Origin of the sequence: Erwinia sp. JH02 (assembly GCF_013074405.1) — a bacterium.
Lineage (GTDB): Bacteria > Pseudomonadota > Gammaproteobacteria > Enterobacterales > Enterobacteriaceae > Erwinia > Erwinia rhapontici.
Genome location: NZ_JABANZ010000010.1, coordinates 1 through 111,742 on the forward strand (window position 1 = coordinate 1; position 111,742 = coordinate 111,742).

Here is a 111,742-nt window from a genome sequence, read left to right on the forward strand (position 1 = left end):
CGGTGCAATCAGTGCCGAAGCTTCCTGTTGCGAGGTGGCGTATATTACGCTTTCCTCCTTCGGAGTCAACTTCTTTTTGAGAAGTTTTTCCGGCGCTATCAGTTACCTGACGCTCCTGACCCGGTGGCTTGTAAGCCGTTGTTCCGTGTCAGTGGAGGCGCAGTATAGGGATTTTCTGGAGAGTGACAAGGGCTAATTGCAAAAAACTTTCTGAGTGATGATTTTTTGCCCTAAAGTTCCCTAAAGCGCCAGTTTTTCGAGCTTTGCAAAGCCATATCGTTGTAAAACGGGCATTAATTGAACTGCCTGTTCAGTGATATCCATGCAGAACGCCATGTTCTCATCCTGAGAAAAAGCCTCAGGAGACTCATTTTCCAGCAGCCACACCGTACGGCGGGCAATGGCAGCGCCAGAATCGATTAAACGAGTGCCTTCAGGCAGTACTTGCTGTAGCTCTTCACTGATAAGAGGGAAATGCGTGCAGCCAAGCACCACGGTATCGGGTGGCTCCTGCATCCGCAGCCAGGGTTGCAGAATACGTTTTACTTCTTCTATAGGAACAGGCTGACCATGCAGCTTAGCTTCTGCTAACTCCACCAGTTCCGCAGAGCCCAGCATCTCGGTTTTGCACTCACCACCAAAACGCGCCACCAGCTCTTTAGTATAAGGACGCTTTACTGTGCCACGCGTCGCCAGCAGACCAACCACGCCGTTACGGGTCAGACGTGCCGCTGGCTTAATCGCTGGCACAACACCGACAACAGGAAATTCAAAGCGTTCTCGCAGAGCAGGGAGCGTCACGGTGCTCGCCGAGTTACAGGCGATAACCACCAGCGCAAGAGGATAGAGCCGAGTGACCGCTTCCACGATGGTCACCACACGCTCGACGATAAACTCTTCCGACTTTTCGCCATAGGGGAAAGCAACGTTGTCGAAAGCATAGAGATAATGGAGATCCGGCAATAATTTGCGGATCTCATCATAGACAGAAAGCCCACCGACGCCGGAGTCAAAGACCAGCACGGTGGGGCGCGGTTTAGAAGGTGTAGCTGCCGCTGAGGTAGTATTCCCGTCCAGGGGTTTCATAGCCATACACTGTCTCGTAATCTTTATCGAACAGGTTGGCAATTCTACCACGAACAGTGAGATGGGATGTGACTGGATACGAAACCGCGAGATCCCACAGGCTGACACCGCCCAATTTGGCCAGATCACCGTTTGGATTTGTTGCGTATTGACGGTCGTAGCGTTCACCCAGGTATTGATAACTCACTGACCAGTCGAAATTATACACCGTCCAGTCGAGCTGATACTTCACCTGCTGTTTAGCCCGACGCAGCAAAATCTCATTGGTTTCAGCATTACGCGGATCAACGTAATCATAGGAAATCTGGTGAGATACCGGACCGGTATCAAATGAAGCCGTTGCTTCAACACCTTTGATGGTCGCTTTATTGATATTGTAATAACCGCCGTTGGCACTACTGTAATCAATAAGGCTGTCGATATCGTTGCGATATGCGGATACATGCCAGGTTACAGGGCCCGTTAAGCCTTCGAAGCCCCCTTCCCACTGCTTGCTCTCTTCAGGATCAAGATTGCTATTGCCGCCAAAAGAACCGTACAGCTGACCGAGGTTAGGTGCCTTAAATGCAGTCCCGTAACTGGCGATAAAACGATAACCCTCAATGAACTCCCAGGCTGCGCTGGTTTGCCAGGTATTATGCCAGCCGTACACGGAGTGATCATCGCCACGAACGGCACCTTCCAGCGTAACTGGACCAAACATCTGCTGCCCGGTGGCATACAAACCCGTATTAGTCACTTCACGACGGTCATTCACATAAGCAGTCCCTGGCTCAATGGACTGCTTCTGCCAGTCAACGCCGCCACCCACACTGCCCTGTCCCACGACCACATTATTAGCCCACTGCAAATTATACTGCTGGGAGTCATCAAGAGTGGCGGAGGACGCATAGCGTCCCATATCAGGACTGTAGTTATAATCTTTCGTGTGGCTGTAGCTGGCGGTCAGATTGGAAGAATAGAGACCATTATTGAAACGGAGTCCACCATCCCATGTCTGGCTATACAGCTGGCGAGTATCAACATAGGTATCGGGTTGAACGTAGGTCGGGCTACCGTCATAGGCAGTACGGTTATCAAAGCCATAACCACGAACAAAGACACTAAAATCATCATTGATCTGATGTTCAATCGCGCCATAGATGTTCTTGCTCATAAACCCATCACGATCGGATTGTGCAGTGTTGCCAAGCGCATCAGGATAATTAGCAACAACGTCATAGCCTTTGGTGTAGGTATAGTTACCTGCAAGCGTCACACGAGTATTCTGGCCCAGCATCTGCTGAGTGGAACCGTCGTAAGACTGATAGCCGTTGGAACCGACCCCTGCCGCAAGCGTCGTACCATCCTTAGTGCGCGTGGTAATGATGTTGAGTACCCCACCAATGGCATCAGAACCATAGACCGCTGAACGTGCTCCACGTACATATTCAATCCGCTGAACCAGTGAAATTGGGATCTGGCTGAGATCGGAAGCACCGCTGATCCCCGCCTGATTAAGGCGCACACCATCAATCAAGACCAGAACATGGCTGGAGTTAGTGCCACGAATAAACAGTGAGCTTTGCTGGCCCATTCCACCATTTTGAGCAATATCGACGCCAGGCAGGCGGCGCATCACATCCGTCAGCGTTTTTGACTGCCAGCGGTCGATCTGCTCTTTCGTGACCACCGTGGTAGGGGCCAATACAGCAGAGACTGGCTGTTCAAAACGATTCGCAGTCACAACCTGCGTTTCTTCTTTATTACTGTCCTGTGCAAAGCCGTTTTGCGCCCAGAGGGAAATTGCCGTAGCGCTAAACGCCAACAGCGTATTTTTTGTTGTAATCATGACCAAGCATCCAAAAAATGTGCAGGATGCCGCAGGCATACGATCGATAGCACGCGATGACCGTAAGAAATGCGACGTTAATCCGGCAGGTCTTCGGGCTCAGAATCGTTGGGTGGCAATGACTTCCCGTCAAAAGACAGTGTCTGCGTTACGCTATTGTCACGACATTCTATACCGCTGCGCGTCAGCTCCAGATTTACACTGGATTCCCTATTAACTCGTGGGAGGCCGGGGAACGCATTTTATGAACAAATGTGTTAGAAGTCCAGATATCCAGACATCCATAAAGGTTGAATCGTGGACAATACTGGACATGAGGTAAAGAATCCCTACAATCGCCCGGCTATCACTGCCACATACTCAGGAACGCCCATGACACCCGAACAACTGCCTGTTGAACACTATGACGACCAACTCACAGAGAAAGTGACACGACTGACATCCATGATGTCTGCGTTTAATGCTCCCAACGTCGAGGTCTTCCGTTCACCGGTCAGCCATTACCGGATGCGTGCAGAGTTCCGTATCTGGCATGACGGTGATGATCTGTACCATATTATTTTCGATCAGAAGACACATGACCGCATCCGGGTGGACAGCTTCCCGGCAGCCAGTGAGCTGATTAACCGCCTGATGCCAAGGCTGATCGATGCCGTGCGCGACCAGCGTGCACTGCGTTTTAAACTGTTCCAGATCGACTACCTGTCGACGGTCAGCGGGCAGGTCGTTGTCTCTATGCTCTATCATCGTAAGCTGGATGATGAATGGCAGCAGGCTGCCACGCTACTGCGTGATGCGCTGCGCGCTGAAGGTTTCGATCTGCACCTCATCGGCCGCGCGACTAAAACCAAAATCTGTCTGGATCAGGATTTCGTGGATGAGCGTCTGATGGTGGACGGGCGTGAGATGATCTATCGCCAGGTAGAAAACAGCTTTACGCAGCCAAATGCGGCAATGAATGTGAAGATGCTGGAATGGGCGCTGGATGCGACGCGCGATTGTCGCGGCGACCTGCTGGAACTGTACTGCGGCAATGGCAATTTCTCGCTGGCGCTGGCACGTAACTTCCGCCGCGTGCTGGCAACGGAAATCGCCAAACCGTCAGTCGCCTCTGCTCAGTACAATATCGCGGTAAACCAGATCGATAACGTCCAGATTATCCGTATGGCGGCAGAAGAGTTTACTCAGGCAATGAACGGAGAAAGAAGCTTCAGACGCCTGGAAGGCATCGATCTGACCAGCTACGAGTGTGAAACCATTTTCGTCGACCCTCCGCGCAGCGGCCTGGATGACGAAACGGTGAAGATGGTGCAGGCGTATCCACGTATCCTTTATATCTCCTGCAACCCGACAACGCTGTGCGAGAACCTCGCCACATTATCGGCTACTCATGAGATTACGCGTCTGGCCCTGTTCGACCAGTTCCCGTACACACACCATATGGAGTGCGGCGTTCTGCTGACTCGCCGCTAATCTGGCTCGGGCGATATCCATCGCCCGGCTTTCGCATTACACGCTGGAATGACGCGCGCGCCACTTAACAGCAATCCAGAACACCACCGCCACCATCAGAATGGTCGGCACAAAGTTTGAGCCAATCTCAGGATACTCCGCTCTGACAATCGCACTGTACAAGAGAATGCCCAACAGGAAGAATCCCGCAGCCAGCGAGGGCATACCGTCCGGCATGGCACGGTTAAGATAACGTTGATGCAGGCACCAGGCCGACAGACCCAATGCAATCAGAGGGAAAACAGAAAATGGCACCACTGCGCTGAACAGCACCGAAAACGAGCCGTTAATCGACAGCCCGGTAAGAAATGTTAACAGCAGAGTGCCTTTATCGCGGCCAGTCGCTAAATTCATGTCATCCCCTTGAATTTGTTCCAGTCGGCTAGGTTATTTGCCATGTAGGCCCTGACCAGGCCGCTTAGTCTTTTGCTTCCAGCGTCACCGCCAGCTTCTCCTGCTCACGTCGATACCAGTAATATGCCCCTTTCGAGATCATACGCAGTTGCAGTACCAGCCTTTCTTCCAACTGGCGTCGCTGATCGACATCAATATCCAGTGCTTCAGCACCGGCGTTAAACACGATAATGACCATCGCTTCTGCCTGCGCTTCGGTGAAGCTGCGCGGCATACGGTTCTCAACTTCCAGATAATCGGCCAGTTCGGCAATAAAGTGCTGAATTTCACGGGCAACAGCGGCACGAAATGCGGATGACGTGCCGGAGCGTTCACGCAGCAGTAACCGAAAGGCATTTGGGTTATTACCAATAAACTCCATAAAGGTAGAAACAGAAGTGCGGATGACACTGCCACCTTTGGCAATACGCTGACGCGCCTGGCGCATCAACTGTCGCAACATCAGACCACTTTCGTCCACCATGGTTAATCCCAATTCATCTACATCACGAAAGTGACGATAAAATGACGTTGGGGCAATCCCCGCCTCCCTGGCAACTTCCCGCAAACTGAGGCTGGCAAAACTACGTTCGGCACTGAGTTGACTGAATGCCGCTTCGATAAGTGAACGTCGTGTACGTTCTTTTTGCTGCGCTCTAACGCCCATTTTTGTGCCTGTTTAGCCTGCAAGTGGGCACTATAGCAAAAATTTCAGCGTACAGTGGGCCAAACTTTGTGAGCGGCTGTTAACCCTGTCATTTGGCATTTGATGGCAAAAAGCACGGTTAGAATTGGGAACTGAGGCGCGAGATGTTAGAATCTCGTTGTAAAATTGTATAAGAAAATAGGACGTATTGGTATGCAACAGTCTTATGATTACGACGCCATTGTCATTGGTTCCGGTCCTGGCGGTGAAGGTGCTGCGATGGGACTGGTGAAGCAAGGTGCACGTATTGCCGTCATCGAGCGCTACCACAATATTGGTGGCGGATGTACACACTGGGGAACAATCCCGTCGAAAGCGCTGCGTCACGCCGTCAGCCGCATTATCGAGTTCAACCAGAACCCACTGTATAGCGACCACACGCGTCTTCTCCGTTCTTCTTTCGCCGACATTCTGAATCACACCGAAAACGTTATCAGCCAGCAAACCCATATGCGCCAGGGTTTCTATGAGCGCAACCACTGTGAACTGTTCCAGGGGGATGCACGCTTTATCGATGCCAACACCATTGAAATCGAGAGCCACGATGGCAGCATTGAGCGCCTGACCGCAGGCAAGTTTGTCATCGCCTGCGGATCACGTCCTTACCATCCGCCGGATGTCGACTTTACCCACCCACGTGTTTATGACAGCGACTCCATCCTGAATCTGCACCATGAACCTGGTCATGTGATTATCTATGGCGCAGGGGTGATTGGCTGTGAGTATGCATCGATTTTCCGGGGTCTGTCCGTCAAAGTTGACCTGATCAATACCCGTGACCGTCTGCTGGCTTTCCTCGATCAGGAAATGTCTGACTCGCTGTCCTATCACTTCTGGAATAACGGCGTGGTCATACGCCACAACGAAGAGTTCGAGAAGATTGAAGGTGTGGCAGATGGTGTGATCATGCACCTGAAATCCGGAAAAAAACTCAAAGCAGACTGCCTGCTGTACGCCAACGGCCGCACCGGTAATACCGATGGGCTGGGGCTGGAAAATGTCGGACTGGAAGCGGATGGCCGCGGCCTGCTGAAGGTGAACAGTATGTATCAGACGGCGCAGCCGCATATCTATGCGGTAGGCGATGTCATCGGGTATCCGAGCCTCGCATCAGCCGCCTACGATCAAGGCCGCATTGCCGCTCAGGCGATGATCAAAGGCGAGGCCACCGCTCATCTGATCGAAGATATTCCTACAGGTATCTATACCATTCCGGAAATTAGCTCTGTCGGGAAAACCGAGCAGCAACTGACAGCAATGAAAGTGCCATATGAAGTGGGCCGTGCGCAGTTTAAACACCTGGCACGTGCGCAGATTGTTGGTATGAACGTTGGTAGTCTGAAAATTCTGTTCCACCGCGAAACCAAAGAGATCCTCGGTATTCACTGCTTCGGTGAACGTGCTGCGGAGATTATCCATATCGGCCAGGCGATTATGGAGCAGAAAAACGGTGGCAACACGATTGAGTACTTCGTGAATACCACCTTTAACTACCCCACCATGGCGGAAGCCTATCGGGTGGCGGCGCTTAACGGTTTAAACCGGCTGTTCTAAGCGGCCCATCACACCTCGCATATGCTCACGGATCGCCTCTGCCAGCTGTTCATAACGGCCACGCAGAGGTGAACCTGGGCGATACACCAGGGCGATAGTGCGCTGTGGTACCGGCTTATAGCAGGACAGATAACAGACGCCATCACGCACTCTTTCGTTCGGTACGGCCAGCGAAGGTAACAGTGTGATACCGCTGCCCGCCGCCACCATATTGCGCAGCGTTTCCAGACTGGTCGCACGGAAATGCGTATCTTCATCCGCCCCCGCCTGGAAGCAAAAGCCCATCGCCTGATCGCGCAGACAGTGACCATCTTCCAGCATCAGCAGTTTCTCCCCGGCCAGATCCGACATCGGAACACGATCGCGGTCGTGCCACGGGTGATCCGCATAGATCGCCAGTTTCATCGGCTCATCAAAGAGTGGGACTTCAATAAACGCTTCTGACTCTTTCACCAATGCCAGGATCGCACAGTCCAGCTTACCGCTGTCGAGTTGCGCCAGCAGTTGCTGCGTTTGTGCTTCGTGCAGATACATCTCCAGCTTAGGGAAGGTCTGATGAAGCGTAGGAATAATCTGCGGCAACAGATACGGGCCAACGGTCGGGATCAGCCCAATGTGCAGCGGGCCGGACATCGCCTCGCCTTGCTGGCTGGCCATCTCTTTCAGGACCTTGACCTCCCGCAGCACAGTCCGGGCCTGATCCACCAGCAGCAGACCTGCCTGAGTGAATAATACCTTGCGGCTGGTACGTTCCAGCAGCATCACCCCCAGCTCATCTTCCAGCTTGCGAATCTGGCCGCTTAACGTTGGCTGACTCACATGGCAGGCATCGGCTGCACGACGAAAATGGCGATGTTCTGCCAGCGAAACCAGATACTCCAGATCACGAATATTCATCTTATCCTCTTTTTCACGATAGCCCGTGACGATAGATAGCATAGCAACCAACGATTATCCCTATCAAGCCTGAATGATAATAATGTGCCGGTGCCAAAAAGGGGCACACCAAATTCAATCACCTTGAGGTCTTTTATGTTTGCAAGTCAGGAAGGTAAGTCCATCCCGCAGGTCACTTTTCACACACGTCAGGGCGACAGTTGGGTCGATGTCACTACTGATGAGCTGTTTAAAGACAAAACCGTCATCGTCTTTTCACTGCCGGGGGCTTTTACTCCTACCTGCTCCTCCAGCCACCTGCCGCGCTATAACGAACTCTCGGATGTGTTCAAAAAACATGGAGTGGACAGTATCCTGTGCGTCTCGGTTAACGATACTTTTGTGATGAATGCCTGGAAGGCCGATCAGAACGCCGGACACATTACCTTTATTCCTGACGGTAACGGTGAGTTCACCCGTGGCATGGAGATGCTGGTTGAGAAAGCCGATCTCGGCTTCGGTCCGCGTTCATGGCGTTACTCGATGCTGGTACGCAACGGTGTGGTAGAGAAGATGTTTGTAGAACCTAACAAGCCGGGCGACCCGTTTGAAGTGTCTGATGCAGACACCATGCTGCGCTACGTCGCACCAGAATTTAAAGTGCAGGAATCCGTTTCCCTGTTCACCAAACCAGGCTGTTCATTCTGCGCGAAAGCCAAACAGATGCTGTTAGATCGTGGAATTCAGTTCGAAGAGATCGTGCTGGGCCAGGATGCCACGACCGTCAGTTTGCGCGCCGTTACTGGCCGTGCCACTGTGCCGCAGGTGTTTATCGGTGGTCGCCATATTGGCGGAAGCGATGATTTAGAGCAGTTCTTTACGGCATAAACCGAACAGGGATGGGCATACCCATCCCCTATGTCATCCCAGGGGTCAGGCATACCTGACCCTATGCATGCCTGACACAAAAGGCATTACGCCAGACGCTGTTTCGCTTCAGTAATCGCTTTTGATACCTGATGCGGAGAGACACCGCCTTTCGCGTTACGCTTATCCAGGCAAGATTGCAGAGACAAGAACGGGTACACATCCTCTCCGATCACACTGCTGAACTTCTGTAAATCACCCAGCGTCAGCGCTTCCAGCGCCACACCCTGTTTAATCGCTTCGACCACGGTTTCACCTACAATATGGTGCGCTTCACGGAATGGCACGCCTTTCGCGACCAGATAATCCGCCAGCTCCGTCGAATTCGCGTAACCCTGCTCAGCGGCTTCCTGGCAACGTGGGCGTTTCACCTGAATACCATCCAGCACCAGTGCGGCCATATGCAGGCAGTCAGACCAGGTATCGAGCGCATCAAACAGCCCTTCTTTGTCTTCCTGCATATCTTTGTTATACGCCAGAGGCAGACCTTTCAGGGTCATGCTCATCGCGGTCAATGCGCCCTGTACGCGGCCGACTTTGCCACGGATCAGCTCCAGCGCATCCGGGTTTTTCTTCTGCGGCATCAGGGATGACCCCGAAGTGACCTTATCGGACAGCTCAACGAAACCGGATTCGCCGGTGTTGAAGAAGATCAGATCTTCCGCGAAACGCGACAGGTGAACCATGCCGATGGACGCATCAGACAGCAGTTCCAGCACATGGTCACGGTCAGACACGGTGTCCAGGCTGTTACGGGTCGCGGAGGCAAAACCTAACCAGCCTGCCAGTTGCTCACGGTCGATTTCGTACGCGGTTCCGGCCAGTGCGCCACAGCCCAACGGGCTGACGTCAAGACGCTTCAGCGTATCCTGCAGGCGGCTTTCATCGCGTACCAGCATCTCAACGTAGGCCAGGCACCAATGTGCAAACGTCACCGGCTGGGCACGTTGCAGGTGGGTATAGCCCGGCATGACGGCGTCCTGATTGGCTTCCGCCGTCGCCACCAGCGCCTGCTGGAACTGGCGTGTGGCGATCAGCAGTTCGCTGACCTGCGCTTTACACCACAGTTTCAGATCGGTAGCGACCTGGTCATTACGGCTACGGCCAGTGTGGAGTTTTTTACCCAGCGCACCGACCTTGTCAATCAGTTTGCCTTCCACCCAGCTGTGAATATCTTCGGCATCGCTTTCCAGAATTTGCTGTGGGTTCGCGCGCACGTCTTCCAGCAGAACATTCAGCGCCACTTCCAGCTGCTGCTGTTCTTCTGTGGTTAATACATTGACCGTCACCAGCGCTTTGGACCAGGCAATGGAACCAGTGATGTCCTGCTCTGCCAGACGATAGTCGAAGCGCAGTGAGTCATTGAAGAGCTTGAAACGTTGATCTGCTGCCTGCGTAAACCGTCCACCCCAAAGTGCCATGATGCGTACTCCATTCAAATAATGTAATAAGGGCGGCACATGTGCCGCCCCTACGAATACCTGTAGGGACGAGTTGCCTCGCCCAAAAAATTACTTCTTCTCGTTCAGCGCACGGATGCGTGAAGAGAGTGAGAACAGACGGATAAAGCCGCCTGCATGACGGTGATCGTATACTTCATCTTCACCGAAGGTCGCAAACTCTTCAGAGTACAGGCTGTTAGCAGATTTCTTCTGAATCGCGGTGACCTGGCCTTTATACAGTTGCAGAACCACTTCACCGTTCACTTCTTCTGCCAGGGCAGCGGCAGATGCCTGAATGGATTTGCGCAGTGGCGCGAACCAACGGCCATCGTAAACCACGTAGGACATTTCCAGGCCCAGCTGCTCACGCCATTTGAAGCTGTCACGGTCCAGAACCAGCTGCTCAACCGCACGCAGCGCATTCACCATGATGGTGCCGCCTGGGGTTTCGTAACAGCCACGGGACTTGATGCCCACCAGGCGGTTTTCCACGATATCGATACGACCAACACCGTGACGGGCACCGATAGCATTCAGTTTGTCCAGGCAGCCGAACGGGCTTAACGCTTCACCGTTGACGGCAACTACGCGGCCTTTCTCAACAGCAACGGTCACCTGCTCCGGCTGGTCTGGTGCTTCCAGCGGATCCACGGTCCATACCCAGCAATCTTTGTTCGGTGCGTTCCACGGGCTTTCCAGCACGCCGCCTTCGGTCGAGATATGCCATGCGTTTTCGTCACGGCTGTAGATTTTTTCCAGCGACGCGGTGGTCGGGATATTACGCTCTTTCAGGTAGTCCAGCAGGGCTTCACGGGAACGCAGGTTCCACTCGCGCCACGGTGCCACCACTTTCAGCTGCGGAGCCAGTGCGGTATAGGTGGTTTCGAAACGCACCTGGTCGTTACCTTTACCGGTTGCGCCGTGGCACAGTGCATCTGCCCCCACTTTCAGTGCCAGCTCAACCTGAGCTTTAGCGATAATTGGGCGCGCCATTGACGTCCCCAGCAGGTAGGTGCCTTCATACAGGGCACCGGTCTGAAGCACCGGATACACGTACTCGCTGATGAACTCTTCACGCAGGTCCACAACGTGGCATTCAGATGCACCGGATTGCAGCGCTTTCTGCTCTACACCTTCCAGATCGCCACGTTCCTGACCGATATCGGCCACGAATGCCACCACTTCACAGCCGCCGTAGTTCTCTTTCAGCCACGGAATAATGGCCGAAGTATCCAGACCGCCGGAGTAAGCCAGTACGATTTTCTTGATGCTTTTATCTTGCATTGTCTCTTCCTTCAATTTCCCATCATCTTTCACGCTGCAACTACGTTGGCTTCCTACACTCACCCCAGTCACTTAGTGAACTAAGCTCCCGGGGATTCATTCCGTCGCCGCCTTGCTGCAACCCGAAATTTTTCGGGAAAGGTTTATAATTAAGCGAGGATACGGGTGCCAATAGACACACCGTTAAACAGGGCTGGCAGCTGTTCAGCATGGCGCCAGCTGGCAATATCTACCGGACGGCCCAGGGTACGGGCAGCGTCCAGTGCGGCATTCACCTTGACGATCATGCCGTCAGTGATCACACCATCAGCAATCAGCTGTTCTGCTTTCTCTGCCGTCATCTCGGCGATGCGCTGTTTATTGGCATCGAGAATACCACTAACGTCAGAGAGCAGAATCAGGTCTGCACCCAGAGTGGCGGCCAGCGCCGTCGCGGCCTGATCGGCGTTAACGTTCATCAGCAGGCCATCCTGAGTAATACCAATCGAACTCACTACTGGCAGATAACCCGCCTCCAGCAGTGTGGCGATCAGCCGTGGCGATCCCGGCGTTGCCAGGCCCACGTGCCCAAGTTCATCATCAAACTGCGCTACATTGACGCTTCCGCCGTCACCGAGGCACAGACCAACGGCATCAATGCCATGTTTTTTCGACCAGGCCAGCAGGGTTTTGTTCGCCGTCCCGGCCAGTGCACCGGTAATAATGTCAATCTGATCGGCAGGTGTCACGCGCAGGCCGTTTTTCTTCTTCACCGGCAGCGCAAGCTTAGTCATCAGCTCATCCACCAGGCAGCCACCACCGTGAACAATCAGCAGTGGGCGTTGGTGGGCAGCACGGTAGGTCACCAGGGCGTCAAACAGCCGCTCCAGCGCTTCTTCGCTGTCCAGCAACACACCACCCAACTTGATAATTAACGGATTTGTCATGAAAGTCACTCGCTCACTGTGAGTCATTGCGCTTCAGGGCTGCCAAAACGCCTGTTGAACTGCTACCGTGGAAGACAAATTTATCGGTTTCCATCCGGTCGTCGTTAATGTATTTTTATTCACTATTAATGCATGAATATTGATACTATCCTAACTCAAGGACTGTCAACAGTGAAGACAAAATTACCCCCTTTTATCGAGATTTACCGCCAGTTGATTGCTACACCATCAATCAGCGCAACCGACAGCGCGCTCGATCAGAGTAATCAGACTTTAATCAATTTACTGGCCGGCTGGTTCCGCGATATTGGCTTCAGCGTGGAAGTCCAACCCGTTCCCGGTACGCGCAACAAATTCAATATGCTGGCGAAGAGCGGCCACGGCGCCGGCGGGCTGCTGCTGGCGGGTCATACCGATACCGTTCCCTTCGACGATGGCCGCTGGACGCGCGATCCCTTTACCCTGACCGAGCACGACAACAAACTGTACGGTCTGGGCACCGCCGATATGAAAGGCTTCTTCGCCTTCATTTTAGATACCCTGCGTGATATTGACGTTTCAACGCTGAAAAAACCGCTGTATATCCTCGCCACCGCTGACGAAGAAACCACGATGGCAGGCGCGAAGTTTTTCTCAGAAACCACCAGCCTGCGCCCGGACTGCGCCATTATCGGTGAACCCACCTCACTGAAACCCGTTCGCGCCCACAAAGGCCATCTCTCCAATGTGATTCGCATTCAGGGCCAGTCCGGCCACTCAAGCGATCCAGGACGCGGCGTCAACGCCATTGAGCTGATGCACGAGTCGATTACCCAACTGATGGAACTGCGTAATACGCTAAAAACGCGCTACCACCATGACGGATTCGCCATTCCCTATCCGACCATGAACTTTGGCCACATCAACGGTGGCGACGCTGCCAACCGTATCTGCGCCTGTTGTGAATTGCATATGGATATCCGCCCACTGCCAGGCCTGACGTTAAGCGACCTTGACGGTTTGCTGAATGAAGCGCTGGCACCCGTCAGTGCGCGCTGGCCAGGCCGCCTGACCGTGGGTGAACTGCATCCCCCGATCCCGGGTTATGAGTGCCCGCGCGAGCATCAGCTGGTACAGGTCGTGGAGAAATTGCTGGGGACAGAAACGGAAGTAGTGAACTACTGTACCGAGGCGCCATTTATTCAGGAAATCTGCCCGACGCTGGTTTTAGGCCCAGGATCGATCGATCAGGCACACCAGCCGGATGAATTTATTGACACGGCATTTATCAAACCTACCCGGGAGTTAATCGCCCAGGTGGTGCATCATTTTTGCCATCACTGAGTAAAAAAGGGGGTAAATGACTGCCAAAACAGCCGTTTGCCACCGATTTCAATTATTCTGGTTGATAAGAATAACTTATCTCACTCCGTTGTAATTAAATTTCATAAATTCCCGCTATTTAGCGTCACGATGCGGCAAATTTAAGTCAATTGACGAATGGTTGCTAACGTGGCTAGATAAAAGGCTAAGTTATGCCCACAAGGGTTATTTATAGCCAAAATAGTTGAAGTTGCAGCAAGGCGGCAAAAGAGCGAGTCCCGATGAGCTTACATTAGTCAGTGATTCGGGTGAGTGAGAGCAGCCAACGTAGTTGCAGCTTCAAGTATGACGGATATTAAAGTTACAAATACAAGAAGGGTGTCAGGGGTCATATGAACGAACAATATTCCGCAATGCGAAGTAATGTCAGTATGCTCGGCAAACTGCTCGGGGATACGATTAAGGATGCACTGGGAGAGAACATCCTGGACCAGGTAGAAACCATCCGTAAGCTCTCTAAGTCATCACGTGCGGGAAATGATGCCCACCGTCAAGAGTTGCTCTCCACGCTGCAAAATCTGTCCAATGACGAACTGTTGCCGGTTGCCCGCGCTTTCAGCCAGTTCCTCAACCTGACCAACGTGGCCGAGCAGTACCACACCATTTCGCCAAAAGGCGAAGGTGCGAATCACCCGGAGCTCTTGGCAAAGACGTTTGAACGCCTGAAGCAGCAGCCGGACCTGACCGAAGCCGCCGTTCGTGAAGCTATTGAGTCCCTGTCGCTTGAACTTGTTCTGACCGCGCACCCGACTGAAATCACCCGCCGCACCTTGATCCATAAGCTGGTAGAAGTGAATACCTGCCTGCAACAGCTGGATCACAATGACCTGTCTGATTATGACCACGGCAAGATCATGCGCCGCCTGCGTCAGCTGGTTGCACAGGCCTGGCATACCGATGAAATTCGTAAATACCGCCCGACACCGGTCGATGAAGCTAAATGGGGCTTTGCGGTCGTCGAAAACAGCCTGTGGGAAGGTGTTCCTCACTTCCTGCGCGAGCTAAACGAACAGGTTGAAGCCGCTTTTGGTTACACCCTGCCGGTTGATTTTGTCCCCGTGAAATTTACCTCCTGGATGGGCGGCGACCGCGACGGCAACCCGAACGTCACGGCCGACATCACTCGCCATGTTTTACAACTGAGCCGCTGGAAAGCGACCGACCTGTTCCTGCGTGATATCGCCGTGTTGGTTTCTGAGCTGTCGATGTCTGAATGTACGCCAGAAGTCCGTGAGCTGTGTGGTAACCCGGAAGCCCTGGAACCTTACCGCGAGATCATGAAAAACCTCCGTGGCCAGCTGATGAGCACTCAGGCTTATCTCGAACGCCGCCTGAAGGGCGAGCGCTTACCACGCCCGGCCAATTTACTGATCTCCAACGACCAGCTGTGGGAACCACTGTACACCTGCTACCAGTCACTGCAGGCGTGTGGCATGGGCATCATCGCGAACGGTCAGCTTCTTGATACCCTGCGCCGCGTGAAGTGCTTTGGCGTTCCACTGGTGCGTATTGACCTGCGCCAGGAGAGTACCCGCCACACTGAAGCCATTGCAGAGATCACCCGTTACCTCGGTCTTGGCGACTATGAAAGCTGGTCAGAGGCCGACAAACAGGCCTTCCTGATCCGTGAACTGAATTCCAAGCGTCCGTTGATGCCGCGCCAGTGGGAACCCAGCGCCGACACCAAAGAAGTGCTGGATACCTGCCGCGTGGCCGCAGAAGTGCCTCAGGGTTCGATTGCTGCCTATGTGATCTCGATGGCGAAAACGCCGTCAGACGTGCTGGCGGTTCACCTGCTGCTGAAAGAAGCGGGCATTACTTACGCCATGCCGGTCGCACCGCTGTTTGAGACCCTCGATGACCTGAATAACGCCAACGACGTGATGAGCCAGCTGCTCAACATTGACTGGTATCGCGGCCTGATTCAGGGCAAACAGATGGTGATGATTGGCTATTCTGACTCCGCGAAAGATGCGGGCGTGATGGCAGCAAGCTGGGCACAATACCAGGCCCAGGATGCACTGATCAAAACCTGCGAGAAAGCGGGTATCACCCTGACGCTGTTCCATGGACGCGGTGGCTCAATCGGCCGTGGTGGTGCGCCAGCGCATGCGGCATTGCTGTCTCAGCCTCCGGGCAGCCTGAAAGGTGGCCTGCGTGTCACCGAACAGGGTGAGATGATCCGCTTCAAATACGGCCTGCCAGAAGTCACCATCAGCAGCCTGTCGCTGTACACCGGCGCGATCCTCGAAGCTAACCTGCTGCCACCACCGGAGCCGAAAGCAGAGTGGAACAGCATCATGGATCAGCTCTCTGATGTTTCCTGCAAAATGTATCGTGGCTATGTGCGTGAACACGCCGATTTCGTGCCGTACTTCCGCTCCGCCACACCGGAGCTGGAGCTGGCCAAATTACCCCTGGGTTCGCGTCCGGCTAAACGTCGTCCGACGGGGGGTGTCGAATCACTGCGCGCCATTCCGTGGATCTTCGCCTGGACGCAAAACCGCCTGATGCTGCCTGCCTGGTTAGGTGCCGGTGCCGCATTGCAGAAAGCGATGGAAGATGGTCATCAGGAAACGCTGGAGACCATGTGTCGTGACTGGCCCTTCTTCTCTACCCGCCTGGGGATGCTGGAAATGGTGTTCTCGAAAGCCGACCTGTGGCTGGCGGAGTACTACGATCAGCGCCTGGTCGATAAGTCGCTGTGGGCACTGGGCAAACAGCTACGTGACCAGCTGGACTCCGATATTAAAGCGGTGCTGACCATCGCCAACGATTCCCATCTGATGGCCGACCAGCCGTGGATTGCCGAATCGATTGCGCTACGTAACGTCTACACTGACCCACTGAACGTATTGCAGGCCGAACTGTTACATCGTTCACGCCAGCAGGAAGCAGAAGGCGCAGAGCCGGATGCCCGCGTTGAGCAGGCACTGATGGTGACGATTGCCGGGGTGGCGGCAGGGATGCGTAATACCGGTTAATCTGGCCTCACGGGCCGATCGGAAAAAATGATCGGCCCCTACAGATGTTCGCCCGCCACGATCAAAAAAGGACGCTTTCGCGTCCTTTTTCTGTTTGTGCCGCCCCTCTCAGGCGATGATCTGCGCCCCCGGGCGTACGCCCAGCGTATGGCAAATGGCATAGCTCATTTCGGCACGGTTCAGCGTGTAGAAATGGAAATCTTTCACCCCTTCGCGGCTGAGGATCTTCACCATATCCATCGCGACATTGGCACCCACCATTTTGCGGGTTTCCGGGTCGTTATCCAGTCCTTCAAACATGCTGGTCATCCAGCCCGGTACGCGCACGTTAGTCATGGTGGCAAAGCGCTGCAACTGCTTAAAGTTCGACACCGGCAGAATACCCGGGACAATCTCAACATCAATACCGGTAGACACGCAACGGTCACGAAAACGCAGGTAACTTTCTACATCAAAGAAGAACTGAGTGATCGCGCGGTTCGCGCCGGCATCAATTTTACGTTTCAGGTTGATCAGGTCGGCCTGTGCGCTTTTCGCTTCCGGATGCACTTCCGGGTAGGCCGCGACAGAAATATCGAAATCACCCACTTCTTTCAGCAAGGCGACCAGGTCAGCCCCGTACATTTCCGGCTTGCCACCGCCCGGCGGCAGGTCACCGCGCAGCGCCACAATATGACGGATGCCGTTGTCCCAGTAATCCTGGGCAATGGCGCGCAGTTCATCGCGGGTAGCATCAACACAGGTCAGATGTGGGGCGGCTTCCAGACCGGTGCGGTCTTTAATGCCTTTGATAATGCTGTGGGTACGGTCACGTTCACCTGAGTTGGCACCGTAGGTGACCGAAACGAATTTTGGCTTCAGGCTGCTAAGGCGATCGATTGAGCTCCACAGGGTGTCTTCCATTTCACTGGTACGCGGCGGAAAGAACTCAAAGGAAACGTTAATTTGCCCGCTGATTTCGGCAAGACTTTGGTTCAATGCTTCGCGCTGGTTTGCGTGGAAAAAACTCATACCCTTTACCTCATCGATCGCTGCTGAAGATGGCTCGCTACCTTGAACGTCTATCCGTTTAGACGTCCAGACATTCAAAATGACGGAAATTGGTTATTCAGTCAACAGATAAATGATGGCCTGGCGTGACAAATCCTCAACAAAGATGAGGGAATTTCATGATGGTGTGGTGTGGCGAAGGGGCCAGGCATGCCTGGCCCAAATGAGGAGGAGATTACAGCAACTGTGCCAGGCGGTTGAGATCCGACTGAATGGCTCCGGCAGTGACATCGCGCCCTGCACCTGGCCCACGGATCACCAGGGGATTATCGCGATACCAGCGGCTTTCGATAGCGAACACGTTATCACACGGCAACAGCGCCGCCAGCGGATGATCGTCACGCACGGCTTCCACGCCAACACGCGCTTTGCCGTTGGCATCGAAACGTGCGACGTAGCGCAGTACCAGTCCCAGTTCCTGAGCGGCTTCAAAGCGCTGGACCATCTGGTCATTCAACTCATCGGCATTCTCAAAGAAGTCATCCACCGATCCCGACTGGTAGCTGGCGGGAACCAGCGACTCAACGCGTACCTGGTCAGGTTCAATATCGTAGCCCGCCTCACGCGCCAGAATCACCAGCTTACGCATCACATCCTGGCCGGAGAGGTCGACACGCGGATCGGGTTCAGTCAGACCCTGCTGCCACGCCTGATCCACCAGTTCGGTAAAGGGCACCGTGCCATCAAATTGCAGGAACAGCCACGAGAGCGTGCCGGAGAAGATACCGCTGATCGACAAAATGCTGTCACCGCTTTCACGCAGATCGCGCACCGTGTGGTTTACCGGCAACCCGGCACCGACCGTGGCGTTATACAACCAGTGGCGCCCGGTTTTCGCAAACGCATCGCGGATCTGGCGATAGCTATTGCTACTGGCCGCGCCTGCCACTTTGTTCGCACCAATCACGTGGAAACCGTAGCTGGCGAAATCTAAGTACTGCGCAGCCAGCGTTTCACTGGCGGTCACATCCAGCACCACCAGATCGTCAAACGGATGAGCGCGCATCCACAGGAACAACGACTCCTGGTCCTGCTCTACCGCTTCCTCTTCAAAGAAGGCCAGCGCGCGGCTGGCATCCAGCCCGTCGTAACTCAACAGACTGCGGCGGCTGTCCACCACTCCGGCAAGAATAAATTCAAACCCGGTGCGCGCAGAAAGGGTTTCCTGCTCACGGGCAAACAGCTCCAGCCAGCGGGAACCGATGTTGCCTTTGCCAAACAGCACCAGGCCTACCTGCTTCTCCGCACGGAACAGCGTCTGATGCAGGCCCCGGATAAGATGTTCCGTCGGCCCGACGCGCAGCACCGCCACCAGGCTGATGCCTTCCTGTGACTGGCAGATAAATTCCACCGGCTGATCTTTCATCTGCTGCCAGAAACGGTGACTGTGTAGCGGGTTACGGCAAACGCCTGCCCCCACCATCGCCACCATTGCCATGCCTTCACGCAGCTGCAAACGCCCCGGTAATCCAGCATCCTCCAGCAGAGTCAGGGCACTGTTTACCACTTCCGAGGTGTAGCACAGCTGTAACAGATTACGGTCAGGATGGACGCCGGTTGCCAGCGGACGAACCTGTGCACGCTTCAGTAGCTGATCGATCTCTTTATGCCGCGCGGCAAAATCATGCTGTGCAGGTACATGGAATTCGATCAGACAAACATCATCATGGCTGGTCACGATACGCGCCCCGGTGCCTGAAGCCAGCACGCGTTCAATACGTGTTGATCCCTGTTCTGGCTGATAGCTGCAACGCAGTTGCAGATCGATATCGCTGCCTGAAACCGGCTGAAGCGTACGCGTATGCAGGACCGGAGCCGCCAGACGTGCCAGCTCACTGGCTTCATCCAGACGCAGCAGCGGCAGCAAACACGCATCTTTCACTTTACGCGGGTCAGCACTGTACACGCCAGCCACGTCACTCCAGATGGTCACGCGTGTCACACCGGCCAGCGCACCGATCTGCGTTGCAGAATAGTCACTGCCGTTACGCCCCAACAGCACCGTTTCACCCGCATCATTTGCGCAGATAAAACCAGTGACCACCAAACGCTGTTCAGGACGCTGCGCCATCAACTGCTGTAACAGCGGCTGTGACTTCGCTTCATCCACCTGCGGCTGTGCGGCACGTTCGGCGCGTAAAAAATCGCGAGCATCCAGCCAGCCTGCGTGAATATCCCGCTGGTTCAGTACCGCTGACATCAGACGTGCCGACCAGATTTCACCGTGCCCCACGACTTGTGCATAAACTGCATCAGTGATTTTGTTATCCAGCAGGACGGCCAGTTTTTCGAGGTCATGAATAAACTCAGCAATCAGCGGTTCAGCGACATCCGACGGTAACAGACTGCTAATCAGCTCACTCTGATAACGGCGTAATGCCTGTTGCACCTGGTGCGCAGACAACCGATCATTCTGACTCAGCTTAAGCCAACTAATCAGCTGGTTAGTGGTACTGCCGGCTGCCGAGACCACCATCAGGTCACCCGGCTGGCTGTACTCTGCCATGATCCCGGCAACACGCAGGTAGCATTTGGCATCGGCCAGGCTACTGCCACCAAATTTATGTAACTGCCGCGAACTGTCTGCCCCTGCCACTGCTGAATAACTCATGCTTACCTCTTGGCCGCGATCCGGAATGCATTATCCAGATCGGCGATTAAATCTTCGTGATCTTCAATTCCCACCGAAATACGCAGCAGCGTCTCCGAAATCCCCGCTGCCGCACGCGCTTCAGCAGACATGCCCGCATGGGTCATGGTTGCGGTGTGGGAAATCAGGCTTTCGACGCCGCCCAGCGATTCCGCCAGTGTGAATAATTCCAACGCTTTCAGGAAACGACGCAGCGTTGCCTCATCACCGTTCAGCTCAAAACTTAGCATGGCGCCAAAGCCTTTTTGCTGACGTACCGCAAACTGATGTCCGGCATTTTCCGGCAGGGAAGGATGATACAGCTTTTTCACCAGCGGTTGTTGTTTCAGATAATCGACAATCGCCAGCGCATTACGCTGTGCCGCCGCCATACGCGGGGCCAGTGTACGCATGCCGCGCAACAGCAGATAGCTGTCAAATGCGCCACCGGTCACACCAATATTGTTCGCCCACCAGGCCAGTTCAGTCACATGCTGCGGGTCTTTGGCAACAACAGCACCGGCCACCACATCGGAGTGACCGTTAAGGTATTTGGTACAGGAGTGAATCACCAGGTCAGCACCCAGCGCCAGCGGATTCTGTAAAGCCGGGCTGAGGAAGGTATTGTCCACCACGCTAATCGCGCCAGCTTCTGCCGCAGCCTGGGTGATCGACGCAATATCCACCACACGCAGCAGCGGGTTGCTCGGGCTTTCAATCAGTACCAGCTTAGGTTTCTCAGCCAGCGCCGCCTGTAAAGCAGCCTCATCGCCCTGGTCAACAAACTTCACGCGATACGCACCGCGTTTGCTCAGGCTATCGAACAGACGGTAACTGCCGCCGTAACAGTCATGCGGCGCCACCAGCAGGTCGCCGGGTTTCAGGAATACGGTACACACCAGATGGATGGCAGACATGCCCGTATTGGTCATCACTGCACCAGCGCCCCCTTCCAGCTCTGCCAGCGCACGTTGCACGACATCACGCGTCGGGTTGCCGCGACGTGAGTAGTCATGAGCGCGCGGCTCATTGAAGTCGGTAAAGTTATAGGTGCTGGAGAGATGAATCGGTGGGACAACGCAGCCATATTGCTCGTCATCATTCAAACCGCTACGTACTGCGATGGTTGCCTGTTTACGCGTCATGGTGCATAACTTCCTGCTGGTTAATAAGATAAGACTGATAGAGTAAACAGCAGCGAGATAGACGTCAATACATCTGGACATCTAAATGTCTTTGCGTATAGATTGAGCAATGCGTCAATAACCGTTAGAATTATGTCGATATACCCCAGAGAAAGTTGTGCCATCCCGGTGTGATAGCCATCGACTTCGGGCATAATTAGCCAAATTTCGGCAATTCTACATTTAATATGATTAAGGTAACTCATGGCTGAATGGAACGGCGAATATATCAGCCCTTACGCTGAGCACGGTAAAAAAAGCGAGCAGGTTAAAAAAATCACGGTATCCATTCCGTTGAAAGTATTAAAGATTTTGACCGATGAGCGCACCCGCCGCCAGGTTAATAACTTGCGTCATGCCACCAACAGCGAACTGCTGTGCGAAGCATTTCTGCATGCATTTACCGGCCAGCCTCTGCCGGATGATGTTGACCTGCGCAAAGAACGCAGTGACGAAATTCCCGAGGAAGCAAAAGCGATCATGCGTGCAATGGGCGTCGATCCTGAGACCTGGGAATACTAAACCGTTCGGTTATCCGGTCAGGCACCTGATGTCACATCAGGGCCTGCCGGGTTACCCGATAGCCCCGCATATTACACACCGCCGCTTCCCGATAAGCAGGCATAAAAAAACCCAGCCAGAGGCTGGGTTTTTTTTACATCCGAAACGGTAACCGTTTCTTTCAGGGTGCTTATTTAGCGCCTGGGATGCTGAAACGCTTGTTGAAGCGATCCACACGGCCGCCGCTAGCAACATCACGCTGCTTACCGGTGTAGAACGGGTGGCAGTTGCCACACACGTCCAGGTTCAGGTCGTGACCCACGGTAGAGCGGGTTTTGATTTCATTACCGCAAGAACATTTAGCAGTAACTTCAGCGTAATTAGGGTGAATACCTTTTTTCATGGGAAAACCTCAGTTAAGGCCGTGTCGCTCTCCCGCGCCAGGATCACTCCTGCACCGGCACCACACGAAGATTAATATTTCAAGTGAAGTTGATACCAAAATGCCATACCAACGGCGGCGAACTATACAGAAATTAAACAGCCGCCGCAATCGGATCCGCACATTCCGGACGACACAGTGTACACTAACTGGCCCTGTTTTTCACCCGGATGAATCCATGCCCGTTGTTCAGGTCGCGCTACCCGTTCCGCTTGCCCGCAACTTTGATTATCTGTTGCCACCTCACCTCAGCCATGCCGTGGTCGGTGGGCGCGTCAGCGTGCCTTTTGGTAAGCGCAAGGCGATCGGCGTGGTTGTCGGCATTGTTGAACACAGCGATTTCCCCCTCGACCAGCTAAAAAGCGTGCATGAGGTGTTAGATAGCGACTCACTGTACCCCGCCTCCTTGTGGCGCATCCTGCTATGGGCTGCTGATTATTATCATTATCCACTGGGTGAAGTGCTGTTCCACGCCATGCCCGTGCTACTGCGTCAGGGCAAACCCGCCGAAGAAGCCCCTCTCTGGCAATGGCTGATGACAGAAGAAGGCAAAGCGACCGCACCGGAAAGCCTCAAACGTGCCCCAAAACAGCAGCAGGCACTGGCTGCGCTGCGACACAGCGGGCTGTATCGCCATGAAGTCAGCCAGCACGACATCACTGAGGCCACACTGCAAGCGCTGCGGGCGAAAGGCCTGTGTGAGCTGCGCGCCCAGCCACGTGCCCACCAGGACTGGCGGGAAAATTATACGGTGAAGGGCGAACGTCTGCGGCTCAATACTGAACAAGCGACCGCCGTGGGAGCCATACGCAGTGCCGACGATCAGTTTTCTGCCTGGTTACTCGCGGGGATCACCGGATCGGGTAAAACTGAGGTTTATCTCAGCGTTCTGGAAAACATTCTGGCCAACGGCCGCCAGGTGCTGGTGCTGGTGCCAGAAATCGGTCTGACACCGCAAACCATCGCCCGCTTTCGTGAGCGCTTTAGCGCCCCGGTGGATGTGCTGCATTCCGGGCTGAACGACAGCGAACGCCTCGCCGTATGGCTGCGCGCGCGCAGTGGCGAAACAGCCATTGTGATTGGCACCCGCTCTTCCCTCTTCACGCCGTTTGCCCGTCTGGGCGCCATCATTATTGATGAAGAGCATGACAGCTCTTACAAACAGCAGGAAGGCTGGCGCTATCACGCACGCGATCTGGCGGTGTTTCGTGCCCGTCAGGAAAATATTCCAATCGTGATGGGCTCAGCGACCCCAGCGCTGGAAACCCTGCAAAACGTTCAGTCCGGTAAATATCGCCAGCTTAACCTCAGCAAACGCGCCGGAAATGCCACCAAAGCCACACAGCTGCTGGTCGACCTGAAAGGCGTCAAGCTTCAGGGTGGCCTGTCTCCGATGCTGATTAAGAAAATTGGCCAGCATCTTAAAGCCGATAACCAGGTGCTGTTGTTCCTCAACCGTCGTGGTTTCTCGCCAACGCTGCTGTGCCATGAATGCGGCTGGATTGCCGAATGCCAGCGCTGTGACCGTTACTACACCCTGCACCAGCATCAGCGCCAACTGCGCTGCCATCACTGTGACAGCCAGCGTCCGGTTCCCCATCAGTGCCCGCAGTGCGGTTCCACGCATCTGGTGCCGGTTGGGTTGGGAACCGAACAGCTCGAACACAATATTAGTGAGCTGTTCCCGGGCGTCCCCCTGACGCGTATCGACCGCGATACCACCAGCCGTAAAGGGGCGCTTGAGCAGCAACTGGCTGAGGTTCATCGCGGCGGGGCGCGCATTCTGGTCGGAACGCAAATGCTGGCGAAAGGCCACCATTTCCCGGATGTCACGCTGGTGTCACTACTGGACGTCGATGGCGCGCTGTTCTCGGCAGACTTTCGTTCGGCCGAGCGCTTTGCTCAGCTGTATACCCAGGTCGCGGGGCGAGCAGGCCGTGCCGGTAAACAGGGGGAAGTATTGTTGCAGACCCATCATCCGGAACATCCCCTGCTGCAAACCCTGATGCATCAGGGTTACGATGCCTTCGCCCACCAGGCACTCAGCGAGCGCAACAGCGTGTTCCTGCCACCGTTCACCAGCCACGCTCTGTTTCGTGCAGAGGATCACGACAACCAGCAGGCCAACCTCTTCCTGCAGCAGCTGCGCAATTTGCTCGAAGCCAGCCCACTTAACAGTGAATCATTCTGGGTCATGGGCCCGGTTCCGGCATTGCAGGCAAAACGCAGTGGCCGGTATCGCTGGCAGCTCCTGCTTCAACATCCTTCGCGCGCCGTCTTGCAGCGCCTGATTAAATCCAGCTTGCCCCTGATCTCAACACTGCCTCAGGCCCGTAAGGTGAAATGGACGTTAGATATCGACCCGACAGAAAGCTGACAACGTAATCGATTGCCTGCAAAGTTGCGCACTGGATCGAAAAAAGTCGCACAAGTCACAATTTTTATGCAAATTAAGTAACAGCCACCTCGCATATCTGTTAAGAATGCGGGGGCGTTCACCGCAAGCGACATGTTGAGTCGCCGGACAATACATCGTTATTAGTTGGTCAGGTCGGCTCAGGGGCTGGCGTGAGGAGAAAAGCGTTGGAGCAGAATCAAGACACATCCGTGGTGACCATGAAAAACGTGGCTGAAAAAGCCGGCGTATCAACGGCGACGGTTTCCCGCGCCCTGATGAATCCGGAAAAGGTCTCTGCTGCAACACGCTATAAGGTTGAACAGGCGGTGATCGCCGTCGGCTACTCCCCGCATTCAATGACGCGCAGCGCGCGACGCAGTGAATCACGGACCGTACTGGTGATTGTGCCAGATATCTGCGACCCATTTTTCAGTGAAATTATTCGTGGCATTGAAGTCGTGGCGGCGGCTGAAGGGTATCTGGTACTGATTGGCGACTGTGCTCACCAGAACCAACAGGAAAAATCCTTTCTTAATCTGATGCTGACCCGCCAGATCGACGGCATGGTGCTGCTTGGCTCCAATGTCCCTTTTGACACCGGAGTGGAAGAGCAACGTAATCTGCCGCCAATGGTTATGGCCAATGAGTTTGCACCGGAGCTGGAACTGCCAACGGTCCATATCGATAATCTGACGGCAGCCTTTGAAGCCGTTAACCACCTGCAAAAGCTCGGACATCGCCGCATTGCCTGCATCTCCGGCCCGGAAGAGATGCCGCTGTGCCAGTATCGCCTGCAGGGCTATATTCAGGCTCTGCGCCGTCACGGCATGGCGGTCGACCCGACCTATATCGTGCGGGGTGACTTCACCTTCGATGCCGGTTCGCAGGCGATGAAACATCTGATGACCCTGCCGAAACCGCCCGATGCCTTGTTCTGTCATAGCGATATCATCGCACTGGGTGCGATGTCACAGGCGAAGAATATGGGCCTGCGCGTACCAAAAGATCTGTCAATCATCGGCTTCGATGATATCGAACTGTCACGCTACAGCGATCCGCAATTAACCACCGTTGCCCAGCCGCGTTTCAACATAGGTCGCGAAGCGATGCTACTCTTGCTGGAGCAGTTGCAGGGCAGGATGGTCAGCAATGGTTCACGCCTGCTGGACTTCGAGCTGAAAATTCGCGGGAGCACCGCGCCCTCCCTGCGCGACGAAGATTGATTTTTCCCAGATAGCGGGTAGCACGCCATGCCTGCTTTTGGGCAAAAATCAGCGGATTCTTAGTAAGATCGCTGCTGGTCAAACTTCCGGCCCTTCAGTAACATGGCGGGCTATCATCGGGTACACATTTTCACTCTTTTAGCCCGGCCTTACCTTCATCGATTATTAGCGGAACGATAGTGGCACAAAAAGATTATGTAGGCCGCGGGCGTTCGACAGGGACGCGTCGCAAAAATACCAACAGTCGCAGCAAGAAGCGCAGCAGTGGGTCCGGTGTATCAAAAATCATGATAGTGCTGGCGGTTGCCGTTCTGGTCACCTTTATTGGTGGCTTGTGGTTTATCGCGCATCATAAAAAAGAAGATACACCAGTGATCCCTGACCACAAGGCGACCGGCAATGGCCTGCCACCCAAACCGGAAGAACGCTGGCGCTATATCAAAGAGCTGGAGAACCGTCAGCTTGGCGTTCCTACGCCTACAGAACCGACGTCAGGGGGCGAAGCACATTCCCAGACCCAGTTAACCGATGAACAGCGTCAGCTACTGGACCAGATGCAGGCCGATATGCGCCAGCAACCTACTCAGCTCAACGAAGTGCCGTGGAATGAACAAACGCCGGCGCAGCGCCAGCAGACCATTCAACGTCAGCAGCAGCAGGGCCAGCTTCAGCAGCAGTCGCGTATGCCGCAGCAGCAAACGCAGCCGCGCACGCAGCCACAGACTCAAACTCAGACACCGCGCCCGGCGCCGATAACTCCGGTCACCCGCGAACCTGTTCGCCAGCCGAAACCGGAAATTGCCGCGCAGCCGAAAGTGGAAACCAAGCCAAAAGAAGCGGAAAAAGAGAGCGCGCAGCGCTGGATGGTGCAGTGTGGCTCCTTCAAAGGTACCGACCAGGCCGAGTCCATTCGTGCTCAGTTAGCTTTTGAAGGATTTGAAAGCAGGATCACGACCGGCGGTGGCTGGAATCGTGTCGTTATCGGACCGTATAACAACCGCAGTGCGGCCGACAGCACGCTAAAACGCCTGCGTGGTTCCGGCCACTCAAATTGTATTCCTCTGTCCATCGGGGGTTGAAACCCCTCAAACCCGCCCCATATCTGATTGCATCAGTACCCCGTACAAAACGTGCGGGGTCATCTTCCGACTGCAATAAGGGGTCTGCCCGTGACAACAATAGTAAGTGTACGACGCAACGGCCAGGTAGTAATTGGCGGTGATGGCCAGGCTACCCTCGGCAATACCGTGATGAAAGGCAACGTCAAAAAAGTGCGTCGTCTCTACAATGACAAAGTCATTGCGGGCTTTGCGGGCGGTACCGCCGATGCCTTCACTCTGTTTGAACTTTTTGAACGCAAACTGGAAATGCACCAGGGTCATCTGGTGAAAGCCGCCGTCGAACTGGCAAAAGACTGGCGCACCGACCGTATGCTGCGCAAACTTGAAGCACTGCTGGCCGTGGCCGATGAAAATGCCTCGCTGATCATTACCGGTAACGGGGATGTCATCCAGCCAGAAAACGACTTAATTGCTATCGGTTCAGGCGGTCCATACGCTCAGGCAGCAGCCCGTGCGCTGCTGGAAAACACCGATATCGGCGCACGCGACATCGTGGAAAAAGCGCTAGGTATTGCAGGTGATATCTGCATCTATACCAACCATAACCTCACCATCGAAGCATTACCGTCTAAAGCGTAAGGATCCTAATTTATGTCTGCTATGACTCCGCGCGAGATTGTCAGCGAACTGAACAGATTTATCATCGGCCAGGATGGCGCCAAACGCGCCGTCGCCATCGCGCTGCGTAACCGCTGGCGCCGGATGCAACTGGACGAAGAGTTACGTCATGAAGTGACGCCAAAAAACATTCTGATGATCGGCCCAACCGGGGTCGGTAAAACGGAAATTGCCCGCCGCCTGGCAAAACTGGCTAACGCTCCCTTCATCAAAGTGGAAGCGACCAAGTTCACCGAAGTGGGCTATGTGGGTAAAGAAGTGGATTCGATTATCCGCGATCTGACCGATTCTGCGATTAAAATGGTGCGCTCACAGGCGATTGAGAAATATCGCTACCGTGCTGAAGAGTTGGCAGAAGAACGCATCCTCGATGTGCTGATCCCACCGGCCAAAAACAACTGGGGCCAGAATGAAGCGGCACCCGAGCCTTCTACTGCACGCCAGTCTTTCCGCAAGAAACTGCGTGAAGGCCAGTTGGATGACAAAGAGATCGAAATCGATCTGGCTGCCGTATCCGGTGGCGTAGAAATCATGGCACCTCCAGGCATGGAAGAGATGACCAGCCAGCTCCAGTCGATGTTCCAGAACCTCGGCGGCCAGAAACAGAAACCTCGTAAGCTGAAAATCAAAGAGGCGATGAAACTGCTGGTGGAAGAAGAAGCCGCCAAGCTGGTGAACCCGGAAGAGCTGAAGCAGGAAGCGATCGACGCGGTTGAACAGCACGGTATCGTGTTTATCGATGAGATCGACAAAGTCTGTAAACGGGGTGAATCGTCCGGTCCTGACGTGTCTCGCGAAGGCGTACAGCGTGACCTGTTGCCGCTGGTCGAAGGCTGTACGGTGTCGACAAAACACGGCATGGTAAAAACTGACCACATCCTGTTTATCGCTTCCGGCGCATTCCAGGTAGCCAGCCCGTCAGACTTGATCCCTGAGTTGCAGGGCCGTCTGCCTATCCGCGTTGAACTCCAGGCGCTGACCACGCACGACTTTGAGCGCATCCTCACAGAGCCAAGTGCCTCCATCACCGTGCAATATAAAGCACTGATGAACACGGAAGGCGTAGAGATTAACTTTACCCCTGACGGCATCAGTAAGATTGCGGCTGCGGCATGGCAGGTGAATGAGACCGCTGAAAACATCGGTGCACGTCGTCTGCATACCGTCCTGGAGCGTCTGATGGAAGACATCTCCTACGACGCCAGCGACCTGAATGGCCAGTCGATTACCATTGATGCCGAATATGTAGGCAAACATCTCGACGAGCTGGTGGCTGACGAAGATCTCAGCCGCTTTATCCTGTAAGTAAACGGCTCGACACATCAGGAGGCTTCGGCCTCCTTTTTTTATATCCTGCACCAACTTGACCAGGATTAACTCCCGTTGTTAAAAAGGCGCTTACCATGACACCGATATCGTGCTGGCACTCGCCGCACTGGACCTGAAACGGATCGGAGGCGCAACCTGTCATGGATAATACTCAACTGGCTCCCCCACTCTCAATGCCCCAAGCCTGGTTGGAAAGCCTGCGTCTGCGCACACTGCCGCTGGCCTGTGCCTCGATCATTACCGGTAGCGCTCTGGCGTGGCATCAGGGGCATTTTGACCCCTCCATCGCCCTGCTGGCGCTGCTGACCACCACTCTGTTACAGATCCTCTCTAACCTGGCGAATGACTACGGCGATGCGCTGAAAGGCAGCGATACGCCGCAGCGTATCGGGCCGTTGCGTGGCATGCAGAAAGGGGCGATCACCAAAGAGCAGATGCGCATCGCGCTGATGCTGACCGTGGCCATCACCACCGGCTGTGGCCTGCTACTGATCCTGCGGGCCTGCCAGTCTCCCGCCGATATCCTCGGCTTTGTGGCGATGGGCGCGCTGGCGATAGTCGCAGCCATCGCTTATACCGTGGGGAAAAAACCCTATGGCTATCTTGGCCTTGGGGATCTGTCTGTGATGATCTTCTTTGGCTGGCTGGGGGTCATCGGCAGTAGCTATCTGCAAACACACCAGATTGATCTGCTGCTGCTGCTGCCCGCCAGTGGCTGTGGCCTGCTGGCGACCGCCGTACTGAACGTCAACAACCTGCGCGATATCGACAGCGACCGGCAGAATGGGAAATTTACGCTGGCAGTTCGCCTGGGTGCACATGGAGCACGCCGCTATCATGCCGTGCTGTTAACCACCGCACTGGCCTGCTTTGCTCTCTACAGTGCGCTGGTCAGCCTGCGTCCGGTGGGTTGGTTATTCCTGCTCGCGGCACCTCTGTTGTGGCAGCAGGGACGTTTCATTTTGCGAGAAACCAGTGCACTGGCGATGCGACCCATGCTGGAAAAAACCGTTAAAGCAGCCCTGCTGATCAATATCCTGTTTGCCATCGGCTTAGTGTTCAGCTAAACGCGATGTGCTTGACCCATCGCAATTTTTAACAATTGATGATTTTGCCAACAGTGGCCTTTAAGCGATATACTTAGCCCTCCTGCGGCAAACAGACGAAACCCCTATGAAATACGATACTTCAGAACTGTGCGACATCTACCATGAAGATGTGAATGTCGTTGAACCGCTTTTCTCAAACTTTGGTGGTCGCACCTCGTTTGGCGGGCAAATCACCACGGTAAAATGTTTCGAAGATAACGGGCTGCTCTATGATTTGCTGGAGGAAAACGGCCGTGGTCGTGTTCTGCTGGTTGATGGTGGTGGTTCAGTACGCCGTGCGCTGGTGGACGCCGCGCTCGCAACGCTGGCTCAGCAAAATGAGTGGGAAGGCATTGTGGTGTATGGTTCTGTTCGCCAGGTGGATGATCTGGAAGAACTGGATATCGGCATTCAGGCCATCGCGGCTATTCCTGCCGGGGCTGCAGGTGAAGGCATTGGTGAAAGCGACGTGCGGGTGAACTTTGGTGGCGTCACGTTCTTCTCCGGCGATCATCTGTACGCAGACAACACGGGAATGATCCTGTCCGAAGACGCGCTCGACATCGAATAAAGACGAACATATAAAATGGGTGCCCCAGGGCACCCGTTTTCTGCTTGCTTCCTGCTTTTACGCCAGGTGCAGCATTACACCTCTTCCATTTTTCCCAGCAAAGCCCGCAGACGATCCTGCCAGACATGCTGCTCTTCTTTTAACTGCTGATTTTCACGCACCAGCGCATCACTGCTGCCTGCTGCCTGCTGAACCTGCTGGTTCAAATTACCGTTTTGTTCTTTAAGCTCTTCGATTTCCATCTGCAACAGCGTGATGGTATCAATCGCCTGCTGCACTTTCGCTTCCAGTTTCTCGAATACTTCAAATGACATGTCTATAACCTCTCCTAATCGCAGGGCGTTGATGATGCTAGCCGCAGGGGTGAGGAATGAACCGGCATTCCGCGGATAACAACGATTCTCCGATTGTAAGTAGAGCGACAGCTCAAGTCCAGCAGCGAACCCTTACAGGGCGTAGTCTGTAACAATTTTCAGTCTATACCTGGTCTCATTAACATCTTCCCCCTCCTGATGTAAGGTCAGCGTTAAATAATTGCGCATTTCACACGCGATCAAACGCGCACCAGGTCGTTTTTGGAAAGCAAAAATACGCGAAAACGCTCATTTTTATGACACAGAACACAATTTTTGATTTCGCTATTTCTCGTTTGTGCTCGTTAACGATAAATTCACAACAGCCCTACATAAGATTTGGGTGATTCACGGATGAAGCAAAACTAAGAAGCTAAACCATTAACCTCGCCTTCAGGAATTCATCATGAGTCAGACAACAAGTACACTTAAGGGGCAGTGCATCGCCGAGTTTCTCGGCACTGCCACGATCATCTTTTTCGGTGCTGGCTGCGTGGCCGCAATGAAAGTTGCCGGAGCCAGTTTCGGCCTCTGGGAAATCAGTATTGTCTGGGGCCTGGCCGTTGCGATGGCCGTCTATCTGACCGCGGGTATTTCAGGTGCTCACCTGAACCCCGCCGTCAGCGTCGCGCTGTGGCTATTCGCCAATTTCGAAGGGCGTAAAGTGCTGCCCTATACGATCGCACAGGTAGCGGGTGCATTCTGCTCCGCAGCGCTGGTGTACGGCCTGTATCACAATCTCTTCCTCGATTACGAACAGACACATCACATGGTACGTGGCAGCGTCGAGAGTCTCGACCTCGCGGGCATCTTCTCCACGTACCCTAACCCGCACATCAGCGTAGGCCAGGCATTCCTGGTTGAAATGGTCATTACCGCTATCATGATGGCATTGATTATGGCACTGACCGATGACGGTAACGGCCTGCCGCGTGGCCCGATGGCACCGCTGCTGATTGGTTTCCTTATCGCCATCATCGGCGCCGCAATGGGCCCACTGACCGGCTTTGCACTGAACCCGGCACGTGATTTCGGACCTAAGCTGTTCGCCTGGGTGGCTGGCTGGGGTAATGTTGCCTTCACCGGTGCCCGTGATATTCCGTATTTCCTTGTTCCGATCTTTGGCCCACTGATCGGTGCAAGCCTCGGTGCCTTTGGCTACCGCGCCCTGATTGCCAACAACCTTCCGGGTAAGGTTGTGGAGAAACAGGAAAAATCAGCACCGCGCGCTGCACAGCGTAAAGCGTAATCCTGCTCATTGCTTACACCATCAGGAACCTATTATGACCGTAGAAAAAAAATACATTGTCGCACTCGACCAGGGAACCACCAGCTCCCGCGCCGTGATTCTGGATCATGACTCCAATATCGTTGCGGTATCACAGCGTGAATTCCAGCAAATCTACCCGAAAGCGGGTTGGGTTGAGCATGACCCGATGGATATCTGGGCGTCACAGAGCTCCACCCTGGTCGAAGTCCTGGCGCATGCGGACATTAACTCTGACGAAATTGCCGCGATTGGTATCACCAATCAGCGTGAAACCACCATTGTGTGGGACAAAGAAACCGGCAAGCCGATTTACAACGCCATCGTCTGGCAGGACCCGCGTACCGCCGACTACTGCTCGAAGCTGAAAAAAGAAGGCCTGGAAGAGTACATCCGTCATACCACGGGTCTGGTGATTAACCCGTACTTCTCCGGCACCAAAGTGAAGTGGATCCTCGACCACGTGGAAGGCTCCCGCGAGCGTGCACGCCGTGGCGAACTGCTGTTCGGCACCGTCGACTCCTGGCTGGTGTGGAAAATGACGCAGGGACGGGTTCATATCACCGACTACACCAACGCCTCCCGTACCATGATGTTCAATATTCACAAGCTGGAGTGGGATCAGCGCATGCTGGACATTCTCGATATCCCGCGTGAAATGTTGCCGGAAGTGAAATCCTCGTCAGAGGTTTACGGCCAGACTAACATCGGTGGTAAAGGCGGAACGCGTATTCCAATCGCCGGTATTGCGGGTGACCAGCAGGCGGCGCTGTATGGCCAGCTGTGCGTCCAGCCGGGTATGGCGAAAAATACCTATGGCACGGGCTGCTTTATGTTGATGAACACCGGTACAGAAGCGGTGACCTCAACACACGGCCTGCTGACCACCATCGCCTGCGGCCCACGTGGCGAAGTGAACTATGCGCTGGAAGGTGCGGTGTTTATCGGCGGTGCATCCATTCAGTGGCTGCGTGACGAAATGAAGCTGATCAGTGACTCTACTGACTCCGAATATTTCGCCACCAAAGTCAAAGACACCAACGGCGTGTATATGGTGCCTGCATTCACCGGTTTGGGTGCCCCCTACTGGGACCCGTATGCCCGAGGCGCTATCTTCGGCCTGACGCGTGGTGCCAATGCTAACCACATCATTCGCGCCACGCTGGAGTCCATTGCTTATCAGACGCGTGACGTGCTGGAAGCGATGCAGAACGATGCCAACACCCGTCTGCAATCACTGCGCGTTGACGGTGGTGCCGTGGCGAACAACTTCCTGATGCAGTTCCAGTCCGATATCCTCGGTGCGCGCGTTGAGCGTCCTGAAGTGCGTGAAGTGACTGCGCTGGGTTCTGCTTACCTTGCCGGTCTGGCAGTGGGCTTCTGGAAAGATCTGGATGAAGTGCGCGCCAAGTCCGTCATCGAGCGCGAATTCCGCCCAAGCATCGAAACCACCCAGCGCAACGTGCTGTACGCAGGATGGAAGAAAGCCGTCGCCCGTGCGCAGGCATGGGAAGACGCTGACGACAAGTAATCATCTCCTGCCCGTGGTCGCCTGACCACGGGTATCTCCCTTCCCCGCTCCGCTCCCTGTGATAAACTTCCCGCCTCATTAGTTTCCTTAAAGGCATGTCATGAAACGAGAACTGGCGATTGAATTTTCCCGCGTAACAGAAGCAGCGGCACTGGCTGGCTATAAGTGGCTGGGGCGTGGCGATAAAAATGCGGCAGACGGTGCAGCCGTACATGCAATGCGCATCATGCTCAACAAAGTGGATATCGACGGTCAGATCGTGATTGGCGAAGGGGAAATTGATGAAGCGCCGATGCTGTATATCGGCGAGAAAGTCGGGACAGGCAACGGTGATGCGGTGGATATTGCCGTCGATCCCATTGAAGGTACGCGCATGACCGCACTGGGGCAGGCCAATGCACTGGCGGTCATGGCCGTCGGGGACAAAGGCACCTTCCTGCACGCACCGGATATGTATATGGAGAAGCTGGTGGTCGGTCCTGGGGCTAAAGGCGCTATTGACCTTAACCTGCCGCTGGAAGAGAACCTGCAACGCGTTGCCCGTGCCCTGAATAAATCCCTGACAGAACTGACCGTGACCCTGCTGGCGAAACCACGCCACGATGCGGTGATTGCCAGCCTGCAACAGCTTGGCGTACGCGTATTTACGTTCCCGGACGGTGATGTTGCCGCGTCGATCCTGACCTGCATGCCGGACAGCGAAGTCGACGTGATGTACGGCATCGGTGGCGCACCGGAAGGCGTAGTCTCCGCAGCGGTGATCCGTGCGCTGGATGGCGATATGCAGGCTCGTCTGCTGGCACGTCATGACGTTAAGGGTGATACCCCTGAGAACCGTCAGTTGGGCGAACAGGAGCTGTCACGCTGTGCGGAAATGGGGATTGCTGCCGGACAGGTGCTGAAGCTGGAAGAGATGGCGCGCAACGACAACGTGGTTTTCTCCGCGACCGGCATTACCAGCGGCGACCTGTTAAAAGGCATCACCCGTCAGGGCAATATGGCGACCACTGAAACGCTGCTGATACGTGGTAAATCCCGCACCATCCGCCGTATTCAGTCGATCCATTACCTCGATCTGAAAGACGAAAGCCTGCACCCGTATATTTTGTGATCGTCTACCGTCTCAGTAGGTGTCAATGCGGGTCGGGCATGCCCGACCCCTACACGGCTTCTGAGACCGTAGGGGTCCCTACACGGCCTCTGAGACCGTAGGGGCGAGGCACGCCTCGCCCGGTACCAAAGCGGGTAATGACAGCCTTACACCGCGTGCGGCTGTGGATGTTTTGACAGCGGCAGCCAGCAGAGCAGGATCAGCAGCGCAGTGGCAAACATCAGCATCCCCAGACTGAACTGACCGGTTTGCGGCAACAGCGCAGACAGCCACGCGACCAGCCCAGAACCAAGATTCTGTAATCCCCCCACCAGCGCTCCGGCGGTGCCCGCCATATACGGCCAGGGCTCCATTGCACCCGTCGTTGCCAGCGGAAACAGCATCCCGGCACCGAAAAAGAACAGCGATGCCGGCACAATCAGCGTCCACAGATTCATCACGCCCAGCCAGCCGGGGATCCACATCATCACGCCCGCCAGCAGGCAGCTGTTCACCGCATACCACATCACCGTGGTGAAGGGTTTCTCACTGCGCCCGGCAAACCAGGCACCAAAGAAGGCCGCAGGCAGGGGCAATATAAACAACACGCTGACGGCGAGGCTGCTCATACCCAGTACACCTCCCATCAGCACGCCACAGCTGGCCTCAAACACCGCAATCCCAGACAGCGCACCGATCAGAATCACCAGATAACGGACAAAACTGCTGTCGGCCAGCAGTGGACGGTAACGGGAGAACAGCGGGCGTGTCTGCTGTCCTGCGGGACGCGTTTCCGGCAGCCAACGCAGCATCACGCCAGCAACAATCAGGCACAACAGCAGTAAAAAAGCGAAACAACCGCGCCAGCCAAACAGGTGTGTCAGCCCGGCACCAATCACGGGAGCAATCAACGGACTGACCAAAATTCCCATGTTAAGCAGGCTGTTGGCCTGACGCAGCGCACTACCGGCGTAGAGATCACGCGGCATTGTGCGCGCCATCACCCCGGCAACACCCGTGCCCATTCCCTGAATAGCAGCCCCCAGCACCAGGCCATTCAGACTGCCTGCCAACAGTGCGGTGAGCGATCCGGCAATAAACACCGCCATTCCCATCAGGATCACCGGGCGACGCCCGATACTGTCAGACAGCGGGCCGTAAAACAGCTGCGAGGCACCGTAGGCCATCAGATAGGCAGCCATCACCCGTTGTACCGCACCATCGCGTACATGGAAGACATCAGCAATGGTCGACATCGCCGGAACATAGATCGTCTGCGCCATCTGTCCCACCGCCAGCAACGCCATCAGCATCACCAGCAAATGGCCATTTTCTATTTTTTTCATCACATAAAGACTCATCTTAAAGCGGAAATTTGCCCGTTTAGCACGGGCAGCCAGTCATGCCGGCACAATGGCGCTGAAAATATCAGGAATGGGTGGCAAAGCGAGGGGGTCGCGGTAAATAACGCTGACGCCACTGTCAGTAAAAGCAGGCGTGTCTGTAAAACATTTTTTACGCTACGTTTAAATAGTGCTCATACTTTGTCGATATGAGCTTTCACGCGGGCCGTCGGGTGGAAAAAAAACCGATGGCTGGCGAAGATAGCCGCAGAGACGTCACTTATGTCGCAAGCGAATGAAGGAGTTTTTTATGGCCGTATGGGTCAACGCCCGCGTTAAACATGTCACCGACTGGACTGACAGCCTGTTCAGTCTGACGGTGACCGCTCCCATCGACCCGTTTACCGCCGGGCAATATGCCAAGCTGGCACTGGAAATTGACGGTGAACGTGTGGTGCGCGCCTATTCCTTTGTGAATGCGCCCAGCAATGAAAATCTGGAGTTCTACCTGGTCACCGTGCCGGAAGGGAAACTAAGCCCACGACTGCATGCGTTGAAACCCGGCGATGAGGTGATGATTACCCAGGATGCTCAGGGCTTCTTTGTACTGGATGAAATCCCTGAGTGCGAAACGCTGTGGATGCTGGCAACCGGCACCGCCATCGGGCCGTATCTGTCGATTTTACAGGAAGGAAAAGGGCTGGAGCGCTTCAAAAATATCGTACTGGTCCATGCCGCACGTTATGCACAGGATCTGAGTTATCTGCCAGTGATGCAGGCATTACAGCAGCGTTACGTTGGGAAACTCCAGATTCAAACCGTGGTCAGTCGCGAAGAGAGCCCGGGCTCACTGACGGGCAGAGTGCCCGCGCTGATAGAGAGTGGCCAGCTGGAAGCGGTGACCGGGCTGAGCATCGATGCCGAACAAAGCCATGTCATGCTGTGCGGCAACCCGCAAATGGTGCGCGATACCCAGCAAGTTTTAAAAGAAACCCGCGGCATGCGTAAACATCTCAAGCGCAAACCCGGGCATATCACCAGCGAACATTACTGGTAATCCGGTGAGCGGCGGCGCAGATACACCACAGGCTGCGTCGCTTTGCCAAACCGGTTATCACCCGGTGTACCCGCAAAACCGCCCAGTTCAACCACCATACCGACCATGATCAATGTGGGAATAAAACGGCCCACCAGCCACTGCGCATCTGCCGGCAATATCGCCCAGTGCCCGGCCATCAGCATCCAGGCGACGATAAACAGCAGCGCCCACTGGCCGCCTTTGTTACGGTCGTGCAGTCGTTTTACCATGACAGCGCTGGTGGGCCACAGCAGGGCCACCACGCAGAAAGCGGCCGTCTGCGTATCCAACAGACCATTGCCTGCCAGCGTAAAGAGCAGCACCAGCATCAGCAGCCAGGCCACCTGCCAGATCCAGAAGTCGCGCCGTCCCAGGCGACCACGAAAAGAGAAACACCATTGCTGTAACGTCATTATTTTTATCTCAGAGTCCGGGTGCCCTTTGACTTTGCCGGTCATTGTCCGTTTTAATCTTGGGCTGAGTTTACTGGTTAGGGTCATTGAAATGAAGAACGCGATTTTGGCAGCAGTTGCACTGCTATCCGCAATGACGATCGCTGCGGCACACGCCGATCCGGACCCGCAGGATCGGACTGAGCATTTGCCTGGCGCGCCCTACTTACAGGCCGGCGCCCCCACCTTTGATATGACTATCGGCCAGTTTCGCGAAAAGTATAATGCTGCCAATAAAACGTTACCGTTAAGTGAATATCGCGCCATTGACAGCAGGAATGATAAAAGCAATCTGACGCGTGCTGCCAGCAAGATCAACGAAAATCTTTATTCGTCGACTGCACTGGAACAAGGCACGGGAAAAATCAAAACGTTGCAGATCACCTGGTTGCCCATTCCCGGCCCGGAACAGAAAGCCTCACGCGATAAAGCGCTGGCGTACATCGCAGCGCTGATTCATTACTTCGAACCGATGCTGAGTGAAGCCCAAAGCCAGAAACGTGCCGAGGCGCTGGTGACCAAAGGCAAAGGCTCTCGCTTTTACCAACAGACCGAAGGGGCACTGCGCTATATCGTGGCCGATAACGGCGATAAAGGATTAACCTTTGCGGTGGAACCGTTAAAACTGGCCTTGAGCACACCCTGAGACGACAGGCCCAAAGGATGACGAAAAGCAAAGCCTTTCCGATGTTTGATCTCTATACTGTCTGGCAGACAATGCTGCCTGCTGGCAGCTTTAATACTCTCTAAGCGTGGAGGATACAATGCGACATCCATTAGTTATGGGTAACTGGAAACTGAACGGCAACAAACACATGGTCAACGAGCTGATCGCCGGTCTGCGTACCGAGTTGAGCGGTGTTGATGGTTGTGGTGTGGCGATTGCTCCGCCTGTTATGTATCTGGATCAGGCGAAACATGCCATTTCCGGTAGCCATATCGCACTGGGTGCGCAGAACGTTGACGTTAACCTGTCTGGCGCTTTCACCGGTGAAGTCTCTGCCGACATGCTGAAAGATCTGGGCGCGCAATACATCATCATCGGCCACTCTGAGCGTCGTACTTATCACGCTGAGAGCGATGAGCTGATCGCGAAAAAATTCGCTGTGCTGAAAGCAGCCGGTCTGATCCCTGTACTGTGCATCGGCGAAACTGATGCAGAAAACGAAGCGGGCAAAACCGAAGAAGTGTGCGCACGTCAGATCGATGCCGTGCTGAACACCCTGGGCGCTGACGCGTTCAACGGCGTGGTTGTCGCTTACGAACCTGTATGGGCTATCGGTACCGGCAAATCTGCCACCCCTGCTCAGGCTCAGGCCGTTCACAAATTCATTCGTGACCATATTGCGAAGAAAGATGCTGCGGTGGCCGCTCAGGTCATCATTCAATACGGCGGTTCTGTGAACGATAAAAATGCGGCAGAGCTGTTTGCTCAGCCAGACATCGACGGTGCCCTCGTGGGCGGCGCATCACTGAAAGCGGATGCTTTCGCGGTGATCGTTAAAGCTGCTGCTGCAGCGAAAAAAGCCTGATGATGCCTCCTGCCCCTCCCCGGGGCAGGATTTAACCGAATGTCCCGACCAGCGCTTTCAGCTGCTGCGCACACGCCTCAAACCCTTCACGTGGGATATTCGTCACACTCAGTACCAGCCCATAACGACGACGCCCCTCATCCTGATACCACACCGACAGCGGTGTTGGCGCCATGCCAAACGCCAGTGCTTCCTGCGCGATGCGCGTATCCTGGCATCCCTCTGGCAGCGCAATGATCACCGCCAGTGCCGCACGCGTTGCCTGCGGGAACAGCGGTTGCAGTGCTGCCAGCAGCGCCACCAGCCGTTCGTTGTACAGCCGCTTCATCCGGCGTAAATGACGCATAAAGTGGCCTTCGTGCAGAAATTCAGCCACCGCGTTGTGCAGCACAAAGGACGAGGCGGGTGCCAGCAACGCAGCTGCCTCAGCAAAATGTGCCGCCTGTGATGCCGGAACAACCAGATAGCCCAGACGCAGCGACGGGCTGATGTTTTTACTGAAAGTACCAATATGCAGCACGCGCCCACCATCCAGCGCAGCCAGGGCCGGGGCCGCCCGCCCTTCCAGCTGCAACTCACCGAGATAGTCATCTTCAATAATCCAGCTTGTCTGGCGTTCCGCCCACGCCAGCAGCGCCGCTCGCCGTTCCAACGACAGCGTCATACCTAACGGGGCCTGCTGACCCGGCGTGACCAGCACCGCAGCGGCATCTGCTGCCAGCCGTATTCCTTCCTCCACGCACAGTCCTTGCTCATCCACGGCAACGGGAACGGCTTCGACACCTGCAAGCGTTAGCGCTTTACGGGCCAGCAGATAACCGGGGTCTTCTGTCCATACCGACTTGCCACGCAAACCCAGCGCCAGGCAGATCAGTCCCAGCGCCCCGGCATAACCATTGGTGATCATCACCTGCGAAGCCTGACAACGTATGCCGCGAGCCATCGACAGATAGCTGACCAGTTGTTCCCGCAGTGCCAGGCTGCCACGCGGATCGGAATAGCCGATCGGTTTACTCACCATTTCCCGGGCATGACGCGTGAGAATGCGCGACCAGACCTTGGCAGGAAAGGCATCGTTGGCAGGCACGCCCATCTGAAACGTCAGCGGCGGACGATCAAAAGCGTGGATAACCGACGCCAGCGGTGCCATCACTGCCGTATCCGACAGCAGACTTTTTCCCGGTGAGTGGTGAACCTCGCTCACCCAGGTGCCCGCCGATCCTTTCGCCACCAGCCGCTGACCGTCGACCAGCATGTCATACGCTGTGCGTACCGTGCCACGTGCCACACCAAGCTGTGCGGCCAGATCGCGGCAGGAGGGGACGCGCGATCCGGGCTTCAGACGCCCTTCATCAATCGCCTGCGTGATCCCCTGACGGATCTGCTCACTCAGCGAGTGGCCCGTATCGCGCCGCAGCAGAATATCGGGAACGGATGGACCATTATTTTTATGAATTCCTGGCACTTTTAGCCGCCCATAAAACAGATGAGAATGGCGCCCTACCCAGATAAAAGGACAAGGCAATGAGCGAACGTATCAACTTCTACACCACTTCACCCGCGGGTATGAAAGCACTGGCAGGTGTCTCAGGCTATGTCACGCAAAGCGGTTTGCCACACGATATTATTGAGCTGGCCTTCCTGCGCGTCTCTGAGATCAACGGCTGTGCTTACTGTATCGACATGCACACCAAAGCGTTACATAAAGCGGGCCTGCCCTGGGACAAAATTGTGCTCACCAAAGTCTGGCGCGAAGCGGGTAACTGGTTCTCCCCACGTGAACAGGCGGCGCTGGCCTGGGCAGAATCATTGACGCTGATTGCACAGACCCACGCGCCGGACGCGGTTTTTGCTCAGGTGCAAGCGGAATTTAGTGACAAAGAGATCACCGACCTCACGATCACCATTGGTTTAATGAATGCTTACAACCGACTGGCGATCGCCCTGCGTAAATTGCCGGACAGTGCTCCTCGCCCCTAACTTCATTCTGTTCAAATAGTTACCCCTCATTATCCTGTGGGATATCCTTCGCCCTGGCGGGCCGTTCAACGGCCCGTATCAATGTTGCTTATTTTTTAACGCTCATCATTCTCATTTTTAATCTTTAAACACTTTTTTAATTACCCCGTAACAATGCTATATTTCTGACGCTTTTGAACAGCGATTAAACACTTTGAATTCATGTGGATTTTCGCTGTCAGCAATCCAGAAAGGGCGAAGCAGTCAGACGGGTTCCAGAAGGCCTGCCACTGCTTCTCTACTTAACATGTTGATTTCCTTCAACACGGAGATGTCGTCTCATGCGCAAACTGGCAGTAGAGAAGCACGTCGATGTATTACTGATCGGGGGTGGCGTGATGAGCGCAACACTCGGTACCTACCTGCAAGAGCTGGAGCCAGAATGGCGCATCGGCATGGTAGAGCGTCTGGATGGTGTAGCCGAAGAGAGCTCAAACGGCTGGAATAATGCCGGTACCGGCCATTCCGCTCTGATGGAGCTGAACTACACCCCAGAGAACGCAGACGGTTCTGTCGATATCAAAAAAGCGGTGGAAATTAACGAAGCCTTCCAGGTTTCCCGTCGCTTCTGGGCACACCAGGTGCAGCGTAATGTCCTGCGCGATCCTCGCAGCTTTGTCACCAGCGTCTCGCATATGAGTTTCGTCTGGGGCGAAGAGAACGTCGATTTCCTGAAAAAGCGTTTTGCCGCCTTGCAACAGAGCACTCTGTTTCGCGGGATGGAGTTCTCTGAAGACCCGGATCAGATTAAAGAGTGGGTGCCACTGGTGATGGAAGGTCGTGACAGCGCGCAGAAAGTCGCGGCGACCCGCATTCCGACCGGAACCGATGTGAATTTCGGTGAAATCACCCGCCAGCTGGTGGCATCGCTACAGCAGAGCAAAAACTTTGAACGTCAGACCAGCCATGAAGTGCGTGCGATTAAACGCAATGACGATGGTTCCTGGAGCATCACCGTATCCGACCTGAAGAACAACGATGAGAAAACAATCATCAGGGCAAAATACGTGTTTATCGGTGCCGGTGGGGCAGCGCTGACGCTGTTGCAGGAGTCCGGTATTCCGGAAGCGAAAAACTATGCCGGCTTCCCGGTCGGTGGTGAGTTCCTCGTGACCGATAACCCGGAAGTGGTAAAGCGTCATCAGTCTAAGGTGTATGGCAAAGCGTCGGTGGGTGCCCCGCCGATGTCTGTACCGCATCTTGACTCCCGCACGCTGGATGGCAAGCAGGTGCTGTTGTTCGGGCCGTTCGCCACGTTCTCCACCAAGTTCCTGAAACAGGGTTCACTGTGGGATATGTTCGGTTCCATCACGCCATCCAACCTGATGCCGATGGTACGCGTTGGCCTGGATAACTTTGACCTGGTGAAATATCTGGTCGGTCAGGTGATGCTGAACGAAGATGACCGCATCAACGCCGTACGCGAATACTTCCCGGATGCCCAAAAAGCCGACTGGCGCCTGGTGAAAGCCGGCCAGCGCGTGCAGATCATTCAGAAGGATGCCAACAAAGGCGGCGTGCTGAAACTGGGGACGGAAGTGGTCACCTCACAGGATGGCACGATTTCGGCACTGCTGGGTGCCTCTCCAGGCGCCTCTACGGCGGCACCGATCATGCTGGACCTGATGAGCAAAGTGTTCAAAGACCAGATGGCATCGCCGGAATGGCAGAGCAAGCTAAAGGCGATCATTCCTTTCTACGGTCAGAAACTGAATGGCAATGTGGCAGCCACTGAGCGTGAACTGGCCGAAACCAGCCGTATTCTGCAGCTGGATTACACGCCAATGAACCCGGCCGCGAATGACGAACCTGTGGTTGTCGAGGATTCGGTGGTCGGCAAGTAGTCGCTGTAACGGGCGCGGCACGCTGCGCCCCTACAGCGTTTTGCGATCCCTGCACCTCGTCAGGCCTGCCGCGCTTTTACGATCCCTTGTAGGTGCCAGGCATGCCTGGCACACCGCCCCTTGTAATTATGACAGCTGGAATGCCTCCACCAGCATCCACACCGTGGTGACCAGCAATGACAGCGCCATCACGCCGTTAAACAGCTGAAGTTTCCACGCCACCTGCAGATGTTTTCCCAGCCGATCGCCCATCATTGCCCAGATCAGAATGCACGGCAGGTTCAGCGCCATAAAACTCAGCATCACCGTCAGAATCGTACTGTTCACGGTGTACATCAGCGCCACGTTGATCGCCATCAGCCAGGCTTTAGGATTCACGGCCTGGAACAATGCCCCACCGACAAACGTCATTGGCCGCGCTTTCTCACGTAACTCCGGCGCACCAGAGCGGAAGATCTTCCACGACAGCCACAGCAGGTAGGTACAGCCGAGCAGAGTCAACGGCAGACGTATCGCGCCCATCCATTGCAGTAATACCTCAAGCATCGCCCCCGCAAGCGCCGTCTGTAATCCGCAGCCGACCAGAATGCCGCTGACCATCGGCAGTGTACGGCGTATGCCAAAGTTCACGCCTGACGTGGCCAGCATCAGATTGTTCGGGCCTGGGGTGATCGACATCACCGTGACGTAGCTGATAAAAGAGGGATCAAGCATGATTTCTGTCCTGCATTCCAAGTGAGAGCCTCAGTGTAATCAGCCGTCAGCAATGGTAACAGATGCAGAAACCCGCTATTGTTATGAGTACAATACGTCAAACATAGTCACTGTACCCACAGGTTGAGGAGCACATTGTGTCCATCGTCGAACCGCCGATCACGTTGTACCATCAGCTGGCAGAAACGCTGGCGGAGGCCATCCATCAGGGCACCTTTATGCCCGGCAGCCGCCTGCCCGCGATTCGCCGCTGTGCCAGCAACCATCAGGTCAGCGTCAACACCGTGCTCACCGCCTATGGCATCCTGGAAGATCGCGGGCTGATTGAAGCTCGCCCGCAGTCAGGGTACTACGTGCGCGACACGCTGCCTTCGCTGGCCCGGCCCTCTTTTCAGCGCACCAGCGTACGTTCCCCCAGCAGCGAAAAACTCGATCTGATTGATGCAGTGTTCGCCGCACAGAACCACAGTGACTACACCAATATCTCGCTGGCCTGTCCCCAGAGCGGGGATTTTTTCCCGACAGGGAAAATCAGCCGCATTATTGCCTCGCTTCTGCGCAGGGAGCCCGAACTCATTGGCCGCTATGCGCTCCCCCCCGGCAGTCTGCGTCTGAGACGTGAAATCGCACGCCGCTCAATGGAACTGGGCATCACCCTTAGCGCAGAAGACATCACCCTGACGCATGGCTGTATGGAAGCGCTGCAACTCGGGCTGCGTGCCGTCACACAGCCTGGCGACTGCGTCGGCGTGGAAACACCCACCTATTTCTATCTGTTCCCGCTGCTGGCCAGCCTCGGTCTGAAAGTGGTGGAAATCCCAACGGACCCACAGTACGGGTTGTCGCTGGATGCGCTGGAGCTGTTGTTACAGGAAAAACGTATCCAGGCGCTGATCGCCATGCCAAATGCGCAGAACCCGTTAGGCAGTAGCATGACGCTGGATAGCAAAAAACGGCTGGCGCGGCTGGTCAATCACTATCAGGTGCCGCTGCTGGAAGACGGGCTGTACACTGAACTGCAATTCTGCTGGCCGCTGACGCCCGCAGTAAAAGCCTTCGATGACGGCGGCTGGGTGATGTACTGCACCAGTTTTACCAAAACGGTTGCCCCCGACTTCCACCTTGGCTGGATTGCCGCCGGGCGTTTCAGCCAGCAGCTGGCGCGGCTGAAAGCCGTCTCTTCACTGGCAGAGTCTCGCCTGCTGTCGGAAGCGCTGGGGCATTTTCTCGAGTCAGGTGGCTACGACCATCATCTGCGCTCACTGCGCCGTCGTTACGCCGCGCAGCTGGAAGAGGCCCGCGGTATTATCGCCCGCCATTTTCCTCAGGGAACGCGGGCCACGCGCCCGAGCGGTGGCTTTGTCTTCTGGGTTGAGCTGCCGGGTAACGTCGATAGCGTGGAACTGTTCCATCGTCTGTTGCAGGAGAAGATTTGCCTGACGCCGGGTGCGCTCTACACCCTCTCCGAACGCTGCAACAATGCACTGCGCCTCTCCTGCTGTTATCCCTTTGACGAACGCTATACCTGGGCGCTGAAACGTACGGGCGCGCTGGCGTGTGAAATGAGTGGCATTGCGGCGGGGATGTAACGGCGTGGTGTGACGCCACTGCGGGTCGACCGCAAAAAAGTCGACCCGGACGGGTTATGGCGTGCCGTTACGGCCCCAGGTGGCATAACCCTTACGCGCCGTCAGGCGCTCATAATAGGCACGCACCGCAGGCAGATTAGCGTGATCGAGCGGTGTCTCATACCAACGGTTCACGGACAGGCCTATCGGAATATCAGCCAGTGAGAATGTCTGCCCGGCCACATACGCACCCGTGCGCTCCAGCTGCTGGTTGAGAATCCCCATCGTGTAAGCCCAGCCTTTTGATGCGGCAGCCAGCAGACGCGGGTCCTGATGCGCCGGTGAGTGACGCACCAGTGACATAAAGGCATAGCGCCAGGCAGTATTCAGTTCCGTCGCCTGCCAGTCAATCCACTGATCGACACGGGCACGGGCCTGTGGTGCCGTGGGATACAGCGCTTCACCACCGTAAGCGTTCGCCAGATAGCGAATGATGGTGTTTGACTCCCAGAGAATAAACTCACCGTCCTGAATCACCGGGATCAACGCATTGGGGTTCATCGCCTTAAATTCTGCCTCCTGCGGTGACTTAAAACCATCGCCCCACTCTTCGCGGTGAAAATCGATCTCCAGCTCATCGCACAGCCAAAGCACTTTTCTGACATTGATAGATGAGGCACGTCCCAGTATTTTCAGCATAAAATCATCACTTTTTTAACCACTGTGGTTTATTAATACCCATAATAGTCGGTACTGACAACCGCCAGGCGGATCGTCAACCAACGGAACCTTCACGCTGACAGGAAGAGCTATGACGCAATTACGCCCTTTTAAACAGGTCGATGTATTTACTTCCACCCCGTACAACGGCAACCCGCTTGCGGTAATTATGGATGCCAGTGGTCTGAGTGATGAGCAGATGCAGTCAATCGCCCGCTGGACCAACCTGTCGGAAACTACGTTTGTCCTGCCCCCCACCGATCCGACGGCCGACTATCGGGTGCGTATTTTCACCCCGGATACCGAATTCCCGTTTGCAGGCCATCCCACGCTGGGCACGGCACATGCGCTACTGGAGGCGGGCATCACACTTCACCACCCTGGCCAGATTGTGCAGGAGTGTGGGCTGGGACTGGTGCGGGTCAAAATTAGTGACGACGGCGCGCTGGCTTTTGCTGCCCCGGAAGCGATCCTCACGCCCTTCAGCGATGCGCCAATCAGCAGCGCGCTCAACAGCGACCACCTGGAAACAGAACTGCCAGTGATGATTGCCGATATGGGGATTCGCTGGCTGCTGGTGCCCATGACGTCAGCCAATGCCGTACTGGCGCTGAAGCCAGACGTGGTGGAGTTTTCTCGCCTGGTGCAGAAAGCCCGGGTAGATGGCGTGATGCCGTTTGGCCCCTTGCCCGGTGGGCAAGAGCAATACGAAGTGCGCGGCCTGCTGATTGAGCAGGGCTCGCTAACCGAAGACCCGGTCACCGGCAGCGCCAACGCGTGCCTGGCGCGTTACTTCCAGGCACGTGGCGTCGAGTTGGATTACCGTGTACGCCAGGGAAGCGCGATGCAGCGGGCCGGGCGCCTCAGCGTGCGCTATGCGGCTGACGGCATCTGGATTGGCGGTCAGACCGTCACCGTGATTGACGGCACGGTCCGGGTATAATCCTTTCCCCGTAGAGGCGGACCTTCTGTTTCGGTCCGCCTGCCCCCAGAATTACAGGAACATTCCGCCCGAAGCCTCGATACGCTGACCGTTCACCCAGCGGCACTCTTCGCTGAACAACGCGGCAACCGCATGGCCGATATCATCTGGCAGCCCAACGCGTCCCAGCGCAGTCTGTGAGGCGACAAACGCATTCATTGCCGCATCATCACGGACTTTTCCGCCACCGAAGTCCGTTTCAATCGCGCCAGGTGCCAGAATATTTACCGCAATACCGCGCACGCCCAGTTCTTTGGCCTGATAACGCGTCAGCACCTCCATTGCCCCTTTCACCGCCGCATAAGCGCTGGAGCCCGGCAGGCTGAAGCGTGCCAGACCGCTGGAGACATTCAGGATGCGCCCACCGTCAGCCATCAGCGGCAACAGGATCTGCGTCAGGAAAAACGGCCCCTTAAAATGGACATTCACCAGATGATCAAACTGCGCTTCCGTGGTGTCAGTGAAAGGGACGTACAAACCCGTACCGGCATTGTTTAATAAATAATCAAAGGTTTCACGCTGCCATACCGTTTTGAGCTGTTGGGCAACCTCAGCGGCAAATGCGCTGAAGCTCTGGCTGTCCGCCACATCCAGCGGAAGTGCCACCGCACGGGCCCCGAGCGCCTGAATGCGGGCCACAACGGCTTCCGCTTCCTGCTGCTGGCTACGGTACGTCAAAATCACATCAACGCCCTTTGCGGCGAGTTTCAGGGCTGCATTCTGGCCTAAACCACGGCTTCCGCCGGTAATCAGTGCTATTTTCTGGCTCATTTTTTTCTCCAGGGAGTGGGCTGTGGACAAAAAAGAGGATATTACCTGCCAGCTGAACTATAAATGTCTTCAAATACGCTTCACTGTTCCATTAATAACAACAATGAGCTCAGCAATGGATAAAATTCACGCAATGCAGGTGTTTGTCAGAGTGGCGGAAATGCAGAGTTTTACCAAAGCAGCGGAGAGCCTGGGCCTGCCAAAGGGTAGCCTGTCGCGCCAGATCCTGGCGCTGGAAAACAGTCTCGGTTCACGTCTGCTGCACCGTACCACACGCCGGGTGCAGCTGACTCAGGATGGGCAGGTTTACTTCGAGCGCTGCCGTGATGTGCTGGCCACGCTGGATGAGATGGACTCGCTGTTTCAGCACGACCCCGCGACCCTGAGCGGACGACTGCGGGTCGATATGCCGGTAAGCCTGGCCAGTAACTACCTGATCCCGCTGCTGCCGGATTTTTTACAACATTACCCGGGAATTGAGCTGGAGCTGAGCAGCAGCGATCGGCGAGTGGATGTGATTCGCGAGGGCTTCGACTGCGTAGTGCGCGTTGGCGTACTGGAGGATTCCGGGCTGATTGCGCGTCAGCTCGGCCATCTACCGTTGATCAACTGTGCCAGCCCGGGCTATCTGGCGCGCTTTGGCACACCGCATACGCTGGAAGCCCTCTCTCAACATGCCATGGTGCATTACAGCCAGCATCTGGGGAGCCAGCCTGAAGGGTTTGAATATTACGATGGGAAAACGGCCCGGCTGATTAAGACCGGCGGCGTGATGACTGTCAACAGTACTGAAACTTACCGCGCCGCCTGTATCGCCGGCCTGGGGATTATCCAGGTCCCACGGGCAGGGGTATTGCAGGCGTTGAAAGAGAAAAAACTGGTCGAAATCCTGCCACAGTTCCCGGCACGCGCCATGCCCGTCTCCCTGCTCTACCCCCACCGCCGAAACCTGGCACGCAGGGTGCGAGTGTTTATTGAATGGCTCAGTCAGGCCCTTACGCGTTACGTCACCTGACCAGCAGGCTATAATTAGCGGCAGTCTTACCGTCAAACCAGGATAAAGAAGGATTCATGGCAGAGAAACCACAACGTACGACCCGACCCGAAGAGCAGTCCGCAGAGAAGCCGCTTATCAACCTGAAAACCGGCAATCATACGGTAGATAAATCCCTGACGCGGGTATCGCGACTGGTTGAGTGGTTCCGTGCTATTCCAGCAGTGGCGCATTTTATCCGCGCCGGTGAGCGCTTTAACGATCGTCTTGGCAGCCAGTTTGGCGCTGCGATCACCTACTTCTCTTTTCTCTCACTGATCCCGATCCTGATGGTCTCTTTCGCCGGCGTCGGTTTTGTGCTGGCTTCTAACCCTGATCTGCTCGCCAGGTTGATCAATACGATCGTCAGTAATATCAGCGATCCATCACTGGCCGCCACGCTAAAGAGCACGGTGAACACCGCTATTCAGCAACGAACCACCGTTGGCCTGACGGGCCTGCTGGTGGCACTGTATTCCGGGATTAGCTGGATGGGCAATCTGCGCGAAGCGATACGCGCTCAGTCACGCGATGTTTGGGAGCGTACGCCGCAGGATCAGGAAAAAATCTGGTTTAAATATTCGCGCGATTTTATTTCGCTGACCGGACTGGTGCTGGCACTGATTATCACACTATCACTGACGTCGATTGCCGGTGCAGCACAGGCCGCTATCGTACGTGCCCTGGGTCTGGAGGGGATTGAATGGCTGCGACCGGCCATGACGTTGATTGCCCTGTCGATTTCCATTTTCGCTAACTATTTGCTGTTTCTGTGGATTTTTTGGATCCTGCCGCGTCATAAGCCGCGTAAAAAAGCCCTGTTTCGTGGCACATTGCTGGCCGCAATAGGGTTTGAAGTGATTAAATTTATTATGACGCTGACGCTACCGAAACTGGCCTCTTCGCCATCCGGTGCGGCCTTTGGGTCGGTGTTAGGACTGATGGCATTCTTCTATTTCTTTGCACGCCTGACGCTGTTCTGCGCGGCATGGATTGCCACCGCCCGTTATAAAAATGATCCGGAACCGGTGCAAAAAAACGAAGCGGTATAGTGTCAAAAGGAGCCGGTTTTACCGGCTTCTGTCAAAGCTCACTACCGGATGTCGAATTCAATAATGCGCAGCGATGGTCTTGTAATTCCTCCGCAGAGGCGCGATTAAGCAGCAGCAGATTACGCTTAACCACCATCAACACTCGTCTGCCATCACCCAAAGCGGCAATGGCAATACCATAACTGCCCATGTTTTCACGCGCACCTGGCAACTCATTTGCCATACGGATAAACGGGCTGGTGCGCTTAAACTCATCACGACTGATCACTCTGACCAGATACTCATGGCTGCCAAGACGCTGGCTTTGCCAGCGATCATTCAGCCGCGCACTGAGCGCATCTAACTGGTGACGAATATCCGGGCGCAGGCAAGAGATATGAATGTGTAACTGATTTTGGGTACGTCCCCAGCGCGAATTAACCGCCAGTGAATAGATCCGATCATCTATAACCGCACCGCGTTTCTCTTCCATAAAATGACGTGCACGCCAGGCTTCCGCCAGATAATTAGGCGTAGAGGGATTAAGTAAACCCGGGCTCTCCACTCCCGTTATTTTCGCTACCGGCATCAGCAAAAATTGCAGCGCACCGTTCCTGTCTTTTAATACCACATACCCGTCCTGAATATTGACCTGACGGCAGGGGGACGGATTGTTTTTTTGCTCCTGGCCTGGTACACATTTCTGGCTGACTATTTTCCATAACTGGTCAGAATTTTTTAAGTAATTCAATGCAATATAAGCACAACCGACGGTTACCAATACCACCATAGTGACCAGCGTGATAACAACCCGCCTTCGTTCCAGCATCTTTTCCAAACCTCTACCCAATTGTTGTTCACAATGTAATCTAAGCTGCGTGAAATATCATGCGAAATCATCACTTCACGGTACTTTTTTGGAAACCAGGCTACCTGATAAATACTTAAATCAAATAACGAAAAAGGGCCGACAAATGTCGGCCCTTCGGAACAATTCAGGGTTACACGAATTAGCGCTTCATCACCTGGTCGTAAGTCCCCCCTTCAGCGAAGTGGGTTTTCTGCGCCTGCGTCCAGCCACCGAACTTATTATCGATAGTAAACAGTTTCACCGGCTGGAAGGTGCTGGCATATTTCTTCGCGACTGCAGCATCACGCGGACGATAGAAGTTCTGAGCGGCAATATCCTGCCCTTCGGTGGAATACAGATACTTCAAATACTCATCAGCGACTTTACGGGTATCACGCTCGTCCACCACTTTGTCGACCACGGAAACAGTCGGTTCTGCGAGGATCGATTCGCTTGGCGTGATGATTTCAAACTGATCTTTGCCCAATTTGTTCACCGCCAGATAGGCTTCGTTTTCCCATGCAATCAGCACATCGCCAATGCCACGTTCAACGAAGGTATTGGTGGCGCCACGTGCGCCAGAATCCTGCACTTCAACGTTTTTAAACAGGGCCTTCACGTATTCCTGAGCTTTAGCCTGGTCACCTTTGTTCTGGTCCAGTGCCCAGCCCCAGGCCGCCAGATAGTTCCAGCGTGCACCACCAGAGGTTTTCGGGTTCGGGGTGATAACAGACACGCCAGGTTTGGTTAAATCCTGCCAGTCATGAATTTGTTTCGGGTTACCTTTGCGAACGAGGAATACGATGGTGGAGGTATAAGGAGCGGAGTTATCTGGCAGGCGCTTGATCCAGTTCTTATCAATACGGCCGCGCTCGGCAATCGCATCCACATCGGAGGCCAGCGCCAGCGTCACTACATCGGCTTTGATGCCATTGATGACCGAAGTTGCCTGTTTACCTGAACCACCGTGAGACTGGCGGATGACGACATTATCGCCCGTTTCCTGTTTGTAATGCGCGCTAAACGCTTTGTTGTACTGCTCGTACAGCTCACGCGTTGGGTCATAAGACACGTTCAACAGCTGGATATCCTTGGCCAGCACGCTGGTTGAGGCCAGTAACAGGGTAATTCCTACACTCCACTTCTTCATTGCACGTACTCCCAAAGGTTTATCTGATAAGGAGCGTGACACAAAGTGTAGAGTGAATTAAAGAATTAAAAATTAGCTGTAATAACTATATGGAATAACGATTTGCATAATAAAGGCGCTGACCAGCAGCGCCTTGTTTTTCATCAGTAAAGTTTTTTAGCGGTATCCAGCCAGTCGCCTTTAAACGGACGCTTCATGTTTTCAATCGCGTCAATGATGTCATGGTGCACCATCTTCTCGTTTTGAATACCGACGCAGCGACCGCCGTAGCCCTGCAACAGCAGCTCAATGGAATAGGCACCCATACGCGAGGCCAGAATGCGGTCATAGGCTACCGGTGGGCCACCGCGCTGAATATGGCCAAGCACCGTGGCACGCGTCTCGCGTTTGGTTTCTTCTTCGATAAATTTCGCCAGCTCGTCGATATCGCAGATGTGCTCAGTGATGGCCACGATGGCGTGTTTTTTGCCTTTGGCAATCCCCGCTTTGATTTCGCTCACCAGCTCTTCACGGGTGTAAGGGATTTCCGGCAGAACGATAAACTCACAACCACCGGCAATCGCCGCAGCCAGCGTCAGATCGCCACAGTAACGGCCCATCACTTCCACGATAGAAATACGCTGATGTGATGATGAGGTGTCACGCAGGCGGTCAATCGCTTCGACAACGGTTTCCAGCGCGGTGAAATAGCCAATCGTGTAATCCGTTCCCGCTACATCGTTATCAATGGTGCCTGGCAGGCCAATACACGGGAAGCCCATCTCGGTCAGGCGCTTGGCGCCCATGTAAGACCCGTCACCGCCGATCACCACCAGCGCATCAATACCGCGCTTTTTCATATTTTCGATGGCAACAGTGCGCACATCGTCATTACGGAATTCAGGAAAACGCGCAGACCCGAGGAAGGTGCCGCCGCGATTAATCATATCTGACACGCTGTAGCGGTCGAGATTGACCATGCGATCTTCATACAGGCCGAGGTAGCCGTCATAAATGCCACAAACTTCCAATCCTTCACTGAGCGCGGCGCGAACAACACCCCGGATCGCAGCATTCATACCTGGGGCGTCGCCGCCGCTTGTCAGTACACCGATTTTTTTGATCATGACAACCTCTGAACTTGATGATGCAAATGATGAATTCTGGACGCCGGAGCGGGATTAAAAACATACATACGAGATAACCGGCTCAATTATTGGCAATAGTATATCAAACACTTCAAGCTGAATTGATTCAGGTCAGGCAACTTTCGGCTATTTTTTTTGCGGTGTATCACGTTTTAAGTAGTGTAAACGCTAACCATTTCATTTAAAAACGCTTTACAGCTCAAATTTGCCCTGCGGCCTGCCGGGTATCACAGAACACGGGTCCTGATGAATAATCACATCGGAACCCGGAAACTGATGCAGCAGCGCCTGTTCAACCTGCTCCGCAATCTGATGAGCCTGGTACAGCGGAAGGTGGTCGTCCATTTCCAGATGCAGTTGAATAAAACGCGTCGGCCCGGACTGGCGCGTGCGAATGTCATGCGCCCCCTGAACACCGGGCCAGGCCGCAATGATGTCTATAATCGCCTGATGCTCCTCAACGGGCAGGGCGCGGTCGAGCAGGGCCTGAACGGCCTCATAACCCATACGCAAAGCACTGTACAGAATCCACACGCCAATCCCTAACGCAAACAGCGCATCGGCACGATGAAAGCCGTACCAGCTGAGGGCCAGGGCCAGCAAGATGGCACCGTTCATCACAACGTCAGATTGATAGTGCAGCATATCAGCGCGAATAGCCTGACTGCGGGTACGCCGAACCACCCAACGCTGGAATGTGACCAGCACGAGCGTTGCCACCAGTGCAATCACCGTGACGACCATCCCCACCAGCGGGGCTTTCATCGGTGCAGGAGACGCAAGGTGTTGTAAGCCAGTGAGGAATAAAAACAGTGCAGAACCGGAGATAAACATACTCTGCGCCAGTGCTGCAAGGGACTCCGCCTTGCCATGACCGAAGGTATGTTCAGCATCAGCCGGTTGCAGTGAGTAGCGCACCACAAACAGGTTGGTCAGCGAAGCGGCAATATCCACCAGAGAATCCACCAGCGCCGCCAGTACGCTCACTGAGCCCGTATACCACCATGCAAAAATCTTGATAATTAACAGCATCGAGGCCAGCACCGTCGCTGCAAGGGCAGCGGCATTCACCAGCCGGGCGTAATTTGCATTCATGGAATACCCCGTGACGTCGGAGTGCTAAGTATACTGAGTTTTGGGCAAAAAAAACCCCGCCATCATGGCGGGGGAAGACAGGGATATGTCATTTTATTGACAATAAACCAATGAAATAAAAGGAATTGTTTCACTCAATGTCCACACATTGACCACATCAATTAATTCAAGCCCACCAACTCGTGGGCTTTCTAACCACTTGAAGGTAATATTTTAGAAAACACTTACCACCAATCACTTAGGAATCAGGATGATTACCAAAACCTCTTTAGTCATAGCAACCACACTATCCCTCTCCCTTCCTTTCGCCGCACAGACTGCAAATATCGAAACCATACCCGCACCACTGCAACACTCTCTCAGCAAATTAAATCTCACCTCCCCTCCTGTTTTGGTTAACGGGGATCTGCACATAGCTTACAAATTTGACGAGATTGGAGAGTTACAGGCCAAAGCCACAGTTGAAGACATGTGCTTTGCGTATTACGGCGATGTTAAAGGTAAAACAGCCTGGAAGGCGGGAAAGATAGAACGTGTGTTCATAGAAAATAGCGATCGTACTCAAGGCTATGTTTACCAGGATGGTGACAAAAGCTGTGACCTGTTAGGTAAGAAATCAGGCAATGAAGGCGACGCATTTATCATTGACCGACTAGCTGAAGCCACCTTCAAGCCTGCAACTTTGAATTAATAAAAAACCCCGCATTGCGGGGTTTCTGTTGTCTTCAGAGTGATAAGGCTAACTGGTCATCCCCATAGTGGGAGCCGGGAAAAATATCTTTCGGCACGCTGTGCGCGGCTACCGGGCTGACCTGGTTCAGAAAATGCTCTACGGAATCCAGAGTAGTAAACGCGGCACCGCAGGCAAGGTTATTGCACTGGTGGTAACTGCGGCGAGTCATCTCGCTGATTCTTACGCTGGTACGGGTTTTGGCGCTGGCGTTGCATTTCGGGCAGGTGAACATAAAACCTCACCACTATCTGATTAAACTCGCCCTGCATTTTAGGATAACTCCGAAAAATAATCTATTCCGTTTCGCTTGTTTCTTCAGCACCTTCCCAGCCAGTGATCCGCACCTCCAGCTCCAGCCCGGTCATAAATCCGTTATCGTCAATGGTATGAGTCACCCGGTTAATCACCCAGTCGGCCGCATCGATCATCGGTTTAAAGCCACTGACATTCGCGTGCAGTTCGGGGTACAAATCTTCACGACCACGCGCCAGGGTGATACTGAACTCAGCCGCTCCGCGCTGAAGCTCAGCCCACTTCGCCGCCGCCGCACGTCGGGCAGCCCGCTCTGTCTTAAACGTTTTGCGCATGACAAATACGTTACCTTCTGCGCCTTCAACGTAATCCCCTTCTTTCTTGCTTGAAGCTGGCGTGGTGGTGACTGGTTTTGTTTTTTTCCGGCGCTTTACGGCCGTAGGCTTTTTCTTACCGAAGTTCAGATCAAGCCAGTAAGCCTGAACGCCTGTGTATGCATCGCGATCAGCAACCCGGAATGAATGCCCGTCCCCGCTTGCGCGGGTAATCATTACCGACGGCAGCACGCGGCCACTCTGTGAAACTCCCATACCCGGCACGATAAACAGTAACCGGCCATTTTTAATCGTGGCAACAGCGCCGATCATTTCAGCCATGCGCGTCAGGAAGCTGATATCGGATTCACTGGTCTGGTCAGCGTGGTCTATCTCCACATCCTTCAGTGACGCACTGACCGCCGGGATCAGATCATAGCGACCGGCAATAGCGGAAACCACCGCCCCCACGCTGATGTTATGCCAGCTGTATTCTCGCTTAACGTTGAAGTCCTCACGAAAATCCGCACTTCGGGCGGTGATCACCAGACGGTCAGGCGGCCCCTGGTGGGTAATTTCATCCACCGTATACACACCTTTATCAACCAGAGGCTTATTAGCCCAGCCGATAGCAACAGCGATTTCCGCACCTCTCGGCGGCATGACAACCATCCCGTCAGTATCATCAATCGTCAGCTCCAGCATGTCCGCTTCAAAGCCGCGGTTATCCGTCAGCGTCAGCGACATCAACCGATCATCCAGACTTGTCAGCACCTCGCCTTTTACCATCAGCTCAAATGCTGGCTGTGGTGATAAATCGTCATCAAATATGTTCAGCATAAATCCCCCTGCCTGCATCCTCGCCCGCGTGAGGACTTCAGTCAGCTGGCGCAGGTTGTCAGCCGCCAGCGACAATCGCCACCGCGTGAAAAGGTTGCCCCGCTTCACGATGATGTATTGCACGCATCAACCAGAGGCAACAAAGCATGAGTGAAAATTACCACCACGGCGTCCAGGTCAAAGAAACTACCGACCTCAGCACAATGATCCGCGATATTGATACCGCCGTTATCGGCGTGGTCTGTACCGCTGACGATGCTGACGCCGTTACCTTCCCGCTAAACACGCCAGTATTACTGACGCGTGTCCGGGATTATCTCGGTAAAGCCGGGAAAAGCGGCACGCTCTACACCACCCTGAAAGCCATCTCTGACCAGGCCAGCCCGAAAACGGTTGTGATCCGCGTTGCGGATGCATCAAAGGTTATTCCGTCTGAAGGTGAAACTGCCCCTACGCAGGATCAGCTGGTTATTGGCGGCGTCGGTGCAGATGGTCGTTATACCGGCATGTTTGCACTACTGACCGCAGAACCGCGCACCGGTGAGCACCCCCGCGTGCTTGCAGTACCGGGACTCGATACAAAAGTCGTGGCGCTCCAGCTGGCTGTTATCGCTGAAAAGCTGCGGGCTTTCGCTTATGTCGGCGCGAACGGTTGTAAAACCATCGCAGAGGCAAAAACGTACCGCGAAGACTTCAGCGAACGTGAAATCATGGTGATTTACCCTGACTTCATCGCCTATAACAGCCTGACAGCTGCGAATGAAACCATTCCAGCTGCGGCCTACGCTATCGGCCTACGCGCAAAAATCGATGCAGAACAGGGCTGGCATAAGGTCCTGTCGAACGTGCCAGTATCAAACGTCCTGGGTATCTCCGCAGACGTTTACTGGACGCTCCAAGGTGACGATACCGACGCTGACGATCTCAACAGCAAAGGCATCACCACGCTGATTAAGCGTGACGGTTTCCGCTTCTGGGGTTCACGTACCTGTGACGCCGAAACCTACTTCTTCGAAAGCTATACCCGCACCGCGCAAATTCTTGCGGATACCATCGCAGAGGCGCATTTCCCTTACGTGGATAAGCCGCTCACGCCGTCGCTGATTAAGGACATCGTAGATGGCATCAACCGCAAAGGTGCATCGCTGGTCACGGCTAATCGCCTGCTGGGCTTCCAGTGCTGGTTTGACTACGCCGGAGATAACACCCCCGAAGCCCTGCGCGATGGTAAAGCCACCATTCGCTATAAATACACGCCCGTGCCGCCGCTGGAACACCTGGAGTTAATTCAGGAATTCACGGATGAGTACATCGCAACGTTTGCCCAGGCCTGAGGAAAAAAATCATGGGATTACCAAGCAAACTTTTTTCCTGGAATACCTTCGTTAACGGCGACAGCTTCCTCGGCATTGCTGAAGAGATCACCACGCCAAAGCTGTCCCGCAAGACCGAAGATTACCAGGGTGCCGGAATGCCAATGGGCGTGTCCATTCATCTCGGATTTGAAGCCGGGGCCGCTGATATGGAAATCACACTCGGGGGTCTGGATGCACGTCTGCTAAAAACTTACGGCGCAACGATTGACGGCGTGCAGCTGCGCTTTGCCGGTTCATACCTTGACGATACAACCGGCCTGTCCATTCCCTGCGAAATTCAGACGCGGGGACGTGTGCAGGAAATGGACTGGGGCAGCGCGAAACAGGGTGATAACACCTCGCATAAATACACGCTGAAAAACACCTACGTCAAAATCACCATCAATAACGAAGAAGCCTTTGAGCTGGATGCGCTCAACATGGTCTGGAAAGTCGATGGCGTAGACAAGCTGGAAGAACATCGCAAAAACATCGGCCTGTAATCAGCCAGCAAACAACCCCGCCGGGGGCAATACCGCGCCCGGCACTTAAGAGATTTTTATCATGGCAAAATCTATTCCACTGTTCGCTCCTATTACTCGCGGCACAGGCACTATCAAAGAGGTCACGATCACTGACGCTATGAAGCAGACCGGCTCACTGCGAGGCCTGAAGCTGTATGACGTCATGACCAGCGATGTTGACTCCCTGATCAAACTGCTGCCACGTGTCACCAGCCCGGCACTGACTGAAGTGGAAATCTCCGCGCTTCACCCGTCTGATTTTGCGCAGTTCGCGGCGGGTATCGCTGATTTTTTGGCACCGCAATCGGAACCGAACGAGACAGCAACGCCAGAAGCGTAATCCGCTGTCCGACGGTTGATACTGACGAACTAATCGCAGATATCGCCGTAATTTTCCACTGGCAGCCGTCAACCTACGACACGATGCCAGTGGGAGAATTTCTTACCTGGCATAAGCGTGCGTTGGCACGAAATGGACAGGAAGAATGACAGATCGCAATCTCAGCATCAGGGTAGCATTCAGCGCTATCAACAACCTCTCCCGTCCAGTGAGCGCGGCGCAAAAAAGCGCCGCCTCTCTGGCGTCACAGATTAAAGCCACTCAGACCAGCCTGAAGGGGATGGAGCGCAACGCAGCCAGTTTTGACCGGCTGTCGAAAGCATCGGAAACCACTGCACGTCAGCTGGCTGAAGCCCGCAAGAAATCAGAAGAACTCCGCGCATCATTCGGCCCGGCTAAACAGCGTACCGACGCACAGACAGCGGCACTCAAAAGCCAGTCTGACGCAGTGCGCCAGCTATCCCGCGCCCACAATGAGGAAAAAGCCAAACTTAGCAGCCTCCGTTCATCACTGATGCAACACGGTGTTTTGCTAAAGGGAGGCAGCACAGCAACAGATCAGATCACGCGCCGAACGCAGGCCTATAACCGACAGCTATCCGAACAGCAGCGCAGATTAGTTGCCGTCACTCGGGCGCAGCAGCAGTATCAGCACGCGAAGGAAACGCGTGAAAAACTCGAGGGCGGCGGGGTGCGCATGATGGCAACCGGTGCAGCCATCGCCGCACCGGTAGTGGGCCTGATTACGAGTTATGCCAGCTTTGAAAACTCAATGAAGGGTGTGGCAAAACAGGTTAACGGGATGCGCGATGATAACGGCAATCGTACCGCGCAATTTTATGAGATGCAGAAGGCCATTAAAGAGGCCAGCGAACGCCTGCCGATGGAGAATGGCGCGAAAGACTATGCCGCCCTGATTGAAGGTGGCGCACGTATGGGCGCGGCCAATGGTGACGATCCGTGGGAAAAGCAGAAAGCCGATTTACTGGCGTTTGCCAATACCGCCGCGATGGCATCCACCGCTTTTGAACTCCCGGCCAGCGAGCTATCGGAAAGCCTGGGGAAAATTGCAGGCCTGTACAGCATACCCACTCAGGAAATTGAGAAGCTTGGTGACGTCCTGAACTACCTGGACGACAACGCCAAATCGAAAGGCTCGGACATTATCGACGTCCTGCAACGCATCGGGGGCGATGCCGACAAGCTCGACTACCGTAAAGCCGCCGCGCTGGCATCCACCTTTCTGACGCTGGGCGCAGCGCCGGAAATTGCCGCCAGCTCAACACATGCGATGGTTCGCGAACTGTCTATCGCTACGCAGCAGAGCGATAACTTTATGCAGGGGCTGGACGCTATTGGCCTGAGCGCTGAGAAGATTCAAAAGCGTATGCCCGTTGATGCGATGGGCACGATCCTTACCGTGCTGGAACAGGTCAAGAAATTACCCGCGTCCGATCAGTCCTCGGTTTTAACGCAGATTTTCGGCAAGGAGTTTGGCGGCTCGGCGCAGAAGCTGGCAAACAACCTGCCTGAATTGTACCGCCAGTTGAAACTGGTGAACGGGGAAGCCGCTAAAGGCTCAATGAAACGCGAGTCAGATATTAACCTGGACTCCGTAGACGCGAAGTGGATGACCACTAAAGCCGCGATGCAAAACTCATTCAGCAGCCTGGGTGAAACCCTTCGCGGCCCGGCGATGGAAGTCATGGGCTATGCAACGAAGATGATCCAGCGCTTCCGTGCATGGGCTGAAGCAAATCCGGCACTGGTTGCCACGCTGCTGAAAGTAGCCGTAGCCGTGGGCGTTGCCCTTGCCGTGCTTGGTTCACTGGCGCTGGCCGTTGCCAGCATCCTGCTACCGATGGCTGCCGTGCGTCTCAGCCTGTCGATGCTGACCGGTGGGCGGGGCTTCGGCGGCCTGCTCCCTTCTGTGGGCGGCATGGCGTCAAAACTGAAGAACCTCGGCCCGCTACTCAGTAGCACCGGGCGCAGCGTCAAAGACTGGTTACCTATCTTCCGCTCCGCTGGCTCAGCGGCCAGCAACCTCGGCAGCAGCATCCTTGCAACTGGCCGTAATGGCATCGGTATGGTTTCCCGCATGGGAAGCGCAACCGGCTCAGCACTTACCACCTTGTTTACGTCACCGCGTACCGCCCTGGCAGCGCTCGGCAACGGCCTGCGATCATTAGCAACAGGTGGTTTTGGCACGCTCCTCAGCGTAGGGCGCACCGTTCTGACGGTGCTGGGCGGCGGCCTGTCCGTGTTGCTCAGCCCGATTGGCCTACTTGTTGCAGCGCTGGCCGGTGCGGCACTGATGATCTGGCGTTACTGGGAACCCATTAAATCTTTCTTCAGCGGATTCTGGTCAGGCCTTATCAGCGCTATCGCCCCCGTTAAACAGGCGTTTGCTCCGCTGGCGCCTATTTTCGACGGCATCGGCAACGCGATCAGTCGGGTGTGGAACTGGTTTAAGCAATTGTTTGAGCCTGTAAACGCCTCCGCTGAGACGCTACGTGAATGTACTGAAGCTGGCCGGGCATTCGGTGAAATCGTTGGAAAAGCAATCTCCGGCGTTGTCAGCGTTATTCTGAAAGTGGCTGAGGGCATCGGCTGGCTGCTGAAAAAACTGGGTGCGATTCCTGAAGCGGCTAACGCGGCGAAAGAAGTGGCCGGTACGATGGATGCCGTAGCACCTCAGGCGAAAAAACCCGTCGTTTACGTGTGGGACAGCAAACAGAAAAAAATGATCGCGCAGGAGTGGAAACCTTCAGCTCCGGCAATCAAAGCCGCTGGCGACAATGCACCTAAACCCGCAGCTCCAAAACCAACGACGCCTCCGCCTGTGGTTGCCCCTGTACCCACTGCCGAATTAAGCGGCCCGAATCTGTCCAAAAAAGACAGAAAAGGTAAGAAAGAAAATGCCGGGTCGGTCCCGGGCGAAATGCCACAGCCCGCAGCGATTGAAAAGCTGGGCGAGATTGTCTTCAAAAAGCACCCGCCGGTGATGCCTGTGATCGGCTCGTATGCAGAACCCCGGATAGCAGCTGCACACAGTCAGGCGCAGTCACTCACCAGCCGACTCGGCAACGCTGTTTCTGGTTTTGCCAGCAATGTGACGGGATGGCCAGCACGGTCAAACCTGCCCGGCGTTCCTGTTCCGGTAACGGCTTCAGCACGGTCAAATCCGACCGCGCCCGTAGCCACGCCCGACACGTTTAATTTGACGATTAATTTCTACGGCTCTGAACGGCAGGACGCTAAAGAGATAGTCGCTACTGTGAAGGATGAATTTAGAAAACTGCTGCGGGAACAAGAATCCCGCAAACGCTCACAACTCAAAGACAGGGAGTAACACCCGATGATGATGGCTTACGGTATGTTCATTTTTATGCTTGATACCATCCCCTATCAGTCATTCCAGCAGGAAACCGCCTGGCGTCATGTGAAGAATGACCGGATAGGGAAGTCTGCAAAATGGCAGTACATCGGTACAGGCGAAGACAACATTACCCTGACCGGCACGCTGTACCCGGAAGTGACCGGGGGCGATATGTCGCTGGAGGCACTGCGAACGATGGCTTACGGTGGCAAGCCCTGGCCGCTTATTGAAGGCACCGGTTTTATCTACGGCATGTTTGTTATTGCCGGGATTACGACAAACAAAACGGAATTTATGAGTGACGGGAAAGCACAGAAGATTGAGTTTACCCTCAGTCTGAAAAAAGTCAGTGAGGATATCCGAGAGAAGCTGGCGGGAATTACACTCGACGATATTTTGTCACTTGTATAAAACAAAGGGAGCCAACCGGCTCCCTTTGTTATTCTGGTATTTTCGGCCATGTTATTTCTGGTGCAACAGACAGTTCCAGACGGTTCAGAGCAATACGATACTGCCTCCATTTCTTCAGCAATACGATCTCTTCTTCAGTCTCTTCCCCCAAGTCAACGGCATCCGCTAAAGGGGCAATCGCATAATCTGCATTAGCCCTGAGTTCGTCGCGCTTTGCTTTCGCTTCAGCAATTAAATCATCCTGGGTACGTGCAGGAGGTGGAATAAGAATTGGATTCCCGCCTGTATCAGCAGAAATTGTGTAGCCTAGCCCGCTGGCTGACAGCAACTCTTCCCTTTTTTCTAATGTTATTTCCACTAAGTCCTGCGGCCAGGTCCCTACAGCCTCAGAATCTGACTTGTTCGATTCATTATAAAAACCAAGCGTTTTTGGGCTGAAATAAATTTTACTCGTCATATTAGTAACCTATTGCAAGATAATATCCGGTGCGCGAAGAGTTATCAGCGTTGCCTTTGTTTAAAACACCGGAGACGTTAGTTAAAGTTGTCGGGGAAAATCCGATCTGATCAGTCGCAGCGCCAGCTGGCACCGGAATTATCATTACACAAGTATTAACGAATGCCTCTTTGAACGTGACCGTTGTCGTTGCTGTACTTGACGCGCCGAGGCTAAATTGACCGTACTGAAATTTCATACCACGGGGCAGAGACTGCGCACCGATCGTCGGACTCATACTGCTGGAAAATGAATTCATATCCGGGACCTGATTCGCCCCTGATCCAATACTTCTTTTTGCAGCATCTCCCAGACCGAGGTTAATCAGAAACTGAGCAACGTCGTTAATATCAGCGCCGTTTTTTGTGATATCCATTTTCCCGGCCAGCGCATTCAGCACCGTCGTTGAGAAATGCGCATCACCACCAAGTGCGTCAGCAAGCTCTTTCAGCGTGTCCAGCGCCCCCGGCGCACCTGCGACCATTGCCGCAATTGCCGCCTGCACAAACGCGGTGTTCGCCAGCTGCTGCGAGTTATTACCCGCCTGGGCCGTTGGTGCCGTTGGGGTGCCGCTCAGTGAGGGGCTTACCGTCGTTGCATAGTCAGCTGTCACGCTTTTAACAAATGCCGTTGTCGCTAACTGCGTGCTGTTGTCAGCCTTCGCCGCAGTCGGTGCCGTTGGCTTTCCGGTAAACGCCGGGCTTGCCTTCTGCGCATCAACATAAACTTTGATAGCAGCAGCGGAATCATCAACAAATTTACGCGTAGCAAGCACAACAGACGGGTCAATCTTCAGCGTCACAGCATCAGTGCTGTTTACGATCAGGATCATACGCACGGTCTGCGTGCGCCCGCTTCCCTCCTGAAGCAGCGGCTTATACGTCTCAGCGCAGTTCGCTACGGCAATCAGCACACCATCAGCATCAAACAGGCCAATCTCACGAATCCACCAACCGCCCTCGTCTTCAGGGATCACCTGCTCAGCAATAATCTGACTGCTGTTCGCAGCGTCGACACTGAGTGAGTTAAGCGGGGCGCGTCGCTTTTCACCAATTAGTGCGGTCTGACTGGCGTTCGGCGATGGCAGCACGCCACCACCGTCACCCAGCGCCATATGGGTAATCTGTAATTTCGTACCCAGCGCGGCGGCGTTTGCCAGCTTCCCCGCGCCCAGGGTGGTCAGAATTGCATAGTATTTTGTTGTCATGCGTTTACTCTCACGCTGTCAATAATGTGAACCGCGCTGGCGCCATAGGTGCCGCCGGTGACGGTAATAACTTCGCTGATGTAGGGATAAACGGTCAGCTCATCCCCGGAATAACAGGCCGCCGCAACCGGCACACTGCCGCTGGACTGCAAATTAATCGACATACCCACCAGATGACGGCTTACAGGTTTTGCATCACTGATCAGCCGCTCAAGCTCCTGATAGGTTTCTTCACTGATACCCTGGTCCTGTACGCCGATATCCAGTCGAAACGTGCCGGGGGTTTCATCGTTCTTCCACCATTCAGTTATGCGCAGCAGAAAACCGAACGGCTCAACAACACGGCGGATTGCGGTTGTGGTTCCCTTGTGCTGATGGATATAAAAAGCATCCTTCACCACCTTGCGCTTAACGCTTTCCGTCCAGCTTTCATCCCAGCGATCAACAGACCAGGACCATGCAAGATAGGGCAGCAGACGCACAGGGCAGGTATCAGGGTTAAGCAGATCCCGCAGCGGTACGCTGAGGTTTGCCATATCACTACAGGCCGCTGCGAGTCTGCGCTCAAGGTCGGTTGCAGACGGCGGCAACATGCTATTCATCGGTCCCACCATTGGTCACCACCGCGCCGGTGCAGTAAGCCGCCTGAGTGTTGTCGAGCACCACATTAGAACCCGGTGATACCAGCTCTACACGCTGCACCCCTTCCACATGCAGGGCGGCATAAATGGCGGACAGGTTGATATCACGTCCAATACGTGACTGCCGCAACGCGTAGGCATTGAGGTTAGCGCGGGCTGCGGCGAGAACTGGCTCAGCTTCCGGGCCGGGCAACAGAAAAATCTTTGCCTCAATTGCATAGCTGATGATTTCTGCCGATTTGACGCTTACCCGATCAGCAACCGGGCGCACGCTCTCATCATTTAGCGCTGACGAGACAACGCCGATCAGATCCGCAGCTGCTGTGCCATCGCCTTCACGGCTGAGGACAGTCACCACCACTTCAGCCGGTGACGGGCTGATAGCACGCGCATCAGCAACACGCCCGTCAGCACTTTTGGCGTGATACTCATATGCGGCTGTCGGCCCGGCCACAGATAAGCCTTCGAATGCCGCTGGAATGCGGCTACGTAAATCCTCATCGCTCTCCATTACAGCAGCAACCGGCGGGATAGCCGTGGCATCCGCAGCGGTGACGGTCAGGCGTGAAACGTTGTTATGTGCTGCCAGCTGTTCAAGGTCTGCCCCACCCGAATAAGCAACCATCACCGCAAGTGCCGCTTCGTTAATCCTCTGGCGGAGAAGCATTTCCCGGTAGGCACTTTCCTGGAGGTGCTTAAGCATCGGTTCAGACTCAAGTTCCAGCGTCTGCGCTATTGCGGTCTGTTCATCAGCCGGGTACAGCGCGATCAGCGCCGCCTTGCGTGCGGCAAGAATCACCTCAAAATCCAGCGTCTCAACGATTTCCGGCGCTGGCAGCTGCGAAAGGTCAATAACTCCACTCATAGCGTGATATCCGTTGTGATGGCACTCAGCGAATCGCTGCGCTGTGCTGTGATTTTCATAGTCCGGCTGCCCTGCCCGGCACTCTCAAAAGTGACGTTTGTCGGCGTGATACGCGGCTCCCACTTCCACAGCGCGATAACAGCAGCAGAGATCAGCCTCAGCCGCGTCACGTCGTTATCAGGCTGGTCAATCAGAGAGAAGATTGCAGAGCCATAATCACGACGCATCAGACGGCTGCCGGACGGCGTAAGCAAGATGTCTGCAATCGACTGCTTAAGATGGTCATCACCTTCAACCGTTGCGCCGTTCGCACTGTTCATACCTTTCCATTCACTCACTGCGGGCCTCCGGATTTACCGGGTCCCGATTGAACACCGCTGTGAACGTGGGTGTGAACCACAACGCCGTTAGACGACATAATCCCGCCACCATGGATAACCTCACCGTTAATCACCGTCTCACCAACATTCATGATGAGTCGTGACAGGTTAAGGGTCAGCGTACCGCTGGCATCGACCAGAGCATTTTGAATACCGGTGACACTCCTCATCCCGCTGGCCGGGTCATAACTTACTTTTGCCCCGTCCGGGTAGCGTGTGACATGTGAGGTCTGGCTTGTATCCGGCGGCAGCGCATCAGCACCGTAAAGACTGAAGGCGATGAAGGCATTTTCGAGATCCCCCCCAGGGGACAGGATTACAACCTGTTCCCCTACCGCTGGCGCCCACCACGTCTGTGCATCACCGGCACGTTGCGCACCCCAACGAATCCAGTCAGTTTTATTGCCTCCGGCCTGTACCCTTGCCACGTACTGCACATAGTCCACCTGGATCACCGTTCCAACACGGATCAGGTTTTGCAGCAGTCGTGCCGATTCAGCTTGTGTCATTGCCCCGCTCCTTCAATCACGCCCATGATCGCATCAGTGATACTGTCGACTTCAGCAGGGGTCAGCCCAAGTAACGGACGCGCCGGGTATTTCGCGCTGGAGCGGTGCGCCACTTTATCCGTCAGCCCGTACTGATGGACGGCGGCAATCCGGCCCGCCCGGCCCTGGAATCCCACAACCGCCGCATCCGGGTATGCCGTCGCCTTCAGGAAGCGGGAACCCCGCAGCCGTCTAAACATCGGGTCTTTCTTCTCTTTCACGTCCGTTTTGCGTGACAGGTCAATGCTGAGATAACGCTCAATATCAGCCCGGATGAAAGAGCGAATACCGCCCTTATCATCATCAAAGCCGGTGATCATGCGATCACCGTATCGCCCTTTGCTGCTGCGCCAGTTCCGCAACCGGCGCACCTGCCCGTTATGCAGAAAACTGATACCGCCCTGGGTGCGTAGCTTCTTTTTCTTGCGGGCCGGGTAAGCTGTGCCGTCCGGGCTTTTCTGCTGGCCGATGCGCTTTTGCTGGCTGCGGCGGATATCTGTTGCCACCCTGCGGGCCATGCTGCGGCGCGTGGTGGGTTTCGTGACGCCCAACACCTGCCCGATAATGGCGTCCAGTTCGTGAAACATCAGCTCACGGGTCATTACTCACCATCCCGCAGGGTCTGCGGCGTGCCGTGCTGATCAACGGCAAGCAGGGTTTTCCAGTCACCGATCATGTCATCGGTTCGCTTAGGCTCTGTGCGATGCACCGTTGCTAATTTCCCGTTTTCATCTCGGGTGACGATCACGTTTTCAGCGGCGTTGATAACAAAAAGAATATCGGCGGTGCCGTTATTCAGGATTTCCGCATCAAAGCTGATGCCGTTCTCACGGCGGGCCGGGTTAAACAACAGCTCAGACTGATACTCCAGCGCCCACTGCAACAACGGGATGGCGAGGTCATCCAGATCGCCAGGGTAGTCCATTGCCAGCACGTTCAGCTCATATTTGTAAGCGAACGATGGTGACGGAGTACCAGACGCCAGAATATTGCCCTTCGTGACATACACTTCCAGGCGATCAGGCTCCTGCTTAAAAAAGGGGTTGTGCGCAACGATGGCAGCACGAAGCAATTCACTTTTCAGCATGTTCAGCCTCCTCCCGCTGCCGCTCAATTTTCAGCGCAGCGGCCTTGTCTTTATTAGCGCTGTCGAGCGCATCGAGTAACGCGTCTGTCCACTCCAGTGCCTCGCCGTACAACATCCGGGAACCACTAAGGTGCGGATATGGCACTGGCGTTGCCTGAAGCAGCTCCCCCGGAATGGGCAGACACTGCGCGGGGACGTATACCGTCCGCACGATCGAGCAACCTGCGTTCAACAGCAGAAGGCAAAGGCTCAAAAGCACAGCGATCACCCTGTAAATCCGCCCGTAATGCCGCCCGGCGCAACTCCCCTTTTTGCCGATCGCGTTCTTTTTCATTTGCCCGTTCCGCCGTTATCACGCTAAAAATTTTCATCGTTAACTGGACGTTGCCGATCACCGCATTCGCACTGTCCAGCTGACCAGCGACCTGCTTTACTTCCGCCCTGGCCAACTGCGCTGACTGCCTGAAATACACACCGAAGAAGATGGCCAGCACGGTCAGAACTGCCGCCACGGCACAGAAGATCCGGGAAATAATCATCACTCCTCCGGTGTCAGACACATCAGCCGCTCAGCTTCACGACGTTTAACCAGCCCCGGTAGCTTTCGGCCTGCGGCATTCACGAAGTCAGTCAGCCGGTTGCACATCTCCGGCCAGCGCTTTTCCTGCGCATAGCGCCACAGGGTTGTGCGCTGCTTTACGCCCAGTCGGTCGGTAAACCACATCAGATTGAGGCAGCCCATGTTGAACGCCGCCGACGTCATCGCGTCAAACTGCCCCTGAGTCAGCAGACGACCGTTAAAATTCCGGTCAATGCAGCGCTCTGCACGCTTGATATCCTCAACCCACATCGCGGCGATTTCGTTATCGCTGTACACATGGCCGGCGCGGATGCCAGTTGTTGAACCAATCCCGGCGGTCAGCTTGTCAGCCGGGCAAACATAGGGATCGCGGCGGCAAGATTCGGCATCGCCGATAAGCTCCAGCCCCTGCGGGCTGGTCCGAACGACCCCGGCATACTCCACACCGACAAGCCCGATAATCACCGTGACAGCGCACATCAGCGCTTTCTTTCGAATACCCATCACGCACGCCCTCTTTTTTCCGTCCGGGCCATTTCCTGAAACGCCCCAACGACTTCATTCATGTTGTGACTGCCCGCCTTATCGGCCAGCCGGTTCATGATTGCCGTCCGCTTTTCCTCTTCCAGTTCAACGCGCTGCTTATGTCGCTTGTTCAGCCGGTATGTCAGTATTCCCAGCACGATGCCGATCAGCGTTGCCCATTGCGTTAGAGAGAAAAGCCCCAAGGTAGTCAGAAAGGCTGACGGCAGGTAAGCGAGAAACGAAACCACCCTGTCCATATTCAGTCCCATAGCTGCACCATCTCTGCCTGTGCCGCCGGAGCAATATCCGGCAACGTAATTTCCTGCCCTGCCGTCATAAACGGGCTTTTCTCACACAGACCGGGATTAGCGGCTAACACAGCCTCCGTCACCGCCCGCGTGCTGCCGTAGTGCCGCTGACACACAAGGTCGAGGGTGTCGCCCTGCAACGCTTTCACAATCATCAGACCAGCTCCGCCAGCCCGCGGCTGATGCCAAGAATGTCCCGGACCGCAAAGTTAGAATCCCGCCACAGCGTGTCTATCTGCGAAGTGAGCGCCGCCGCGTGTTTTTCCCCCTGCCCGGTGGTGTCAACATCGCGATAACCCTCAGTCAGCAGCGCTTTCGCTGCGCAGTACACAGCCCGGCGATAACGGAATACCAGCTCTTTCGTGTCATTAATTTCATCAGATGGCACGGCATCAAGTGACGCATAGCCTTCAGCCTGCTGCCCTATCCGCCACTCAGCCAGCTGACGGTTAATATTCAGTACAGACTCAGTGGTCGAATGCTTCAGCCGGTCAGTGGTAACCAGCCCGTTAAGACGCATATCACGACGAACATCCACCAGACGGATTTCAGGCCAGAAAGGGCCACTTGTTACGCTGGCTCCGCCGTCATTGATATCCGGTGCATCCCCCTCAAGGGGGTTTATTGCTTTGCTGGCTACCAGACTCATTCTTTCACTCTCAAAAGGTCAGGCGGTGGACGGCGTGAAGAGATACAGCAATGCTGAAAACTTCCGCCGTGCCGCCTGGTGCGCGGGGGCACATTCTTTACTTAGCAGCCGCTGCCTTCTTTCCTGCGGCTGCCGTCTTATTCTTCGCTGCGGCTGGCTTTTTAACCCCCGCCGGGCGACCACGTTTTACCGCTGGCTTTACCTCCGGTTCCGGTGCCGTTTCGGTGCTCACTTCAGGAACCGCGATCACATCAATGACCGGCACAAGAGTATTCGCAGTCTGATCACCATCGATTACGGTCACCGCAGTCACTGCTGACGTTGGAATTTCAGTTTTCTGGCCTGAATCGCCATCGCTTCCCGCGCCAGCGGCCTCAATCAGCGCGGTCTTTTTCAGAAGGCGCTCCAGTTGCTCAATGTCACGCTTCACGCCAATGTCACTGAATTCACCGATGGCTTTTTGCAAATATTCCAGCGCTTCTGGCTGGGTTTCTGGGACGGTGCGCAGCGTGTACCCGATGGCTTTCCACAGCTTGGCGCGCACCTGCTCAGGGACGTCCTGGCCGGTTGTCAGACCGTCCAGCGCCTTCAGCAAATCAACGCTGACAGTGGCGACATTTGACTGTGCTTTGAAAGCAGCAAGCACCGGATCGCAGATTTCATCAATCAGCGTCACCGCTGCGGTACGCTGGAACAGGTCAGGCATCGCCAGCTGATGGCGGATCACGTACTCCCCGATGCGTAGCGCTTCCGCGATATTCCCGGCATCGATATGCCAGAGCATCACACGCGTCAGCACTTCATCAGCCTGGCCGCTGTCAGCCGCCAACGTGCCATCAATCCAGCCCTGATAATCGGGCAACAGCTTTTGCTTTTCTTCTGCCTTAGTTTCCTTACGCTGAATGCCTTTGAGGCGATTCATATCGATGCGCAGGCGATGCAAAATCTGCTCATACGCCGTCATATCAGCGAACGTTGTCACTCCGTTGCCACGGTTTTGCGCCATGACATTTTGAAAATGTCTTTTTGCCGGTGTCAGCATGATTCCCCCTGTCAGCCGGGACGATGGCCCCGGCATGGTCTGTGATTTATTCGCCTGCTGCTTCTGCGAAGGTGATCCCTTCAATCAGGCAGCCGAAACCATAATCTTCAACGACATAGGCATCGTTTGAGGATTCATATGTAGTCACACGGTTGTATTCAGGCTCGTCTTTCAACATGCGGCGGTGCTTATCGTCCTGGAAGTACAAGGACAGGTTTTTGAAGGACGTCACCAGCATGGTGCCTTCAGGGAAATACGGGGCAATGTAGGTATTCAGGCTGGCAATTTTATTGCTTGAAACCAGTAACTGCCCCGCCAGTGCTTCGCTGTTAGGGTTGTTCTGGCTGAGGCTGTTAAGAATCGCATGCTCCCGGCTGCTGATAATCTCACGACCACAGATCACAACCAGGTCAGTGGACTGCTTATACCATTCATCAAGCAGGTTATTTACCGCATCCTTAACCAGTGAGTCGGCATTACCATAATCACCTTTCGCAATGATTTTGTTATCTTCATCGCGGCTGGTCAGGGTGATGTTCTTCATCACTCGCTGAGGTGCATTCGTACGGAATTGCTGAAGCCAGCCGATATTCACATCCTGCAAAAGAGGGTTAACGGCCAGATCAGACTTTTCAGCGTGAGAAGTACCGTTAAAACCAATCATGATGCGATCCAGTGCGCGGCGAAGGATGATCTGGTTAGATACACGCTGCTGGAAGTCCGGGAATTTCGACCACTGATCAAGCTGCTTATAGCTGATGTAGGTATCAAAATTCGTCTGCTCGCAGCGGTACTTATTGCTGTCCAGAGAATGCGCCGGGCGCGGCTCACGGCGTACGGTAGTACCGCTATTAGTGCTCGCCACAGGTGCGGAAACACCCAGCCCGATTTTCTCCCCCTCCTGCTCATCAACGCCGTAAACGTTGATTTTTTGCATAAACTCACTCGACTGCTGAGTTTTGTTTTCCAGCGTCTGCGCGACTGATGGCGCAATGCTGAAATGGGTGCCAACGTGCGCAACCGGAATGTTGTTTAGCTTTGCCTGTTGAGTGGTGTACTTGTCCCACTCAATACGGGTAGTCGTTTTCATGTCTTACTTTCCTTAAAACGGTTGGGGGTTAACTTCTCAGCAGTCAGCAAGCAGCGATGAATCACCATTCCCGCCCTGCGACGGCGGGCGCTGGTTGTAGCTGTTGTCCTGTGATGCCAGGGTGGCTTTCAGCTCAACCAGTTCTTTCCGAAGGTCATCCACCTCTTTTGGGATGGCGGATAGCGCGACCTGGCTCTGACTTAACGCCTGCACCCTGTCCAGGGTTTCAGCCTGTGACTCAGCGATCAGGGTTACCGCATCGCGGATTTCGCCCGTTTCTTCTGAGAATTTACGCAGACCACCGGCAAGTTTTTCTTTGATGCGGGTGAAGAAGGCTTTACCCGCTTCCGTTTGCTGCTGCTCGGCGTCAAAATCCAACGATGCCTCGTACCCTTCAGAGAAGAAGCACGCAGGATCAGACTTACGGGAAAGCATCGGATGTACCCACGCACCAGCGCTGAACTTCAGCATTTCAGTACCCAGGCTTGCCGGGCTGTCAGTGAGTGCGATACCCATCAGATAGGCTTCTCCGGTGTCGGAGAAAGAAGGATGAAACTCTGCGCTGGTATACACTTTCTGGCGGGACTGATTCAGAGCAATCAGCTCAGGCGTGGGATCAATCTCTGCGTATAACGCTAACTTCCCTTTGAGCGCGCCTTCGGTAATCTCCTCTGCCGTCACAGACATAACATCGCCATAACAACGAAATGCAGAATCAGGCATCAGGCTTTTGAAATGCTCCAGATTGACGCGAGCACCATATTTTTCTGGATTGTAATTTTTAGCTGCCTGCTCGATATGCAGGCGCTCCACATTGCGACCGTCAGTGGTTGCGCCTTCTACGGCTACGCGCACTTTTTTTGTCTTTGCCATTCTCAACTCCGGGAAAGGGTTTTATCTGCTGTGGCCCCTATCTTCTTTCCCGCAGCCAAACCGCGCCACACATGGGAATTGTCAGCGGTCAGCGACAATCTCGGCTGATATTCCAGCCTTCGCGGGCGCGATAGCCTGTACCCATGAAAACAGTCACCGATCCCCGCGACGAGGCCAAAAGCCTTTACTGGCAGGCCTACAGCATCCCCCAAATCGCTCAGCGACTGGGGCTGAGTGCTAATACCATTTATTCCTGGCGTCGCCGTGACGCATGGGACGCAACCACGCCGATACAACGGGCGCTGGAGCGTACCGACGTGCGTTATCTGCGACTGATGGCAAAAGAAGACCTGAGCGCTCACGATTTCAAAACGCTGGACGTGCTTGGCCGCCAGCTGGCGCGGCTGGCGCGTGACGAACGCAAAGAGAAGGATCAGGAGAAAAAAGAGAAGACACCCAAAAACCATTTCAGCGCGGAACAGATCGCAGAGCTTCGCGCCCTGGTGCTGGATTCCCTTTTTGAACATCAGAAGCGTTGGTACAAACAGCGAAACCGGCGTAACCGTTTCATCCTGAAATCTCGTCAGATTGGGGCCAGCTGGTACTTTGCACGTGAGGCACTACTGAGGGCGCTGGAGACAGGAACCAACCAGATATTCCTTTCGGCTTCACGCGCACAGGCTTTCCAGTTCAAGAAATTTATTATTTTCCTGGCACGCAGCATCGGAATTGAGTTGAAAGGTGGTGACGAAATAATCCTGTCGAACGGGGCAACGCTGTACTTCCTCGGTACGTCAGCAGCAACTGCGCAGTCCTATACCGGCGACCTCTATTTTGATGAGGCGTTTTGGGTAGCCAACTTCCTCAACCTGCGAAAAGTCGCCGCCGGGATGGCGACGCATGTTGGTCTACGACGCACCTATTTTTCCACTCCGTCGAGCGAGGAACATGAAGCCTATGAATTTTGGACGGGGAACCTGTTCAACAAGGGAAGGGGCAAAAAAGAACGGGCTGAGCTGGATCTCAGTCACAAGGCACTGAAAGACGGCCAGCTGTGTGCAGACAATATCTGGCGGCAGATTGTCACGGTTCAGGACGTTATCGATCAGGGCTTCCCGCTAATCGACCTGGAGGAAATCCAGAACGAGAACAGTCCGGACGAGTTCGACAACCTGTACCGCTGCATCTTTGTTAAGCAGGGAGAACGGGCATTCAATTACAACGAGCTGATTAACTGCGGCGTGGACGGTTACAGCGGTATTTGGCCCGACTGGAATCCCTACGCGCCCCGCCCCCTTGGTAACCGTAAGGTCTGGATTGGTTATGATCCCAACGGCAGCAGCGGTAAAGGCGACAGCGGCGGCCTTGTCGTGCTTGCCCCGCCACTGGTTCCAGGCGGTAAATTCCGCGTAATTGAGCGTCACCAGCTGCGCGGCATGGAATTTGAAGAACAGGCAGCGTTTATCAAACGGCTGACAACAATTTATGACGTACAGCATATCGATATCGACGGGAACAGTATCGGGGCAGCAGTTTATGAACTGGTGGTGAAATTCTTCCCGGCGGCTCAGATGCACATCTACACCCCAGCCGTTAAGCGACAGTTGGTTCTCAAGGCGCAAATGGTCATCCGCGCTGGGCGATTTGAATATGACGCGGGAATGATGGATGTCGTCAGCAGCTTCATGACTATCAGAAAACTTATTACCCCGAAGGGCGGCACCATCACCTACGCATCTGATCGCAAGCGCGGCAGCAACCACGGTGATCTGGCCTGGGCAACTATGCACGCATTACAAAATGAACCGCTGGGCAATGATGCCGGCAGCGGTAGTGACAGCTTCGTTGAGGAATTCTAAGAATGAGCCGCAGCACTAAAAAAAACAGAACGTTCAGCAACGCAACGACGCCTGAAGCCCTGCCAGCTGGCGATTCAATTCAGCAGCCGATTGATGAAATCCAGTCATTCAGTTTCGGTGAACCGACGTCAATCATGGATCAGCGTGACTTACAGGACTGCATGGAGTGCGCCAAAAATGGGCGCTGGTACGAACCCCCGATCAGCACATATGGTCTGGCGAGGATGGTTGAAGGCGCGGTACACCATCAGTCACCGCTGATATTCAAACGTAATGTCATTATGTCCTGCTTTAAACCGCACCCGCTGCTTTCCCGGCAGGATGCGAGCGCCTTCATCATGGACTATCTGGTGTTTGGCAATGCGTATCTGGAACTGAGGAAAAACCGACTGGGCCAGCCGTTAAAGCTAAAGCACAGCCTGGCGAAATATACACGGCGCGGGGAAGACCTCAATCAGTACTGGTTTGTCACCTACTACGAAGAGGATTATGCCTTTCCGCCGGGTAACGTTTACCACCTGCGCAGCCCCAGCATTCACCAGGAGATTTACGGAACCCCTGAATATATGTCGGCAATGCAATCCATTCTGTTGAACGGTGAAGCCACGTTATTTCGCCGCAACTATTACATCAACGGCAGTCACGCCGGGGTTATCGTGTACCTCACCGATCCCGTCGCCAACAGCGCTGACGTTGAGAAACTGAAGAAATCGCTGAAGGATGCCAGGGGCGGTGGCGCGTTTAAAAACCTATTCGTTTACGCGGCGGGCGGAAAGAAAGACGGCTTGCAAATCCTGCCATTCAGCCAGATCGCAGCGAAGGATGAATTCACCGGCATCAAAGACGCGACCCGCGATGACATGCTGGCAATCCACCGCGTCCCGCCACAGCTTATGGGTGTCATGCCTAACAATACGGGCGGCCTCGGTGATATTGAGAAAGCAGCGAAGGTGTTCGCTATTAACGAACTCTATCCAGTGATGGAAGTGCTGAAAGATCTGAATGATTGGCTGGGTGTGGATGTGTTCGACTTCAAACCCTACGCGCTGGCAGAGACCAGCAAATAAATCACGGCCAGCCAGCTGGCACGGTCACATTCACCCGCTTCACTCCTCTCGAATCTAAGCCCCTCAGCGCCACGCTGCGGGGCTTTGCCGTTTCTCACACAATGACACGGCCTCACCCCTGAAAAACACGATACGGCCCGATTTTCGGGCAATTCTCGCATTCTGAATAATACCCCTTCCATACCCCCTTTGCGCGCGACTGCTCCCCCGCCTCGCCCGCGCATAAAAATGGTGCCTTTTTTTGCACTTATGCAGCCTGGCCAATCCCGCGCCAGTGCTGGGGCTGGCTGGCAGTCGGAACCATAAAAAAACTGTGCAAAACGGTGCGATTTATTGCATCACTCATTTTCTGGAGGAAGTTTAGTGCTGCCCTCAAGACCTTCTGTGTTGAGCTGCAAATAATCGGGAACGTTTCCTTCATTTCCATAATTAACATGCCAAAGGGCAATAAAGTCACTTCGGGATTCTATTGACTCGTACAATTTACTATTTTTAGGAACAAACTCTTGAAAATTTCCAGCAATCTTTTCAATGCCTTTCAACATAGAAATGGTCTCTAAGACTTCACTTTTTAACTCCTCGAACTTTGAAGCGTTTTCTTTATGATGCAAATGAAGCTTACGTGCATCTTCACGCATATTTTTTATGTTGGTTTCAACCTTTACTATGAGTCTTTGAACCCTTACTTGCCTTAGTTCTTCGAAATCATCCGCAATTTTTTGCGCATATGCGCTCTTTGCATTCTCTCGCGCTATTGTCTGATCAGCCTTAACCTTATCTTTCACCATCTTGGTGTTTACGGATAATCCCAGTTTCGCCGCTACACGATGGACTGATGCCAAAACAACATGAAAAAATGGTGTTAGTAGCACTGCTAAAACCCCTGATGCCAGAGGAGCCCAAAGACCCAATATCCAATTAAAGTATTGTTCTATAACAGCAATCCTGACCTCAACTGGATGCTTGCTCATAAACAAAAGAGCTAGCCACTTCCAATTAAATAGAACTAAAGATACTGAAATATATCCATAAATCGGACCACTCAAACGATCCGCAATCCCCTTGATAATATCCTTCACTTTCAATACCTCATGCCACTATTGATATCGCAGAGATATAACAGCAAAGCCCATATTTTTTAAGACAATTCTCACCACAAACAACCCAATGACAACAAATTTACTTGTTATACATATAGTTACTGATAATTGATTTATATGGAAAGTTGCAATACTGTATATATATACAGCTAAAGGTAGGTGAGTTATGGCGCGAAATTACGAAATAAAATCAGCATTTTTGAACAGCATCAAAAGAGACGCCACCAAGGGCCAAGTAGTCAACACGTCAGATTTCGTGAAGGAACTGGAAAAAGTTAACCACCACTTCACGCGGCGCGAAGCCAACGAATGGATAGATTATTACCAGCCATCATGGAGGGAGTACGCAGAAGAAGGTTATGAATTAAAGAGATTTTTCTTAATGAACATGGGATATACCCGATAAGAAGACGCCAGCACAATCGCTGGCGCTAATTCGTCAACTTTGCAAACGCGGAAGGTGATCGCGATGGAACCAGCCATTATCGCAGCCCGTCAGCTTACCCATATCAGCTAAACGCCCCTCAACCCTGATAAGCACCGTTTCCGGTGCATCAGAGCTATCCGCAGCTGATACGATTTTCACTGTGATCACATCCCTTACAACACCCTGATATGTGCAGCTGATACGCAGGCTGTCACCGCCTACAGGCTTCGAATATCCGTTATAACTGAGGTACATCTCTTTGATCAGCCCCATCTTAATGCGGCCAAAAGTATCAGGGGGATAATTGGTATCGTAAACTTTCATCGGGTCCGCTCCAGGCGGGTTGAACTCGATTTCTGTATATCTGCGAAGCGTGGACAGGTCAAGATAACAACAGGCGAGGCGGCAAAGCACCGCCACTTTCGGAATTATCTGTTTAAATCGACCTCCGACAAGGCAGCCAATACAGCAAGCCTTTCCCCCGGTGCCAACAGTCTGAACTTCTCACGCCAGCGTGCAGCTTTGCGCTTGATGCGCCTCCGGTCTTCATAGTCATCACCCGCGAAAGCGGAAGAAAATAACGGCACAACTGCGGGATCATAGTTCATCCATAGCTTTTCAGTTCGAACACCACCGCGTGTCATCACCTGAAACTCCGTGGTATGCCAATCTGGTAACATTTCATCGTAAAGCGCGGAAGGATATCCCGATAGCATGACATTCGCTGGCACGCGCCGCAGGCATTGCAGCAGCTGCACATGGTCAGCCCGCGTATATTCGTTACGGTACTTTGCGTTACTGGTGCGCGTCTCCGCAAGATATGGCGGATCTGCATAAATCAGCACCTTCCCCAACTCCCCATAAGCCAGTTGATTTAATTCCGTAACCGCATCTGACGCGGAAATCATCAGATCATCAGCCAGGCCATCAAGAAAATCAGGATTGCCCTGGCAAAAAGCCTCTATCGTATTGACGTCAATATCAAAACCAATGTTAAGCGCTGCGGGCGGCTTTCTCAGCATAATGGCACCACCACCTAAATGAGTCTCAACGTAGGTATCGTGCACCGGCATCAGTGATATTATTTTCTGATAAGCGCCGCTGGCCGCCTTGCTCCCTAAATAACCCATTATTCACCTCCTAAAAATAACTGCAGTACGGTCATTTCTGACCACCGGACAACTGGCCAGCATGGTCATTTTTGTCCGCTTTGCTGCCTTGTTGAATTCGCCAGCTTATAAACACGACTCATTAAACTGCTCTTAATCTCTTCATCACTGCGGCCAGCATCCCTGATAGCGCCGTCGGCCTGTGCCCGCCAGCGCTTACCGTTCAGCGTTAAAATCTCACCAGCCGCCAGCTTATTAGCCTCAAGCTCAGTGATGTTCAGACCACAACTTTTAGCAAAATCCGCCAGCGCCGCCGCACGTCCCGGGGCTACTGAAGCAACTCCCTGAACAGCCGAACGCGGCTTTTTACTCAGTGACACAAGATTTTCATTGAACGCCCGGCGTTGCTTACGGGTCATTTTGTCAAAATCAACGCCGTCCCAAATATTGACGTCGGTAACCACCGCTGGCGGTACCACATGGTCACCTCTGACCGTGCTCGATACAGCCATTTTTTTCAGCTTTCGCGGCTCCCGCGTACAGTTATTGACAGAACTCCAAGGGGCGGCGGGGCCGCCTGATAAAGCCAGGTCAACACCCACTGCAACACCTTTAACGGCCTCTTCTTTCGCTTTAGGGACTATCTGATAGCTATTGGTACGGGTGAAGATGACCGACGAGACCGGATCAAATGGCGAGTACACGCCAGTCACATGACTGACGTCATCACCGTAGTCATTGCCGTTTTCAGTCACTTCATAATTGAGGCGTACGCGAAGAAGATCGCGAGGAACCAGAGGACCGCCCTGTGCTGTAACATATCCCGCCCAGTCATATTCACCTGCGGCAACCTGCGCCGGGACTATCTCAGGGAAAAGCCAAAGGTCACGATCACGCAAGCGGCCAAGCTCGCGATAAACGGTGACCGGCGCACCGCCGATCTGCTGGAACTGTCGTATGTTCCAGCGGGAGGCCCACGCGCTGACGCGTGCAGACATCTCCGTCAGAAGCTCCCCGGTTTCATCATCCGTTTCACCATCAAGCCCGTGGGCGTCGATATTTTTAGAGATGTATTTCGCGATATATCCGGTCGCCGATCCGAAAGCCTCGTCGATGGGAACATGCTTAAAACGGTTTTCTTGCGCGCCCTTCTCACCACCATCAACTTTCAAAGCATATTTGCGGAAAATTGCACGTGCCGCCTCAACCTGATCAGGCTTAAAGAACAACAGCGCGTGCCAGTGCGGCGTTTCATCGTGGTGTGGCTCAGCAACACGAAAGCCGAATGTGCGAATGCCTTCCCGCTTCCATTTAGCACGCACTTTCGACCATACGTTACAGAGATAACGCTGTGTTTCGCGAGGGCTGGCACCGTTGTATTTATTATTCCGTCGCCCGCTTTGCTGCATCGCATGGAACTTTGACGGGGCCGTCAGGGTATAGAACTCTCCAACCAGCCCGTCAGCTTTCGCCAGGTCTTCAAACCCACGCATACGCGCCATCAGCTCAGCGCGACGAATATTTTTATTAGCAACGCTGCCATTAACTTTGTCAGCCAGCGATATCCGCTCCCCGGTTTCTTTATCCTCAAGCTCCATCGCATTGATATATTCACGGTTTGCTTTTTTTTGTGCCTGCCATTCCTTCAGACATGGCTCACTGCAATATGGCGTAGCTTTTTTATGGACGTAGCCAGCTGCGATCATCAGATGTTCACGCCACTGGTCATGCAAACGGCGCAGGCGGCGCAGCCACCACGCAGACGACTCAATACGGGCAACGCAGCGTAACGCATCGTCTGCCGTCAGCTCCTCTTTGCAGTACGCTCGCCAGCCCGGAGCCGTCATGTTCAGATGGGTAATAAGCCAACCAGCCCGGCCATAACCTGAGATGATCGCGAATTCGTAATCACCATGTCGTGACAGCTGATGATCAGACTCACGCATAAATTCAGCAGTAAGACAGTCAGCCAGGCGGTAAGCCAGCTTCTTCAGTTCACGTTTACCCGCCCACGGAATGCGGCGCAGATCATCACGCAGATGCATGAGGTTCATAGGCAGCGTATCTAACGGCAGGTATTTTTCGTTAACGCCATCAATACGAGGAAGAACAAAGCGCCCAAAGGTATTTTTCAACCAGCTGGACGCTTTCTTATTCCCCTGATTTTTTTCTACGTTGCTTAATTTCTGGTCGTAGTAACGGCGGATATACTGCGGCAACGAATCCAGACGGCGGCGCAGTAAACGGACCTCCGAATCCCCGGTTTTTTTCTGTCCGTCATAATCAAAAAGGGAAATGCTGCGCTTTTCGCCATCCAGATTACGGTAACGAATTACGGAAGGTGAGCGATCAAGCTCTTCAAAATTATACTGGCGCGGTGCGTTCCATGCGAAAGCCCCGGCAGGCTCAGGGAGCATACCAGGGAACGGTGGTGGAGGTGATGGAGCTACTCGGCCGCGAGTGTGATCAGTCATTTGTACCCTGGCCAGGCAGCTTTAGATCCTTCGCATATTCCCAAATACCATCATCGGCAATGAACGCGCCACCCGATTGCCCATTGGCGGGATTACGAAAAACAGCAAGACCAATCGAGTGTAATATTTCGGTATTTATGCGACGCAATAAACCGCGTCGTGACAGCTCATTCCAGTCCACCCAATCATGACCACCAAAATCTGGCTTCGGGACCACCTCAGACGGCAAAAGGCAGTACGAACCAATAATCAGTTCGCGGCGATAATCCGTTGGTTCTTCATATACAAAGTACGAGCCTTCACCGGGGTTACTGATTTCCCAAAGAACCACCGGTGACGACTTCAACCGCATAGCCTCGGCCTCAGCCACAACCGCACGATCCCTAATCCATTTTTTTTGATTCTCCTGCTCTTCAACACGGCCCCTCAGTTCAAAAATGTACTGATCAGCTTCTGCTGAAATATGCGCAAAACGTTTAAGCAATTCGGCCTGAATCGCTTCTGGCGTTTCGCAATAGCCAGGCTGCCCAAGCGCAGCAGCAAAATCAGAAATCTCACTGTCGATCAGTTGTTTAATTGTTGGCTTACGCATGGGACACCCCCGCACCACGACTAACAGCCAGGATCTCAGCCGCTTTCTTCCCGGCACCGGCGGCAACGCCAACACTGCGAAACGTGGTAATGCTGTTCAGGCTGAAACCTGCATACGCCTCGCGGGTAAACTCTGTGTCGCTATTCGAAACCACAACCGGATAGCCCTGGCTACGCAGCTGTTCAAGATGCGCAGCAAGCTCAATCTGTTCAGGGCGGCCAAAACGGGCTGTGTGGTACTGGGAGAAAGTGCCGTCATATGGTGAATCGCTGTAGATCACGTCACCGGCCTGAACCATTGCGAGGGTTTCGGCGAAACCGGCACAGACGAACGTCGCCCGGCCAGCCTTTTCAGCAAAGGCGCGGATCTCGTTTTCAGGGAAATAGGGTTTGGCGATTTTTTCGAACGGGATATTAAAACCGCCGCTAAGGTTGTAGCGGCAAGCACCACGATAACCGTGTCGGTTCAGATACAGGAAGTAGACAGCGCGATACAGCAGCGTGAGCGCTGGCTCGTTATTGAACTCGGCGCGGATAGCCTTGTAACACTCGGCTGTTTTATTCTGCGCGAACACCTTTGCGGCCAGCGCGATGAAGGCGTTTTCATGCTGCTTGATCTGGACGTACATGTTAATCAAATCAGCGTTAATATCCGCAATCAGGTACGCCGGATAATCGGTGTTCATCATTACGGCACATGAACCGGCAAACGGCTCAACAAGGCGATCACCGGGTGGCAGATGTTTTTTCAGCTCTGTCATCACTTTGACCTTGCTGCCAAGCCATTTCAGAATGGTTTTATTCATGCTGCACCGCCCGCAGCAATCGCTTTGATTACACCCAGCGTAAGCAGACAATCGGCTAAAGCGCGGTGCGCCTGCCCGATGACTTCAACACCCTGCTGTTCTGCTGCTGCCGTGAGCCGCTGCCACTTATAGTTACTCCGACGGTCGTCCCACTGCCCGTAAAATTCCGCATAAAGCAGCATTGCGCAGTCATGGATGTTGTTAATTACTGCTGCCTCCGACTCGGAAAAAGCCGTTGTGCCACCACTTAAAGCCGCAGTTTGATGAATTAACCGGGAATCATATTGAGAGTTATAAGCAACGAATCCGCTTGACCGCGTAATCAATCCACACACGTCATGGTGTACTTCAGACCAGCATGGCGCATTTGCAACCATCTCATTCGTGATGCCGTGAATAGCAGTAGCTTCAGCAGGAATACTTTTAGAGGGCTTAATCAGGGTATCCAGAATTACATCGCCACGAGCGTTAATAATCGCGATCTCAACAATCTCATCAAGACCACTAAGGCCCGTTGTCTCAGTGTCCAAAATCAGGCGATTTTCAGCCAACCACCGACGTGCCGTGTTCACTGCCATCAAACTGTTATCATTCATTTTTTATCGCCTTTTAGGTGGGCTGCACGCCGCTCAATAAGCGACTGGCAGAAAACGCAGGTAGTGACGCCAAAAATTGCAGCGCGGCGAACCTCAGGAATTGGCTCCCCGCACTCTTCGCAGAAAAAAGCGCTGGGCTGCGTTGGTAGCTGCCGGGCGCTGTTGATTTGACGCGCCAGCGTTTCCGCCTGGCGCTCCTGCTCTAAATCCATTGCGTCCGCCATCAGTGCAGCGCCTCCGCCTCACCCTCAAAACGCAGGGCTTCTTTCATCAGCAGCGCAACGACGTCTGACGTAGGAAGTTCTTTTTTAGCGATATGGATAGCCAGGGCGTTCAGGCGGATTGAAACGGAGAGGGCTTTTGCCTTCTGGCCTTCGGCATTTGCTTTCGTGAACAGCGCAGCCATAGCAGCTTCTGCATTTGCTTCTATCAGACGGCTTTCCAGATTTTTCATGTGTAGTCTCCTGAAAATGGACAATAAGAATCCCGGCGCAAATAAAGCGCCTGTTTTCACAGCTGTGGTTTAAATCAGAATCCGGCGGCGTTATTTACTTTGCTGCGCGGTATTTCGGCATCATCGGCGCGATAATCTTCCAGCGATGCTGGAATTACGTTCCGTGGATTTTTTAAGGCTTCCTCTTCGCCTGGCTGGCTGTAAGGAATTTTATTAGCCAGTTTCTTTATTTCTTTCATTCCGCGAATAACGGTCAACTTCTCTTTAACCGTCAGCTGGTCATAATTTAAAGAAACGTGCTTTTCAGATAGTTTGTCCATCACCTGCGGTGAACGGATTGCAAGGGAGTTACCCAGCACAAAAACAACTTTGCGTTCTGCCATATTCAGCTTATTAAATGCCAGTGCCATCTTGCTCCCGCCACGCATTTCATCAACTTTCTTGTGAAACGCCTCAAGGTGGGGCCGCGCTATCGCGGCGTGTGGGTTTACCGCACTAAGTCCTCCCGCAATGATCCGCACAGCCACCTCCTAAAAAACGTTGCTTATCAGGCGCACCACTCGTAAATGATGCCTCGGATAGGCCCGGCGCTAAGCGCCGGATTATTACCAGCTACCCGGAATTGGGTAGTTACCGCAGCTGACTTTAGAGATCAGCCGTTCAACTTCTTCATAGGCCTCATTGTCTCCAGCGGCGTTCGCCACTGTCTGCAAACCTTCAAGACCTACGCTCAGACGAAATGCATGATCTGCGGTAGACGTTTCACGCACATGCGGCGCAATAGCCGTAGCTGCTTTTAAATTCATAATTTTATGGTGGAATGCATTTAGCAGGTTATCCGCCAGTGTCCGGTATTGTTCGCGCATGATTCTATTTCCGTAATTTGATTATTTTGCTGTGCGTTTCATTTTTGCCCTGCGGCAGTAATCACGGATCATTAACTGGATACTTTCAATTACGCCGTAAGCGACTGCGCACAATGAAACAATAAAAATAATATCGTCACTCGTCAGTGGTCGTGACATTTGTAATTTCCGAAGTAGGAATAAACCCGGTTAATTTAATGAGCCACTTTTCCTGATCAGCACACAGCTGGTCGATGATATTTATCGCCTCATCCTGCGCGAAGTCCTGACCAAAATAGTTGCCGTCCTTTGTCACGATGTAGCGGTGACGCGGGAACAATGGTGACCGTGGCGCACGTGAGATAGAGAATCCACGATACAAAGAAAGGTGCTTATGCACTTCAACCAACTGATGCGCCATCATCACCACCTTAATTTAGTCCCAACCAAAGCAACCAGGCATCGCGTTGTTCGGTCGGTCGGCTGTAATATGCATCCCGCATTGCACGATTAAATTCAGGGAGATAGACCATTTTCTCCCCGGCACGCGCTGTAGGGTTTTCCGGGTTCCGCCATTCGATCAACGGCAGTTTGTTACTTTCAGCCATCGCTTTGATAGCGCTGGTCGGCTTGCCGATCATTTCTCCGAAGCGCTGGTATGTAACAGCGTCGATAAGGCTCTTAACCTCGGAAACATCACTAATTACGCTCATCGTGTTAATCTCCTGTGTTGGGTTCCAACTGCTTCTAACTGCTTCCTACGGCTTCTAGCGGCGGTTGGCTTTAATTTAAACTGCCAGTACTGACATCAGTACTTAACGTGCAGATTAGTCTTGAGGTTGGTACTTTGTCAATAGACTATGCAAAAAGACTGCGACTTATCCGAAAATCAGAGAAGCTCACACAGCCAGCTTTCTCTGCCCTTACAGGCGTAGCGCTAAGCTCAATTAAAAATTATGAGACTCAAGGTGTGGATGTTGGGCTGGGAATTATCGAAAGAATTCTCGCGGTAGATGCGTTCAAAAAATACACGCTGTGGCTGATGACAGGTGATACAGCTCCTGAAGCAGGCCAAGTCGCACCGAAAGGTGCTGAAGAGATAATCTCGGAGGGCGATATAGCTAAAGCTGCAATCAAGCAGCCTCGCTAATCAATACAAACTCTGGAGAACAAGCATGAATAGGGATTATGGGCAGAAATTAAGAGCCATCAGGAAGGCGGAGGGTTTCACTCAGGCGGCACTATCTCATCAAACAGGCATAGCTCTTAGCTCGATCAGAAACTTCGAGACAGACGGCGATAGCGTAGGCCTGAGAATCATTGAAAGAATTCTTGAGGTCGAACGATTTCAGAAATACACGCTGTGGCTGATGATCGGCAAAACTTCTGAAGCAGCCGGACAAATTGCTCCGGCTCTCTCACACAGTGGGCCAGAGAAAACAGAATCACCCCAATTAACAGGCAGGGCTGGTTAGGGTTACATTCAGCCTGGCTTTTAAGCCACGGCACCACAGCGAACGAAGAAGCAGTAACACCATCAATCAGGAGGCTCACCAAATGAGCATTAAAACCCTTGATGATGGTCGATACGAAGTGGACATAAGACCGGTGGGACGCGATGGAAAACGCATCCGCCGGAAGTTTGACAGAAAGTCAGAGGCGCGAGCCTTTGAAATGCACGTAATAGCCACCGCAAGCAAACGGGAAGAGTGGCACACACCGAAGGCGGAGAGGCGCAAGCTGACCGATCTGGTAGCTGACTGGTTTGAAGTTTATGGCTCAACCATCCCAACCGGGATTATCGAAAGGAGGCATCTTCTTAAGACCGCCGCGCATTTGGGCAACCCGATGGCTAACGCTCTGACAACAAAGCAGCTTCAGCAAATGCGTATCACGCGGCTGAATGAGGGGATCACGGCTTCCACGATTAATCGTGACATGTACCGCCTGAGCGGCCTGTTTAAGACGTTAATTAAGATGGGGGAGTACAAAGAGCCGAACCCCATTGAGAAACTGCCAGTTCTCAAGCAGGTTGCTCCTGAGGTCACTTTCTTAATGCCCGATCAGATAAACCGCCTGCTGGCCGTTCTGAATGGTGACGAAAGAAAGGTGGCACTGCTGTGCCTCAGCACAGGTGCAAGATGGAGTGAGGCTTCGAACCTGGGGGCCATGCAAGTGCGCATGCAAAGGGTTAGTTATGTTGCGACCAAAAACGGAAAAAATCGGGTTGTGCCGATTTCTGAAGAACTGGAAAAACTCATTAAGACGAAATCAACCGGTAAGCTGTTTAAAGTTGATTATGAAAACTTCCGGATCAAGCTGAGGACTGTAGTACCTGACCTGCCACGCGGCCAGGCAACACATGTACTCCGGCATACGTTCGCCAGCCACTTTATGATCAACGGTGGCAACATCGTGACATTGAGGGATATTCTGGGACACGCGGGTATTCAGCAAACCCTGATATACGCCCACTTTTCCCCTGATTTCCTTCAGCACGCGGTGACGTTAAATCCACTGCGGGGCGGGGTTGAAAAGGCGTACTAAGCAGTAGTGCCATTTTATTAATAGATACCGGCACGCATGGTCACTTCTGACCGCGAGGAGTGACCACATCGCGACCACATTCCAGATGGTTGTAACTGGTTCTAACTGCTTTAAACTTTTATAAGTGGCTGAATCAGAAGGGATAGTGACGTAAGTCACTGAAAAAAAACCCCGCCATCATGGCGGGGGAAGACAGGGATACGTCTATGGCAAGGAAAAACAGGGATACTATGTTACTGGGTACTGCCGGTACTGCTTGCTGCCTGCAGCGGTGAAGCCTGCTGCATGTTCGTTAGCCGGCGCATTTCATCAAAGCGCTGCTGATGTTTCTGTTCTAAAACGTCCTGCTGCTGAGGCGTTAACAGGTGATACATCTGGTTGCGAACCCGAGCCATCTCGATTTGGCGCGCTACCTCTGCCTGTGAAATTTTTTCCGCCTGAGCCTTGTAGGCCGCTTCATCAAATTTATCTGCAATAATCAGTTCGTGCAGTCGCTCTAAATCGTTAATACTTATAGGAGAACGATCGTGTCGTGCCTGCTGCATCAGATCTCGTAGCTGCTGACGCTGCTGTTCCGTGAGGTTGATGCCATCAAACATATGACTCTGCGGAACCTGCCTCAGTGTACGGTTTGCTCCGTCATCCTGATGCATCTCGTCAGTCGTCGCGACGTTGTCAGCCCATGCGGCGGAGAGAGTGAACATCAGCGCCGGAACAACAACGACGGCGGTAACTTTGCGCATCGTTTACTCCCAGGTTTGTTTCCGTATTTCGATTCAACGAGAATGAGTCTACGGTGCCTGCTGCAAACATGCGTCAGGGGGTGTAAAACTACGTAAAGTCATGGATTGAGCGCATTCGTTCACGGTATTTTGCCTGCGGAGGGCAATAAAAAATGAATAAGATCCTGTTGGTTGACGATGACCGCGAATTGACTTCGCTACTGAAAGAATTGCTTGAAATGGAAGGATTCAATGTCCTGGTGGCCGGTGACGGCGAACAGGCACTGGCGCTACTGGACAGCACTGTCGATCTATTATTACTTGATGTGATGATGCCGAAGAAAAACGGTATCGATACCCTGAAAGAACTGCGTCAGCAGCACCAGACGCCGGTCATTATGTTAACCGCACGTGGTAGTGAACTGGACCGTGTCCTTGGTCTCGAACTGGGCGCAGATGACTATCTGCCGAAACCGTTTAACGACCGCGAACTGGTTGCCCGTATTCGTGCCATTTTGCGTCGTTCTAACTGGAGTGAACAGCAGCAACAGCACGACAACAGCTCACCCACGCTGGAAGTGGATTTACTGCGCCTGAACCCGGGTCGTCAGGAAGCCAGTTTCGATGAGGTCACGCTGGATTTAACAGGAACGGAATTCACGTTGCTCTACCTGCTGGCACAGCATTTGGGCCAGGTCGTATCCCGTGAACATCTCAGCCAGGAAGTTCTCGGCAAGCGACTGACACCGTTTGACCGGGCAATTGATATGCATATCTCTAACCTGCGGCGTAAGCTGCCGGAGCGCAGAGACGGCCATCCGTGGTTTAAAACGCTGCGTGGCCGGGGATATCTGATGGTGTCTGCTACATGATATCCAGCCTGACCACCCGCATCTTTGCCATTTTTTGGCTGACTCTGGCACTGGTATTGATGCTGGTGTTAATGCTGCCCAAGCTCGATTCCCGTCAGATGACGCCGCTGCTGGATAATGAGCAACGGCAGGGGATTATGATTGAGCAGCACGTTGAAGCGGAGCTGAGTCAGGATCCGCCCAATGACTTAATGTGGTGGCGTAGACTATTCCGCGCCATCGATAAATGGGCTCCGCCCGGTCAACGCCTGCTGCTGGTCACCAGCGAAGGGCGTGTGATTGGCGCTCAGCATAACGAAATGCAGGTGATCCGTAACTTTATCGGCCAGTCCGATAATGCCGATCATCCGCAGAAGAAAAAATATGGCCGACTTGAGATGGTCGGGCCATTTTCCATACGCGACGGAGAAGATAACTATCAGCTGTATCTGATCCGTCCGGCAGGCAGTTCGCAGCTCGATTTTATTAATCTGCTGTTTGACCGCCCGCTGTTACTGCTGATTGTCACGATGCTGATCAGTTCACCGCTGCTGTTGTGGCTGGCATGGAGCCTGGCGAAACCCGCACGTAAGCTTAAACATGCTGCCGATGATGTTGCGGCGGGCAATCTGCGTCAGCGGCCTGAACTGGAATCCGGACCGCAAGAGTTTCTGGCCGCGGGTGCCAGTTTTAATCAGATGGTCAGTGCGCTGGAACGTATGATGAACTCTCAGCAGCGGCTGCTGTCCGATATCTCTCACGAATTACGCACCCCGTTGACACGCTTGCAGCTGGCGACCGCGTTGATGCGCCGTCGTCATGGTGAAGGCAAAGAGCTGGGCCGGATTGAGATGGAGGCACAGCGTCTGGATGGCATGATCAACGATCTGTTGGTGTTATCACGCACTCAGCATACCAATGCGCTGGTCAGTGAAGCCATTAAGGCTAACCACTTATGGTCCGATGTTCTGGAAGATGCACGCTTTGAAGCGGAACAGATGGGGAAAACACTGGAGGTGCCTTATCCACCCGGTCCGTGGCCGCTGTACGGGAACCCCAGTGCGCTCGAAAGTGCGTTGGAAAATATCGTTCGCAACGCGCTTCGCTATTCACACAGCAAGATTTCCGTCAGTTTTGCCGTGGATAAACAGGGTATCACCGTGCATGTGGATGATGATGGGCCTGGTGTCAGCCAGGAAGATCGCGAACAGATTTTCCGTCCGTTCTATCGAACTGATGAAGCACGCGATCGTGAATCCGGCGGCACAGGTTTGGGCCTGGCCATTGTTGATAATGCTATTCAGCAGCATCGCGGCTGGGTCAAAGCTGACGACAGCCCGTTGGGTGGATTGCGTCTGACACTCTGGCTACCGCTGTATACCACTCAGCGTGAATAATTTGCTATCCTTCGGCCCTCGTTCCTGAGGGCCGTAACATGCTAAATATCGTTTTATTTGAACCCGAAATTCCGCCGAACACCGGCAATATCATTCGTTTGTGCGCCAATACGGGCTTTAAACTGCACTTAATCGGTCCGCTCGGTTTCGCCTGGGATGACAAACGGCTACGCCGTGCCGGGCTGGATTATCATGAGTTCACCGCCATTACCCATCATGAGAGCTATGCGGCATTTACGGCCTCAGAAGCCCCACAGCGCATGTTTGCCCTAACGACTAAGGGAACACCTGCCCACAGCGCTGTCAGCTATCAGGCGGGGGATTACCTGCTGTTTGGACCTGAAACACGTGGCCTGCCCGCGACCATTCTCGATGCACTGCCTGCGCAGCAAAAAATCCGCATCCCGATGATGCCGGATAGCCGCAGCATGAATCTCTCGAACGCAGTGTCAGTAGTCGTGTATGAAGCGTGGCGGCAGCTGGATTACGCAGGGGCACTGCTGAGGAATTAAGCCGGGCGAGGCATGCCTCGCCCCTGCGTGAATGCGGAGTGTGATGGCTGTACGTAGGGGTCGGGCATGCCCGACCCGCTGTCAGATCCCGTCGCCGAATTCGAAGCCTGGCACCATGCCATTGAAATGCTGATCCATATCCATCGACGGCTTATCGCTGCCCGGCTTGCCGACAATACGTGCCGGCACGCCAGCGGCAGTGGTATGCGGCGGTACGGGCTGTAACACCACAGAACCCGCCCCAATTTTTGCTCCACGCCCGACTTCAATATTGCCGAGGATCTTGGCACCCGCACCGATCATCACGCCTTCGCGGATCTTAGGATGACGATCACCACTGGTTTTGCCCGTACCGCCCAGGGTGACTGACTGCAGGATCGATACGTCATCTTCAATGACTGCCGTCTCACCGACAACGATCCCGGTGGCGTGGTCGAGCATGATGCCACGGCCAATTTTCGCTGCCGGATGAATATCGACAGCAAAAGAAACAGACACCTCGTTTTGCAGGTAAACCGCCAGTGCACGACGACCTTCGTTCCATAACCAGTGGCCAATACGATAAGCCTGCAACGCATGGAAGCCTTTCAGGTACAAAAGCGGCGTCGAGTACTTGTCGATCGCCGGGTCGCGCTGACGTACCGCCTGAATGTCACAGGCAGCAGAGATGATCATCGAGGGGTCCTGACGATAGGCATCCTGAATGACTTCACGGATGGCGATCGCTGGCATGATTGGGTTTGCCAGCTTATTGGCCAGCATATAGCTCAGAGCGCTACCCAGATCGTCATGTTTGAGTAGAGTGGCGTGGTAAAAACTGGCCAGCATTGGTTCACAGTCGGCCAGCGCACGCGCTTCCGTTTTAATGTTATCCCAGATCAGTTCAGGCTCTACACACGGCATGGCTCTCTCCCCATTAAAAATGGCGTCCGGTCAGACGCCACAGGCTACAACACGCTCAGTTCAGCTCCCGCTGTTTTCGTCCTTCCTTGTGCGGCCGAGCAGATTTAATGCTGCCTCGCGCGCATCTTTTCCGCAATAGAGCACCTGATAAATTTGCTCGGTGATCGGCATCTCCACGCCATAACGCGCGGCCAACGCCTTCACTTCTTTGGTATTGCGGAAACCTTCCACGACCTGGCCGATAGTTTGCTGTGCACCTTCAACATCAGCACCCTGCCCCAGCATCATGCCAAAACGACGGTTACGCGACTGGTTATCGGTACAAGTCAGCACCAGATCGCCCAGCCCGGCCATGCCCATAAAGGTGGTGGGATCGGCACCCAGTGCAGCACCCAGGCGGCTCATTTCAGCAAGGCCTCGGGTAATCAACGCGGTACGCGCATTGGCACCAAAACCAATACCGTCCGACATGCCAGCACCGATAGCGATGACGTTTTTCACGGCTCCGCCCAGCTGCACGCCGATAAAATCAGGATTATTATATACGCGGAAGCTTTTGCCACAGTGCAATAGCTGCTGCAAATCATCAGCAAACACGACGTCTGTTGCCGCCAGTGCAATCGCCGTAGGCAGACCTGCTGCCAGCTCTTTGGCGAAAGTCGGGCCTGAAATGACAGCCAGTGGAATGGTATCGCCCAGGATCTCACGCGCCACATCTTGCAGCAACCGCCCGGTTTCTTTCTCCAGACCTTTCGTCGCCCAGACCAGGCGAGAATCCGCACGCAGGTGTGGCTTGATCTGCTTGAGCACATCGCCAAACACATGGCTGGGAACCACTACCAACAGATCGCGGCTGGCGGATATTGCTGCGGCAAGGTCGGTTTCGAGGCGAAGGGTATCCGGGAAAGGAACATCAGGAAGGAAAGCGGTATTACAACGGTCAGCCTGCAACTGCGCCTGATGCTGGGGATTATGGCCCCACAACACCACTTCGTGGCCGTTACGGGCCATCGTAATCGCCAAAGCGGTGCCGTACGAGCCGGCACCGATTACGCTCATGGATGCATGAGGGCTATCCATTAAGCATCCTGCTGAGGCGCTGCACCTTCTGACTGCTGCAGGTAGTTCATAAACAGCGCGTCAAAGTTAACCGGAGCAAGATTCAGCTGCGGGAAGGTGCCACGTGATACCAGGCTGGTGATGCACTCACGCGCATACGGGAACAGAATGTTCGGGCAGTATGCACCCAGGCAATGTGCCATCTGGTTTCCTTCGATACCACCGATAGAGAAGATACCTGCCTGCTGTACTTCGCACAGGAACGCGGAATCTTCGCCAACAGTTGCGGTAACCGTCACGCGCAGCACGACTTCATACACATCGTCAGCCAGTTGGCTGGAGGCAGTGTCGAGATCCAGTTTAACTTCCGGTTCCCATTCTTTCTGGAAAACCTGCGGTGCGTTTGGCGCTTCAAAAGAGATATCTTTAGTGTAGATACGTTGGATCTGGAAAGACATCTCGGTGTTGTTCTGTTCTGACATGGTACGTAATCCTATAGGTTAATAATCCGTTACTGTGCTGCAGCAATAGTCAGGCAATATGCGCCATAATGCGCAGCCTTTCCTTATTTTAACAACGGGCTAAGGCCGTCACGACTTTCAAGTGCAAAGAGATCGTCGCAGCCGCCGATGTGCTGTGCACCAATAAAAATCTGTGGAACAGTCGTCCGGCCGCTACGTTTTATCATTTCTTCACGCAGGGAAGCATCCCCATCAATTGGGATTTCCTTAAAAGTCACCCCTTTCTGACTCAGCAGTGCTTTAGCACGATGGCAGAAAGGACAGGTTGCTTTGGTGTAGATCTCAACGTTTGTCATGCCAGAACTCCTGTAGTTTATTTACCGCGAACCAGCGGCAGGTTATCGCCACTCCAGCCGGACACGCCATCTTTCAGCACGTAGACCCGCTCGAAGCCTGCTGCATTCAGCTTGGTGGCTGATTCAGATGCAGAAGTCCCGGTTGCACACACGACGATCACTGGCTGTGCTTTATATTTTTCAAGCTCGCCGAAGCTGCTTTTTTTAATATCTGCAGCCAGTACATTCATCGCGTTAGAAATATGGCCCTTGCGGTAATCATCGCGCCCACGCACGTCCACTACCACGGCTTCTTCTTTGTTAATTAAACGGGTTGCTTCACCACGACTAATCACTTTTACTTTGGAGAACATGCCCTTAACGGTGGTCACGATCACCAGAACCAGCAAAACAACCCACGCCAGACCTAAAATTGTGTGATTGCCTGCGAACTGCATAATATCTTGCATGAGGGGTAACAACTCCCGAAAGGGTTAATAAGCTAAAAATAAGGCTTCTGAGTATACCTGCCAGGAGTGTCATGTACAGTCGAGAAGGCCTTCAGAGTTATGATTTCTGCGCCAGTTTACAAAAAAAAGTTGCCTTAAGTGAAAACGGCTATCCTGTGATGACACTGCGACGAAGTTAAGCGGTGAAATGTTGCGCAATGGGGATTTCTGTCGCGCTGCGTTATGCGCTCGTTTCAGCCGCTTCTGGGCAATTATTCCCACAGGCAGAAGGTCGGGCCTGTTACTGACAGAAATAGAAAACCACTCAGAGATGGCTGGTAAGCTGCTGTTCATCGTGGAATAATCCACGGATATGAGGGAAAAAGCGACAGTGTTACATCCAAGGACCCCGCGTCATTCATCGGCTGTTGTTCAGCCGTTACGCGCAAGCTTGTCCGCCCTGACCGTCAGTGCGCTTTGCACCGGCGCATTGTTGTTCTCTTTTTCCGCGCTGGCCGCCGAAGATAACAAATCACAACTGCAAACCATTCAACAAGATATTGCCGCTAAAGAGAAAAGCGTGCAGTTGCAGAAACAGCAACGAAATCAGTTGCTCGACCAGCTACAAAGTCAGGAAAAAATTATTGCACAGGCCAGCCGTCAACTGCGTGAAACGCAGGGCAGCCTGACCACGCTCAATAAAGACATCACCAGCCTCACCGCCTCGATTAGCAAACTTCAGCAACAGCAAAAGCAGCAGGAAGCGATCCTTGCGCAACAGCTGGATGCGGCATTTCGTCAGGGGCAGCATAACGGATTACAGCTTGTTCTGAGTGGCGAAGAGAGCCAGCGCAGTGAACGTATGCTGGCCTACTTTGGTTATCTCAACGACGCCCGGCAAAAATCAATCGAAGCGCTGAAGCAGACCCGCAACGACCTGTCGGCGCAAAAAACCAGCCTGATCGATAAACAAGCTCAGCAAAAATCACTGTTAGACCAGCAACAAAGCCAGCAGCAAAAGCTTGAAGGCGCTCGCCAGGCGCGCAAGAAAACCCTGACAACGCTGGAATCTTCGCTGGAGAAAGATCAGGCACAGCTCGTTGAGTTACGGCAGAACGAAAGCCGCCTGCGCGACAAAATCGCCAAAGCCGAGCAGGAAGCCAAAGCCCGGGCAGAGCGTGAAGCCCGTGAGGCAGAAAAAGTTCGTCAGCGAGAAGCACAGGCGAAAAGCAAAGGCAGCACCTACAAACCGACCGACAGTGAACGCTCACTGATGTCGCGCACTGGCGGTCTGGGTCAGCCCGCAGGGCGGGCCGTTTGGCCGGTACGGGGCAATATTGAACACCGGTTTGGCGAACAGCTGCAGGGTGAGTTGCGCTGGAAAGGACTGGTGATTGATGCGCCTGAAGGCACCGAAGTCAAAGCGATTGCCGATGGCCGTGTATTAATGGCTGACTGGCTTCAGGGCTACGGCCTGGTGGTCGTGGTTGAGCACGGTAAAGGCGACATGAGTTTATATGGCTACAATCAGAGTGCGCTGGTCACCGTCGGAACCCAGGTGCGTGCAGGTCAGCCTATCGCGCTGGTCGGCACCAGCGGTGGCCGCGGTACGCCGTCGCTCTATTTTGAAATCCGCCGTCAGGGACGAGCAGTCAATCCACAACCGTGGTTAGGAAGATAGTTTTGTTTCAACCTCGAAAACTCAGCGGCCTGCTGGTCGCACTGCTGTTATCCAGTCCGGTCTACGCCGGTAAGCTTTCGATTGTCATTGATGACTTTGGCTATCGGCCGGCTCAGGAAAATCAGGTATTGCAGATGCCTGCGGCTATTTCAGTCGCCGTGCTGCCTAATGCACCCCATGCACGCGAAATGGCCACCAAAGCCCACCAGCGTGGCCACGAGGTACTGATCCACCTGCCGATGGCTCCCCTCAGTAAACAGCCGCTGGAAAAAGATACGCTGCGTCCGGATATGTCGGCGGAAGAGATCGCACGCATTATCCGTGAAGCCGCTGCGGATGTCCCGTTTGCCGTTGGTCTCAACAACCATATGGGCAGCGCGATGACCTCCAGCCTGCCAGGGATGCAGAAAGTGATGCAGGTGCTCGATCACTATAATTTCTACTTCCTTGACAGCATGACCATCGGTAACAGTCAGTCGACCCGCGCCGCAGCGGGTACCAGCGTGAAAGTGATCAAGCGCCGGGTATTTTTGGACGATACCCAGAATGAAGCTGATATTCGTAAACAGTTTACCCGCGCAGTGCGGCTGGCCCAGCGTGATGGCTCAGCGATTGCGATTGGCCATCCCCATCCGGCAACCGTCAGGGTATTACAGCAGATGCTGCCCACTTTGCCCGCTGATATCACCCTGGTACGTCCGAGCCAGTTGCTTAACGAACCGCAGCGCGTGAACAATACGCCGCAGCCACCAGACAGCAAATCTCAGCCAGCCAGACCACGTAACCCATTCCACCCTGAGGGTATTTGTCGTGTGAAAGTGGCGCCAGTGCCGGCAACACGGGCGCTGGAAGTCGTGAGCGACAGCATCAGTAACAGCTCGTTATGGCAGGGTTTGAAGAAAAAACTGTCAGTGAAATTCAGCGGATAAGCCTGGAAGCACATACAGGGGCAGACCTTCTGTTGAGGTCTGCCCGCACCAAAATAGTTACGACCAATTCAGGATCACCTTCCCGGAGTGCCCGCTACGCATCTCATCAAATCCCTGCTGAAAGTCATCAACAGGATAGTGATGGGTGATCACGGGTGTCAGGTCGAGGCCAGACTGTAGCAATGCCGCCATTTTGTACCAGGTTTCAAACATCTCCCGCCCATAGATCCCTTTGATAAACAGCCCCTTGAAAATCACCTGATTCCAGTCAATAGACATTGACGACGGCGGAATACCCAACATGGCAATACGCCCACCGTGATTCATCACCTCCAGCATGGAACTGAACGCCGCAGGAACACCGGACATTTCCAAGCCAACATCGAATCCTTCCGTCATCCCCAGATCATTCATCACCTGCGACAGGTTTTCCTCGCTGACATTCACCGCTCGCGTAACTCCCATCTGACGCGCCAGTGCCAGACGGTACTCATTCACATCAGTGATCACCACATAACGCGCCCCAACATGACGGCAGATAGCAGCAGCCATGATGCCAATCGGTCCAGCACCGGTAATCAGCACATCCTCACCAACCAGATCGAATGACAGTGCGGTGTGCACAGCATTGCCAAAGGGGTCAAAAATAGCGGCCATATCATCAGAGATATTATCGGGAATTTTGAACGCATTGACCGCCGGGATCACCAGATACTCGGCAAAACATCCCTGACGGTTAACACCCACGCCTACGGCATTCCGACACAGATGCGTACGTCCACCCCGGCAGTTACGGCAATGCCCGCAGGTGATGTGCCCCTCGCCGGAGACACGATCGCCGATGCTAAAACCTGCGACTTCCTGCCCAATGGCCACCACATCTCCCACGTACTCATGGCCGGTGATCATCGGTACCGGGATGGTTTTTTGCGACCACGCATCCCAGTTGTAAATATGGACATCGGTGCCACAGATCGCCGTTTTGCGGATTTTGATCAGCACATCGTTATGGCCGGGTTCCGGGATTGGCGCATCGTCGATCATCCAGATGCCGGGCAGGGGGTGCAGTTTTGCTAATGCTTTCATGGTGTTTCTCCCTGGGGGATCACACGCAGTTCCTGGCCCACCCGGCGGAAGGCTGCGACCGCACGTTCTAACTGAGCCGGGGTATGAGCCGCAGAGATTTGCGTGCGAATGCGTGCCTGACCTTTAGGCACAACGGGATAACAGAAACCCGTGACATAAATCCCCTCCTGCTGTAATCGGGCGGCAAACGTCTGTGCCAGCCGCGCATCGCCCAGCATCACCGGAATAATCGCGTGGTCGGCCCCGGCCAGCGTAAAACCTGCTGCGCTCAAAGCTGTACGAAAATAGCTGACGTTTTCCCACAACCGCTGACGCAGTCCCTGTCCGTCAGCCAGCATCGTCAGTACCTGCCGGGAAGCCGCCACAATGGACGGTGCCAGTGAGTTTGAAAACAGATAAGGCCGCGAGCGCTGCCGCAGCCATTCAACCACCTCTTTTTTCGCGGCGGTATACCCACCGGAAGCCCCACCCAGTGCTTTGCCTAACGTGCCGGTAATAATATCAACCCGCCCCATCACGCCACAGTGTTCATGACTTCCTCGTCCAAGGTGCCCGACAAATCCGACAGCATGAGAGTCATCAACCATCACCAGCGCCTGATAACGATCTGCCAAATCGCAAATACCTGCCAGGTTTGCGATCACCCCATCCATAGAAAACACACCATCGGTGGCGATCAGAATATGGCGGGCACCTTCAGAACGGGCCTGCTCCAAACAGGCTGCCAGTTCAGTCATATCATTATTGGCATAACGGTAACGCCGGGCTTTACACAGGCGAATACCGTCAATAATCGAGGCATGATTTAACGCATCAGAAATCACCGCATCTTCAGGCCCCAACAGCGTTTCAAACAGACCGCCGTTGGCATCAAAGCAGGAAGAGTAGAGAATGGCATCATCCATCCCGAGAAACTCTGCGAGCGCCCCTTCCAGCTGCCGGTGGCTGTCCTGGGTGCCACAAATAAAGCGCACGGAGGCCATACCGAACCCATGACTGTCCATACCTGCTTTTGCGGCAGCAATCAGAGCGGGATGATTCGCCAGCCCCAGGTAGTTATTGGCGCAAAAGTTCAGCACTTCACTGCCATCAGCCAGCATAATGGCCGCCTGCTGCGCGCTGACGATTTGCCGCTCCCGTTTAAACAGTCCCTCACTTTCAGCGCTGATAAGTTGCTCATTAATCTGCTGATAGAATTTCTGATTCACCTTTATCCTCCCAGTTAGATTTTTTGCGATACAGATAACTGAAAGTGAAGCACATGGCTGTTCATATACGCGGAATAATCTGCTTTTTGCCACATAAATCACGGAAAACACCCCCGACACGCCCTCTCCCCCCCCGCCTCTGGCTGTCGACTTCGCGATGAGATGTTATGATATGGGCCATTAGCGAGTGGAACCCCCTGTTCCACCCCACCATTTAGGGTTAAAGCTCATGATTATCGTCACTGGCGGCGCTGGAATGATTGGCAGCAACATCATCAAGGCACTGAATGATAAGGGTCACACCGATATTCTGGTGGTAGACAATCTGAAAGACGGCACCAAATTCGCCAACCTGGCCGATCTGAACATTGCCGACTATATGGACAAAGAAGACTTCTTGATCTCCATCCTGGCGGATGAAGATTTCGGTGATGTTGAAGCGGTATTCCATGAAGGCGCATGCTCTTCCACAACTGAGTGGGATGGCAAGTACATGATGGATAATAACTATCAATACTCCAAAGAGCTGCTGCACTGGTGTCTGGAACATCAGGTTCCCTTCCTGTACGCCTCTTCTGCTGCCACCTACGGCGGCCGTAATGCCGACTTTATTGAAGAACGCCAGTTCGAAGAGCCACTGAACGTTTACGGCTACTCCAAAATGCTGTTTGACCATTACGTGCGCGAGATCCTGCCTGAAGCACAGTCTCAGGTCTGTGGTTTCCGCTATTTCAACGTCTATGGCCCACGCGAAGGGCATAAAGGCAGCATGGCAAGCGTAGCTTTCCACCTCAACACCCAGTTGAACAACGGTGAAAACCCGAAACTGTTTGAGGGCAGCGACAACTTCAAGCGTGACTTCATTTATGTAGAAGACGTCGCCTCGGTTAACCTGTGGTTCTGGGAAAATGCCGTGTCCGGCATCTTTAACTGCGGTACTGGCCGTGCCGAATCATTCCAGGAAGTCGCTGATGCGGCGCTGAAATATCACAAAGACGGTGAAGTTGAGTACATCCCATTCCCGGAAAAACTAAAAGGTCGCTACCAGGCATTCACCCTGGCAGACCAGACCAAACTGCGTGCCGCCGGGTATGACAAGCCTTTCAAAACGGTGGCTGAAGGTGTGGCAGAGTATATGGCCTGGCTGAACCGTAAAGCGTAAGAGGCACTGTTCGGGAATGAAAATTCTGGTTATCGGCCCATCGTGGGTCGGCGATATGATGATGTCGCAAAGTCTCTATCGCAGCCTCAAAGCCGAGCACCCCGATGCCGTCATTGATGTGATGGCACCTGCATGGTGCCGTCCGTTATTGTCACGGATGCCGGAAGTGAATGAGGCGCTGGCGATGCCACTGGGCCACGGTGCTCTGGAGATAGCCGAACGCCGCCGCCTGGGAAAAATGCTGAAGGCAAGCGGCTATGACCGCGCCTTTGTGCTGCCTAACTCGTTTAAATCCGCTCTCGTTCCGTTTTTTGCCGCTATCCCACGCCGCACAGGCTGGCGCGGTGAGATGCGTTACGGGTTGCTGAACGATCTGCGTCGACTGGATAAAACCGCATTCCCACTGATGGTCCAGCGCTATGTGGCGCTGGCGTACGATAAAGCACGTATCCACCACGCCGACGATCTGCCACAGCCACTGTTATGGCCGCAGTTAGCGGTGCAGGAAGCGGAAAAACAGGCGACCGTCAGCGCCTTTGGTCTTGCTTCCGGGCGCCCAATGATTGGGTTCTGCCCTGGCGCGGAATTTGGCCCTGCTAAGCGCTGGCCACATTACCACTATGCTACCCTGGCACAACGCCTGATCGACAAGGGCTACCAGGTGGTCCTGTTTGGTTCCGCCAAAGACAATGAAACCGGGCAGCAGATTCTGGCGGCTCTGGCAGAAGATGCACGCCAGCACTGCCGTAACCTGGCCGGAGAAACCCAGCTGGAACAAGCCGTCATTTTGCTGGCGGCCTGTGATGCCGTGGTCAGTAACGATTCAGGCCTGATGCATATTGCTGCCGCTCTGGATCGCCCGCTGGTCGCCCTCTACGGGCCAAGCAGCCCGGACTTTACCCCGCCACTGTCCCGCAAAGCCCGCGTGATCCGTTTAATTACGGGTTACCATAAAGTTCGCAAAGGTGATGCCGATGAAGGTTACCACCAAAGCCTGATTGATATTACGCCAGAGCGGGTCATGACTGAGCTGGCAACGCTTTGCCCACGGCATGGAGTCTGAATGCGGGTTTTGATTATTAAAACATCCTCAATGGGGGATGTACTGCACGCATTACCTGCCCTGACTGATGCCATGCGCGCTATCCCTGAGATTCGCTTTGACTGGGTAGTGGAAGAGGGTTTTGCTCAGATCCCTTCCTGGCACCCGGCCGTGGATCGGGTATTACCGGTGGCCATCCGCCGCTGGCGCAAACACTGGTTTGGCAGCCAGGCGCGCGAAGAACGCGTGGTGTTTAAACGTGCACTTCAGTCGCGCGAATACGATGCGATCATTGATGCACAAGGGCTGATTAAGAGCGCAGCGCTGGTAACACGTCTGGCGAAAGGTGTTAAACATGGGCAGGACAGCCGCAGCGCGCGTGAGCCGTTTGCCAGTTGGTGGTATGACAAACGCCATGAAATCAGCAAACAGCAGCACGCCGTTCAGCGCACCCGCGAGCTGTTTGCGAAAAGCCTGGGGTATGCGCTCCCGACAACCATCGGCGATTACGCTATCGCCCAGCACTTTACTCAGGCACTCCCCGCCGATGCGAATCAGTATCTGGTGTTTTTGCACGCCACCACGCGCGACAATAAGCACTGGCCGGAAGCGCACTGGCGCGAACTGATCGAGTTAATGCAGCCTTCAGGTTTAACGATTAAATTACCCTGGGGTGCAGAGCATGAGCATCAGCGCGCGTTGCGGCTGGCAGAGGGCTTCGATTTTGTCGAGGTGCTGCCAAAGCTGACGCTGGAACAGGTCGCCCGCACGCTTGCCGGCGCTCGTGCCGTGGTGTCGGTGGATACCGGGTTAAGTCACTTAACTGCCGCGCTCGACCGTCCGAACATTACTCTTTACGGCCCGACCGATCCGGGGTTGATTGGCGGATATGGGAAGAATCAGATGGTTTTGCTAGCGGATGACAAAAATATGTCTTCAGTTAAACCCCTGCAGATTGTTGAGTTACTGAAAACATTACCAACCATTTTTACAGACTCTGGTGATGAGTAGGAGATATGAAAAAAAAGAAATTTGCAAAACTACGCGAATGGAATCGGCGCCGTAACTATTTTATGAAAGCTTTGCGTATGCATATTGCGCGTATTCGATATGACGAAAAAAAGCCGAAGCACTTCGATTTATCATCTATTAAGCGGGTTTTGTTTTTACGAGATGATGACAAGATAGGCGACATGGTGGTGTCGACTTCGCTGTTCCGTGAATTTTCCCGCGCCGGATATATCGTCGATGTTTTGGCCGGAAAAAACAATATTAATGTTATTGAAAATAACCCTTATATTCGTAAAACCATCATATCTCCGGCAGCACTGGATGAAAAGTTAGCACTGGCACAAAAATTAGCCTCTGAAGGTTATGACCTTATCGTTGATATGGGTGACACTATGTCACCATCTCATCTACGATTACTAAAGATCATTAATGCTAATAACGTGATCGGCTTCAATAAGTCACAATACAATCTCTATAATAAATCGCTGGCCTATCTTGGTTTCGATAAGCACATCACGACTCGTTATGCGCTACTCATGGAAAGCCTTGAGTTGAAAAATTTTACTACAGATTATGATTTACACTGCTCCAGCGAAGTGAAAAATCTCGTAGGCGAATTTTTCGCTTCACTTTCGGGCACTCTAAAAATTGTTATTAATCCATTTTCTGCTACCAGTAAACGAGATATCTCAACTGAACAACTTAAAGGGTTAGTTACCAGAATAAAAGAAAAATGGCCTCAAAGTGATATAATTTTAATTGGTATAAAGAAAAGAATAAGCGAGTTAAATATACCAGAAACCTATATCAACCCTTTCAATACACTGTCCAGTGCAATAGAAATAATCCGACTCGCCGATCTTGTGATCAGTCCGGATACCTCCATCGTGCATATTGCCACCGCCTGGAAAAAACCTTTGGTTTGCCTGTACGGCAACGATATTCATGGTCATTTTATCAACAGTGCAGTATGGGGGCCAGGTAATACACAGTCGGTACAACTTTTCACTAAAGACAAATATCATCCCGTATCAACGATAGCAGTGGATGATATTGTCTCAGCAATGGATAGGTTACTGGACTAGCCTAGTCTTTAATTTTGGGGGGCTTTATACCACAGTAAGATCGCCAGTAATTCCTGCCCCCTGAACACTGAATTTTTTAATTATTTTATTATGCAAGTGAATATTAAAATAAACCAATAGTTCGCGTTCTGAAAGCAATGGCAAATAAAAAATGTATACATATCATTTCTGGGTGAAAGAAAATTAACACAGAAAGTAAACATAAGATGTAATAAAATATAAACCCTGAATGGTCTATCACCAAAGAAAGTGAAAAAAATGAAAGCTAGTATACATAGCAAAACCTCATAATATAAAAAAATTTTTATTAATCGGCACGCTCTTCAAAAAACCTCACATCCAATTTAAAAAATCATACTGTTTTTATTTTAAAATTAACTTGCTATGTATTTTCTCAATAACAGTATCAGATTTAATTAAACTCATAACATGCTCTTTCGTTAGATTACTTTTTCTCCTTGCAGCATAAATCACTTCATGGAGGTGTCTGTCTTGTAAAGGACCGGTGGCGTAAGGATTTGCCGTGACAAATAAGCTGACCGTTGGGACTTTAGCGGCAATGGCAATGTGTAGAGGCCCGGTATCACCCGTGAGTAGTAATTCGAAACTGCCGATTAATGAGGTCAGTTGATTCAACCCGGTATTACCGACATGATCGATCACTCTGTGATGGTACTGTTCGTCAAGATGCTGGTATAACGCTGTTGCCAGCGACTTCTCGCCCGGACCACCAATCAAAACAATTTGCGTCTCGTCAGAATACTGCAATATCGCTTCTGCTACTCGGGCAAACGACTCTGTGGGCCAGCTACGTTCAGGCTTCGAAGCACCCATTTGAAAACCAATTACTCGCGAATCTGTAGCTGGGAGCACTGCTGGCACAGTTGGTAACTTCATCTCAATATTACTCACATCGCAGCCAAGCGGTTCGACCAAAGCAAGCTTACGTTGAATCACGTGACCGACAAAACCAATCGTATAATCCGCCAACCAGCGGTCACGCGGCTCGAACCCATCGTGATAGTTATCTCTTATCACATATTCTGCCCCAGCCAGGATCGCACTGAGGTAGTCATAAGGTTCATGAGAGTGTAGCAACAACGCCAGGTCGGGTGAGCCGCCAATACAGGATTTGAGGGTCGATATCATCTGGCGCATTGTGACAATTTTATTGTTCCAATACACCACATCGTCCCAATCAGCACCCTCCTCAACAAACTCGCGAAATTTTTCGTGAGCTATCAGGGTAATGCGGGCATTAGGATAACGTGTTCTGATAGCTCTGATGGCCGGTGTATTAAAAAGGAGATCGCCCAACGCCGTTGTCGAATAGATGACAATATTACGAAAATTTGTTTCCGGATTGACATTTCGGGAGGGATTCAGTCGTCCGGTGCATCGAGTGTAGGCAACCAAAAACAGGCTTATCGCTTTGATCTTCCAACGCTTACTCATCAAAATTTCTCAATATCAATGTTATGGCAGGTTAATATCGTGCAGTTGTCGGACTTATGTACAGGCGAAATGATTTCTTGGAACAATATAATAATAATCAAATCGACCTGTCTCGCAGTGAAATCAAGCCTTTATGCCATGTTACATAGTGCCCTGGCAAAGAGCAAAGTTATTTGATGTAAGGCAAGCTGCAAACAGACCTTATACTAGCCACACTTAGCCCACTCATTTAGAATCATCGGCTGACGTCATAAACAGCGAACAACAATGAAAAGTCTGGACCTGACGGTTCCGCCAGAAACCATGGCACGCATTCTGGTGATTAAATTCCGCCATCATGGCGATATGCTGATGATCACCCCGGTGATCGAATCTCTGCGCGATGCCTACCCTCAGGCGCTAATAGATGTGCTGCTTTACGAAGAAACACGCCCTATGCTGGCATTACACCCGGCAATAAATCGTATTTACTCGATCGACAAATCCTGGAAAAAACAGGGGAAACGCTACCAGTTAGGTCAGGAGTGGCGATTACTCAAAACGTTACGTAAACAGCATTATAGCTTGGTGGTTAATCTTGCCGATCAATGGCGTAGCGCAATCATTACATGCTTTACAGGTGCACCTACTCGCCTTGGTTTCGACTTTCCCAAGCGCAGTGGAAAATTGTGGCAGTTCTGTCACACGCAACTGGTAACAACTGAAGGTCACAACGATCTTCATATTGTTCAACAAAACCTTGCCCTTCTTGCGCCCCTGAGGCTCGCCAGCCTCAATCAAAAAGTCACGATGTCATACTCTGATGGCGATCTGTCAACAGTACGTCAGCTAACCCAGGGTTTATCAAACTACATTGTGGTTCAGCCAACCTCACGTTGGTTTTTCAAATGCTGGAATGACGAAAAATTTGCGCTGACGCTTGATGCGTTAAGCCAGGAAGGATATGCCATCGTTTTGACTTCCGGGCCAGCCAAAAACGAAATGGATATGATTGCCAGTATCCTTTCTAAAATGCAAACTACACAAAATACCCTGTCATTAGCGGGACAATTGACGTTACCGCAACTTGGCGCGCTTATAGTCCATGCAAAGCTGTTTATTGGCGTAGACTCTGTCCCGATGCATATGGCTGCGGCGTTACAAACACCTTGCTTGGCACTTTTTGGCCCATCCAAACTGGTTTTCTGGCGCCCATGGCAGTTGAAGGGAGAAATTATATGGGCGGGAGACTTTGGTCCACTGCCTGATCCTGACAGAGTCGATACGCGTACCACTCAACGCTACCTGGATGCGATCCCGTCAGATGTGGTTATTGCCGCTGCAAAAAGATTGCTGTCATGACCATTCCGATCTTTTCTCGTGGCTTACAACACTCACTATTTCTTAAGAATTTGGATTTCTCATGCGTATCTTGATGATTATTGATGGCCTTCCAGGCGGCGGTGCGGAAAAAGTCGTGCTGACCCTTAGCCAGCATATGCAACAGATGGGGCATTCCATCTCGCTGTATTCCCTTGGTACAGACTGCGCTTATACCATTCCTGAAGGGATCAATTATCAGATCGTGGTCAGTGACAGTAAAATGCCGTGGCGTAAACTCACGGAACTGTCACGCCGTGCGAACATGCTGGATAGAGTGCTGGAAGAGGATGAACGGGAAAATGGCGACTATGACCTGATTGTATCCAACCTGCATAAAACGGACCGGATCGTTTACCGCAGCAAAGCGATTAATCAGGATAAACTGTGGTTCTGTATCCATGGTGTCCTGTCATCCACCTACCTGGGCCATCGTACCGGGCTTAACCGCTGGTTAAAGCGACGAAAAATGGCGCATATTTACCAACAAAAAAATATCATTTCCGTTTCTCAGGCCGTGCTGGATGATCTGGTGCAAGAGATGGGTGTGACTCCGGCGAAAACTGCCGTCATTAATAATCCTTTTGATATCTCCGCGCTGCTAGCGCTTGCCGCAGAACCTTGTGAACTGGCGGGTACTGACTACATCATCAATGTAGCTCGCATACATCCGCAAAAACGACAGGATCGCCTGTTAAAAGCCTATGCCCGTTCTGGTATTAGCGCGAAACTCGTCCTGCTGGGGACCGGAACGGACGAAAGGATCGCGGCAGCAAAACAACTGGCTCACGATCTTGGCATTGCAGACAGCGTCCTGTTTCTGGGCTTTCAGGCTAACCCCTTCCCCTATATCAAACATGCCGCGATGCTGGTGCTGAGTTCAGATAGTGAGGGATTTGGCAATGTACTGGTAGAGGCGCTGATCTGTGACACGCCTGTCGTCAGTACACGTTGCCCGGGCGGACCTGAAGAAATTCTGATGAAAGCGGGTATGGCAGCGGCACTTACCGATATTGATGAAGCAGCGCTGGCAGAGACCATGGCAGCGCTGTATGCATCACCCTTGAAAATCGATCATGGAGCATTGAAGAAATACGATGTTCAGTCGATCTGTGAGCAATACATCGCGCTAATCAACACGTAACCGTTGATGGCAGCAACTGTCGTTTTTCCTACACCTCATCAACAGTAACATCCCGCAGTCACCGGATATTCACTGCGGGACGTGATGCTCACCATACCAGGGATGACTGATATCTTTATCGATATCCCCGAAAAAGTCGGCCTGCGGCTTACCCAGCTTTACAGCAAAACAGTACATTTTTTCAGTTAAGAATTAAGACGGCTGACATTCTGCCAGACCTCATCAACACTGATGTCAGCACAATCTCCGGACGGTGCCTGTAAACAGTAGTGTTGACCCGTCCAGGGGTGCCATTCATCTATACGAGTCTCACTAAAAAGCACCACCTGCTTCTTGTTAACTGCGGCAGCGAGGTGCATTTGCCCACCATCACTGCACAATACCCGGTCACAGTATTCAAAAGCCGCCACCAGCTCCCGTATTGACGAGGTGGGATGGAGTGACACCCGTGAACTCTGGCAGGCTGCAAGTATCTGTTCAGCGCGATGTTGGTCACCCACATCGTCCGGAGCCAGCGTCCCCTGTGGGGACCAGAAAATCAACACGCTGCCGAAGCGATGCTCCCGCAGATAGAGGCGAATAATGCTTATATAGTTCTCTAACGGCCAGTTGCCTTTCTTTCTGCGGTTACTAATATGCACAGCAAGCCCAGGCGGCTCGCCAGGATGCATGCCTTCAATACGATTACGCGCCTGCTGACGTTCCTGTTCTGTCAACCACATGCCAACCGGAGGAATCGGGACTGGTGCGTCAGTGAGGGCCGAAAGATAGCTATACGTCATTTCAACCTGATGTGTGCCACGAAAATCAGCATGTTTAAATGGCACAGTGATCGCGCTGTCTCCAGTATCTGCGCCGATAATATGCTTCGCCCCTGCCATTTTTGCCAGGCGAAGACTGTATTTACACGGTGCCGGATTAGCCAGAATCGCCGCATCAAAAGTGATACGCCTCAGCTTCAGGAACATCTTTATACGTTCGAAATAGACTCTTACTTTAGCGAATTTACCGGCGGCATGTTTTGCTTTGCGATACACAAAGGTGTGCTCAATATGCGGGTTGTTTTTCACAACATCCTGACTGACCGTATTGATCAACAGGTAAATATTGGCATCCGGGAAAGCGGTTTTAACCCCTTCAATCAGGGGAGTGGTACAGATTAAATCACCAATATTGTCACGGCGAATTATTAAAATATTTTTCATTACCAACCTGTTAGCGAAATCATCGCACGATTACTTCACCCCGTTATGAAGGATCATTTGCATGATACCCTCAGCCCAAGTCGATGATACTGGTTTAAACCTCGCAGAGAAATGAGAGATTCTGTCGAACGTAAGCAAAGGTCGATCGCTTTCCCCTGCCATCACTTTCCCCTACAATCGCCGCATTGATTGGCTGACCTTTATTGATTTATAAGAATATCGGTGCCCTTGGGTGAATATTATGAACAAAACACGACTGGCGATCGTCAGGCAGAAATACCGACCGGATGGCGGTGCTGAACGTTTCATTTCGCGGGCACTGGAAGCGTTGGATACCCGCGAACTGGAGCTGAACATCATTACCCGTTCCTGGCAGGGAGAACCCAAACCCAACTGGCATCTGCATATCTGCAACCCTAAGAAATGGGGGCGCATTTCCCGTGAGAGGGGCTTCGCTGAGGCGGCGCGCACCTGCTGGCAACAGGAGAAATTTGATATCGTACAAAGCCATGAACGCATTGTAGGATGCGATATATTTCGTGCAGGCGATGGTGTACATCGCGTCTGGCTTGAACAAAGAGCTCGCATACTCACGCCATTACAACGTCTTCTGGCAACATTAAGTCCGTATCACCGCTATGTCATGCGGACAGAAGAAGCGATGTTTCACTCGGATGAACTGAAAAAAATCATCTGCAACTCGCTCATGGTAAAAAATGACATCATGCGTTGTTTTCAAGTACCTGAAGACAAATTCTCCGTTATCTATAATGCGATAGATAATCAGAAGTTCGTCCCTGCCACCCCACAACAATATAAGGAAAGCCGTAAAAATCTTGCCTTACCTGAAAAGGCAAAAGTCCTGATTTATGTGGGCTCAGGGTTCGAAAGAAAAGGTCTTCTTTCCACCATACAGGCACTCGCTGCTACAGATGCCTGGCTAATCGTTGTTGGGCAAGATAAAGAGCAGGACAAATACGCCAGGATTGCCAGGCATCTGAATGTTGAACAGCGCATTCGCTTTGTCGGTATGCAGCGCGATGTTATTCCTTTTTATCATGCAGCAGATGGATTAATCCTGCCGACCCTTTATGACCCTTTTCCCAATGTTATCCTGGAGGCGATGGCCTGTGGATTACCGGTGATCACCAGTCATACATGCGGTGGCGCGGAGTTTATTACTGAGGGTCAGGAAGGATTTGTTTGTGATGCGCTGGATATTCCGGCTCTGGCAGCTGCCATCCAGCAGATCCCCCGCAATGATACGGATAGAAAAATGGGTATCATGGCGCGGCAGCGTATTATGACATGTACTCCCCAGCACTTAGCCGGACAATTGGATGCGCTATACAAAGAAGTGTTGGAGCACCGCAGATGAAGTAGTGTGAGCAGGCCTCACTTATCTGCTAACATGCCGCATTGTTTCTCTTTTTTCGGCTATCCCTGGGCATATGTCTCTGTTCAACTGAAAACAATGTGATGATTACCATTTATACCGCCTTGCTGTATCTCATTCAGCCTCTCATCTGGCTGCGCCTCTGGCTACGTGGTCGAAAGGCTCCTGCCTACCGTAAACGCTGGGCTGAACGTTATGGATTTTGCACGGGGAAAGTGAAGCCAGAGGGTATTCTGCTGCACTCCGTATCGGTCGGTGAGACACTGGCGGCGATCCCTCTGGTTCGTGCGTTGCGCCATCGCTACCCCGACCTGCCGATTGTCGTCACCACCATGACCCCGACGGGATCGGAGCGCGCCAGTTCGGCATTTGGCAAAGATGTTCATCACGTTTACCTGCCCTACGACCTACCCGGCGCAATGAATCGCTTCTTCGATACCGTTCGTCCGCGACTGGTGATCATTATGGAAACCGAACTATGGCCCAATATGATCACTCAACTGCATGCCCGTAAAATCCCTCTGGTCATCGCCAATGCGCGCCTGTCTGAACGTTCAGCAAAGGGTTATGCAAAGATCGGCAAATTCATGAAACGCCTGCTGCAACGCATCACACTGATTGCCGCGCAGAATCAGGAAGATGGCGAGCGTTTTATCGGTCTGGGCGTCAAGCGCTCACAGCTTTCAGTTACCGGTAGCCTGAAATTTGATATTTCTGTCACACCTGAGTTGGCGGCACGTGCTATCACCTTGCGCCGTCAGTGGGCACCCCGTCGTCCGGTCTGGATTGCGACCAGTACCCATGAAGGCGAAGAGAGCATCATTCTGGAAGCACACCGTAAGCTACTGGAACGTTTCCCCAGCCTGCTGCTGATTTTGGTGCCACGCCATCCGGAACGTTTCGATACCGCACGCGCACTGACCCAAAAAGCCGGGTTCAGCTATACCTTACGCAGCAGCGGTGAAATCCCCTCTGGCAGTACTCAGGTCGTCATTGGCGATACGATGGGCGAACTGATGCTGTTGTACGGTATTGCCGACCTCGCCTTTGTCGGTGGCAGTCTGGTTGAGCGTGGTGGCCACAATCCGCTGGAACCGGCTGCGCATGCCATTCCGGTGTTGATGGGGCCACATATCTTTAACTTTAAAGATATCTGTGCACGCCTGCAGCAGGCCGATGGCATGATCACCGTGACCGATGCCGACTCGCTGGATAAAGAGATTGGTACCCTGCTGACGGATGAAGATTACCGCCTTTACTACGGCCGTCATGCCGTTGATGTGCTCCACCAGAATCAGGGTGCATTACAACGTCTGCTACATTTACTTGAACCTCATCTGCCACAGCGGAATCATTAAATGCGTTCACGCCAGACACTGTCGGTAGTGATTATTGCCAAAGATGCGGCAGACCTGCTGCCAGAATGTCTTGAGTCAATCAGTTGGGCAGATGAGATCATCCTGCTCGACTCAGGTAGCAGCGATGGTACCCCGGACATTGCGAGCCGCCATGGCGCAAAGGTCTTTCACTCTGAGGAGTGGCATGGATATGGTAAACAGCGCCAGCTGGCACAGAGCTATGCCAGCCATCCGATGATTTTGATGATCGACAGCGATGAGCGCGTCACTCCTGAACTAAAACAAACCATTGAAAAGGTGCTGGAACAGCCGCCATCTTCCACAGTGTACAGCATTGCACGGCGCAACCTGTTCCTGGGGCGTTTTATGCGTCACAGTGGTTGGTATCCTGACCGAGTCACCCGCCTGTACCCCCGTCAATATCAATACAACGATAACCAGGTACATGAATCGCTGGAAACGGCGCAAACGAAAGCCACACCGTTACGCGGCGATCTGCTGCATCTGACCTGTCGGGACTTCTCTGCATTCCAGTGGAAACAATTCGCCTATGCGGAAGCCTGGGCGAAACAACGCCATCAGCAAGGCAAACGCTGCGGTATCGCGGCTATTTTTGGCCATACCATCGGCGCTTTTCTGAAGACACTGGTACTGCGTGCGGGTTTTCTTGATGGTAAACAGGGCTGGCTGCTGGCCGTGGTCAATGCACAATATACTTTCAATAAATACACGGCCCTCTGGGCTCTTAATCACGCATCCAGGAACGGCAGACTATGAGCACCAAAGCCATCTACCCCGGTACCTTTGATCCAATGACCAACGGGCACCTCGATATCGTGACCCGCGCCGCGCTGATGTTTGATCACATCATACTGGCGGTGGCGGCAAGCCCGAGTAAGAAGCCTATGTTCTCACTGGAGGAACGCGTCGCGCTGGCAAGCGAAGTGGTGGCACATCTGCCGAATGTTGAAGTGGTGGGATTCAGTGACTTGATGGCTAACTTTGCCAAAGCGCAGCAGGCCAATGTGCTG

General features: G+C 53.5%; 119 protein-coding genes and 1 riboswitch (1 of these 120 cut by a window edge). Of the genes, 54 read left to right on the plus strand and 65 right to left on the minus strand.

What is annotated here, in order from left to right; genetic code table 11:
* Positions 1 to 196 (plus strand): hypothetical protein (locus tag HHI26_RS25375; RefSeq protein WP_205945625.1); only part of this gene is annotated, 196 nt, incomplete at its 5' end.
* A 44-nt stretch (positions 197 to 240) separates the two neighbouring features.
* Here HHI26_RS25375 and murI read toward each other — a convergent pair.
* A complete protein-coding gene (gene murI, locus HHI26_RS20240; RefSeq protein WP_133846334.1) occupies positions 241 to 1,092 on the minus strand; it encodes a glutamate racemase in 852 nt (283 codons plus the stop codon).
* Positions 1,037 to 2,917: a TonB-dependent vitamin B12 receptor BtuB gene (gene btuB / locus HHI26_RS20245; RefSeq protein WP_133846335.1), complete on the minus strand. Its 1,881-nt coding sequence runs from the start codon at positions 2,915 to 2,917 to the stop codon at positions 1,037 to 1,039. The genes murI and btuB overlap by 56 nt, the downstream gene beginning before the upstream one ends.
* A gap of 66 nt (positions 2,918 to 2,983) precedes the next feature.
* Positions 2,984 to 3,165, minus strand: a riboswitch (cobalamin riboswitch).
* 124 nt (positions 3,166 to 3,289) lie between these two features.
* On the opposite strand from btuB, the gene trmA reads away from it, so the two are divergent.
* On the plus strand, positions 3,290 to 4,390 hold the full coding sequence (trmA, locus tag HHI26_RS20250; RefSeq protein ID WP_133846336.1) for a tRNA (uridine(54)-C5)-methyltransferase TrmA: 1,101 nt from the start codon (positions 3,290 to 3,292) through the stop codon (positions 4,388 to 4,390).
* A gap of 36 nt (positions 4,391 to 4,426) precedes the next feature.
* Here trmA and HHI26_RS20255 read toward each other — a convergent pair whose 3' ends face one another.
* Together HHI26_RS20255 and fabR are read right to left on the minus strand one after the other, a co-directional pair.
* Positions 4,427 to 4,783 carry a YijD family membrane protein gene (locus HHI26_RS20255; RefSeq protein ID WP_133846337.1) on the minus strand — a complete coding sequence of 119 codons (357 nt, stop codon included), beginning with the start codon at positions 4,781 to 4,783 and terminating at the stop codon, positions 4,427 to 4,429.
* A gap of 64 nt (positions 4,784 to 4,847) precedes the next feature.
* On the minus strand, positions 4,848 to 5,489 hold the full coding sequence (fabR, locus tag HHI26_RS20260; RefSeq protein WP_133846338.1) for an HTH-type transcriptional repressor FabR: 642 nt from the start codon (positions 5,487 to 5,489) through the stop codon (positions 4,848 to 4,850).
* A gap of 192 nt (positions 5,490 to 5,681) precedes the next feature.
* On the opposite strand from fabR, the gene sthA reads away from it, so the two are divergent.
* The gene (sthA, locus tag HHI26_RS20265) at positions 5,682 to 7,082 is read left to right on the plus strand and encodes a Si-specific NAD(P)(+) transhydrogenase (protein WP_133846339.1); all 1,401 of its coding nucleotides are present in this window, start codon (positions 5,682 to 5,684) and stop codon (positions 7,080 to 7,082) included.
* Here sthA and oxyR read toward each other — a convergent pair.
* Complete coding sequence (gene oxyR, locus HHI26_RS20270) at positions 7,065 to 7,979, minus strand: DNA-binding transcriptional regulator OxyR (protein ID WP_133846340.1); 915 nt, start codon at positions 7,977 to 7,979, stop codon at positions 7,065 to 7,067. The two genes, sthA and oxyR, sit on opposite strands and share 18 nt — an antisense overlap.
* A 135-nt stretch (positions 7,980 to 8,114) precedes the next feature.
* On the opposite strand from oxyR, the gene HHI26_RS20275 reads away from it, so the two are divergent.
* Positions 8,115 to 8,846, plus strand: coding sequence for a glutathione peroxidase (locus HHI26_RS20275; RefSeq protein WP_133846341.1), 732 nt, complete (start codon positions 8,115 to 8,117; stop codon positions 8,844 to 8,846).
* Positions 8,847 to 8,932: 86 nt separating this feature from the next.
* Here HHI26_RS20275 and argH read toward each other — a convergent pair whose 3' ends face one another.
* From argH to argB, 3 genes are all read right to left on the minus strand, one after another.
* On the minus strand, positions 8,933 to 10,306 hold the full coding sequence (gene argH / locus HHI26_RS20280) for an argininosuccinate lyase (RefSeq protein ID WP_171149577.1): 1,374 nt from the start codon (positions 10,304 to 10,306) through the stop codon (positions 8,933 to 8,935).
* Positions 10,307 to 10,396: 90 nt separating this feature from the next.
* On the minus strand, positions 10,397 to 11,611 hold the full coding sequence (locus HHI26_RS20285; protein ID WP_133846343.1) for an argininosuccinate synthase: 1,215 nt from the start codon (positions 11,609 to 11,611) through the stop codon (positions 10,397 to 10,399).
* Between the two features lie 149 nt (positions 11,612 to 11,760).
* Positions 11,761 to 12,537, minus strand: a complete 777-nt coding sequence (argB, locus tag HHI26_RS20290) for an acetylglutamate kinase (protein WP_133846344.1) — start codon at positions 12,535 to 12,537, stop codon at positions 11,761 to 11,763.
* Between the two features lie 171 nt (positions 12,538 to 12,708).
* Here argB and argE point away from each other — a divergent pair, with 171 nt between their 5' ends.
* Positions 12,709 to 13,860 (plus strand): acetylornithine deacetylase, encoded by a 1,152-nt coding sequence (gene argE, locus HHI26_RS20295; RefSeq protein ID WP_133846345.1) that lies wholly within the window; start codon positions 12,709 to 12,711, stop codon positions 13,858 to 13,860.
* 371 nt (positions 13,861 to 14,231) lie between these two features.
* Positions 14,232 to 16,883, plus strand: coding sequence for a phosphoenolpyruvate carboxylase (gene ppc / locus HHI26_RS20300; protein WP_133846346.1), 2,652 nt, complete (start codon positions 14,232 to 14,234; stop codon positions 16,881 to 16,883).
* A 108-nt stretch (positions 16,884 to 16,991) separates the two neighbouring features.
* On the opposite strand, the gene metF is transcribed toward ppc, so the two are convergent.
* The 3 genes from metF to metB form a co-directional block, all read right to left on the minus strand.
* The gene (gene metF / locus HHI26_RS20305; protein WP_133846347.1) at positions 16,992 to 17,894 is read right to left on the minus strand and encodes a methylenetetrahydrofolate reductase; all 903 of its coding nucleotides are present in this window, start codon (positions 17,892 to 17,894) and stop codon (positions 16,992 to 16,994) included.
* A 214-nt stretch (positions 17,895 to 18,108) separates the two neighbouring features.
* Positions 18,109 to 20,544 carry a bifunctional aspartate kinase/homoserine dehydrogenase II gene (locus tag HHI26_RS20310; RefSeq protein WP_133846348.1) on the minus strand — a complete coding sequence of 812 codons (2,436 nt, stop codon included), beginning with the start codon at positions 20,542 to 20,544 and terminating at the stop codon, positions 18,109 to 18,111.
* A gap of 2 nt (positions 20,545 to 20,546) precedes the next feature.
* A complete protein-coding gene (gene metB, locus HHI26_RS20315) occupies positions 20,547 to 21,707 on the minus strand; it encodes a cystathionine gamma-synthase (protein ID WP_133846349.1) in 1,161 nt (386 codons plus the stop codon).
* Between the two features lie 243 nt (positions 21,708 to 21,950).
* On the opposite strand from metB, the gene metJ reads away from it, so the two are divergent.
* Positions 21,951 to 22,268 (plus strand): met regulon transcriptional regulator MetJ, encoded by a 318-nt coding sequence (metJ, locus tag HHI26_RS20320; protein WP_133846350.1) that lies wholly within the window; start codon positions 21,951 to 21,953, stop codon positions 22,266 to 22,268.
* 169 nt (positions 22,269 to 22,437) lie between these two features.
* On the opposite strand, the gene rpmE is transcribed toward metJ, so the two are convergent.
* Complete coding sequence (gene rpmE, locus HHI26_RS20325) at positions 22,438 to 22,650, minus strand: 50S ribosomal protein L31 (protein WP_133846351.1); 213 nt, start codon at positions 22,648 to 22,650, stop codon at positions 22,438 to 22,440.
* A gap of 217 nt (positions 22,651 to 22,867) precedes the next feature.
* Here rpmE and priA point away from each other — a divergent pair, with 217 nt between their 5' ends.
* From priA to rraA, 7 genes are all read left to right on the plus strand, one after another.
* A complete protein-coding gene (priA, locus tag HHI26_RS20330; RefSeq protein WP_133846352.1) occupies positions 22,868 to 25,066 on the plus strand; it encodes a primosomal protein N' in 2,199 nt (732 codons plus the stop codon).
* Between the two features lie 206 nt (positions 25,067 to 25,272).
* Entirely contained in the window at positions 25,273 to 26,310 is a 1,038-nt protein-coding gene (gene cytR, locus HHI26_RS20335; protein ID WP_133846353.1) for a DNA-binding transcriptional regulator CytR, read from the plus strand.
* Between the two features lie 179 nt (positions 26,311 to 26,489).
* A complete protein-coding gene (gene ftsN, locus HHI26_RS20340) occupies positions 26,490 to 27,389 on the plus strand; it encodes a cell division protein FtsN (protein WP_159338329.1) in 900 nt (299 codons plus the stop codon).
* Positions 27,390 to 27,479: 90 nt separating this feature from the next.
* Positions 27,480 to 28,010 carry an ATP-dependent protease subunit HslV gene (hslV, locus tag HHI26_RS20345; RefSeq protein ID WP_133846355.1) on the plus strand — a complete coding sequence of 177 codons (531 nt, stop codon included), beginning with the start codon at positions 27,480 to 27,482 and terminating at the stop codon, positions 28,008 to 28,010.
* Positions 28,011 to 28,022: 12 nt separating this feature from the next.
* On the plus strand, positions 28,023 to 29,354 hold the full coding sequence (gene hslU, locus HHI26_RS20350; protein WP_133846356.1) for an HslU--HslV peptidase ATPase subunit: 1,332 nt from the start codon (positions 28,023 to 28,025) through the stop codon (positions 29,352 to 29,354).
* A gap of 164 nt (positions 29,355 to 29,518) precedes the next feature.
* Positions 29,519 to 30,445, plus strand: coding sequence for a 1,4-dihydroxy-2-naphthoate polyprenyltransferase (locus HHI26_RS20355; RefSeq protein ID WP_133846357.1), 927 nt, complete (start codon positions 29,519 to 29,521; stop codon positions 30,443 to 30,445).
* A gap of 106 nt (positions 30,446 to 30,551) precedes the next feature.
* Positions 30,552 to 31,037 carry a ribonuclease E activity regulator RraA gene (rraA, locus tag HHI26_RS20360; RefSeq protein ID WP_133846358.1) on the plus strand — a complete coding sequence of 162 codons (486 nt, stop codon included), beginning with the start codon at positions 30,552 to 30,554 and terminating at the stop codon, positions 31,035 to 31,037.
* Positions 31,038 to 31,111: 74 nt separating this feature from the next.
* Here the strand turns inward: rraA and zapB are convergent, their stop codons facing one another.
* Positions 31,112 to 31,351 (minus strand): cell division protein ZapB, encoded by a 240-nt coding sequence (gene zapB / locus HHI26_RS20365; protein ID WP_133846359.1) that lies wholly within the window; start codon positions 31,349 to 31,351, stop codon positions 31,112 to 31,114.
* 445 nt (positions 31,352 to 31,796) lie between these two features.
* Here zapB and HHI26_RS20370 point away from each other — a divergent pair, with 445 nt between their 5' ends.
* From HHI26_RS20370 to glpX, 3 genes are all read left to right on the plus strand, one after another.
* Positions 31,797 to 32,639, plus strand: coding sequence for an MIP/aquaporin family protein (locus HHI26_RS20370; RefSeq protein ID WP_167864835.1), 843 nt, complete (start codon positions 31,797 to 31,799; stop codon positions 32,637 to 32,639).
* A gap of 34 nt (positions 32,640 to 32,673) precedes the next feature.
* Positions 32,674 to 34,188, plus strand: coding sequence for a glycerol kinase GlpK (gene glpK, locus HHI26_RS20375; RefSeq protein WP_133846361.1), 1,515 nt, complete (start codon positions 32,674 to 32,676; stop codon positions 34,186 to 34,188).
* Between the two features lie 100 nt (positions 34,189 to 34,288).
* Positions 34,289 to 35,299 carry a class II fructose-bisphosphatase gene (glpX, locus tag HHI26_RS20380; RefSeq protein WP_133846362.1) on the plus strand — a complete coding sequence of 337 codons (1,011 nt, stop codon included), beginning with the start codon at positions 34,289 to 34,291 and terminating at the stop codon, positions 35,297 to 35,299.
* A 146-nt stretch (positions 35,300 to 35,445) separates the two neighbouring features.
* Here glpX and emrD read toward each other — a convergent pair whose 3' ends face one another.
* Entirely contained in the window at positions 35,446 to 36,624 is a 1,179-nt protein-coding gene (emrD, locus tag HHI26_RS20385; protein WP_171149578.1) for a multidrug efflux MFS transporter EmrD, read from the minus strand.
* Between the two features lie 307 nt (positions 36,625 to 36,931).
* On the opposite strand from emrD, the gene fpr reads away from it, so the two are divergent.
* Positions 36,932 to 37,678 (plus strand): ferredoxin--NADP(+) reductase, encoded by a 747-nt coding sequence (gene fpr / locus HHI26_RS20390; RefSeq protein ID WP_133846364.1) that lies wholly within the window; start codon positions 36,932 to 36,934, stop codon positions 37,676 to 37,678.
* On the opposite strand, the gene HHI26_RS20395 is transcribed toward fpr, so the two are convergent.
* A complete protein-coding gene (locus tag HHI26_RS20395; RefSeq protein WP_133846365.1) occupies positions 37,669 to 38,112 on the minus strand; it encodes a DUF805 domain-containing protein in 444 nt (147 codons plus the stop codon). The two genes, fpr and HHI26_RS20395, sit on opposite strands and share 10 nt — an antisense overlap.
* A 91-nt stretch (positions 38,113 to 38,203) precedes the next feature.
* Between HHI26_RS20395 and HHI26_RS20400 the strand changes: the two genes are divergently transcribed.
* Both HHI26_RS20400 and tpiA read left to right on the plus strand, forming a co-directional pair.
* Positions 38,204 to 38,797, plus strand: coding sequence for a YiiQ family protein (locus HHI26_RS20400; RefSeq protein WP_133846366.1), 594 nt, complete (start codon positions 38,204 to 38,206; stop codon positions 38,795 to 38,797).
* A gap of 118 nt (positions 38,798 to 38,915) precedes the next feature.
* Positions 38,916 to 39,683, plus strand: a complete 768-nt coding sequence (gene tpiA, locus HHI26_RS20405; RefSeq protein ID WP_133846367.1) for a triose-phosphate isomerase — start codon at positions 38,916 to 38,918, stop codon at positions 39,681 to 39,683.
* A 31-nt stretch (positions 39,684 to 39,714) separates the two neighbouring features.
* On the opposite strand, the gene HHI26_RS20410 is transcribed toward tpiA, so the two are convergent.
* Positions 39,715 to 41,148, minus strand: coding sequence for a PLP-dependent aminotransferase family protein (locus tag HHI26_RS20410; RefSeq protein ID WP_171149579.1), 1,434 nt, complete (start codon positions 41,146 to 41,148; stop codon positions 39,715 to 39,717).
* A gap of 59 nt (positions 41,149 to 41,207) precedes the next feature.
* Here HHI26_RS20410 and HHI26_RS20415 point away from each other — a divergent pair, with 59 nt between their 5' ends.
* Both HHI26_RS20415 and mqo read left to right on the plus strand, forming a co-directional pair.
* Positions 41,208 to 41,663 carry a carboxymuconolactone decarboxylase family protein gene (locus HHI26_RS20415; protein WP_133846369.1) on the plus strand — a complete coding sequence of 152 codons (456 nt, stop codon included), beginning with the start codon at positions 41,208 to 41,210 and terminating at the stop codon, positions 41,661 to 41,663.
* Positions 41,664 to 41,983: 320 nt separating this feature from the next.
* The gene (mqo, locus tag HHI26_RS20420; RefSeq protein WP_167864832.1) at positions 41,984 to 43,546 is read left to right on the plus strand and encodes a malate dehydrogenase (quinone); all 1,563 of its coding nucleotides are present in this window, start codon (positions 41,984 to 41,986) and stop codon (positions 43,544 to 43,546) included.
* 126 nt (positions 43,547 to 43,672) lie between these two features.
* Here the strand turns inward: mqo and HHI26_RS20425 are convergent, their stop codons facing one another.
* A complete protein-coding gene (locus tag HHI26_RS20425; protein WP_133846371.1) occupies positions 43,673 to 44,260 on the minus strand; it encodes a LysE family translocator in 588 nt (195 codons plus the stop codon).
* A 137-nt stretch (positions 44,261 to 44,397) separates the two neighbouring features.
* Between HHI26_RS20425 and HHI26_RS20430 the strand changes: the two genes are divergently transcribed.
* Positions 44,398 to 45,849 carry a PLP-dependent aminotransferase family protein gene (locus HHI26_RS20430; protein WP_171149580.1) on the plus strand — a complete coding sequence of 484 codons (1,452 nt, stop codon included), beginning with the start codon at positions 44,398 to 44,400 and terminating at the stop codon, positions 45,847 to 45,849.
* A 54-nt stretch (positions 45,850 to 45,903) separates the two neighbouring features.
* Here HHI26_RS20430 and HHI26_RS20435 read toward each other — a convergent pair whose 3' ends face one another.
* On the minus strand, positions 45,904 to 46,527 hold the full coding sequence (locus tag HHI26_RS20435; protein ID WP_133846373.1) for a glutathione S-transferase: 624 nt from the start codon (positions 46,525 to 46,527) through the stop codon (positions 45,904 to 45,906).
* Positions 46,528 to 46,639: 112 nt separating this feature from the next.
* Between HHI26_RS20435 and HHI26_RS20440 the strand changes: the two genes are divergently transcribed.
* Entirely contained in the window at positions 46,640 to 47,491 is an 852-nt protein-coding gene (locus tag HHI26_RS20440; RefSeq protein WP_133846374.1) for a PhzF family phenazine biosynthesis protein, read from the plus strand.
* A 51-nt stretch (positions 47,492 to 47,542) separates the two neighbouring features.
* Here the strand turns inward: HHI26_RS20440 and HHI26_RS20445 are convergent, their stop codons facing one another.
* Positions 47,543 to 48,301, minus strand: coding sequence for an SDR family oxidoreductase (locus HHI26_RS20445; RefSeq protein ID WP_133846375.1), 759 nt, complete (start codon positions 48,299 to 48,301; stop codon positions 47,543 to 47,545).
* A 115-nt stretch (positions 48,302 to 48,416) separates the two neighbouring features.
* On the opposite strand from HHI26_RS20445, the gene HHI26_RS20450 reads away from it, so the two are divergent.
* Together HHI26_RS20450 and yhjD are read left to right on the plus strand one after the other, a co-directional pair.
* Entirely contained in the window at positions 48,417 to 49,316 is a 900-nt protein-coding gene (locus HHI26_RS20450) for a LysR family transcriptional regulator (RefSeq protein ID WP_133846376.1), read from the plus strand.
* Between the two features lie 56 nt (positions 49,317 to 49,372).
* Positions 49,373 to 50,386 (plus strand): inner membrane protein YhjD, encoded by a 1,014-nt coding sequence (gene yhjD, locus HHI26_RS20455; RefSeq protein WP_133846377.1) that lies wholly within the window; start codon positions 49,373 to 49,375, stop codon positions 50,384 to 50,386.
* A 31-nt stretch (positions 50,387 to 50,417) separates the two neighbouring features.
* Here yhjD and HHI26_RS20460 read toward each other — a convergent pair whose 3' ends face one another.
* The 4 genes from HHI26_RS20460 to fieF all read right to left on the minus strand — a co-directional run bounded on the left by HHI26_RS20460 (position 50,418) and on the right by fieF (position 54,587).
* Positions 50,418 to 51,194, minus strand: coding sequence for a CDP-diacylglycerol diphosphatase (locus HHI26_RS20460; RefSeq protein WP_171149581.1), 777 nt, complete (start codon positions 51,192 to 51,194; stop codon positions 50,418 to 50,420).
* A 181-nt stretch (positions 51,195 to 51,375) separates the two neighbouring features.
* Positions 51,376 to 52,365 (minus strand): sulfate ABC transporter substrate-binding protein, encoded by a 990-nt coding sequence (locus HHI26_RS20465; protein WP_133846379.1) that lies wholly within the window; start codon positions 52,363 to 52,365, stop codon positions 51,376 to 51,378.
* A 143-nt stretch (positions 52,366 to 52,508) separates the two neighbouring features.
* Complete coding sequence (pfkA, locus tag HHI26_RS20470; RefSeq protein WP_133846380.1) at positions 52,509 to 53,471, minus strand: 6-phosphofructokinase; 963 nt, start codon at positions 53,469 to 53,471, stop codon at positions 52,509 to 52,511.
* A 213-nt stretch (positions 53,472 to 53,684) separates the two neighbouring features.
* Positions 53,685 to 54,587: a CDF family cation-efflux transporter FieF gene (gene fieF / locus HHI26_RS20475; protein WP_171149582.1), complete on the minus strand. Its 903-nt coding sequence runs from the start codon at positions 54,585 to 54,587 to the stop codon at positions 53,685 to 53,687.
* A 250-nt stretch (positions 54,588 to 54,837) separates the two neighbouring features.
* Between fieF and HHI26_RS20480 the strand changes: the two genes are divergently transcribed.
* The gene (locus HHI26_RS20480; RefSeq protein WP_171149583.1) at positions 54,838 to 55,278 is read left to right on the plus strand and encodes a hypothetical protein; all 441 of its coding nucleotides are present in this window, start codon (positions 54,838 to 54,840) and stop codon (positions 55,276 to 55,278) included.
* 34 nt (positions 55,279 to 55,312) lie between these two features.
* Here HHI26_RS20480 and HHI26_RS20485 read toward each other — a convergent pair whose 3' ends face one another.
* Together HHI26_RS20485 and HHI26_RS20490 are read right to left on the minus strand one after the other, a co-directional pair.
* Positions 55,313 to 55,552: an ogr/Delta-like zinc finger family protein gene (locus HHI26_RS20485; protein ID WP_133624021.1), complete on the minus strand. Its 240-nt coding sequence runs from the start codon at positions 55,550 to 55,552 to the stop codon at positions 55,313 to 55,315.
* Between the two features lie 61 nt (positions 55,553 to 55,613).
* A complete protein-coding gene (locus tag HHI26_RS20490) occupies positions 55,614 to 56,726 on the minus strand; it encodes a phage late control D family protein (protein WP_171149584.1) in 1,113 nt (370 codons plus the stop codon).
* A gap of 146 nt (positions 56,727 to 56,872) precedes the next feature.
* Here HHI26_RS20490 and HHI26_RS20495 point away from each other — a divergent pair, with 146 nt between their 5' ends.
* The 6 genes from HHI26_RS20495 to HHI26_RS20520 all read left to right on the plus strand — a co-directional run bounded on the left by HHI26_RS20495 (position 56,873) and on the right by HHI26_RS20520 (position 62,735).
* Entirely contained in the window at positions 56,873 to 58,060 is a 1,188-nt protein-coding gene (locus HHI26_RS20495; protein ID WP_171149585.1) for a phage tail sheath subtilisin-like domain-containing protein, read from the plus strand.
* A gap of 11 nt (positions 58,061 to 58,071) precedes the next feature.
* Positions 58,072 to 58,584 carry a phage major tail tube protein gene (locus HHI26_RS20500; protein ID WP_167864827.1) on the plus strand — a complete coding sequence of 171 codons (513 nt, stop codon included), beginning with the start codon at positions 58,072 to 58,074 and terminating at the stop codon, positions 58,582 to 58,584.
* A gap of 61 nt (positions 58,585 to 58,645) precedes the next feature.
* The gene (locus HHI26_RS20505; RefSeq protein WP_167864826.1) at positions 58,646 to 58,945 is read left to right on the plus strand and encodes a phage tail assembly protein; all 300 of its coding nucleotides are present in this window, start codon (positions 58,646 to 58,648) and stop codon (positions 58,943 to 58,945) included.
* Positions 58,946 to 58,986: 41 nt separating this feature from the next.
* Positions 58,987 to 59,094 (plus strand): GpE family phage tail protein, encoded by a 108-nt coding sequence (locus HHI26_RS20510; RefSeq protein ID WP_325169068.1) that lies wholly within the window; start codon positions 58,987 to 58,989, stop codon positions 59,092 to 59,094.
* Complete coding sequence (locus HHI26_RS20515; RefSeq protein WP_171149586.1) at positions 59,091 to 62,297, plus strand: phage tail tape measure protein; 3,207 nt, start codon at positions 59,091 to 59,093, stop codon at positions 62,295 to 62,297. Before HHI26_RS20510 ends, HHI26_RS20515 begins: the two co-directional genes overlap by 4 nt.
* A 6-nt stretch (positions 62,298 to 62,303) precedes the next feature.
* Positions 62,304 to 62,735, plus strand: a complete 432-nt coding sequence (locus HHI26_RS20520) for a phage tail protein (RefSeq protein WP_133846387.1) — start codon at positions 62,304 to 62,306, stop codon at positions 62,733 to 62,735.
* 28 nt (positions 62,736 to 62,763) lie between these two features.
* Here the strand turns inward: HHI26_RS20520 and HHI26_RS20525 are convergent, their stop codons facing one another.
* The 17 genes from HHI26_RS20525 to HHI26_RS20605 all read right to left on the minus strand — a co-directional run bounded on the left by HHI26_RS20525 (position 62,764) and on the right by HHI26_RS20605 (position 73,026).
* On the minus strand, positions 62,764 to 63,192 hold the full coding sequence (locus HHI26_RS20525) for a tail fiber assembly protein (RefSeq protein ID WP_171149587.1): 429 nt from the start codon (positions 63,190 to 63,192) through the stop codon (positions 62,764 to 62,766).
* 1 nt (position 63,193) lies between these two features.
* The gene (locus HHI26_RS20530) at positions 63,194 to 64,438 is read right to left on the minus strand and encodes a phage tail protein (protein ID WP_171149588.1); all 1,245 of its coding nucleotides are present in this window, start codon (positions 64,436 to 64,438) and stop codon (positions 63,194 to 63,196) included.
* Complete coding sequence (locus HHI26_RS20535) at positions 64,435 to 65,040, minus strand: phage tail protein I (protein ID WP_171149589.1); 606 nt, start codon at positions 65,038 to 65,040, stop codon at positions 64,435 to 64,437. Before HHI26_RS20535 ends, HHI26_RS20530 begins: the two co-directional genes overlap by 4 nt.
* Entirely contained in the window at positions 65,033 to 65,944 is a 912-nt protein-coding gene (locus HHI26_RS20540) for a baseplate J/gp47 family protein (protein ID WP_171149590.1), read from the minus strand. The genes HHI26_RS20535 and HHI26_RS20540 overlap by 8 nt, the downstream gene beginning before the upstream one ends.
* Positions 65,941 to 66,282 carry a GPW/gp25 family protein gene (locus HHI26_RS20545; RefSeq protein WP_346775699.1) on the minus strand — a complete coding sequence of 114 codons (342 nt, stop codon included), beginning with the start codon at positions 66,280 to 66,282 and terminating at the stop codon, positions 65,941 to 65,943. Before HHI26_RS20545 ends, HHI26_RS20540 begins: the two co-directional genes overlap by 4 nt.
* Complete coding sequence (locus HHI26_RS20550; protein WP_171149591.1) at positions 66,279 to 66,833, minus strand: phage baseplate assembly protein V; 555 nt, start codon at positions 66,831 to 66,833, stop codon at positions 66,279 to 66,281. The genes HHI26_RS20545 and HHI26_RS20550 overlap by 4 nt, the downstream gene beginning before the upstream one ends.
* Entirely contained in the window at positions 66,830 to 67,474 is a 645-nt protein-coding gene (locus HHI26_RS20555) for a phage virion morphogenesis protein (RefSeq protein ID WP_171149592.1), read from the minus strand. Before HHI26_RS20555 ends, HHI26_RS20550 begins: the two co-directional genes overlap by 4 nt.
* Entirely contained in the window at positions 67,474 to 67,959 is a 486-nt protein-coding gene (locus tag HHI26_RS20560; protein WP_227535357.1) for a phage tail protein, read from the minus strand. Before HHI26_RS20560 ends, HHI26_RS20555 begins: the two co-directional genes overlap by 1 nt.
* The gene (locus tag HHI26_RS20565; RefSeq protein ID WP_171149593.1) at positions 67,946 to 68,104 is read right to left on the minus strand and encodes a hypothetical protein; all 159 of its coding nucleotides are present in this window, start codon (positions 68,102 to 68,104) and stop codon (positions 67,946 to 67,948) included. Before HHI26_RS20565 ends, HHI26_RS20560 begins: the two co-directional genes overlap by 14 nt.
* Positions 68,085 to 68,498, minus strand: coding sequence for a hypothetical protein (locus HHI26_RS20570; protein WP_171149594.1), 414 nt, complete (start codon positions 68,496 to 68,498; stop codon positions 68,085 to 68,087). The genes HHI26_RS20565 and HHI26_RS20570 overlap by 20 nt, the downstream gene beginning before the upstream one ends.
* Positions 68,498 to 69,043 (minus strand): lysozyme, encoded by a 546-nt coding sequence (locus HHI26_RS20575; RefSeq protein WP_171149630.1) that lies wholly within the window; start codon positions 69,041 to 69,043, stop codon positions 68,498 to 68,500. The genes HHI26_RS20570 and HHI26_RS20575 overlap by 1 nt, the downstream gene beginning before the upstream one ends.
* Positions 69,043 to 69,333, minus strand: coding sequence for an HP1 family phage holin (locus HHI26_RS20580; RefSeq protein ID WP_133846394.1), 291 nt, complete (start codon positions 69,331 to 69,333; stop codon positions 69,043 to 69,045). The genes HHI26_RS20575 and HHI26_RS20580 overlap by 1 nt, the downstream gene beginning before the upstream one ends.
* Positions 69,324 to 69,527 carry a tail protein X gene (locus HHI26_RS20585; protein WP_133846395.1) on the minus strand — a complete coding sequence of 68 codons (204 nt, stop codon included), beginning with the start codon at positions 69,525 to 69,527 and terminating at the stop codon, positions 69,324 to 69,326. Before HHI26_RS20585 ends, HHI26_RS20580 begins: the two co-directional genes overlap by 10 nt.
* Positions 69,527 to 70,021, minus strand: coding sequence for a head completion/stabilization protein (locus HHI26_RS20590; RefSeq protein WP_171149595.1), 495 nt, complete (start codon positions 70,019 to 70,021; stop codon positions 69,527 to 69,529). Before HHI26_RS20590 ends, HHI26_RS20585 begins: the two co-directional genes overlap by 1 nt.
* A gap of 97 nt (positions 70,022 to 70,118) precedes the next feature.
* A complete protein-coding gene (gene gpM, locus HHI26_RS20595) occupies positions 70,119 to 71,063 on the minus strand; it encodes a phage terminase small subunit (protein ID WP_171149596.1) in 945 nt (314 codons plus the stop codon).
* A 46-nt stretch (positions 71,064 to 71,109) separates the two neighbouring features.
* Positions 71,110 to 72,153, minus strand: coding sequence for a phage major capsid protein, P2 family (locus HHI26_RS20600; RefSeq protein ID WP_171149597.1), 1,044 nt, complete (start codon positions 72,151 to 72,153; stop codon positions 71,110 to 71,112).
* A 36-nt stretch (positions 72,154 to 72,189) separates the two neighbouring features.
* Entirely contained in the window at positions 72,190 to 73,026 is an 837-nt protein-coding gene (locus HHI26_RS20605; protein WP_171149598.1) for a GPO family capsid scaffolding protein, read from the minus strand.
* A 143-nt stretch (positions 73,027 to 73,169) separates the two neighbouring features.
* Here HHI26_RS20605 and HHI26_RS20610 point away from each other — a divergent pair, with 143 nt between their 5' ends.
* Positions 73,170 to 74,885, plus strand: a complete 1,716-nt coding sequence (locus tag HHI26_RS20610) for a terminase family protein (RefSeq protein ID WP_171149599.1) — start codon at positions 73,170 to 73,172, stop codon at positions 74,883 to 74,885.
* Positions 74,886 to 74,887: 2 nt separating this feature from the next.
* On the plus strand, positions 74,888 to 75,952 hold the full coding sequence (locus HHI26_RS20615) for a phage portal protein (protein ID WP_171149600.1): 1,065 nt from the start codon (positions 74,888 to 74,890) through the stop codon (positions 75,950 to 75,952).
* Positions 75,953 to 76,290: 338 nt separating this feature from the next.
* Here the strand turns inward: HHI26_RS20615 and HHI26_RS20620 are convergent, their stop codons facing one another.
* Complete coding sequence (locus HHI26_RS20620; RefSeq protein WP_171149601.1) at positions 76,291 to 77,031, minus strand: hypothetical protein; 741 nt, start codon at positions 77,029 to 77,031, stop codon at positions 76,291 to 76,293.
* Positions 77,032 to 77,218: 187 nt separating this feature from the next.
* Between HHI26_RS20620 and HHI26_RS20625 the strand changes: the two genes are divergently transcribed.
* On the plus strand, positions 77,219 to 77,458 hold the full coding sequence (locus tag HHI26_RS20625; protein ID WP_171149602.1) for a DNA polymerase V: 240 nt from the start codon (positions 77,219 to 77,221) through the stop codon (positions 77,456 to 77,458).
* Between the two features lie 33 nt (positions 77,459 to 77,491).
* On the opposite strand, the gene HHI26_RS20630 is transcribed toward HHI26_RS20625, so the two are convergent.
* The 12 genes from HHI26_RS20630 to HHI26_RS20685 all read right to left on the minus strand — a co-directional run bounded on the left by HHI26_RS20630 (position 77,492) and on the right by HHI26_RS20685 (position 85,067).
* Complete coding sequence (locus tag HHI26_RS20630; RefSeq protein ID WP_171149603.1) at positions 77,492 to 77,803, minus strand: hypothetical protein; 312 nt, start codon at positions 77,801 to 77,803, stop codon at positions 77,492 to 77,494.
* A gap of 104 nt (positions 77,804 to 77,907) precedes the next feature.
* Positions 77,908 to 78,609 (minus strand): DNA adenine methylase, encoded by a 702-nt coding sequence (locus HHI26_RS20635; RefSeq protein ID WP_171149604.1) that lies wholly within the window; start codon positions 78,607 to 78,609, stop codon positions 77,908 to 77,910.
* A 65-nt stretch (positions 78,610 to 78,674) separates the two neighbouring features.
* Complete coding sequence (locus HHI26_RS20640; protein ID WP_171149605.1) at positions 78,675 to 81,062, minus strand: replication endonuclease; 2,388 nt, start codon at positions 81,060 to 81,062, stop codon at positions 78,675 to 78,677.
* On the minus strand, positions 81,055 to 81,654 hold the full coding sequence (locus HHI26_RS25380; RefSeq protein WP_205945646.1) for a hypothetical protein: 600 nt from the start codon (positions 81,652 to 81,654) through the stop codon (positions 81,055 to 81,057). Before HHI26_RS25380 ends, HHI26_RS20640 begins: the two co-directional genes overlap by 8 nt.
* Positions 81,647 to 82,459 (minus strand): Dam family site-specific DNA-(adenine-N6)-methyltransferase, encoded by an 813-nt coding sequence (locus HHI26_RS20650; RefSeq protein WP_171149606.1) that lies wholly within the window; start codon positions 82,457 to 82,459, stop codon positions 81,647 to 81,649. The genes HHI26_RS25380 and HHI26_RS20650 overlap by 8 nt, the downstream gene beginning before the upstream one ends.
* A complete protein-coding gene (locus tag HHI26_RS20655; protein WP_171149607.1) occupies positions 82,456 to 83,055 on the minus strand; it encodes a 3'-5' exonuclease in 600 nt (199 codons plus the stop codon). Before HHI26_RS20655 ends, HHI26_RS20650 begins: the two co-directional genes overlap by 4 nt.
* Positions 83,052 to 83,279 (minus strand): TraR/DksA family transcriptional regulator, encoded by a 228-nt coding sequence (locus HHI26_RS20660; protein WP_171149608.1) that lies wholly within the window; start codon positions 83,277 to 83,279, stop codon positions 83,052 to 83,054. The genes HHI26_RS20655 and HHI26_RS20660 overlap by 4 nt, the downstream gene beginning before the upstream one ends.
* Entirely contained in the window at positions 83,279 to 83,509 is a 231-nt protein-coding gene (locus HHI26_RS20665; protein ID WP_171149609.1) for a DUF2732 family protein, read from the minus strand. Before HHI26_RS20665 ends, HHI26_RS20660 begins: the two co-directional genes overlap by 1 nt.
* A gap of 74 nt (positions 83,510 to 83,583) precedes the next feature.
* Positions 83,584 to 84,030 carry a hypothetical protein gene (locus tag HHI26_RS20670; RefSeq protein ID WP_171149610.1) on the minus strand — a complete coding sequence of 149 codons (447 nt, stop codon included), beginning with the start codon at positions 84,028 to 84,030 and terminating at the stop codon, positions 83,584 to 83,586.
* Positions 84,031 to 84,114: 84 nt separating this feature from the next.
* On the minus strand, positions 84,115 to 84,375 hold the full coding sequence (locus HHI26_RS20675) for a hypothetical protein (protein WP_133846413.1): 261 nt from the start codon (positions 84,373 to 84,375) through the stop codon (positions 84,115 to 84,117).
* A 136-nt stretch (positions 84,376 to 84,511) separates the two neighbouring features.
* On the minus strand, positions 84,512 to 84,778 hold the full coding sequence (locus tag HHI26_RS20680; RefSeq protein ID WP_171149611.1) for a hypothetical protein: 267 nt from the start codon (positions 84,776 to 84,778) through the stop codon (positions 84,512 to 84,514).
* Positions 84,779 to 84,785: 7 nt separating this feature from the next.
* Complete coding sequence (locus tag HHI26_RS20685; protein ID WP_171149612.1) at positions 84,786 to 85,067, minus strand: Cox family DNA-binding protein; 282 nt, start codon at positions 85,065 to 85,067, stop codon at positions 84,786 to 84,788.
* A 134-nt stretch (positions 85,068 to 85,201) separates the two neighbouring features.
* On the opposite strand from HHI26_RS20685, the gene HHI26_RS20690 reads away from it, so the two are divergent.
* The 3 genes from HHI26_RS20690 to HHI26_RS20700 all read left to right on the plus strand — a co-directional run bounded on the left by HHI26_RS20690 (position 85,202) and on the right by HHI26_RS20700 (position 86,901).
* Positions 85,202 to 85,504, plus strand: coding sequence for a helix-turn-helix transcriptional regulator (locus tag HHI26_RS20690; protein WP_171149613.1), 303 nt, complete (start codon positions 85,202 to 85,204; stop codon positions 85,502 to 85,504).
* 25 nt (positions 85,505 to 85,529) lie between these two features.
* Positions 85,530 to 85,829 (plus strand): helix-turn-helix domain-containing protein, encoded by a 300-nt coding sequence (locus tag HHI26_RS20695; protein WP_171149614.1) that lies wholly within the window; start codon positions 85,530 to 85,532, stop codon positions 85,827 to 85,829.
* Positions 85,830 to 85,911: 82 nt separating this feature from the next.
* Positions 85,912 to 86,901, plus strand: a complete 990-nt coding sequence (locus tag HHI26_RS20700) for a tyrosine-type recombinase/integrase (protein WP_171149615.1) — start codon at positions 85,912 to 85,914, stop codon at positions 86,899 to 86,901.
* A 233-nt stretch (positions 86,902 to 87,134) separates the two neighbouring features.
* On the opposite strand, the gene cpxP is transcribed toward HHI26_RS20700, so the two are convergent.
* Entirely contained in the window at positions 87,135 to 87,644 is a 510-nt protein-coding gene (gene cpxP / locus HHI26_RS20705; RefSeq protein WP_133846419.1) for a cell-envelope stress modulator CpxP, read from the minus strand.
* A 152-nt stretch (positions 87,645 to 87,796) separates the two neighbouring features.
* Between cpxP and cpxR the strand changes: the two genes are divergently transcribed.
* Genes cpxR through trmL form a run of 3 tightly spaced genes read left to right on the plus strand, consistent with a single transcriptional unit; the run spans position 87,797 to position 90,383 of the window.
* The gene (gene cpxR / locus HHI26_RS20710; RefSeq protein ID WP_133846420.1) at positions 87,797 to 88,495 is read left to right on the plus strand and encodes an envelope stress response regulator transcription factor CpxR; all 699 of its coding nucleotides are present in this window, start codon (positions 87,797 to 87,799) and stop codon (positions 88,493 to 88,495) included.
* Complete coding sequence (gene cpxA, locus HHI26_RS20715) at positions 88,492 to 89,871, plus strand: envelope stress sensor histidine kinase CpxA (protein WP_133846421.1); 1,380 nt, start codon at positions 88,492 to 88,494, stop codon at positions 89,869 to 89,871. The genes cpxR and cpxA overlap by 4 nt, the downstream gene beginning before the upstream one ends.
* A 38-nt stretch (positions 89,872 to 89,909) precedes the next feature.
* Positions 89,910 to 90,383, plus strand: a complete 474-nt coding sequence (trmL, locus tag HHI26_RS20720; protein WP_171149616.1) for a tRNA (uridine(34)/cytosine(34)/5-carboxymethylaminomethyluridine(34)-2'-O)-methyltransferase TrmL — start codon at positions 89,910 to 89,912, stop codon at positions 90,381 to 90,383.
* Positions 90,384 to 90,464: 81 nt separating this feature from the next.
* Here the strand turns inward: trmL and cysE are convergent, their stop codons facing one another.
* The 5 genes from cysE to HHI26_RS20745 form a co-directional block, all read right to left on the minus strand.
* Positions 90,465 to 91,286, minus strand: a complete 822-nt coding sequence (gene cysE, locus HHI26_RS20725; protein WP_133846423.1) for a serine O-acetyltransferase — start codon at positions 91,284 to 91,286, stop codon at positions 90,465 to 90,467.
* 60 nt (positions 91,287 to 91,346) lie between these two features.
* Positions 91,347 to 92,366 carry an NAD(P)H-dependent glycerol-3-phosphate dehydrogenase gene (gene gpsA / locus HHI26_RS20730; protein ID WP_133846424.1) on the minus strand — a complete coding sequence of 340 codons (1,020 nt, stop codon included), beginning with the start codon at positions 92,364 to 92,366 and terminating at the stop codon, positions 91,347 to 91,349.
* Positions 92,366 to 92,827: a protein-export chaperone SecB gene (secB, locus tag HHI26_RS20735; protein WP_133846425.1), complete on the minus strand. Its 462-nt coding sequence runs from the start codon at positions 92,825 to 92,827 to the stop codon at positions 92,366 to 92,368. Before secB ends, gpsA begins: the two co-directional genes overlap by 1 nt.
* 83 nt (positions 92,828 to 92,910) lie before the next feature.
* Positions 92,911 to 93,162 carry a glutaredoxin 3 gene (gene grxC / locus HHI26_RS20740; RefSeq protein ID WP_133846426.1) on the minus strand — a complete coding sequence of 84 codons (252 nt, stop codon included), beginning with the start codon at positions 93,160 to 93,162 and terminating at the stop codon, positions 92,911 to 92,913.
* 17 nt (positions 93,163 to 93,179) lie between these two features.
* The gene (locus HHI26_RS20745; RefSeq protein ID WP_133846427.1) at positions 93,180 to 93,611 is read right to left on the minus strand and encodes a rhodanese-like domain-containing protein; all 432 of its coding nucleotides are present in this window, start codon (positions 93,609 to 93,611) and stop codon (positions 93,180 to 93,182) included.
* Positions 93,612 to 93,963: 352 nt separating this feature from the next.
* Between HHI26_RS20745 and envC the strand changes: the two genes are divergently transcribed.
* Entirely contained in the window at positions 93,964 to 95,271 is a 1,308-nt protein-coding gene (envC, locus tag HHI26_RS20750; RefSeq protein ID WP_133846428.1) for a murein hydrolase activator EnvC, read from the plus strand.
* A gap of 2 nt (positions 95,272 to 95,273) precedes the next feature.
* On the plus strand, positions 95,274 to 96,200 hold the full coding sequence (locus HHI26_RS20755; protein ID WP_133846429.1) for a divergent polysaccharide deacetylase family protein: 927 nt from the start codon (positions 95,274 to 95,276) through the stop codon (positions 96,198 to 96,200).
* 57 nt (positions 96,201 to 96,257) lie between these two features.
* On the opposite strand, the gene tdh is transcribed toward HHI26_RS20755, so the two are convergent.
* Both tdh and HHI26_RS20765 read right to left on the minus strand, forming a co-directional pair.
* On the minus strand, positions 96,258 to 97,286 hold the full coding sequence (gene tdh, locus HHI26_RS20760; protein WP_171149617.1) for an L-threonine 3-dehydrogenase: 1,029 nt from the start codon (positions 97,284 to 97,286) through the stop codon (positions 96,258 to 96,260).
* Positions 97,283 to 98,494 (minus strand): glycine C-acetyltransferase, encoded by a 1,212-nt coding sequence (locus HHI26_RS20765; RefSeq protein WP_159338318.1) that lies wholly within the window; start codon positions 98,492 to 98,494, stop codon positions 97,283 to 97,285. The genes tdh and HHI26_RS20765 overlap by 4 nt, the downstream gene beginning before the upstream one ends.
* A gap of 229 nt (positions 98,495 to 98,723) precedes the next feature.
* On the opposite strand from HHI26_RS20765, the gene rfaD reads away from it, so the two are divergent.
* From rfaD to HHI26_RS20785, 4 genes are read left to right on the plus strand one after another with little or no spacing between them, the layout of a single operon-like run.
* Positions 98,724 to 99,656 (plus strand): ADP-glyceromanno-heptose 6-epimerase, encoded by a 933-nt coding sequence (rfaD, locus tag HHI26_RS20770; RefSeq protein ID WP_133846432.1) that lies wholly within the window; start codon positions 98,724 to 98,726, stop codon positions 99,654 to 99,656.
* Between the two features lie 16 nt (positions 99,657 to 99,672).
* Positions 99,673 to 100,719 carry an ADP-heptose--LPS heptosyltransferase RfaF gene (gene rfaF / locus HHI26_RS20775; RefSeq protein WP_171149618.1) on the plus strand — a complete coding sequence of 349 codons (1,047 nt, stop codon included), beginning with the start codon at positions 99,673 to 99,675 and terminating at the stop codon, positions 100,717 to 100,719.
* Entirely contained in the window at positions 100,720 to 101,709 is a 990-nt protein-coding gene (gene rfaC / locus HHI26_RS20780; RefSeq protein ID WP_241008323.1) for a lipopolysaccharide heptosyltransferase RfaC, read from the plus strand.
* 5 nt (positions 101,710 to 101,714) lie between these two features.
* Complete coding sequence (locus HHI26_RS20785; RefSeq protein WP_171149619.1) at positions 101,715 to 102,794, plus strand: glycosyltransferase family 9 protein; 1,080 nt, start codon at positions 101,715 to 101,717, stop codon at positions 102,792 to 102,794.
* 363 nt (positions 102,795 to 103,157) lie between these two features.
* On the opposite strand, the gene HHI26_RS20790 is transcribed toward HHI26_RS20785, so the two are convergent.
* Positions 103,158 to 104,249, minus strand: a complete 1,092-nt coding sequence (locus tag HHI26_RS20790; protein WP_171149620.1) for a glycosyltransferase family 9 protein — start codon at positions 104,247 to 104,249, stop codon at positions 103,158 to 103,160.
* Between the two features lie 267 nt (positions 104,250 to 104,516).
* Between HHI26_RS20790 and rfaQ the strand changes: the two genes are divergently transcribed.
* Positions 104,517 to 105,590, plus strand: a complete 1,074-nt coding sequence (gene rfaQ / locus HHI26_RS20795; RefSeq protein ID WP_171149621.1) for a putative lipopolysaccharide heptosyltransferase III — start codon at positions 104,517 to 104,519, stop codon at positions 105,588 to 105,590.
* Between the two features lie 61 nt (positions 105,591 to 105,651).
* Positions 105,652 to 106,752 carry a glycosyltransferase gene (locus HHI26_RS20800; protein ID WP_171149622.1) on the plus strand — a complete coding sequence of 367 codons (1,101 nt, stop codon included), beginning with the start codon at positions 105,652 to 105,654 and terminating at the stop codon, positions 106,750 to 106,752.
* A 185-nt stretch (positions 106,753 to 106,937) separates the two neighbouring features.
* On the opposite strand, the gene HHI26_RS20805 is transcribed toward HHI26_RS20800, so the two are convergent.
* Positions 106,938 to 107,957, minus strand: coding sequence for a glycosyltransferase family 9 protein (locus HHI26_RS20805; RefSeq protein ID WP_171149623.1), 1,020 nt, complete (start codon positions 107,955 to 107,957; stop codon positions 106,938 to 106,940).
* A gap of 241 nt (positions 107,958 to 108,198) precedes the next feature.
* On the opposite strand from HHI26_RS20805, the gene HHI26_RS20810 reads away from it, so the two are divergent.
* The 4 genes from HHI26_RS20810 to coaD form a co-directional block, all read left to right on the plus strand.
* A complete protein-coding gene (locus HHI26_RS20810; RefSeq protein WP_171149624.1) occupies positions 108,199 to 109,335 on the plus strand; it encodes a glycosyltransferase family 4 protein in 1,137 nt (378 codons plus the stop codon).
* 101 nt (positions 109,336 to 109,436) lie between these two features.
* On the plus strand, positions 109,437 to 110,711 hold the full coding sequence (gene waaA, locus HHI26_RS20815; RefSeq protein WP_133846492.1) for a lipid IV(A) 3-deoxy-D-manno-octulosonic acid transferase: 1,275 nt from the start codon (positions 109,437 to 109,439) through the stop codon (positions 110,709 to 110,711).
* Positions 110,712 to 111,488: a glycosyltransferase family 2 protein gene (locus tag HHI26_RS20820; RefSeq protein WP_133846444.1), complete on the plus strand. Its 777-nt coding sequence runs from the start codon at positions 110,712 to 110,714 to the stop codon at positions 111,486 to 111,488. It begins immediately after the preceding gene.
* Positions 111,485 to 111,742, plus strand: partial view of a pantetheine-phosphate adenylyltransferase gene (gene coaD, locus HHI26_RS20825; RefSeq protein ID WP_133846445.1) — the 5' portion only. 219 nt of this gene lie beyond the right edge of the window; 258 of the gene's 477 nt are visible here — the first part of the coding sequence; it begins with the start codon at positions 111,485 to 111,487; the stop codon falls past the right edge of the window. The genes HHI26_RS20820 and coaD overlap by 4 nt, the downstream gene beginning before the upstream one ends.

Excerpts from the sequence above, each read along its gene's own strand:
- HHI26_RS20395 (WP_133846365.1), bottom strand. The coding sequence starts at position 38,112 with ATGACGTTACAGCAATGGTGTTTCTCTTTTCGTGGTCGCCTGGGACGG.
- priA (WP_133846352.1), top strand. The coding sequence starts at position 22,868 with ATGCCCGTTGTTCAGGTCGCGCTACCCGTTCCGCTTGCCCGCAACTTT.
- argH (WP_171149577.1), bottom strand. The coding sequence starts at position 10,306 with ATGGCACTTTGGGGTGGACGGTTTACGCAGGCAGCAGATCAACGTTTC.
- HHI26_RS20480 (WP_171149583.1), top strand. The coding sequence starts at position 54,838 with ATGATTACCAAAACCTCTTTAGTCATAGCAACCACACTATCCCTCTCC.
- HHI26_RS20700 (WP_171149615.1), top strand. The coding sequence starts at position 85,912 with ATGAGCATTAAAACCCTTGATGATGGTCGATACGAAGTGGACATAAGA.
- HHI26_RS20790 (WP_171149620.1), bottom strand. The coding sequence starts at position 104,249 with ATGAGTAAGCGTTGGAAGATCAAAGCGATAAGCCTGTTTTTGGTTGCC.
- rraA (WP_133846358.1), top strand. The coding sequence starts at position 30,552 with ATGAAATACGATACTTCAGAACTGTGCGACATCTACCATGAAGATGTG.
- HHI26_RS20685 (WP_171149612.1), bottom strand. The coding sequence starts at position 85,067 with ATGAGCGTAATTAGTGATGTTTCCGAGGTTAAGAGCCTTATCGACGCT.
- emrD (WP_171149578.1), bottom strand. The coding sequence starts at position 36,624 with ATGAAAAAAATAGAAAATGGCCATTTGCTGGTGATGCTGATGGCGTTG.
- murI (WP_133846334.1), bottom strand. The coding sequence starts at position 1,092 with ATGGCTATGAAACCCCTGGACGGGAATACTACCTCAGCGGCAGCTACA.
- HHI26_RS20635 (WP_171149604.1), bottom strand. The coding sequence starts at position 78,609 with ATGGGTTATTTAGGGAGCAAGGCGGCCAGCGGCGCTTATCAGAAAATA.
- fieF (WP_171149582.1), bottom strand. The coding sequence starts at position 54,587 with ATGAATGCAAATTACGCCCGGCTGGTGAATGCCGCTGCCCTTGCAGCG.
- tdh (WP_171149617.1), bottom strand. The coding sequence starts at position 97,286 with ATGAAAGCATTAGCAAAACTGCACCCCCTGCCCGGCATCTGGATGATC.
- HHI26_RS20495 (WP_171149585.1), top strand. The coding sequence starts at position 56,873 with ATGAGTGAAAATTACCACCACGGCGTCCAGGTCAAAGAAACTACCGAC.
- HHI26_RS20415 (WP_133846369.1), top strand. The coding sequence starts at position 41,208 with ATGAGCGAACGTATCAACTTCTACACCACTTCACCCGCGGGTATGAAA.
- waaA (WP_133846492.1), top strand. The coding sequence starts at position 109,437 with ATGATTACCATTTATACCGCCTTGCTGTATCTCATTCAGCCTCTCATC.
- HHI26_RS20445 (WP_133846375.1), bottom strand. The coding sequence starts at position 48,301 with ATGAGCCAGAAAATAGCACTGATTACCGGCGGAAGCCGTGGTTTAGGC.
- argB (WP_133846344.1), bottom strand. The coding sequence starts at position 12,537 with ATGACAAATCCGTTAATTATCAAGTTGGGTGGTGTGTTGCTGGACAGC.
- HHI26_RS20435 (WP_133846373.1), bottom strand. The coding sequence starts at position 46,527 with ATGCTGAAAATACTGGGACGTGCCTCATCTATCAATGTCAGAAAAGTG.
- cpxP (WP_133846419.1), bottom strand. The coding sequence starts at position 87,644 with ATGCGCAAAGTTACCGCCGTCGTTGTTGTTCCGGCGCTGATGTTCACT.
- HHI26_RS20660 (WP_171149608.1), bottom strand. The coding sequence starts at position 83,279 with ATGGCGGACGCAATGGATTTAGAGCAGGAGCGCCAGGCGGAAACGCTG.
- HHI26_RS20625 (WP_171149602.1), top strand. The coding sequence starts at position 77,219 with ATGGCGCGAAATTACGAAATAAAATCAGCATTTTTGAACAGCATCAAA.
- HHI26_RS20370 (WP_167864835.1), top strand. The coding sequence starts at position 31,797 with ATGAGTCAGACAACAAGTACACTTAAGGGGCAGTGCATCGCCGAGTTT.
- HHI26_RS20745 (WP_133846427.1), bottom strand. The coding sequence starts at position 93,611 with ATGCAAGATATTATGCAGTTCGCAGGCAATCACACAATTTTAGGTCTG.
- sthA (WP_133846339.1), top strand. The coding sequence starts at position 5,682 with ATGCAACAGTCTTATGATTACGACGCCATTGTCATTGGTTCCGGTCCT.
- glpK (WP_133846361.1), top strand. The coding sequence starts at position 32,674 with ATGACCGTAGAAAAAAAATACATTGTCGCACTCGACCAGGGAACCACC.
- gpM (WP_171149596.1), bottom strand. The coding sequence starts at position 71,063 with ATGCTGACACCGGCAAAAAGACATTTTCAAAATGTCATGGCGCAAAAC.
- HHI26_RS20590 (WP_171149595.1), bottom strand. The coding sequence starts at position 70,021 with ATGAGTCTGGTAGCCAGCAAAGCAATAAACCCCCTTGAGGGGGATGCA.
- HHI26_RS20640 (WP_171149605.1), bottom strand. The coding sequence starts at position 81,062 with ATGACTGATCACACTCGCGGCCGAGTAGCTCCATCACCTCCACCACCG.
- HHI26_RS20600 (WP_171149597.1), bottom strand. The coding sequence starts at position 72,153 with ATGAAAACGACTACCCGTATTGAGTGGGACAAGTACACCACTCAACAG.
- yhjD (WP_133846377.1), top strand. The coding sequence starts at position 49,373 with ATGGCAGAGAAACCACAACGTACGACCCGACCCGAAGAGCAGTCCGCA.
- HHI26_RS20615 (WP_171149600.1), top strand. The coding sequence starts at position 74,888 with ATGAGCCGCAGCACTAAAAAAAACAGAACGTTCAGCAACGCAACGACG.
- HHI26_RS20820 (WP_133846444.1), top strand. The coding sequence starts at position 110,712 with ATGCGTTCACGCCAGACACTGTCGGTAGTGATTATTGCCAAAGATGCG.
- HHI26_RS20310 (WP_133846348.1), bottom strand. The coding sequence starts at position 20,544 with ATGAGTTATTCAGCAGTGGCAGGGGCAGACAGTTCGCGGCAGTTACAT.
- HHI26_RS20490 (WP_171149584.1), bottom strand. The coding sequence starts at position 56,726 with ATGCTGAACATATTTGATGACGATTTATCACCACAGCCAGCATTTGAG.
- HHI26_RS20485 (WP_133624021.1), bottom strand. The coding sequence starts at position 55,552 with ATGTTCACCTGCCCGAAATGCAACGCCAGCGCCAAAACCCGTACCAGC.
- HHI26_RS20655 (WP_171149607.1), bottom strand. The coding sequence starts at position 83,055 with ATGAATGATAACAGTTTGATGGCAGTGAACACGGCACGTCGGTGGTTG.
- HHI26_RS20650 (WP_171149606.1), bottom strand. The coding sequence starts at position 82,459 with ATGAATAAAACCATTCTGAAATGGCTTGGCAGCAAGGTCAAAGTGATG.
- metF (WP_133846347.1), bottom strand. The coding sequence starts at position 17,894 with ATGAGTTTTTTCCACGCAAACCAGCGCGAAGCATTGAACCAAAGTCTT.
- HHI26_RS20530 (WP_171149588.1), bottom strand. The coding sequence starts at position 64,438 with ATGACAACAAAATACTATGCAATTCTGACCACCCTGGGCGCGGGGAAG.
- HHI26_RS20425 (WP_133846371.1), bottom strand. The coding sequence starts at position 44,260 with ATGCTTGATCCCTCTTTTATCAGCTACGTCACGGTGATGTCGATCACC.
- HHI26_RS20605 (WP_171149598.1), bottom strand. The coding sequence starts at position 73,026 with ATGGCAAAGACAAAAAAAGTGCGCGTAGCCGTAGAAGGCGCAACCACT.
- HHI26_RS20440 (WP_133846374.1), top strand. The coding sequence starts at position 46,640 with ATGACGCAATTACGCCCTTTTAAACAGGTCGATGTATTTACTTCCACC.
- HHI26_RS25380 (WP_205945646.1), bottom strand. The coding sequence starts at position 81,654 with ATGCGTAAGCCAACAATTAAACAACTGATCGACAGTGAGATTTCTGAT.
- fabR (WP_133846338.1), bottom strand. The coding sequence starts at position 5,489 with ATGGGCGTTAGAGCGCAGCAAAAAGAACGTACACGACGTTCACTTATC.
- HHI26_RS20500 (WP_167864827.1), top strand. The coding sequence starts at position 58,072 with ATGGGATTACCAAGCAAACTTTTTTCCTGGAATACCTTCGTTAACGGC.
- envC (WP_133846428.1), top strand. The coding sequence starts at position 93,964 with ATGAGGGAAAAAGCGACAGTGTTACATCCAAGGACCCCGCGTCATTCA.
- HHI26_RS20800 (WP_171149622.1), top strand. The coding sequence starts at position 105,652 with ATGCGTATCTTGATGATTATTGATGGCCTTCCAGGCGGCGGTGCGGAA.
- HHI26_RS20460 (WP_171149581.1), bottom strand. The coding sequence starts at position 51,194 with ATGCTGGAACGAAGGCGGGTTGTTATCACGCTGGTCACTATGGTGGTA.
- HHI26_RS20665 (WP_171149609.1), bottom strand. The coding sequence starts at position 83,509 with ATGAAAAATCTGGAAAGCCGTCTGATAGAAGCAAATGCAGAAGCTGCT.
- btuB (WP_133846335.1), bottom strand. The coding sequence starts at position 2,917 with ATGATTACAACAAAAAATACGCTGTTGGCGTTTAGCGCTACGGCAATT.
- HHI26_RS20630 (WP_171149603.1), bottom strand. The coding sequence starts at position 77,803 with ATGAAAGTTTACGATACCAATTATCCCCCTGATACTTTTGGCCGCATT.
- HHI26_RS20695 (WP_171149614.1), top strand. The coding sequence starts at position 85,530 with ATGAATAGGGATTATGGGCAGAAATTAAGAGCCATCAGGAAGGCGGAG.
- trmL (WP_171149616.1), top strand. The coding sequence starts at position 89,910 with ATGCTAAATATCGTTTTATTTGAACCCGAAATTCCGCCGAACACCGGC.
- secB (WP_133846425.1), bottom strand. The coding sequence starts at position 92,827 with ATGTCAGAACAGAACAACACCGAGATGTCTTTCCAGATCCAACGTATC.
- rfaC (WP_241008323.1), top strand. The coding sequence starts at position 100,720 with ATGCGGGTTTTGATTATTAAAACATCCTCAATGGGGGATGTACTGCAC.
- HHI26_RS20550 (WP_171149591.1), bottom strand. The coding sequence starts at position 66,833 with ATGACACAAGCTGAATCGGCACGACTGCTGCAAAACCTGATCCGTGTT.
- HHI26_RS20610 (WP_171149599.1), top strand. The coding sequence starts at position 73,170 with ATGAAAACAGTCACCGATCCCCGCGACGAGGCCAAAAGCCTTTACTGG.
- HHI26_RS20535 (WP_171149589.1), bottom strand. The coding sequence starts at position 65,040 with ATGAATAGCATGTTGCCGCCGTCTGCAACCGACCTTGAGCGCAGACTC.
- HHI26_RS20555 (WP_171149592.1), bottom strand. The coding sequence starts at position 67,474 with ATGACCCGTGAGCTGATGTTTCACGAACTGGACGCCATTATCGGGCAG.
- HHI26_RS20675 (WP_133846413.1), bottom strand. The coding sequence starts at position 84,375 with ATGCGCGAACAATACCGGACACTGGCGGATAACCTGCTAAATGCATTC.
- HHI26_RS20275 (WP_133846341.1), top strand. The coding sequence starts at position 8,115 with ATGTTTGCAAGTCAGGAAGGTAAGTCCATCCCGCAGGTCACTTTTCAC.
- fpr (WP_133846364.1), top strand. The coding sequence starts at position 36,932 with ATGGCCGTATGGGTCAACGCCCGCGTTAAACATGTCACCGACTGGACT.
- HHI26_RS20580 (WP_133846394.1), bottom strand. The coding sequence starts at position 69,333 with ATGGGACTGAATATGGACAGGGTGGTTTCGTTTCTCGCTTACCTGCCG.
- ppc (WP_133846346.1), top strand. The coding sequence starts at position 14,232 with ATGAACGAACAATATTCCGCAATGCGAAGTAATGTCAGTATGCTCGGC.
- metB (WP_133846349.1), bottom strand. The coding sequence starts at position 21,707 with ATGACGCGTAAACAGGCAACCATCGCAGTACGTAGCGGTTTGAATGAT.
- HHI26_RS20810 (WP_171149624.1), top strand. The coding sequence starts at position 108,199 with ATGAACAAAACACGACTGGCGATCGTCAGGCAGAAATACCGACCGGAT.
- trmA (WP_133846336.1), top strand. The coding sequence starts at position 3,290 with ATGACACCCGAACAACTGCCTGTTGAACACTATGACGACCAACTCACA.
- HHI26_RS20560 (WP_227535357.1), bottom strand. The coding sequence starts at position 67,959 with ATGCTGAAAAGTGAATTGCTTCGTGCTGCCATCGTTGCGCACAACCCC.
- gpsA (WP_133846424.1), bottom strand. The coding sequence starts at position 92,366 with ATGGATAGCCCTCATGCATCCATGAGCGTAATCGGTGCCGGCTCGTAC.
- zapB (WP_133846359.1), bottom strand. The coding sequence starts at position 31,351 with ATGTCATTTGAAGTATTCGAGAAACTGGAAGCGAAAGTGCAGCAGGCG.
- tpiA (WP_133846367.1), top strand. The coding sequence starts at position 38,916 with ATGCGACATCCATTAGTTATGGGTAACTGGAAACTGAACGGCAACAAA.
- oxyR (WP_133846340.1), bottom strand. The coding sequence starts at position 7,979 with ATGAATATTCGTGATCTGGAGTATCTGGTTTCGCTGGCAGAACATCGC.
- HHI26_RS20515 (WP_171149586.1), top strand. The coding sequence starts at position 59,091 with ATGACAGATCGCAATCTCAGCATCAGGGTAGCATTCAGCGCTATCAAC.
- HHI26_RS20585 (WP_133846395.1), bottom strand. The coding sequence starts at position 69,527 with ATGATTGTGAAAGCGTTGCAGGGCGACACCCTCGACCTTGTGTGTCAG.
- grxC (WP_133846426.1), bottom strand. The coding sequence starts at position 93,162 with ATGACAAACGTTGAGATCTACACCAAAGCAACCTGTCCTTTCTGCCAT.
- cysE (WP_133846423.1), bottom strand. The coding sequence starts at position 91,286 with ATGCCGTGTGTAGAGCCTGAACTGATCTGGGATAACATTAAAACGGAA.
- HHI26_RS20540 (WP_171149590.1), bottom strand. The coding sequence starts at position 65,944 with ATGAGTGGAGTTATTGACCTTTCGCAGCTGCCAGCGCCGGAAATCGTT.
- cpxA (WP_133846421.1), top strand. The coding sequence starts at position 88,492 with ATGATATCCAGCCTGACCACCCGCATCTTTGCCATTTTTTGGCTGACT.
- HHI26_RS20355 (WP_133846357.1), top strand. The coding sequence starts at position 29,519 with ATGGATAATACTCAACTGGCTCCCCCACTCTCAATGCCCCAAGCCTGG.
- HHI26_RS20520 (WP_133846387.1), top strand. The coding sequence starts at position 62,304 with ATGATGATGGCTTACGGTATGTTCATTTTTATGCTTGATACCATCCCC.
- HHI26_RS20525 (WP_171149587.1), bottom strand. The coding sequence starts at position 63,192 with ATGACGAGTAAAATTTATTTCAGCCCAAAAACGCTTGGTTTTTATAAT.
- rfaQ (WP_171149621.1), top strand. The coding sequence starts at position 104,517 with ATGAAAAGTCTGGACCTGACGGTTCCGCCAGAAACCATGGCACGCATT.
- HHI26_RS20570 (WP_171149594.1), bottom strand. The coding sequence starts at position 68,498 with ATGATTATTTCCCGGATCTTCTGTGCCGTGGCGGCAGTTCTGACCGTG.
- metJ (WP_133846350.1), top strand. The coding sequence starts at position 21,951 with ATGGCTGAATGGAACGGCGAATATATCAGCCCTTACGCTGAGCACGGT.
- HHI26_RS20255 (WP_133846337.1), bottom strand. The coding sequence starts at position 4,783 with ATGAATTTAGCGACTGGCCGCGATAAAGGCACTCTGCTGTTAACATTT.
- HHI26_RS20465 (WP_133846379.1), bottom strand. The coding sequence starts at position 52,365 with ATGAAGAAGTGGAGTGTAGGAATTACCCTGTTACTGGCCTCAACCAGC.
- HHI26_RS20285 (WP_133846343.1), bottom strand. The coding sequence starts at position 11,611 with ATGCAAGATAAAAGCATCAAGAAAATCGTACTGGCTTACTCCGGCGGT.
- rfaF (WP_171149618.1), top strand. The coding sequence starts at position 99,673 with ATGAAAATTCTGGTTATCGGCCCATCGTGGGTCGGCGATATGATGATG.
- HHI26_RS20450 (WP_133846376.1), top strand. The coding sequence starts at position 48,417 with ATGGATAAAATTCACGCAATGCAGGTGTTTGTCAGAGTGGCGGAAATG.
- mqo (WP_167864832.1), top strand. The coding sequence starts at position 41,984 with ATGCGCAAACTGGCAGTAGAGAAGCACGTCGATGTATTACTGATCGGG.
- pfkA (WP_133846380.1), bottom strand. The coding sequence starts at position 53,471 with ATGATCAAAAAAATCGGTGTACTGACAAGCGGCGGCGACGCCCCAGGT.
- HHI26_RS20785 (WP_171149619.1), top strand. The coding sequence starts at position 101,715 with ATGAAAAAAAAGAAATTTGCAAAACTACGCGAATGGAATCGGCGCCGT.
- HHI26_RS20805 (WP_171149623.1), bottom strand. The coding sequence starts at position 107,957 with ATGAAAAATATTTTAATAATTCGCCGTGACAATATTGGTGATTTAATC.
- HHI26_RS20575 (WP_171149630.1), bottom strand. The coding sequence starts at position 69,043 with ATGGGTATTCGAAAGAAAGCGCTGATGTGCGCTGTCACGGTGATTATC.
- HHI26_RS20400 (WP_133846366.1), top strand. The coding sequence starts at position 38,204 with ATGAAGAACGCGATTTTGGCAGCAGTTGCACTGCTATCCGCAATGACG.
- HHI26_RS20680 (WP_171149611.1), bottom strand. The coding sequence starts at position 84,778 with ATGATGGCGCATCAGTTGGTTGAAGTGCATAAGCACCTTTCTTTGTAT.
- glpX (WP_133846362.1), top strand. The coding sequence starts at position 34,289 with ATGAAACGAGAACTGGCGATTGAATTTTCCCGCGTAACAGAAGCAGCG.
- HHI26_RS20505 (WP_167864826.1), top strand. The coding sequence starts at position 58,646 with ATGGCAAAATCTATTCCACTGTTCGCTCCTATTACTCGCGGCACAGGC.
- rpmE (WP_133846351.1), bottom strand. The coding sequence starts at position 22,650 with ATGAAAAAAGGTATTCACCCTAATTACGCTGAAGTTACTGCTAAATGT.
- cpxR (WP_133846420.1), top strand. The coding sequence starts at position 87,797 with ATGAATAAGATCCTGTTGGTTGACGATGACCGCGAATTGACTTCGCTA.
- rfaD (WP_133846432.1), top strand. The coding sequence starts at position 98,724 with ATGATTATCGTCACTGGCGGCGCTGGAATGATTGGCAGCAACATCATC.
- hslU (WP_133846356.1), top strand. The coding sequence starts at position 28,023 with ATGTCTGCTATGACTCCGCGCGAGATTGTCAGCGAACTGAACAGATTT.